Genomic DNA, 92,083 nt, shown 5'->3' on the forward strand with positions numbered 1-92,083 from the left:
GTTTTCACCCTAATCTTAAAAGCATCTATTTCCTCTTTTGTCAAAGGTGTTATTCTCTCACCCTCCACTACTTTAGGCGATACTATCCACCCGGCTTCCTCTGCCATCGCTTTCAACTGAGCTATGTTTTCTTCATTCTGATTAACCTCCTGATCCAAGACCGGATCATTCACTTCTGTACAACCAACATCGATACGGTTAATAATACCAAACTAAAAAATCTTGCCTTCATAATAATAATGTATTAACGATTAAACAATACGTGGTCCACAAGCTGCATCACTCCACTTATCTGCCACTGATGCAGCCAGGCAAAAGGAACTTTCTTTGAGTTTGATACGGGATGGATGTTATCATAATTTAGCTCCTGTTTAAAATCGCCTTAAATATAAAACAAAAAATCACAAAACAAAGGCAACCGTACCCAAAAACGTTCTCGGCCGAAAGAATACAGGTCAAGAACTATTCTTTTTCGACCAAGCGCCGTTTCTACCGACATAAAGCAATTTTATCACCCCTCACTCTTCCTTTGCTACAATCCACTGTATTATAGAATAATACAACCAGTAAAAAAAAATGAAAACGAATGTGCCTACCCGTATGAAATATCTCCAGTAACATTACTATCAAAGAGGAGACAAAAGAATCCCACCCTTCAAACCAATTGGAGAAGTCGTTTCTGTTTTTTCTTTACAAAACGGATATGGATGTGACGGATGTGAAGTTTTTTACCCCCTCATTGTAAACTTCGCGAGAAAATAAATAAAATATGACCTCTCTTTAAAGAGACCACGTATTTTATTTATACATTTAGAAAGTTTACAAAACACCCCTCACTGTCTTCACCACCTTCACACCTGCACTTGTCAATTGCAGAATGGATACAAATCCTAAGACTGGAGGAACAGTCATTTTAACAATGCCCATTGTTAGGTTGCTTGAATGGGCATTATAAGGTAACTTGGATGGGCATTATAACGACCTTAGAATGGGCATTGTTAAAATGCACCCATAGGAATCTGTCTTTTCCTTTTCTTTCTCTAAAATCGTACCTCTGATAAATAAAATTTAAATAAACACTCGATTTAATGCCACTAACGGGGGCTTGACAACCATTGTTCTAGAAGAACTATGGTTGAAGGATACATTTCTACATGTACAATAATAAAAAGTTGGGGCGAAAATGCTCTATATATTTTCTCATTTATATAAATGGAGAGTTTTTATAAAAGAAATCAAATAAAAGCGATGCATTTTTTTGTTATTTTAATTTAATATGTAACTTTGTAACCTAAAAAGAACCATAGTTCTTCTAGAACTTGTTAAATTAACAAATAAACTAAATCAATTATGTTGAAAAACTTCAAGCCAATTGGTCTATTATTGTTGGCCGGAATGACATGCTCACCTGCGAGTATGCTTGCCGATACCCTTCCCATTAGACCAAGCGTAAACATCACCCAACAAAATGGGAAAGTGACGGTTATTGTAGAGGATGATTTCGGTCCTGTCACCGGAGCATCCGTAGTTGTAAAAGGCACAACAAATGGTAATGTTACCGATTTAGATGGTAAAGTTGTTTTGGAAGATGTCAAAAATGGAGCAACTATCCAAATTTCGTTTGTAGGTTACACCACTCAAGAAGTCAAGTACACAGGGAATCCTAACTTAAACATCAAACTTCAGGAAGACTCCCAAGCACTAGATGAAGTTGTAGTAACAGGTTTTGCCGGTGTTCAAAAAACAAAAACTTTGACAGCAGCTGCCGTTAACGTAAAAGTCGAATCAATCGCTAAATTACCAGTAACCTCTCCTAGTGACGGATTAGGTGGACGTGTATCTGGTATCATCACACAGGCACGTTCAGGTGCTCCGGGTGAAACTTCCAAAATTTGGATCCGTGGCGGTAGCCAAATCTTGTATGTAATCGATGATGTTGTAATGGAAACGGAACAGGGTGAAGTATTCTTCAACCGCCTGCGCCCGGATGATATTGCTTCTATGAGTATCTTGAAGGACGCATCTGCTACTGCTGTATACGGTCCACGTGCAAAAGACGGTGTTGTGGTAGTAACTACCAAAAAAGGACAAGAAGGTATGCTGGAAATATCAGTAAGCCAAAAGATGACCATGATGACACCTTCCTATAAGTTTAAGCCCATGAGTACTTGGGACTATGTGAACAAGAAAAACGAATTGTATGCTGCCAGTATGGCTGAAAGTCCCGCATACAATGCAACGGAAATGTCCAAATATTATATGTACCACCTTTCTTCTCAGGGATACGGCCGTCAAGAAATCACCGACATGGTGAATCAAAAATACGGTTTAGGATATACACTAGATGAAATAAACGACTATTTTAACCCATTTAAAACACAAGGCGGAGACATTGAAAACTACTATGGTAACTATGATCCATGGGATTGGTTTGATCATGTTCAACCTATGTCGCAAACCAATGTGAGTGTAAGAGGTGGTAGCGAAAGAGTTAGATACTATTCAAGTTTGGGATACATGAACCAATCCGGTATCAGTGATTCCTACAATTACGAACAGTATAACGCCATTGTCAACACCGACGCCTATTTGTTGAAAGACAAAAGTTTGAAATTCACATTGAATTTAAATGGCGTAATGGCTAAGAACAAAAAACCGTACGGAGGAGATAACATTTTCAACAACGTCTTGATTGAGGACAATGAAATGAACAACATCCCCCGAAACTGGACAACCGGTTTAGAAAGGAATAATAGTTTAGATGCTCGTTTACGAACAGGTTTCAATAACACAGATGACTATCGTTTGCAAAGTAACATCGGTTTAAAATGGAGTTTGCCCTGGGTAGAAGGATTATCTGTTAGTACAAGTGTCAACTTCAACTACAGTAATTCCATGAACAAGACATTCGAACACCCGCAAATAGGTGTGTACAGTGCTCCATATTCAACTCAGGAAAACAGCTACAACCCGAATAATGCCAAATTGTCTCAAACCTGGAATAATTATTCATTGACAACCGGTATTGTCCAGGCCGACTACGTTCGTTCATTCGGTAAACATAACCTGAGCGCGATGCTCAACTATACCAGCCAAAAGAGAAGGACCAATTCGACAATGGCTAAAAAGTATGGTTATCCAGCCATCTACAACACGCAGATAGACGGTGGATCGACCATGGACTCTATGAATGGTGACGAAGGCTTATGGGGTTCTGCATCTCTGGTCGGTCGTGTCACTTACGATTACGATAGCAAGTATATGTTACAATTGAGTGCCAACTATAACGGATCATTGTGTTACCACCCGGATAAACGTTGGGGATTCTTTTATGCAGCATCTGCAGGTTGGATGCTTACAGAGGAAACCTTCATCAAAGACATTCTGAACACTGACTTAATCAACTCATTCAAGATTCGTGCCGGCTACGGTATTGTAGGTAACGAATTGTCAAAACCATTCAGCTACATGAACCAATATGGTTTGTCTAAAACCATTCTGTTAGGGGAAAACATGGGAGCTAGTACAGCTTGGACCGAGACCAACGTTTCCAGTAATCTGACTTGGGGTGAATCACAGCAAATCAGTGGTGGTGTTGATTTCAGTTTCTTGAAAGACCGTTTGTCCGGATCATTCGACACCTATCTATACCTAAACAAGGGTGATGAAATTGACATGAACCCAGAATTGACCTATACTCCGATCTTAGGTTTGCCTAATACTCCGAAAATGAATGCCCCCTACGTAACAACCCATAAAGGTGGTGTGGAATTTTCTTTAAACTGGAACGACCGTATCGGTGACTTCACCTATAGAGTCGGTGCAAACTATACACATTGGGAAGAAGTTACAGTAAGACATGCAGATAAAAGTACAGATTATTACTATGCCAACCTGAACGACTTGGGTGTAAATGCTCATGCAGAAACTTATAACATCTCATGGCAGACAAATGGTATTTTCACTTCTTACGATGATATGTATAACTCGTATCTGCATTTCAAACGTAATCACACAGTCGGTACATTCCGAATGGACGACCGTAACGGTGATGGTGTGTTAGGTATTGCTGACTATGCATATAACGAAGGTGGAGGTACTACTCCTCAAACATTGTATGGTATCACATTAGGCATGGGATGGAAAGATTTCAGTTTCGAAGTATTCTTCCAGGGAGCTACCAGTGTTTCAGGTGATGTTACATCTCCAGCCCGTTCACAACAGGATTATTACTGGAAATATGGCAAATACCTGTTCCAAGAATCTTATACACCGAGTAACCCTATTACCAATAAACTTCCGTTGCCAACCAATTCCAGCTACGGATGGGGATATAACTATGTAGACGTATGGGGATACGATGCTTCATATCTGAAATTAAAGAACATCAGTGTTAGCTATGATTTGAAACGTCGCGTTCTTAAGAACGTAGATTATATTAAGGGATTAAGTGTAAACTTCATTGCAAACAACGTTTGTACTTGGGTAAAGAAAAGCAACCCATTCAGTAACATGACAGACCCGGAATATCTACCAGCCAACTCTATTTGGGGTGGCAATAAATTGGGTAGCTATCCAACTCAACGCTCATTCACATTGAGTGCTACATTAACATTGTAATACAATTAGAACAAAAACAAAATGAAGAAATTAAATATATTAGCCTTATGCGCTGCGGTTTGTCTCTCCAGCTGTGATCCGTTGGGTATAGAACCGACTAACAAAGTAGGCGAAGAACAATTCTGGTCAAATGCCCAACTGACCCGCACTTTTGTCAATCAATTTTATTTGTGGAGTCCGGCCGGTGCCAATAGTGCATTCCAAGCTGAACAATGGTCTGACAATGCTTGCGGTAATATCGACCGCGATCAAAATACGTTCCGCCAATATAGTTTCAATAACAGAGAATATGATGAACTCAACAGTGTCACCGGTTTAATCGGTGCACCTTGGGATGCAGGTTATAAAAATATCCGTCAAGCGAACTTGGCTATCGAACGTATCCCGGAAGTTCCAAACATGACTGATTCTGAACGCGCTCAACTATTAGCAGAAAGCTATGCTTTCCGTGGACTATTTTATGCCGACATGGAAAGATATTGGGGTATTATGCCGATTGTCACTCAGTCGATGACCATTTTCGATGAGACCATGCTGCCGCAAAACAGTCGTGAGGAGGTATTCGACCAAATTTTAGCTGATTACGACAAAGCGTTGGAATACTTCAAGCAGACAACTGCTACACCCGCTTTAGGATTGATAAACGAATCGGCCGTACAAGTATTAAAATCGCGTTCGGCATTAGCTGCTGCATGTGCTGCCGAAGCTTCAGCAAAGGGTCTTTACGATAAGCTCTCAGGATCTGCTGAAAGTAAAACGCTTTACAAATTCTCAAAAAATGCAAACCATTATTATCAGCAGGCTTATGACGCTGCAAAATCTGTGATCGGTAAATATCAACTGGATCCGGATTATAGCAATCTGTTTAATACTTCCAGCGGACACCAATCGGTTGAAGCCATTTGGCCGGTTATGTTTAATGAAGCAAACAGATCCGGATTCAACCCGATGAACAACTCACATCCGGAAGGACGTATGTATGGAGCTACTACCGACTTTTCTCCTGATTGGGGTGGTGGTCGTGGTGGTTCATACCCTACACAAGATTTGGTTGACTGCTACTATCAAAAAGATAAAGTAACCGGCAAATGGATGCAATGGTGGAAAACAACTCAAGCAAAAGAAATGGGTGTTGCCAAAAATGCAGACGGAGAATGGGCTGCTGAAAGCGAAAATTACCTACAGATGTACACTGACCGTGACAAACGTTTCTACGCGACAGTCATTTACGATAGCAGTTATTTCGACAACAAAAAAGAACTCCGTTACTTAGTTCGTACCTGGATCGACTTGTCGGAACCAACCCGCTCAGAAAAATATAGCGCGCTTCACACCGAATTCAGAAATTCTGAAAAGTTAGCTATTACAGGACGTGCACAATCAACAGTAACAAGTTATTATCCGACAAAATACACTGTAGGTCGTTTTAATGAAGACGGAACTGTCAACTATACGCAATCCGCACTTTCTTATTTCCAGGTTCGTTACGCAGAAGCACTGCTAAACTATGCAGAAGCGGCCTATAAACTGGGAGGCAAAGAAAACGAAGTTCGCGATGCAGTTAACCAAATTCGCAATCGTGCAGGTTTAGATAACTTTGATGAATCAGTAGTTGGACACAATCTGTGGGAAGAATACAAATTGCAACGTCGTATCGAGTTTGCATTCGAAGTCCCCGGATTCCGTTATTTCGACTTGTTGAGATGGGGTGAATCAGAAGGTAAAACAACCATTGATGAGTTAAACAAATCATCAAAAGGTATGTTTATTTTCCGAAAAGGTATTGAAAGTACAGAAGTAGTTGACAATGGATATTTGGCACCCAAAGATGATCCTAAATATTTCACTCCTCATTTCGATATCCGTCCGATCACTTCACTAAGTGGTAATGTGGTTTATTATGAACGTAAATTTAATGATGCTGTATTCTATAAATTACCTTTTGCTCGCACAACATTGGATGTAAACGGTAATTTTGTTCAAAATCCTGGATGGGAAAACAGAAGTTATCAATAATATATACAAAAGAAATTATGAAAATAAAGAATTTATTATTTGCCTTCATATTTGGTATAACAACCCTTACCAGCTGCCAAAGCGGCATTGTTTGGGATGAAGTGCCCGAATCAGTCTATTCAAATCTTGAATTAGCTGGAGCCATGGTTAGAAACCGTCCGCGTGAACTTTTCGTAAACAAAGTATGGCAAGTCAACCATAATGACGGAAAAGGGCAATGGTTGGAAAATTATCTCGCTCGTTCTGTTATGGATGCTATCGAGAACGGTATTGAATATACTAACAATACCGGAGCACCGATGACAATATTGAACAAGACATTAGCTGCTGGTGAAACAATGAAAGTCAATAACACAAAAGAAATTGTTGATGACAGTTCTGCCCCGGAAGGGAAAAAACATATCATTCATGTTTTCACATTAGACAAAGTTGAATACATAACACCCAACAAAGGTCACTTGTTTGTTAAATCGGCATTCGACTCTGAAAACGTGAAACCAACAGCTTATTACGAAGAAGTACAAGATGGTATGTTCCGTAGTGTCATCATGCCTGTGAAAATAAACGAAATGGTATTAGAATTTATTCTTGACGACCAAGGAGCATGTAGAGTAGATCCGGTTAACGGAGCACCCAAGTTAGGTACACCAGGCGATTTTACACAACCACGACAATACTTAGTGACCAACACTGCTATTCGTCCAGACGGAGCTCCGGAATACAAACGCTTGTATGAAATTCAAGTACATGTGTTGCCTGCAACTTCGGAAGAAGCATATAAATGGACCTCAGGTTCCATTTAAATCATTAATTACAAGAAGAGGAGGGATCCAGATGATAAAACCATCTGGAACTCTCTTCTTGTAACTTTCTTATCATCACTCTTGATCCTAATAATATGAAATCGATTATTTTTCTATTCTTTATTTGTTGTAATTCACTTATCTGTTGGGCACAAGGAGTTCATACCAACTATTTATTTCCTGAATTTACTGATTCTTATATTTATTATAAAGATGGAAGAGTTTTTCAAGTACAGTCAAACTACGATCTTCTGAAAAACATGTTCCAATTCATCGACAAGGATAATGAGATAAAAGAATTTGCAGACCCTGAAATGATTGTATCCATAAAGATTGGAGAACAGATGTTCATATTAGTAGACAAGAATAAGGCAGCAGAAGTAATACAATCTGACCCACGAATTTTGGTTCAATATTCAGGTCAAAAACGAATAAAAAAAGACTTAACATTTGGAGGGAAAACAGAGACAGCTTCTGTTGATAGCTATTCCAATATGGTTTATGGAACAGGAGACGATACAAAAAACACTGTCATAACCAAATTAGAATATCAATTCTATATCGAAAAAAACAAACGGCTAAAACGATTCTCTACAGAAAAACAATTCTTGAAACTATTCCCTAAACAAAAGGAATTATTAAAGAAATACATTGACGAAAACAAAGTTGATTTCAATTCTATCGAACAAGTTGTAAAACTTTGCAATCACGCTTTTGGCATTGAAAAATAAAAAAAATACATTGGTGGTTTTTAGAACATACTGGTTTATACTATTGGCGAAGTAAACAACAACAAACAGGAATGTTCAATCTCTAAACCAAAGAGGTGGCCTCCTTCAACAGGGCCACCTCTCCTTTTTTATGAAATTACTTATTTATTTCTTTTCGATAACCATCAGCTTTCCATTATCGGTCCCGTAAAAAGCAATCGTATTCACGGGCTTTACATTTCCTTCCGCTTCGAAACGAACGACTTTATTCAGGGCTTCCAGAAACTCCTGTTCGCCTTTCAGATCAGGACACGCCATGCGCGTTGTGGCAACTTGCGGAAACTTAATGATGTTTTTCCGGGCTTCCGAATATTCGATATTGCCGTTCATCCGGTTACAACCGGCATTCCCAGACAAATGGTTACGGGCAACATCAATGACAATAAGCTGTTTGCTGTCTGCCGGATCAAGTTTCTTACCGTTCAGTTCCACTACACTCCATTCGCCATCCAGGTCTGAATAGGAAGCCACCACGGCTTTTTGTGATTTACAGGAAGCAAATACGGCTATCCCCACAACTGCCAGGCAGAGATATAAATACTTCTTCATACGGTTTAATTTTTAGATAAAACAAGCAATACGTTGCCGTCCTGGTCTACCAGGGTCATTTCGCTTTCTGAATTACCGGCTTTAACCGCTTTCACATCACCCATCGCTTTCATGATCGCATCTTCCGTTGCCATGTCCGGACAAGCCATCATTGTAGCAGCACCCGGTGCAATAGTGATCGAAGAAACATCGTTGGCATCTAATGTAATGGTTGTATTGAACATATTACAACCGGCATTACCATGCAATTTATTCTGAGCCATATCGAATTCCATATAGGGCAGTCCTTCTTTCAGAATCTTCTCGCCTTTTACTTCCACCACATTCCATTTACCTTCCAGTTTCTTTGCGTCTGTTTTGGCTTCAGAACAAGAAATCATCATCCCAAGTACCATCGGGAGCATCAATACATAAAAAATCACTCTTTTCATAATCTATACTATTTGTTATATCACTTACAAGGATAAGACGCCAAATCCGTCCAAATTGTTCCCCAAAGATATTCTATTTAGTCAATATTAACAAATCTTCCCTTCTACGCTACTTCCATGCGCCTGATGCTTTACATAATTTTCCGTAAGTTTGCACCCGACGAACAAACTATAAATGAGGATATAATGAAGAGATCAGGCATTGCACCTATTTTGATTTTACTGTTCATAGTAGGTATCTCCTGCAAAAACACCCCTAAACAATGCGAAGAAGAAGTTGACAGCGAATGGATCGACAGCCTCCAACGCGTATATCAATACGGTATCTGCATCGATACACTCGACCTGAAAGAGTATAAGATGAAAAACGGTGATAATCCGGCTGCAATCTTCTCTAACCTCGGTTTCTCTGCCTTAATGGCTGACAGTATCAGCAGATCTTCCAAAGAAGTTCTGGACCCTACAAAACTTCAAGCGGGCATGCATTATTATACCTTCTCCATGCAAGACAGCACTGCACAAATACGCTACATTGCTTTTGCTAAATCGAAAACTGATTACGCAGTGATCGACTTTACCGGCGATACAATCAGTGCCTACGAGTTTAACAAGCCTATTACTTTAAAACGCCAGTACGTAGAAGGAACAATCAATTCTTCCTTATGGAACGTATTACAATCGAAAGGCGTAAACCCGTTGCTGGCGATCAATATTTCCGATGTCTTTGCCTGGCAAATAGACTTTTATGATGTAAAAGAAGGTGATTCTTTCCGTGTACTCTATGATATTGCTTATATCGACGACACAACTGCACTGAATATAAGCGGTATTCAGGGAGCAATTTTCACTCATCAGGGAAAAGACTTCGTCGCTATCCCCTTTACCCAGGACAGCGTATTCGAATACTTCGACCAGGACGGGAACAGTCTGCGTAAAGAATTCCTGAAAGCCCCGCTGGATATCTTCCGTATCACGTCACGTTTTACGAATGCCCGTTTCCATCCGATTCTGAAACGCTATCGCGCTCACCATGGGGTTGATTATGCAGCACCGGTCGGTACCCCGGTTAAAAGCATCGGAGCCGGAACCGTTATTGCCAAAGGATACCAGAATGGAGGCGGAAATTTCCTGAAAGTAAAACACAACTCCGTATATACCACCACTTATATGCATCTCAGTAAGTTTGCCAAAGGCATACAGGTGGGCAGTCATGTGCAGCAAGGTGAAGTGATCGCCTATGTGGGTTCTACCGGTCTCTCAACCGGTCCTCATCTCGATTTCCGTGTACACAAAAACGGCCAGTCGATAAATCCCCTGAACATAGAGGCACCTCCTTCATTACCTGTCAAAGCGGAACTCCGCGACAGTTTTGCTATCGTAAAACAACAGGTACTTGCCGAATTGGACAGTATGCAAACACGGCATATAGAAGTTGCCGATACACTTCTGATAACGGAATAAATATCCGGACAGGAAGGTTTCAAACGGATGCCTACCCGCGGATGAAGCGGTGCCTATCGGTTTCAGCTCCGATAACTATTGCTTTTAAGTAGAATTATGCTACATTTGTAGGAACTATAAATCATGCAAGTATGAAATTTTTAGGTAATATCATCTGGTTAATATTCGGCGGACTGATCACCAGTATTGAATATCTGGTTTCAAGCCTCCTGCTGATGGTTACGATCATCGGCATTCCATTCGGACTACAGACATTGAAACTGGCTCTGCTGGCTTTGTGGCCTTTTGGCAGCACGGTTACGGATAACGGCAATTCCGGAGGTTGCCTTTGCATTATCATGAACATTCTATGGATCATACTCGGAGGTTTCTGGATCTGCCTGACACACCTGGGATTTGGGTTACTGCTGTGCATCACCATCATCGGTATCCCCTGGGGAAGGCAACATTTCAAGATGGCAGCCCTTGCCCTGACTCCTTTCGGTAAGAATATCAACTAATCCAAAACAGGATAGTTTTGCCGGGCTTCTGCCCGGCTGCAAGCATTGAAATGCCACCATTCATAAGGAATGATGCGGAACCCGGCATTTCTCATGATCCGGCGAAGCAAACGCCGGTTATCATAGGCTGTGCGATCTATTTTCCCGGCATCCAATAAAACCTCTTCATTATTCGTATGAGCCTCTTCGCCAAAGAAATCGAATGGCGTTCCCATAGAAAGGGGAGCGCCTGTTTTATCAAAAATAGTAACATCTACCGCCATTCCATAATTATGCAATCCTCCGCCATTAGCCGGATTACTGACATAATTCACCTTATCGGTTCCGCGAACAAGTGCCCACATTTTACGTTGTACGGACATCGGTCGGGCCGCATCATAAACAACCAGCGTAAGGTCGGGATTTTCTTTTTTCAACAGCCGTTGAGCGGCCACAAGTTTCCCGGCGGCATCCGGATGAAGCCAGGCACGTGTGATTCCGGAGTAAACAGCTTCTCCCATAAAATTATCGGGAGTTGCATAAACCAGTTGTACACGAATGGTAGAATCCTGTGCAGAGATATCGACCAGTCCTTTATTGCGCAGATAGGTATCCAGTTCTTCCGCATCGGCACAGGCACAAACAAACAGTACCGCTAACAGGAATATATGCTTCGGCCACTTCATCGGATTCTTTTTTAATCAATAGATATCTGCTCCACTTCTATCGGATCATTCAGGAAGACTGAGGCTGCCTCCGAGAATTTCGCGGCAGACTCCGTAGTCAGGAAACGGCATTCTCCGCTACGGGTAAGTCGGCAGTCCATTTCCGGATGCCTGTTTAAATAATCTTTCAGGCTCTCTGCCACGTATTCTCCCTGCGCAAAGACGGTTATCCCCTGCGGCAAATACTGTCTGATTTTGCCGATTAAAAGCGGATAATGCGTGCACCCCAGTACCAGCGTATCTATCCGGTGATCGACTGACAGAATATGATCCAGATGTTTTTGTACAAAATAATCCGCACCGGGAGAACCGAACTCATTGTTCTCAACTAATGGAACCCACATCGGACAGGCCTCTCCAGTCACAGTGATATGAGGAAACATTTTCTCTATCTCCAGTGAATAGGAATGTGAAGATATTGTTCCGGCTGTCCCCAGAATACCTATATGTTTTGTAATGCTGACCTGATCCATCATTTCCACCGTCGGACGAATAACTCCCAACACACGGCGGGCAGGATCCCAGTCCGGCAGATCACGCTGCTGAATGGTACGCAGGGCTTTTGCCGATGCCGTATTACACGCCAGAATCACTAACTGACACCCCTCGGAAAACAATTTCATTACGGCCTGGCGGGTGAAACGGTAAACCACCTCAAATGAACGTGGTCCATAAGGTGTACGTGCATTATCGCCCAGATAAATATAGTCATACTCAGGCATTGCCTGGCGAATCTTATCAAAGACAGTCAATCCACCATAGCCAGAGTCAAAAATCCCAATAGGTCCTGCTTTTTGTGAAAACATATTTCTTCCTTCTTTATATAATACAACAAAGGATGCCCTCCATAGAAAGGCATCCTTTGTTATATCTCTAATTAGAATCTATTATTTCAAGCCTAATTTAGCTTTTACCAACGGAGTAGCATCGATTGCAGCATTGCCGGTATAAAGTACGATACCAGGATTGTTATCGATGATATAAGCATAGCCTTTTTCATCACCTACAGCTTTGATAGCATTTCTAAGCTTATCCTGGATCGGAGCCAACAATTCCTGCTGTTTTTTATTCATATCCTGTTGTGCAACCTGTGTAAAGTTTTCAACACGCTGACGAATATCTTCCAATTCCTGTGTTCTTCTCAGTTTGATGTTTTCAGTCATTGAATCCTGCTGAGCGATATAATCTGTATATTTCTTTTGGAATTCATCCTCCATCGTCTTCATTTCGCCCGCATATTTGTCATTCATCTGCTTCATTGTTTCCTGCATAGCAGTTATTTCCGGCATAGCCATCATAATTTCCTGCGAATTAACAATTGCCACCTTTGCTTCCTGAGCAAAAACTCCTAACGGGAGGATCATCAACAAAAAAATAATCAGTTTCTTCATTTTCTATAAAATATTATTGTTATTAATCAATCATGTTATTTTGTGCATAAAGCGCACAAATGTAAGCATTTATTTTGAATATCCTAACTTTAACAGCACTTCATTGCTGATATCTATCTTCGGAGAAGCAAAAATAATACTCATCGCCGAAGCACGGTCAACAACGAGTTGATACCCCTTGTCTTCCGAAATCTCTTTTACGGCATTATAGATTTCATCCTGGATAGGCTTCATCAGGCTTTCACGCTTCTTGTACAACTCGCCTTCCGGTCCGAAATACTGACGTTTCAGGTCCTGTGCTTCCTGCTCCTTCTTCACAATCTCCTCTTCACGCTTCGTTTTCATCTCAGCAGAAAGGAATACCAAATCACTCTGATAGGTCTTATACATGTTTTGTGCTTCCTGCTGGATAGCTTCCACCTCATTCTGCCATTTCTTCGATACCTGGCTCAACTGTTCGTTCGTCATCTCATAAGCCGGAATATTTTTTAGTATATACTCCATATCTATCAAGGCAAACTTTTGTGCCATACCGGCAAAAGAGCAAAGGAGCATCATACAACTCAAAACAATAATCTTCTTCATACGCTTTCTTTTTATAGTTTCACTCTCTGACTGCAAATATAGCAGAGGGTTTACTTTGTTCCAACGAATTATGGTTAACGCTTGACGATGAATTGTTAATTTTAAATTAATCCATTGTTTATTATTAGAACTCCTGTCCGATGATGAAGTGGAAGTTGCTTCCACCTGCACTACGTTGTCCATCCACCTTGTCGAAACCATACGCCCAGTCGATACCCATCAAACCGATCATCGGTAAGAAGATACGTACACCGACACCGGCAGAACGTTTCAAGTCAAACGGATTGAAACTCTTCAAATCTCGCCATGCATTACCTGCTTCAGCAAATACAAGACCGTAAATCGTAGAAGACGGTTCCAACAGGAACGGATAACGCAATTCCATTGCCAAACGAGAGTAAGCATAACCGTAAGAGTTATATCCACCGTTACCGGCAATACTACCATTTTCGTAACCTCTCAAACCAATCGTTTCAGTCGCGTAAGTACTGGAATATCCACTCATACCGTCACCACCCATATAGAATGTTTCAAACGGAGAACGTTTGTGCTTGTTGTAAGATCCCAGGAATCCGTATTCAACACGTGTCATCAATACCGGTGTACGTTTGATCGCTCTCGGAGCCAACGGAGAGAAGATCTTTGCTTTGAACTTCCATTTATGATACTCGATAAACTTAAACTTATCAGGATTATCGTCCGACATATTAGCATAATCCTTTCCGTCCCATAAAGAATAAGGAGGAGTAGCACTGACTGACATAGAGAACTGTGAACCGCTACGAGTATACAACGGGTTGTCGATAGAGTTACGCTGCAACATCAATTCCAGGTTTACATTGTGGCAAGTACCGTTCTGCACCAGGAAGTATGCCCAGTCATGCATGATATACATCTGATAATTCAATGTAGCCATAAACTGGAAATAGTCATCCGGCCAGTTCAGACGCTTACCGTAACCGGCAGAAAGACCGAACATCATGATAGATTTATCCGGGTCGTATGCCAATTCATAATTATTATTATAATAACCGCCATAATTACCATAGTAACCGCCATACATGCTGCTTCCGTAATAAGGATATCCCCCAAAATAATTCGACATGCTGTTATTATAGTAGTTACTACTGATATCAGTCTGTTTGGAGAAATAAGCACTTACAGAAAGTGTATTCGGACGTCTTCCGCCGAACCACGGGTCCATAAATGAAATACTATAAGCCTGATAGTAGCGACCATTAGTCTGTCCGCTCAATGTCAATGTCTGACCTTCACCCTGCGGGATAATACCTTTATAAGTTTTCGGGTTCAGGAAGTTCTTCATGGAGAAGTTCGTAAACTTCAGACTCAACTTACCGATCACACCTGTTTGTCCCCAACCGGCCGAGAACTCAATCTGGTCGTTTGCCTTCGATGTCAGGTTATATTGGATATCTACAGTTCCGTTATCAGGATCAGGTATCGGCTTCGGCTCCATATTTTCCGGGTCGAAATGTCCCATCTGGGCAATTTCACGAACGGAACGCATCAAGTCTTCACGGCTGAACAACATACCTGGCTTGGTACGAAGCTCACGACGTACGATATCTTCATACAAACGGTCGTTACCATTAATAATTACACGGTTGATGGTAGCCTGCGGGCCTTCCTGAATACGTACTTCCAAAGAGATAGAGTCGTTATCCACATCCACTTCTACCGGGTCGGCACTGAAGAAGATATAACCATTATTATAATACACATTGGAAACTGCATCTTCGTCTGTCGTCAAACGTTCATTCAACTTCTTCTGGTTATACACCTCTCCCGGTTTCATACCCAGGATTGCTTCCAGATAATCAGAGGCATACTGTGTATTACCCACGAAACGTATATCTTTCAGATAATATTTATCACCTTCTTCTACCTTCAGGAAGATGTCGACTTTCTTTTCATTAAAGTTGACAACACTGTCCGATAGCAGCACTGCATCACGATAACCGTGTTCGTTGTACTTAGCGATAATATTATTCTTATCGTTCTCGTATTCTTCTGTAGTGAACTTCTTTGTACTGAATGCTTCCAAGATACTGGTTTTCCAGTCGTTCGGAAGACTGAACTTTTCATTCGTCTTCTTCATCGCCTTCTTCAAGTCCCTTGCTGATAGAGCTTCATTACCTTCGAAGTAAATACGGTGGATCTTTGTCTTTTCGTTCTTATCGATATTAATATCAACGATCACCTCACCTTCTTTCGACAAGTCGTCACGCTGTACAATATCAACGTCTACATTCTTAAAACCTTTGCCGTCAAAGAACTTCTGAATAACGATCTTTGCACGGTCCATCAGGTTGGGAGTCACCTGAAAACCTTTCTTCAAACCCAACTTGGCCTCAAGGTCTTCCCTCTCTCCTTTCTTGATACCATGATAATTTACTTCCGATATACGGGGACGTTGTTTCAACTGAATTTCCAGCCAAACTTGGTCACCTTCAATCTTGGTTGCCAGGATTTTTACATCCGAGAACAATCCGTGTTTCCAAAAACGCTTTACCGCTGTTGTAATCTCACCTCCGGCGTCGGGGATAGTTACCACGTCACCTACCGATAATCCGGAGAAACCGATTAACACGAAATCATCATAATTCTTAATACCCGTCACCTTAATATCGGCAATCTTATACCGCTTCGGCGTCGACGAATAATTAATGACCGGCACTTCTGCCGGTACTTCAACCTGGGTAGTGTCACTTTCCTGGGCAAATGCTCCGCAGGCAAAACCTAGGAAAATAAAAAACAGCACTATTCTTTTGTACATATAACAGCTATTGTTTATAAGATTAATTGCTCACTTGTCTTACCGAAACGGCGTTCACGTTGCTGGTAATACAATATAGCTTCATACAACTCTTCTTCTCTGAATGCCGGCCAAAAAACATCGGTAAAGTAGAACTCCGCATACGAACATTGCCACAGCAGAAAGTTACTGATGCGTTTTTCTCCTCCGGTTCGAATCAGCAGATCCGGATCGGGAATGCCTTTGGTCGTCAGGTGGTCCGAGACCACTGTCTCGGTTATATCGTTGGGGTTTATTTTCTTTTCCAGTACTTGGACGGCGAGCTGTCTGACAGCTTCTGTTATTTCCCAGCGGGAAGAATAACTAAGAGCCAATACCAGGGTAGTTCCCGTATTAGCAGAAGTTTGTTTAATACAATCCAGCAACGTTGCGTGCGCATCCTCCGGCAGACGGTCCAAATTACCGATCGCCATCAGACGTACATTATTTTTCATCAGATCCGGAGTTTCACGATGGATGGCAGAGACGAGCAGGCTCATCAACGCTTTCACCTCCGCTTCAGGCCGGTTCCAGTTTTCTGTCGAAAATGTGTACACTGTCAGGTACTTCAGTCCAATCGTCGTTGCCGCCTCTACCACTTTACGTACGGAAATAACGCCCTCCTGGTGTCCATAGCTCCGGTCTTTCCCTTGCGCTTTGGCCCAACGTCCGTTTCCATCCATAATAATCGCCACATGTTGCGGCAAGCGATCTTTGTCTATTTCCTCTATCAATGACATAGTGTTTCTCAGTATCTAAACGTACTGTTGCTGTTTATACTATTACATGGCCTGTTACGCGGACCGAAGTCCCAGGTAACAGATAGCAGTAAAAATGAATACCAATCTTTGTTCTTCAAGAAACTGCCACTTATCTGATACGGATTATCCAGTATTGCATTATCCCCGTTCGTAACATCGAATTTATCTCCGAACAATTTACGGAACGAGAACTCGCACCCCAGGTTAATCCTGTTCTTGATCTTATACTTCACGCCTACCCCTAACGGGATATTCGGTCCGAAAAACGCTTCATTACCTGTTCCGTATGTAATTCCTAATCCCAGGAATACATAAGGAGTGAAGCGCTTCGCCCCTGCATAAGCAAATTTATCACTGTACGGAAAGAAGTTAAACTCCATCTGTCCGCCCAGTTCTACCAGGCTACGGCTGAACGATGCCTGCGCATTGTCCGGAAAAACATTTTCCAGTCCTTCCGTGCTGCCTGAAACCTGTCCCCACATCAGATTGCCTTTGAAAGCCCATCTGAAGTTGGCATTATAACGGAATACTGCTCCCACTGCCGGATTCATTCCTTTAAAGAAAGCATTCTTGTTGGCATCCCCCATATAGTAAGCGCCACCGGCCATTCCGCCTATTTCATATTTATATTCCTGTGCGTGGAGACCGGTAAATGAGCCGGCCATCAGTATCAGTATAAGAATCCGTTGAAAAAAAGTTGAAGTCATATGCAATGCTGTTATGTTCTACACCTCTTTTTCTAACGCTAAATTCTTCCTAAAATTATACTTTCCTCCACGAACTTTCTCAATCCTTAAAACCTAAACGGTTTATACGGCCTTTCCAGATCTGGTCCAGATCATTTGCATTATTATTCTCTTTACCGCCGAAAATTAGCATAAAATTCTCTTTATCCACTAAAACGGAAGCAAAACCTCTCGCTTTATAATCTTCCGGCATCACAGTCAGCGTGTCCGACAATGTCCATGTCACACCTCTGTCTATGGAGAAATAAATATCTTTAAATGCTTTATTCGATTCACCAATACCACCTATCAGGCAGAACTTATCATCATAAGCAGAAAGCATTACGCCTTCTCTCTTATCAAAATAATCAGATTCTATATCGGTCAACAAAACCCACTGATAACCATTCATGGTACTCCAAGCTGAATTTAGCAGTTTGCCGTTCTTGTCTTTTCCAGCAACCACTGTTAAATTGTTTTGTTTACTACTGGTCGAATAAGATGCCAGCGAACCAAAACCTGTAACCGGGAAGTTGTCATAAACAGCTTCACCAAGCTGCCATTCCTTCAAATTATTTAGAGAAGCAAAACTCAACACTCCGTTATTATCAACAATAGCAGACAAGAACGAAGGTTGTTTCAGACTACCATCATTGACAGCCTCAATCGCACCCAATAAAGTTTTCACAGAGTAATTCTGCTCAACAAGCGTCCAGTCCTGTCCGTTAACAGAGCAATAGAGCGCCCCTTTGGTTGTAGGCACAAATAAAGCGTCTTCATACTCAGTCATCTGAGAAAGACGAACCTCACCAGCCGGCAGACCGTTCAATGTCATTTCCGTCCAGCTTTTTGCATCGGAAACAGAAGAACTATATAATGAATATCCTTTGCTTGCATCAGTTCCCTGTACGTACATATAATAATATTCATTATTCTCTTCACCCCATGTAACCACTTTTTGTTCTTTCACTGGGAATCCTAAAACGCTAGAATCATACAGTTCCCAACTCATGGAATCGGGCACCACCTGATGAACATTTATTTGAGCGTTATACACTTTCTTTGTAATACCGTCGTATGCGGCAGTTACAAATTTAACGGGTTTGGAGAAGTCCAAAGAGTCTTCCCTATTCCAGAAAAAAGTAGAGTCAGGCAAAGCATCCTGAGTCACTTCGATTGTATAGGTGCCCGTTGCTACAGACACTGTACAAATAACTTTCTCGACCTCTGTACCAAACGGCAGAGAGTCCGGGTTAAAAATACGTCCGTTTACCTGATCGATCACAAACTTCACTGTATCCACCTTGACACCAAGAATTGAATCATTCTTCACAGAAAACGAAGTTATCTGACAATCCTTAGGTATCTCATACTCCTGATCGTCTGAATTCAGACAAGAAGACAGAAACAATGCAATACATCCCGCTACAAATAGTACTATTCTATTTTTCATCCAAAAATAAGTTTGTTGCATATAAAGCCACAAAAGTAGAAACATTTTTTGCTTTATTCCCAATATCGGCTAATATTTATAATATTTTAGTTCCGTTAAACTACTTCGCTCACTGATTTTTCCGTGAGAAAACAGTGATTACGTGGTTCTGAACTTTTTTCACGTCCGTTAACGACAAAGATGCCACCCTGTTCAAATCCGGTGCTTTTACACCCGATTCCAGATTGACAGGGGCTGTTTCAACCAATATCTGATCCCATAAATTCTCCTCCAGAAAATGCTCAAGAAGCACAGCTCCCCCTTCCACCATCAACGAATTTAATTTACGGATATACAATTCGTGCATCACCTGCGGCAAGACAGGCTGTGAAAAATCGAGGGTGACATACTCCACATTCTCCCCGTTTTCCGCTTTTCCGGCAGTAAAGACCAGTGTTTTCACTGTTCCGTCAAACAAATGATAATGCGAGGGAATACGTAAAGTCCGGTCGAGCACCACCCTGACAGGTGAGTTTCCAGCCCAATGCCGTACCGTTAACGAAGGGTTATCCAGGAAAGCCGTCTGCGTCCCGACCATGATAGCCGCCACATTCGCCCGCAAAGAATGCACCCTGCGCATCGTCTCCGGTGAAGACAATACGACAGCCGGTGAGGTATTATCCGTCCGCCCACGGTCCATAAAACCGTCCGCACTCTGCGCCCATTTCAAATAAATGTAAGGCCGCCGCTTTTCCTGAAAAGTCATAAACACCCGGTTCAACTCCCGGGCTTCCTTTTCCATCACACCGGTTACCACTTCCACACCTGCTTCACGCAGCATCCGTACCCCTCTTCCCGACACTTCCGGAAACGGATCCAGACACCCGATCACCACACGCGGTATCCGCTTTTTTATGATCAACTCCGCACAGGGAGGTGTCTTCCCATAGTGCGAACAGGGTTCCAGGCTTACGTATATCGTAGCCTCTTTCAACAAAGACTCATCACGAACCGAAGCGATTGCATTCACCTCGGCATGCGCTTCGCCATATTTCCGGTGATAGCCTTCTCCGATAATTTTACCCTGATGCACGATCACGGCTCCAACCATCGGATTCGGTGCCACATTGCCCGCTCCGCCACGGGCTAGTGAAATACAACGAGCCATATATTTATTCTCAACCTCGACCATTTTCTTTGCTTATAAATGGTTTTTGCATTACTTTTGCATTAAAATTAAATTGATATGACTGGGACTGTCGCCTATATACAAAATACGCTCAAAGATTATTATCCGCCAAGTGAAATTAAAGCATTCATTCGTTTGATAATGGAACGCGTTTGCGATATTCAGCCGCACCAATTCTTACTCTGCAAAGATAAAGAATTATCTGAGAAGGAGAAGACACAGATTTATAATATCGTAGAACGATTGGTAAAATATGAGCCGATCCAATATATTTTCGGTAAAACAGACTTTTACGGATTTGAGTTTCTAGTGAACCCGTCAGTGCTGATCCCCCGTCCGGAAACGGAAGAATTGGTGGAATTGATCGTACACGATTATGCCAAAAAGAGTATTGACATCCTGGATGTAGGTACCGGTAGCGGCTGCATTGCCATCACTTTAAGAAAATTACTGAAGAAAGCACAGGTTTCAGCACTCGACATCTCTCCGGAGGCGTTGAAAATAGCCAAAAGAAATGCTGGGATCAACCGCGTACAGTTGACTTTCTACGAAAAAGATATCCTCCAGCCATCCAAAACGGCTGATTCCATAGAAGATGAATTCGATGTCATCGTCAGCAACCCTCCCTATGTCATGGAGAAGGAAAAAGCGGAAATGGAGAAAAACGTGCTTGATTACGAACCTTCGCTAGCACTGTTCGTACCCGACGACAACCCGTTGTTGTTTTACAATAACATCGCCCGCTTTGCCGAACAGAAACTGAAAAAGAAAGGCTACCTCTATTTCGAGATCAACGCACAGATGGGCGAAGCCGTGGTAAATATGCTGCGCATGATGGAATTCAAGAATGTGGAACTGATACAGGACCTATCGGGTAAAGACCGCTTCGTAAAGGCACAGACATGGAACAGATAACCGAACCCGAAATGCTACGCCGCGCAGCCGCTTACTGCTCGACTGCCGAACGCTGCATCCAGGATGTACAAAAAAAGATTAAAGCCGCCGGCCTCTCCCAAGAGGAAGGCGAGCGAATCATTGCACGTCTGCTCCAGGAAAAATTCATTGACGAACATCGTTTCGCCCGTTATTTCGTAAACGACAAACTGCGTTTCAACAAATGGGGACGCATCAAAATCGCATACGAACTTCAAAAAAGGAATATCCCTGCCCCCATCTGTTCGGAAGCGCTGGAAGGGATAGACGAAAAAGAATATGCCGATATCCTCCAATCGTTGCTGAAGGCGAAAAAGAAATCGACCAAAGGCAAAGATGAACGGGATATCTACATCAAACTTCTCCGTTTTGCTGCCGGCCGTGGCTTTGAAAGCCGGGAAGCATCCCGTTGTCTGAAACAATTATTCAACGGGAACGATTATGAGGAAGATTTTTAATGACCTGCTACACCTCTTTTTTCCTAAGCTCTGCATGCTGTGCCAGATGCCTCTCGTCGGAGGGGAAGAACATATCTGCCTGAAATGTCTTTGCGACCTGCCCCGTACAGGACACAATTTTCTGGAAGAGAACCCCGCCACCTACCTGTTCGGCGGAAAAGTCCCGGTTTACCATGCAGCCGCTTTCCTGCATTACGAAAAAGGTGGCCATGTGCAACAGCTTATCCATTCCCTGAAATACCACGACAACCGTGAGATCGGTTTCCGCCTGGGACGTATGGCCGGCCTGAGGTATCAAAAAGCGATCCTGTCAGACCGCCCGGACCTTCTCCTCCCCGTCCCGCTCCATCCCAAAAAGCGGAAACAGCGCGGCTACAACCAGTCCGAATGGATCGCCCGCGGCCTCAACACCCTTTTGAAACTCCCGATCGACACCACCAGCCTCCGACGCACAAAAGAGACAGAAACACAGACGCACAAACAGACTTACGACCGTTGGCTGAATATGCAGAATATTTTCTCTGTCGTCGACCGCGAAGTCCTGGCAGGAAAACACATCCTCCTTATCGACGATGTCATCACCACCGGATCGACCATCGGAGCATGTGCCGAAGCACTGCTGACGATCCCGGGAGTACAGGTGAGCGTGCTGGCGATAGCGATGGCGTAAAAAAAACAAGGTGAATTTCCACACAGGAATTGTAAACAAAATTAAATTTCTTTCAACAAGAGAGAGATTTCTTTCTCGGTAATAGTATTTTGCTCTGCTTTGTCGTAAATGGCGAGAAGAGTGATTATACCTTCTTCCACGCTAATAATTGTAGTATAAGTAATTACTCGTGCTCCATGGCTTTTACCTTTTCCTTTGTCGCTAATAGCCATGCGCACTTTACGGACACCGTTGCCCAAATCGGCACCGACAGTGGGATTTTGCATTAATTCTTTAACAAGTTCCCGAAGATCGCTTTTCAACGATTTGTACTTTTTAGCCAACTTCTTGACCTTTTTGTCAAAGCTTGGCAAGGTATCAATACTATAATTCATTGAGCAGTTCTTCTACGGGACGACTTTTCAGTTTCCCCTGTTTCGTCAACTTTAGTTCCCGCAATCCATCCCTGATATCATCCAAGATTTCCTCTTTTTCTTTAGCAGACATTTCTTCTTTTGCCACTCTCTCGCTTTTGAGCCGCTGGAGATATTTTTGAAGTTTCTTCATGGCCTCATTGTCATCTAGCAAAGATGCTACATCTTGTAATACCGACTGTTGCAATTGTATTGTATTACTCATACTTTCATCCTTTCTTTTTAGTTATAACACAAAGGTAAGATAAAACTTCACAATATGCTAAGTCTTTATTCATAAAAACACGAAAGCCCCGGTTGGAAATCCAACCGGGGCTTTGTTTGTGTCTGTTTTCACTCTTCACAGAGGTAGAACAGAAGAACTTTATTTCATTACTTTAGTATTAATATCTACCGCTTGTTCGCCCTTCACGGGGTACTTACTGTGAGGGCGGTTCGCGAACCGCCCCTACGATGCGCGGTAAATTATTTAGAATTAATTATTTAATTATAAAATAACTTCTTATTTAACGATCGCTTTTACAGCAGCTTCGCCTTCAACAGCTACTACAACTACACCTGCAGGAGCAGCGATTGTAGCTTCATTTGAAGTGATTACTGTGTTAGCAACTGTCTGGCCAAGAACGTTAGTGATAACAACTGTCTTGCCTTCAGCACCCTTAACAACTACGCCACCGTTTACAGCCGATACAGATACTGTGGATGTAGAGATTTCTTCATTTTCTGTAGCCATATCGTCTTCAGAACCCATTTCAATGTTAAAGATCAAAGCATTGTCACCACCTGTTTTTGCATTTTCGAACTTAGCATCCTTTGTAGACAGTACCAAGCAGTTATTCTGGTTCTTGATCCAAGCACCTTTTGTAGGAGCAATTTCTTTATTATCTCCATTGTCAGATTCGATCAAGAAAGCCAGATCTTCTTCTTTCTCAGCTACAAGAGCCTTTTCAGGATCAATGAAGCGGAATGACCAAGTATAGTCCTTATGAGCATCCGACTTCACGTCTGTCTTCATATCGATAGTCTTAACAGCTTTAGCCTGAATATCTTCGATCTTCAGATCTTCTGTTTCAACAGTAGCAAACTGATTACCTAAGATATACATTACACTATCCTGTTCTGCTACGTCAGTAAAGCCTACACGTGCATATTTACCGAATGTATACAGCTTTTCATCTTCTGCTACACCTTGTGCATCTGTTGAATCAGCGAAGCTTACTAATAGTTTGTAACGGTTGATAGCTTTTACAGCAGGAGTTGTATGGAAACATTTCATCGGATCATCAGTTTCTTCACCTGCTGCTACATCGTAATGTTTGTGATCTTCCTTACATATGATAGCATCTTTAGCCGGTGTTTCACCTTCTGCCACAATAATCAAATACTGAGGTTTAATTGCTGATTTCGGAGATTTACCGATATTGTAAGGTCTAACCTTGAATGACAAACCAGCATCAGAAGCAACTTCATTAGCTCTTGCAATACCCAGATAAGCCATACCTTCGCGTTTGAAGAACGGATTCGTTTCGTCCATCAAATAATCGTTTACATATCTTTCGTGGAACTTCAACAACTTAGCTGCATCCAGATTAGCATCACCTTCTTCTACACCTTCAAACTGTGTATTGAAACGACGATACAGAGGCAGGTTATCTTCCTGGATATCAAATGTAGCAGTACTGATTTCTGTTAATACTTCAGACAGTAACAGAGCTTTGTCGTCATTCTGACGTACACCGGCTTTTGTGTTGATGTTCTGAGCAATCAGAGCATAGTAGCAAACTGTTTCACCAGCTTTTTCAAATTCATTGTTTTCTTTGAAATAGAAGCTAGCCTCTGTATCAGCTTCTGCAGCATCTTTTGTTACAACGAACTGACCTTCTGCATTCTGATAGATAGCTTTACCATCCAAGCTAACAGTATAAGCACGTCTATACAACTGTTCCAAACCAGTGATCTGAGCCTTAGCTGCTGCTGACGGAGTATAACCGTATGCAACATCATTTGTTGTAGTACCTTCGATTGTGAAACGACCTGCATCAGTAGTCAATACATTCAAGATAGTATCTGTTTTGTTTACATTCAAATATCTATCCTGAGCATACGGATGCCAGTAGTTGAAGTTATAACCGTTGAATTCTAACTCTGCATTTGTAAAGTTCTTATAACCCAGATATTTGTTGCTTACAGAAGATGCTGCAACCGGGATGAATTCAACTTCTACACCATTGAACATACCGATCAATTTGTGAGGATCATAGTTTTCACCTTTTCTCAATTGATAAGCATTAAATGTATTTACAGTCGTACCGTCTCCATTTTTAACAAATTCACGGTTTGCGATAAAGACAGGAGAAACCAGTTCGCGTTCGTCAGAAGAAAGATCAGTCTTATAAACAACCCACTGGAATGCCGGTATATGGTCAAATTCCATATTGTCGATAGCAGCTTTGCCAGTCCAATCAGCAACAGAGTCTGTTGTATAAATATGAACACCGTAGAATTCTTTAGTCTTCACATTCTGAATTTTATAAACACCAGCAGGAATACTCATAAAGTCATCGCTGATACCGTCAGCTTTAGCATACAAGTTTACATAGTTATCTTCTGCTTTGCCTTTGTCATCTGTATAGAATGTAACAACCTTGCTGGTTTCACCTTCCAATGTACAGTGAGAAAGAACTGTGTACCTTGTATTATCTTTAGCATCTGTAGCTTTTTCTGTATCCAAAGTACTGTAAAGTTTTGCTTTTTCAGTATGCATAGACCAGAAAGTCACTTTGTCAGTCTTCAACCAAGCAGCAGTAGTGTTTGCCTCCTTTAATTCTATGAAGCTACCCTGTGATTCGATCTTAATAGAATCAGTCATCAGGTCCTTAGTAAATTTGAAACGGAAAGCATCCATCGGTAAGTTTTCACCCAGAATATCTTTTCCTGTCTCTACCAACTTAGCATTAGAGCTTACTTTAATAGGGTTATAAGTTTTATAAGTTTCACCTTTACTCTTAAAGTAAGAAGTATCTACGTGAGCAAACTTGTTAGATACTTTACCGTCAGTACCGATCTTATTCAAAAGCAACCAGTCTGTATCAGGAGCATCAGTAGTTGTCTTACCGTCATTATTATTTACTTTAAGCTCAAACTTTTTAGCTTCAGATTTAGTTGCAATAGTCTGAACCTGATATTTGTCAGCGAACGGGTTGTTAGCAACAGTAGCAGCAGAACCATCGAAAGTCAACTGCATGTACTTAACAGCGTCACCCTTCGTATTCAGGTCAACAGCACTCATTACCCATGAACCCGGTTCTACTACAGAGACTTTGAGAGCCTCCAAGTTTCCTGCGTTTTTCTTGTGATCTTTAGCCACGTAAAGTACACCATCGCTAGCTTTCTTCACAGCCATTACAGAGTCACCGTTGGCATAGTCCACAGTAAAAGTCTTATCAGTATCACTTAAATTAGTACCGAAACGGCTATCCAACCATTTCCACTGTGCTACACCACCGATTGTTTTAGATGCAGCTGTTGCAGCAACTGAACCAAGAACAGCATTACTCTTATTAAATGAGAAAATAACACCCGTTGCTTTGTTTTCCAAACTAAAACGAGTGAAACCACCGTCGACAGTTACCGTTGTTATTTTCCAAAGGAAAGAGTCAACCATTGCCAAATTATCCAATTCTGTATCTACAAGAGATTTAAACTGGAAAGTACCCCCATCAGAAGAAGGTTGAACACCGATGTATTGGTCATCGGCATCCTTCAATGCATAATACCTTGCAACAGAAAGCGCAGCGTCATTATCGCTAAAAGCGCTAGTAGTAAACTTCGCCGTAGTTGTCGGCGTTGTACCATCCTGTGCAAAAGCTCCAACACTTGATGCCAGCAACGCGCCGACCAAAAGAGTAGAAAACTTTTTGTTCATAATCAATAAATTTAATATTAATAATAGTGTTATAAAAGTTCTATCCGTAGGACACGTCAAAATGTCACAAATTGTTAAATGACGAGTTTAAACGTTCCTTTTTTCTAGTCACGTTTTTCCCCATCTTTTGCTTTCGTATGAAAAAGGATGATTTTTGTACTAACTTTGTTATTGTATTGATAAGAAAGGACATAGAAAAGAAAAAAATATTCGGAAAAAGATTGGTGGTTTAAAAGAATGTCGTAATTTTGCTGGCGAGAAAAAAGGAACCTTTTTTTTAGTCACTCACTTTTCCCCATCTACTGATTAATATTCAAGCGATATAAGCACTTTTGGAATCCGGTAAAACAGACGTTTTTCCCTAATACCTTTCCAACGGATGCCTACCCGTCAGAACCCCGATGCCTACTCGTTTTCGGAGCGATAACTACCCGTTCTGAAAAAGGCCGTTTTTAGAACGTGAAATACCGATGAGTCTCAAAAGTCTCACGAGTCTCACCCCCCTTTTTCATTTCTTGACATTTTTGCCTTTTTCCGTCTTTCGGTAGTAACCGATTGATACTAAAAGAAGTAGACCATACCCCTGTGCTTTTTTCAACATACGGAACACACTCGCACGGCTAATTCCGCGGACACGAGCCTCTTCGAGTATATCCGACGTTTTAAACTCATCCGGCATGGCCTCAAAAAGGTCGACTTGCGCATCCGGCAACTTGTAATGCTGCTCCGTGTCGCTATGCTTCAACGAAGTGCTCACCAGCAACGAATGACGCAGGCAGCATTTCCCGATATGGAAAGCGATCTCGAAATCGTCGTCCGCTATCTCGATTTTACCGTCCGTATTCCGCGATTCACCTTTACGGATCCCCGTCAACGTCATTGCCATGCGGAAAACGATCAGGCGATGGCGCAACACGACAGAGGCTATGTCGTTGTTGCCAAATACACGTACATTATTATATTCACGTTCGAAGAAACGATCTAGTCTTTTACGCTGCTTGTCGGAAAAAGAGACAAAAGTCGACGAACTCTCCAAATGCACCGCCATGTCAAGCACCTGTTGCCCCAGCCTTTCAAAATAACGCAAGCTGCAAAGCGTATCGTCGGCCGACGTAAGCGGTTGATATTCGCTACGGCCGGTAATGCGGTAAATCAACATGCGGCTATATAGCCCGCTCTCGGTCGAAGGGATCAGCTTTGTCAACATGCCGGGAGTACCTGTTGCCAGAAAACCCAGTTCGGGAAATTCGATATAAGAAGTCCCGTTGGTCTTCGACGAACAGCTGATCCGTTCATGCTGGAAAGCTTGGTTCAAGACGTAACTATACCCTCCGAACTCTTGCGCCATGGTATTATTGACCGACTCAAGTTCCGTCTCATACAAAAACGAAGCATAAGGGCTATTCACATCCAACTGTTCGATCATACGCGCCGTCGTCGTGTAACCACTCATGTGCAGGTGCTTCTGACGAACCAGCTCCGGCTCTTCGACAGGAGGGCCGGCCGGCTTCTTACCTTTCGCGGCACGTACCTGCGCCTTGTAGTTGTCTGATGCCTCTCTTTTCTCCTCGTATTCCTTCACTTGTGCTTTCGAAACGTCGTACACATAGTTTTGCCAGGGATCAGCCAGCTTACGGACAACATTGATGCTCCCTTTGCCACTTCCGGAAGGACCGACGATCAAGGTATAGAAAGGCGGTTTATACAATTGATTCTTCAACATGCCGCTGACACCCGGCATGATGGTGCTCAGTACAGTCAGCGAAGAGAGGAGCAACAAGTCGTATTCGCGGTCGTCGGTAGCCACCTTCAGAATCTCACTAATCAGTCCGGGGCAACGCTCCAAAATCGCTCTGTCGAAGTGAGGCAAACCGACTTCATCCGGATCAATATCAAAGCCTAGAGGCGAATCACCCTCTGTAGTCGGATTTTCAGAAATGGGGGTGAGACTTGTGAGACTCGTGAGACTCTTTTGTCCGGAAGAAGCCGTCGGAGGACACCAGGGATTGCTGCCGTGCGACGAGCGATAACGGCGATACACGTCTGCGACGATGCCCCGGATTTCCTTCTCCGCAAAGCCCGGTTCTACATAACGGCACAGGCATTCGGCCATCACTTCGTTTTCATCGAACCCCGCACTGTTCAAGGCCGAAGCCAATTTGAGCACGAAGCTATGACGGCCGCCACCGGCAAAAGGATTGTTTGCTTCAAATTTGTCGATGTAGTTGGACAGAGAATTATCCGAATAGGACGACGCACGGACAGCCGGAGCCTTTTTCGCCACCAGCACCGTTTCCTGCGGGACATGTACCACTTCGGCCACCTCTTTATAAAAAGCATCCGGATCATAGCTGGCAAAGCAACCGCGGTTGGCATCCTTGCCGGAGATATCCACCGTTACACCAGGGAGGTCTTTCTCGATCATCGCCCGTACCTGTTCGAATGCTTGCAGATGATGTTCCTGATCGCTGTCCACCAGCACGAAGAGTTTGTTTCCCGTATGGGAAGGACTGATATGCCCGGCTTTCACATAACCGAGTTGCACAGCCTGGCCGAGAATTTGCTCAGGTGGCAACAGCACATCATCAAGATCGATACAGATGCAACCGGAGTAACGAACCATATGTTCGAGTTTACGGCCTCCGGCCATCGCTCCGCCGGGTACCAGCAGAGGGAGTCTCTTCTTGCCGGCTTCGGCTTTTTCATTTTCACTGGCAGCTAAATAGGCTTGCACTTTTTCTACCGCTTTTTTGTGTTTTCCGCTTCTGACGTCAGCAATGTAGCGTTCGAGGGTGGTTAACATCAACGTTTGCGTGTCGAATGCCGAAAAATACAACGTACATTCAACAGTTTGTCGTTTTTCTAAATCCATGGATTTATAATTAAATTAAACATTTTCAGAGTTCGCCCAGGTGTTCTACCAGGACGACGACCTGTTTTGGTGTGTATAGCTTCTGAAATTTTACCCATCCGGCGGCTTCCAGCTTGGCTTTCAGGCCGCGGGAGGTGCGTATCCATTCCCACATACGTTTATAGGCAACGACCGGCGTGTGACCGGGAAAATACAGTTGGGCGAATTCCGTTACGCCATAGGCTCTCCTCCAGGGAGAAACTTCTATTTTTTTGTCTTCCATAATTATTTATAAATTATAATATTAACACACCACAATATAAGCATTATATCAATACGTTGTTCCGCAAAAGACGAATATTTATCAAATAAAAAATACATACTGAACATTACGCACCATCCCGCAGCCTCCCATGAAGGAGAAAGCCTGTATTATCTTTGCAATGTAGTTCAGAAACAAGTTCTTATTACACTAACCCTTAAACATTTAACAGCATGTCAGTAAAGTACAAACTGGTCTTGAAAAAAAGACCTTACCCAAGGAGCGACGGCAGATGCGAAACGTTATTACGCATCTGCTCCGGTGAGCGGAATGATGGATTTCGACTCCATCTGTGAATTGATAGCCGACCGTTCCACAGCGAGCGACGGCGACGTGGCACTGGTTGTTCTCGGCCTGATTCGTGCGATGGAAGAAGCTTTACTCCGCAACGAAGTAGTTCAACTTGGAAGACTAGGTAATTTCCGGTTGTCGATCGGTAGTTCCGGAACAGTCGAAGAAAAAGATTTTCAAGCCAACATGATCCGTAAACCGAAAATCATCTTCACCCCCGGCGATAAGCTGCGCGCCATGATCGAAAAAGTAAGCCTCGAACGCATCGGCAAGGAGCCGGAAGCGCCGGAAGAAGGCGGAAGCGACCGCCCGGAAATTGAGTAATCTTCAATTTTTAATTTTCAATCTTCAATTAAAAAGTATGACAGCACAACAAATCAGCTTCGTCAAGAACTCCCTGCAGGCCGCCGTGTCCGCGGGAGCCTCTTTCAACATGAATCCCACCGTGATACTGGCACAGGCTGCCTTCGAAAGCGGATGGGGAATGAGCAAACTGGCAACGGGCAGTAACAATTATTTCGGTCTGACGGCCTACGGTTGCAGCAACCAGTACTGGCACGGTGGTAAAACGACAGTGAACACCGGCAGCTACTCCCTGGATTTCCGCCGGTACGACACCCGCGAAAATTCCTTTCTCGACTTCGCCCGCCTGATCCGCAACAACTACCGTACCGCCTGGCAGGCCAGCAACAATCCGGAAGCCTATGCCCGCGAGATAGCCTACAGCCCGTATATCAGCGAACTAAACGGCGACGACCGCGAAACCTACCGTCGAAGTCTGGTCCAGATGGAGAAGACGGTACGGGCGATTGTTGAGATTATTATTTAGAAAAAGGTGAGCTATCCCGTTCCCGTGCTTGACACGGGATCGCAAAGGCACAGACCGTTTCCTATAATATCTTTTGATACCTCCAGTTCTCTTGCGGCCCCGTGTCAAGCACGGGGACAGGATAGTTCACTTTTGATAAAATTCAAACCATATTTAATCCTAAAACGACCATGTCCAAATTCAAACGAATCATCGAATTCATTCTTGCTTTGCTTAATTTTTTGTTTCATTTTAAACCGTCAACAGATGATAAAACGGCTATCGTTACTAAAACTTATCCCAGCCCTGCTGTCCCGCCTGGCACGGAAAGGGATCACCCTGTATTTGAAACTATCCCTTAGGATACGGCTGCGGCTGCCGTAGGGATAAGGCTGCCGGTCAACGCCTCCCGAAGGCTGGCCGGTGGCCTTTTTATTTTTAATAACATCTTTTTACCCCCTCATTTTTTTCAGGTTCTACAAGGTTATCTCATTCTGTTTACCTACTTTTGCAGACTGATATAAATATATATGTAGGATTGTATGAAAACACTGGAAAGATTAGTTGCAGAAAAATTATTAAAGATTAAAGCCGTTAAATTACAACCGGCAAATCCGTTCACTTGGGCTTCAGGCTGGAGATCACCCATTTATAATGATAACAGAAAGACGCTTTCTTATCCGGCTGTTCGTAGTTTCATCAAATTGGAACTGGCACGCGTAATCAGCGAAAAATATGAAAACGCAGATGCTATCGCAGGTGTAGCCACAGGGGCTATTGCACAGGGTGCATTAGTAGCCGATTTGCTTGGACTTCCATTTGTTTATATTCGTGCTACCCCAAAAGATCACGGACTGGAAAACCTGATCGAAGGTGAACTGAAACCGGGTTCGAAAGTTGTCATCATCGAAGACTTGGTATCGACCGGAGGAAGCAGTCTGAAAGCCGTACAAGCAGTACGTAATTTCGGTTGCGATGTGGTCGGTATGGTTGCTATCTTTACATATGGATTCCCTGTTGCTGTAGAAGCATTCAAAGATGCAAAAGTACAGTTGACAACCTTGAGCAATTACGATGCAGTCCTGGAAGAAGCCGTACGCACGGATTATATCGACGAATCCGAAATTTCAATCCTCCAAGAATGGCGTAAGGATCCCTCAAACTGGAATCCTGGTGTTTAATCATAAATGACCCGGAATGACAGAATTTGTAAGTGAGATCAAAACGATCCCCTATAACGAGGATCGTGTCTATGCAATGCTGTCCGACCTTTCCAACCTGGAACGGGTGAAGGACCGCATTCCACAAGATAAAATCAAAGACTTCGAGTTCGACAGCGACTCTTGCAGTTTCGCTGTCGATCCCGTAGGTAAAATAACTTTTCAGATCGTAGAACGCGAACCGAACAAAACGATCAAATTTACTACAACCAATTCGCCCGTGCCACTCTTCTTGTGGATTCAACTGAAACAAGTGGAAGAGGCCGACACGCGATTGAAAATGACGATACGCGCCGATCTGAACCCGTTTATCAAACCGATGGTATCAAAACCGTTGCAGGACGCTCTCGACAAAATATCAACTGTGATTGCCTCCCTGCCCTATTAATTCTCCGCATTATGGCTCAGAAACTTTGGGAAAAAAATGTACAGGTAGACAAGGAAGTCGAAACATTTACCGTAGGTAAGGACCGCGAGATGGACCTTTACCTGGCTAAATACGACGTTCTTGGCTCGATGGCTCATATAACGATGCTGGAAAGCATCGGGTTGCTCGCAAAAGAAGAACTGACGGTTCTGCTGGCGGAGCTGAAAAACATCTATGCCGTGGCCGACCGCGGTGAGTTCGTGATCGAAGAGGGCGTGGAAGACGTCCATTCGCAGGTGGAACTGATGCTGACACGCCGCCTGGGCGATATCGGCAAGAAGATACATAGCGGACGTTCGCGCAACGACCAGGTGCTGCTGGATTTGAAACTGTACACGCGTGCACAAATCCGGGAGTTGGTAGAACTGACGAACGGCTTGTTCGAGGTGCTGATCAGCCAGAGTAACCGTTACAAAGAAGTGCTGATGCCGGGGTATACGCATTTACAGATTGCGATGCCTTCATCGTTCGGCCTGTGGTTCGGGGCGTATGCCGAGAGCCTGATGGATGATTTGCAGATGATGCAGGCGGCTTATAAGGTTTGCAACCGTAACCCGCTGGGTTCGGCAGCCGGATATGGTTCGTCTTTCCCGCTGAATCGCCAGATGACAACCGACCTGCTGGGCTTCGACTCGATGGACTATAATGTTGTCTATGCACAGATGGGACGCGGCAAGATGGAACGTACGGTGGCTTTCGCTATGGCGGGCATTGCCGCAACGCTTTCAAAACTGGCCTTCGATGCTTGCATGTTCAACAGCCAGAACTTTGGATTCATCAAATTGCCGGACCAGTTTACGACAGGTTCGAGCATCATGCCGCATAAAAAGAATCCGGACGTGTTCGAACTGACGCGCGCAAAATGTAACAAGATACAGGGCCTTCCGCAGCAGATTACATTAATATGCAACAACCTGCCGTCGGGTTATTTCCGCGACTTGCAGATTATCAAAGAGGTGTTCCTGCCTGCTTTCGACGAACTGAAGGATTGTATCCGCATGGTAACGCACATGATGCGCGAAGTGAAGGTGAACGACCATATTCTGGAAGATGACAAATATGCCTTGTTGTTCAGCGTAGAAGAGGTGAACCGCCTCGTATTGGAGGGTGTGCCTTTCCGCGACGCTTACAAACAGGTCGGTCTGAATATAGAAGCGGGCAAATTCACTCCGAATAAAACGGTCAGCCATACGCACGAAGGTAGTATCGGTAATCTATGCAATGATAGTATTTCTGCTCTGATGCAAAATATTATTGACGGTTTCTCGTTTAGTAAAGTAAACGAAGCAGAAAAGGAACTGTTAGCATAAACACATGAAAAGAATATTTTTTTGTTTGGTAGTACTGTTGGCGATGTCGTGCAATAAGGTAAACGTCTCGAACATTCCTTATGCACGGGTATATCTGGAACTGGATTTGACCTACAAAGACAAGGATCTGGTAGGTGCTCTTCATTTTAAAGAAATAACATCTACCAGCGGTCAGAACTACGGTACACAACTCGGATATTCGGGAGTGCTGGTGGTTAGCGGATTCGATTCCAACGGTAACACCAAGTATTATGCCTATGACCTCTGCTGTCCTCACGAAGCAAATAAAAATACAATGGTCAAAGCTGACAATACCGGCTGGGCAGAATGCCCCAAGTGCGGAACCAAATACGAAATAGCGTATGGTACTGGAACTCCGTCAGATGGCCCGTCAGAATTTGCATTAACGAGATTCGATGTCACTCAGCAGGGGAACAAATTATTAATCCGGTATTAAAAAAATCATCCTCTAAAGAGATTTTTTTAGTCAAATGTTTGCAAATACAAAAATTTCGTCTACCTTTGCACACGCAAACGAAAACAATGCGGAAGTAGCTCAGTTGGTAGAGCATAACCTTGCCAAGGTTAGGGTCGCGGGTTCGAGTCCCGTCTTCCGCTCATCTCTAAGAGAAGGGATGCTCGAATGGTGGAATCGGTAGACACGAAGGACTTAAAATCCTTTGGCCATTGCGGCTGTGCGGGTTCAAGTCCCGCTTCGAGTACAGTTTGATTTAATTGCGGAAGTAGCTCAGTTGGTAGAGCATAACCTTGCCAAGGTTAGGGTCGCGGGTTCGAGTCCCGTCTTCCGCTCGCTTCCAAAAGGCCTCGGTATTGCTTGCAATATCGGGGCTTTTTATTTTGTAAATAGAGATAATAAAAAAAGCCCCGCTCTAAAAGCGAGGCCGTATGTCAGAACGAAGATGCTACTTGTTTTTCCAATGCTTCTTTTATAAATGCATTTATAGAAATCCCTGCTTGTTTAGCCAGCATGGCTATTTTATTATGAATTTCGGGCGAAATACGCACATTCAAAGAACCTGAATAGCTTTTATGAGGCTCAATGCCTTCCTCTTCGCAATATGCCAGATAATCATCTACAGCCTCTTGAAAAGCCTTCCGTAATTCACTCACGCTTTCTCCCTCGAAATTCACAAGTGCATTAATGCCTTCTACCTTTCCAAAGAAGACATTATCTTTCTCGCTGAAATTAACAGAGCCGATATAATCTTTATAAGTTAATGTATTCATCGTAGCCTCCTTCATTTAATAAATCCTGCTTCAATCAAATCATTTAATACCTGCTTCATGGCGTATGTCTTAATGATATTGCCCGGATGCGGCTTATGCAGCATGATCGGACGTTTATCCTTATTCTTATAAACCACCCTCGAACCAGACGTTTTGCCTTTATTCGATTTTTCATAGCCAAAACATTTTAAAAACTTTTCTAATTCATCAAATGTGAAATCTGACGGTAAAGCCTTAAAACGTTCTATAAGTTTTTCTTTAGTCCCCATTTGGTTAATCTTTTTGCAAATGTAACTATTAATTAGTTGCAAACAATATCATATTTACAATTTAACAAAAAGGGCCATAGCATTTCTACCACAGCCCTCCCTTCATAGACACACCAATATTTATAACTATCGTATAAATATCTTCTTTACCTCTCTATATGTCTTTTCTGAATAATCCATTAGACGCAAATATAAGAATTAATTCAACATTCCAATAACATTTCGGATGTAAGCGCTTAAAATTCGGCTTATAACAGTTATTTTGACGTTTTTTTCACAAACAATAAAAAAGCCCGACCTGCAATCAGACCGGGCCTTATCTTTATCAGATACGGATTATTTTCCTTGTAAGCCGGCATCCATCGCGGCAGCAGCCTTACGACCGTCGCCCATGGCCAGGATTACGGTTGCACCACCACGAACGATATCGCCTCCGGCATATACATCCGGCAAAGCGGAACGCATGGTATCCTGGTCGACTACGATTGTTCCCCATTTGCTTACTTCCAGGCCGCTGAAGGCACGCGGGATAAGCGGGTTAGGAGAAACACCAACGCTGACGATTACTTCGTCCACATCAATGGTATCGATGGCTCCTTCGATAGCCACCGGACGACGACGTCCGGAAGCATCCGGTTCGCCCAGCTCCATCTTCTGCAAACGCATCTGTTTGACACGTCCCCTTTCATCACCGATATATTCGATAGGATTATGCAGTGTCATAAATTCCACACCTTCTTCCTTGGCATGTTTTACTTCTTCCACACGAGCAGGCATTTCCTCTTCGCTACGACGGTAAACAATCATAGCACGTTCGGCTCCCAGGCGGCGGGCTGTACGTACAGAGTCCATCGCCGTGTTACCACCACCGATTACGGCCACTTTCTTGCCTTGCAATACCGGCGTATCGCTCTCCGGATTGGCGGCATCCATCAGGTTGACACGTGTCAGGTATTCGTTGGACGACATGACACCAATCAGGTTTTCGCCCGGTATATTCATAAAGTTAGGCAGACCGGCACCGCTGGCTGCAAAGAAGCCTTTGAAGCCTTCTTCATGCAGATCGTCATAACTGATAGTCTTTCCAACGATGCAGTTCGTGACGAACTTCACTCCCATCTTACGCAGGCCTTCGATTTCCACGTCTACAATCTTATTCGGCAAACGGAATTCGGGAATACCGTATTTCAATACGCCGCCAATCTCGTGCAGCGCCTCGAACACCGTCACGTCGTATCCGCGTTTTGCCATATCACCGGCAAAAGACAGTCCGGCAGGACCGGAACCGATTACGGCTACCTTGATACCGTTCTTTTCTGCTACCTCCGGTACGGAGATATTACCACTCTCCCGTTCGTAGTCGGCTGCGAAACGCTCCAGATAACCGATAGCAACAGGAGCCTTTTTCATCTTCAGGTGGATACATTTGCTTTCGCACTGCTTTTCCTGCGGACATACACGGCCGCAAACGGCAGGCAGGGCACTGGTTTCTTTCAGGACCTTAGCCGCTTCCAGAAATTCACCCCGTTCGATATTCTTGATGAATGTCGGGATATTGATACTTACCGGACAACCTTCCATACAGGTCGGATTCGGGCAGTCGAGGCAGCGTTGTGCCTCCTGCATGGCCTGTTCCTTCGTCAGTCCCAGGTTCACCTCTTCCAGACGGGTATGACTACGGTATTCGGCATCCAGTTCATTCATTTCTACACGGGGAATATCCGTGCGTTCTTTATTTTTTTTGCTTTTGCGCAGTTCTTCTCTCCAGGGTTCGGAACGGCGGGCTGCAATTAATTCTGCTGTTGTCATTTGTTTCAGTGGTTATTTCTTTTCAATATCTTTATAAGCACCCAGACGCATAAGCATCTCATCGAAATCAACCTGGTGGGCATCGAACTCCGGTCCGTCCACACAGACAAACTTGGTCTTTCCGCCTACCGTGATACGGCAAGCACCACACATGCCGGTTCCGTCTACCATGATCGTGTTCAACGAAGCGACAGTAGGTATCTCATATTTCTTTGTAAGGGCTGAAACGAATTTCATCATGATGGCCGGGCCGATGGTTACACAAAGGTCTACCTTCTCACGGTTGATGACACTTTCTACGCCGTTTGTTACCAGTCCCTGGGTACCGTATGAGCCGTCGTCGGTCATAACGATCACTTCGTCTGAGTTTGCACTCATCTGTTCTTCCAGAATCACCAGGTCTTTCGTACGGGCCGCCAGAACAACGATCACCCGGTTGCCTGCCTTATGAAAAGCCTCAACGATAGGCAGCAGCGGGGCTACACCTACACCACCTCCGGCGCAAACTACGGTACCTACCTTTTCGATATGGGTAGCCTGTCCCAGCGGACCTACCAGGTCGGTAATATAATCGCCTACGTTCAAATCGCAGATCTTCTTGGATGAACCGCCTACAGCCTGAATCACAAGTGTGATGGTTCCTTTCTGAGTATCTGCACCTGCAATGGTTAAAGGGATACGTTCACCTTTCTCTCCCACCTTCACGATCACAAAGTGACCGGCTTTGCGTGAGCGGGCAATCAGAGGAGCCTCCACTTCCAGCTTCACGACATTGGCAGAGAAATGTTCTTTACTTACAATTTTATTCATTCTAATCGCTACTGTTGATAGTTTATTTTGTTGATTTGCTTGCAAAAATATATCAAAAAAGTGAATCTATTAGTATTTTGCCAAAGAAAAAGGCTTTATTCGAACAATCCTTCGTCGCGAAGCAGCATTAAAATCGCCGAATGGGGCACGATCAGGAACTTTTCGTCGTTAAACTTAATCTCGTAGGCGGCATTCTGCAGATAAACAGCCAGATCGCCTTCGTGCGCCTGCAAAGGCAGATAATGGACGGCTTCGTCTTCCTTCTTCTCCCATACTTCATGCTCTTCCTTCTGCGAAGGTAGCGGAAAACCGGGACCTACCTTGATGATATAGCCGCTTTGTATCTTCTCCTGCTGTACGGTGGGCGGCAGGTAAAGGCCTGATTTAGTCTGACTCTGCGGATTCTTCGGCTTGATAAGCACCTTGTCGCCTATCATGATGAATTTGTCTATGTCTTTTTGGTCGATTGATAATTGCATAATTACTGAATAAATAGAATTAATAAATGAGAACAAATCTACAAAATATCTTTATATACGAGACGAATAAGTATAAAAAACGGCCATAGGCATTGCCTGACTCTTCTTTATTCTTATATTACGCCAACTTTATAACAGACTACAACATGAAAACATTACCTCTTCTATTTTTTACTTTTTTCCTGGCAACCGGTTGCTCAGGTACGAAAAAAGATTCCGCCGCACAACCGGATAACGGAGAAGAAACGGCAGAAACAGCAATACAGCCGGCCGCTCCCGTCTGGTATGAAGGAGAAAAACCTATCTTTTTTAATGTAGAAGAGAATTATCCGGAAACGAATATCCGCCTGAGCGATCTCTCCGATGCGTTGTATATACCACTGGAGACCAACGACAGTACGCTTCTAAGGCAAATCGGGACATGCGAGGGCAACGAATATTTGCTGACTAACGACTTCATCTACGCACAAGAAGAGCAAGCGGCTATTTATATATTCAAAAGAGACGGCAGCCTGGTCCGGAAAATCGACCATAAGGGCGGAGGACCGGGCGAATACAGCTATATAAGCAGCTATGCCGTCGATACCCTCCGGAAAGAGATCTTCGTTCAGGATGCCAACCTAAAGAAGGGATGCACGTATGTCTACGACCTCGAAGGGAACTTCAAACGTACCTTCCTCAACAAAGCGAAAGAGATCACGATCCTCAATGACTCGCTCCTGCTCAATTATTTCAGATACAATCCGGGAGGTCCACGCTATTCGGTCGTCCGCAAAGAGGATGGAAGCACGGTAAAAAAATTACCGATCCGCTTCCCAACCCAACTGCCTCACGATAGCCACGGGCGCCTGGCCTACGGAAGCCTGGTAAAGAGCCCTAAAGGGGCCTTTATGGCTAATTTGGGCAATGATACCATCTTTGAAATCCGGCAAGACTTGCAGGTCGTTCCGCGTATCATCGACCAAAGCAAATATCCCACCACTTTTGCCCAGGTGCATCCGACGATCGAGACCGAGCGCTACCTGATGTTCTATATCCTGCGTTGCCATTCGTATAAGCCGTATGTCGACGAGCATTACTACATCTATGACAAGAAAGACAACCAGATCTACAAGATGACCGACTATCCGGGCAATTCATACTGGACGCTGATGGACGATTATCCGCACATCACCAACTGGAGCACGACACAGAATAGCAACGTTGCCGTACGTACCCGCCAGGTCTACGCCTTACAGGAGGCCGAAGGTAAACATGGCGATGCCGAATTGAAAAAACTGATCGAAACACTCGATGACGATGCCAATCCGGTTTTACAGATCATGCTGTTCCACACGGTAGACCAGATAAAGAAGTAATCAGACAGAGTGATCGTTTAAAATACAAATAGCACGCAGATAACATAGATCGAGCAGATGAACACAGATTTATTAATTAAAATATCTGCGTCAATCTGCTCGATCTATGTTATCTGTGTTATCTGTTACGTTAAATGGAACGTCCCTTAAACACGTTAGACTGTTCGGTCGGATACAGGGTACCGGTAAATGAAATACGGTTGCTGTTGAAGTTAGGACTGACAGTGGCCGTACATTTGTTGGAACCTTTCACCATACGGAAAGTCACGTTTGCCGAAACGGCTACGCCTTGTACCATCATACTGAAAGTAATATTGCCTTTCTTATCGGTCTTCATTTCCACATTCGAAGCGTTTCCTTCTACAGTGATTCCACCGATACCGTTAGGACCTGCGTAAGCTCCGTTGAATGCCAACTGGATGGTTGCGCGGTTGCCATCCATAGAGACGAAGTTGGTACTCGGAGTGACATAAACAAAACGTCCGCGTTTAAATTCCACACGATCGGCTTCGAGCACGAAGTCCTTGTCGTTAAGAGCCTGGACGGCTTGTTCGAACAATGCCATATTTTCAGCTTCTTCGGCTGCTTTACGGGCTTCTTTCTCTGCTTTTTTGGCAGCTTTCTCGGCTGCTTTATCCTGTTGTGCCATCATTGTCCCTGAACCGGCACTAAACAGCAGGACAGCTAGCAATAATAATACTCTTTTCATACTTCTATTCTTTTTAATTGTTAATCGGATACTGAGATATTTTTGACGCGGATGATACGGATAACGCGGATTAAAACATCAATGTACATTTTTCTTAGCCAGGCCATCCGCGTCAAATATATCTCTTTTTGTATATATAGACAAATAACGTGCCGGTAAGTTCAATTTATCCCCTTACTTTTTATGTTTTTAACATGGTACCACAGGAAACCCCAGGCAGTTACGGCCGCAATGAAGTCTGAAAACGGCGAAGCGTACCACACCCCGTCCAGTCCCCACACATGCGGGAATGTCAAAAGGGCAGGTATCAGGAAAAGACACTGACGGCTCAGACTCAGGAACATCGCTTTCCAGGCAATACCGATACTCTGGAAAAACTGGCTGATGGAAATCTGCGAACCGACCACCACGAAGACGAACAAACTGATGCGCAAACCGTTTGCCGTCACCTCAATCAGTTCGGGGTCGTTGGTAAAGGCCCGGGCTATTATTTCCGGAAACAGGACACTACACAGACAACCGATCCCCATTATAACGGTCGATGTGATAATCACCAGCCACAGGGTATCCTGCACGCGCTTATGCTGACCGGCTCCGTAGTTGAAGCCGACGATCGGCTGCATCCCCTGTGCAATACCGATAATCAACATCACCAGAAGCATCCCGACGCTGGTGATGATACCGTTGGCCCCCAAAGCCAGGTCGCCGCCATATTGTTTCAATGCGTAGTTCTGGATAACGACAACCAGGCTGCCCGCCAGCTGCATGGCGAAAGGCGAAACACCGATCGTCAGGATATTCCATACCACATGGCGTTCCAGTTTGAAAGTACCTTTATGGAAACGGACAATGCTGTCTTTCTGAATAAAATGGTTCATGACGAACAGGGTACTGAGTAGCATGGAGATGATCGTTGCGATGGCCGCCCCCCGGATACCCATATCCAGCCAGAAGATAAAGATCGGGTCGAGTATCACGTTGGCTATCGCTCCGATCAGCATGGTAAACATGGCCTTCTTCGGATAGCCGGATGCACGCATGACAGCGTTGAAACCAAAGCTGAGCGAAGTCAGGATCGTTCCGGGGACCACAATATTCAGATAGTCTTTGGCATAAGGAATCGTTTGTTCGCTTCCGCCAAAGGCCAGCAGAAGGTCCTCCATCCAGATCATACAGGGGACGACCGTGATGATCGTAATAATGAATGTCAGCGTAAAGGCATTTCCCAGGACCTTTTCCGCCATCTCGTTCGCTTTCCGGCCCAGATGGATGGAGACACGGGTAGCCGCACCTGCACCCACCAGCATACCGAATGCCTGAAGGAAGAGCAGGATCGGGAAGGTCAGCGTCAGTCCGGCAATAGCCAGCGCACCGACTCCCTGACCGATAAAGACACGGTCCACAATATTATACAAAGCATTTACCATCGTCCCGATCACTGCCGGGATAGCATACTGTAACAGCAGGCGGCTCACTTTCTCGTTCTCCAGCCGTCCGATTATTTCATTTGCCATAATTCATCTACACTTATCTTGTTATACTTTCGTTCTATTCATCCTTTCCTCCCTGTACACCAAGGTGGTTACCACGCCCGCCCTTATGCTGGCAGGCTGCTCCGGCAAGGAGAGAGGTGTCGCCCCCTGCTGTTCGCATGATACCGCACCGGGATGCGGTGAAGTTCCGCGTCAGGATGCGGCTGGCTACCGCACCGGGATGCAGTTGTGTCCCGCATCGGGATGCGGCAGTGTGCGAACAGTAGGGATCGGTCCTACTCTCTTTACCGCTTCGACCAGTGCTGCCACTCCGGATAAGACCTTCACCTCCCCTCCGGGCAGGGTCAGCGACAGATGACGGGCGTCGAGGCAGTTGATATTGAGCTGTCCGTCTTTCACTGCCGAAGGACGAAAGCCGTTACGGATCATAGCATTGCCTACCCAATAGGATACAAGGAAGTCGCCCTCCACTCCTATCGGTTCGACGGGTGCCTTCGTATTCAGTTTTCCGGTTGACGGATCGAAAACAATCCCTTCTTTTCCGAAGAAAGACTCGAAGGCGCCGCTCAGGATCAGGTCTTCGGGCGTACCGCACGCCATCGGACGGCCTTTTTCCTGTAGCCAGAGGCAATCGCCCATCTGGATCGCCAGGTCGAGGTCGTGGGTGGAAAGCAGGATCGCTTTATGTTGTTCTACGGCCAGTTTATGCAGTAGCACCATGGTCTCGATCCGGCTGGTGACATCGAGGAAGGCCGTCGGTTCATCCAGCAGGATGATCGGGCATTGTTGCGCCAGGGCTTTGGCGATCATGGCCTTCTGCCGTTCACCGTCGCTCAGTTCGGATACGTAGTTTTGCGCTTTATGGGCAATGCCGGCTGCCGTCAGTGATTGTTCGATAATCTCCCTGTCGGTTTTCTTCAACTGTCCGAAGAAACCGGTGTACGGATGACGGCCCAGAGACACCAGTTCGTAAACGGTGATGCCGCCCGCATTCGTCTTTTCCGTCAGTACAACACCTACCGTCAGTGAAAAGTTGCTTTGAGAGTAGGAAGACAACGGTTTTCCCATCAGGCGAATCTCGCCGCTCAAGGGAGGCTGAAAACCGCAGAGCGTGCGCAGCAACGTTGACTTTCCGGCTCCGTTCAATCCGAGAAGGCAGGTGACTTCGCCCGGTTGCAGGCGCAGGTTCAGGTCGTCGTGGATGACCTTGCGCTTTCCGCCTTTCAGCAGGTAGCCAATACGGAGGCGGCTGGCTTCTATTACAGGTTCTTGCATATTCATCAGTCGAAGTATTGGATATTTTTACGATTCACAATCACATAAATAATGACCGGAGCGCCCAGCATGGGGGTTACGGCATTCAACGGGAGTATATTATTGGTTCCGGGCATCACCATCAGTATATTACATAACAGGGCGATACAAGAACCGGCAAGCATCGTGACGGGCACCAGCATCTTATGGTTGGACGAACCCAGCATCAGCCGGGCGATATGCGGCACGGCGAGTCCAATGAAGGAGATCGGGCCACAGAAAGCGGTCGTCGTAGCCGTCAGCAACCCGGTACAAAACAGGATGGCAATACGGGTCCGCTTGATCTTGATCCCCAGGTTGGCTGCGTACATTTCGCCCAGCAGCAGGGCGTTTAACGGCTTTATCAAAAGGATTGCCAGCAGCAGTCCGGCCAACGTGAACAAGAGGAAATAAGGCAGTTGCATCAACGATACGCCGGAGAAGTTGCCAAGGCCCCACATGACGAAGGCGTGTACCTTATCCGTCGAGGCATAGTAATTCAGGACGGAGATCAGGGAAGAGGCCAGGTAACCGATCATGATACCTATGATCAGCAGCATGACATTGCTCTTCACCTTTGCCGAAAACCAGATAATCAATCCCAAGATACAGGCGGCACCGGCAAAAGCTGCGATAATAACCGCCAGGTAGCCGCTGATGGGCAACTCCGTCACCATACTGAGCGTCCCGCCGAAATAGAGCATGATGGCCGCGACTCCCAGGTTTGCCCCGTCGCTGATACCCAGGATGGAAGGGCCTGCCAGCGGGTTACGGAACAGGGTCTGCAATAACAGGCCGCTGGTAGCCAGCGAGGCTCCGGCAAGCAAAGCCGTAACCGCCTGCGGGAAACGGGATTGCAGGATAATATTCTGCCAGGCGGGCCGGCCCACGTCTTTCCCCAGAAGGATATCGATCACGCTCTCCAGCGGGATGGAAACGGCACCGTACACCAGGCCTCCCATAAAAAGTAGGGCCAGGAGAAGCGGCAAGAGGAAGTATGGTAAAGCGATTTGTTTAAACATTTCTATTTAGTTATTATCCTATTTGAGAGTTTCACATCTTAACAAATTTGAATGTTACTTTTCTCTTGAAAGAAAAGTAACCAAAAGTTCAAGGCTGCATCTGCCTCGCTACTCAGCATCCTGCGTTCGCTGTCGTCTGTGAACTCGCTACGCTCAAACAGCACAGCCTCCGGGCGCTCACTACGGATGCCTCGCTTTACGCTCACCAGATGAGGCCTTTCATAGAACGCTTTGCGTTCTCTTAAGATTGCCGATACTACCTGTTAAATCCGAAAGTTTTTGTTTTATAAGTATCGGTATCGGCCATCCTAAGAGGAAGCACAGCTTCCTTGGAAAGGCCTAAGCGGGTGAACGTCCGCGTAGGGGAAAGACGAAGCGGTTAAAAAAATCCGTTGTCTGAGCGAAGCGAGTTTCGGATTTTTCAGCGGAGTCTTTCACCGGAGCAGTGAAGCCGGTTAAGCCTTGATCTTTTGACTACTTTTCCATCAAGGGAAAAGTAGGTTCAATTATTTCTATATTCAATACTCATTCCGTTCCTTCTCTTTAATAAATCCGTTGCGGTAGGCATACAGTAGCTTTTCCAGGTCATGGATCTGGCGTTGCAGGTCGGCGCCTTTGTCAGTATCTTTCACCATCTGGCGGTGAGAACTCAATTCGACCACAATCGTGGTGGAACGGATATCACGGCCTTCTTTGATTGCCTGGTCGGTAGACAGGAACGGTTCGTGCTGCACCAACTGGAAACCGCGGGAGTGATAAACCAGCGTATAACCGGCAATACCGGTCTCTGCATGATAAGGCTGCGAAAAACCACCGTCGATCACCAGCAGTTTGCCACCCGCCTTGATGGGATTTTCACCTTCGATGGAGCGGACTGGCACATGGCCGTTGATGATATGGCGGTGCAGGCCGGTCACACCAAACTCGTCCAGCAGCATATCACAGATCTTTTCTTCTTCACGTAGGCTGTAATAAGCACCTTTGTCTTCCTTCTGCACCGACTTGTCATCGATGAAGCAACGCTCGAAAGTAGCCATCTTGCTCTTGTCGAACAAAGGAGAATCTTTTCCTCCCCAGAGATACCAGATATAATCCAGCGCAAAATCTTTCTCCGGAGAGTCCTCCGAATCGAAATAGGCGGTACGGATCAACTGGTCTACCTTATCCAGCAAATCCTTTCCTTTATATTCCTGGCCTTCGATACGGACGCTTTTCAACGTCCCGTCCCCGTTCATCGGGACAGAGGCATGAAACAGCAGGTTGGAATTGCACACCTGGTACATGCTACCGTGACGGAACAGGCAACGCATATGTTTCTTCAATTTCTCGCTGCACTCGAACGAATGATGGATACGGTGCATCAGATCCTCTTCTTCGATAGACAAGGCATACGGGTCTTTCGGATTGATGGTAGGCCAGTTCTTGTCTTTCAGTTCGTATTCCTTGCCATCCAGGTTGATGGTTCCGCGTTTCAGGTCGATACGATGCAACAAGAGGCGGTCGTCCATCTCGAACTCCGGACGGCGGCGGATGATCTCCCCTTCCAGCTTGAACTGGATGATCGTTATCGCCTTATGCATCTGCGAGATCAGACGGATCGTCTTCTCGTCGAAATTCAAATCGCAGGCACTGCTCTTCGGCATGAACAAATCGCAAGGATCGTCGCCATACACGTCCATCGCAAAGGTAGCCAGAGGTAGCAGGTTGATGCCATAGCCATCCTCCAGGGTAGCCAGGTTGCCGAAACGGAGGCACATGCGGATCACATTGGCAATGCTCCCCAGGTTACCCGAAGCCGCCCCCATCCACAGGACATCATGGTTTCCCCACTGTATATCGAAATGATGGTAGTCGCAGAGGGTATCCATAATAATATGGGCACCCGGACCGCGGTCGTAGATATCGCCGATCACATGCAGGATGTCGATCGTCAGCCGCTGTATCAGGTTACACATGGCGATAATGAAATCGTTCGCCCGCCCGGTCGAGATGATCGTCTTGATGATCTGGTCCACATAAGCAGACTTATTAGGTTCGACCGACGACTCATGCAACAACTCCTGGATGATATAGGAGAACTCTTTCGGCAACGCCTTGCGCACCTTCGAACGGGTATATTTGGAAGATACATTGCGGCATACCCGCACCAGTTGGTTCAAGGTGATCAGATACCAGTCGTCCAGATCGGGTTCCTTCGAACTGACCAGTTCCAGCTTCTGCTCCGGATAATAGATCAGCGTACAAAGTTCTTTCTTCTCGTAATCGCGCAACGTATTACTGAATATCTCGTTCACTTTACGTTTAATCGCACCGGAAGCATTTTTCAGCACATGGTTGAATGCCTGATACTCACCGTGTATGTCGGACAGGAAATGCTCCGTCCCCTTCGGTAAATTCAGAATAGCCTCCAGATTGATAATCTCTGTACTCGCATCCGCAACGGTCGGGAAACTACGTGCCAGCAACTGCAAATAACGCAGGTCACCAAGCACATATTCGGGTGTTATATCTTTCGTCATATAGTGTTTACTGTCTTATTTCGTGCAAAGATAAACAAATACAGGGAGACAAGCTATTTCAATTTCATTATTAGGGACAGCAGGAAAACAAAAATCGATAGTTACCGGCCTTCCAACGGGTAACTATCGATTCCTTCACGGACTACTATCCGTTCTTTACTAACCAACTGCTATCGGCATTCGTCTTATTTAAAAACCTGCTTCATCGGTCTTCCGATCCAAACCTGAGGTTGTTTCAGGTTAAAGATATAAGCGATTGTCGAAGCGACATCAAACTGCATCATGCTTTCAGTAAATTCGTATCCTTTCTTTACGTTTTTACCAGAGATAATGAAAGGTGTTTCCATTTCCTGCATAGTCTTGCCGCCGTGTCCTTTGTTGATACCGCCATGGTCGGCAGTAACGATAAAGATCGTTTCATCCAGCATGCCTGCATCGGCTACAGCCTTTACAATCTCGCCGATATATCCGTCCAATTCTTTCAGCTTCGTATAATATGCCGGAGTATCATGTCCGTCGCCATGCCCCACACCATCAGGCTGCTCAAAGATGATACCGACAAAAGCCGGACGGGATTCCTTTATATAAGAGACAGCCGCATCCGTACATCCCCGCGGATTGCTTTCAGAAGGAGCGATATTCACTTCCTTATTCATCGCCTGCATTTCCGCCAGATACTTCATGCCGCCCCATTCATAAATATACCCCATCTCCGCATCCGGATTGGCATCACGGAACAATCCCCACACAGAAGGGAACAAACCGTAATGGCTGATCTCACGCGACGGAAGCTCCGGCTTCTCTGAGCCCCACTCCGTAAACCCGTGAATCTCCGGTCCTGCCCCCATAAACATGGATGCCCAGTTAACCGCACTGGAGGAAGGCAATACACTTCTCTTCTTCAACGTATAAGAGCCATCCGCCATCAACTTCTTGACAGTCGGCATCTCCGCCTTTTCCACACTATAAGCACCCCAGCCGTCGAGGCCGATCAATACCACATGTTTGGCTTTCCATTTTGCCGCACTAGCGACATTCACACACAGGAAAGCACAGACAATCAACAAAAAGAATCTACTTTGTTTCACAATCAGATATTATTTTAAAATCCACATTAATTGATTCACTTCATCATTTCCTCCATACTGGCGTGCCACGGCTTCTTCCACATTCTCTTTATTATACGAATATTCGTCTGAAGAATACATCCAGCGTACCGGAATCTTATCCTTTGCATTGGTGTTCAGACTGGTTGCCGGATTTATCGGCAACTTCGGATACCCGGTTCTGCGATATTCGAAATAAGCATCCCAGGGGTATTGCATAAAACTCGAGATGTAACGCTGCGTAATGATCTTCTCGATATCACCTTCCTTATCTCCGGTCAGCTGTATGGAGGGCTGGGTAAGAAAGTCGTTAATAACCTCCGGCGTCATTTTCCGTCCCTGATGATAGATATTCTCATCCGGAGTATATTTCACGATGAAATCCATGCTCGCTTTGATCCCTTGCTTGTAATAGGTCGATGCATCACCTGCAATCCATCCTCTTACTACCGCTTCCGCCAGGATGAAATTCTGCTGCGAATATCCCAGACGTATCACCGGTTCACCCGGCCGGTAATAATTATAGCGATCGTTTACACAAGAAAATTTACCTGCAATGTATAAAGGTTTATGTACAGAAAAATCCTCTCTGACATCGGTACCGACAAACACATCCCAACTGTCTGCTGCCACTCCGGCCTTCAACTGAGCCTCACTCGGTTTGGCGTAATAGAAAAGGCGATAGTCCTGCTGCTCTTTCATCATGTCGATAAGGAAAGAAGATACCATCGGATTCTTTGAATACATGTTATCGTTGAACGGGTATAACTGTCCCGCCTTATCGGAATAGACCATCTGGAAATTATCGTCGTTCGACTCCATCAAGGTCGATGAACTGACAATACGGGCAAAACGTTCCTTCACTTTCAAATCAGGATCATCTGCCTTCTTCGATAACGACATCAATACCTGAAGCTGGAAAGTACTAACGATTTTCCGCCACTTCTCAACACTTCCGCCCACGAAAGGATCCCCTTTAAAATCGCTTGCAGCAGAAAAGAAGTCGTATGATTCTTCCAGGTCCTCAAGCACCTGGCGCATCACTTCCTTCTGAGTATCATACTTAGGCTTCAGAACGCTTTCTTCTCCCTTTAAAGCATCGCTATAAGGAATATCCCCCAAGTCCATGGATGACCAGAACAGCTTGTAAGCCTTGACAAACTTCGCCAGTCCCGAATAAGCCGCCACGTCTTTCTCTTCTGCCAATTCGACCATCTTCTGCATATTTATGATGGTATGGTAGTCGCCCAGGCCAGTGCGTCCCCAACCGTTGAAGATATAGCTCTCAGAACCTTCCCCCCAAGCCATATACTTGCTGGCCATACTGTTATAAAGAAAGTTTTTTCCCGTAGAATTCGAAAGCATACTCTTAATACCTCCGGTTGCCAGCATCTCGGACGAAACACGGGTCGGCACGTCCGGATTTGTGTTAATGTCATCAAAATTACCACAGGATGCCATAAAGATGATAGCTGATAGCAGGCAAGCCGCCAATTTTATATATTTCTTCATTGTCTGATCTTTATTATAAATCCAACTTAATATTGAAACCAAGCAAACGGGTAGAAGGTGCATTCAAGTTATCACCTCCGACATCCGGGTCGGCATACTTAAACTCTTTCGTCCAAATCAACAGATTCTGACCGACCAGACCGATCGTCGCGCCTTTCAGCCGGACCTTTTCGCACAATGATTTCGGCATCTGATAAGTAAGCGACAGATCCCTTAACTTGAAAAAGGTCTGCTTGAAGTAGTTCTGAGGCCTTGCAGAATAAGCATTTGCTTGATATTCGCGGGTATATTGTTCGTAAGAGACCTCTACATCATTAGGAGCAAACACCCGGTCGTCGAACGTGATGTTTCCATCCGAATCATACTGAACCGTACCGGAAACTACTTTCACCCCCTGTCCGACATAATTCTTTTTCCCATTCACCACTTCATCGTAACGCCACTGGTTGTCGCTTTCGATATGAGCTCCCGTATTCCACAAAGACTGATTTGTCTTTGAATAAGCTACACCGCCTACGCGACCGTCGATCGTGAAACTCAACGTAAAGTCTTTATAAGAGACCGTATTGACCCATCCCCAGATCCAATCAGGACCTGAAAAACCATGATGAGTAGAATACTTACTCAGCAGCGGATAACCGGCTTCATGGATCATATTGCCCTCTTTATCATATTCGTAATCGGCATAAGTCACATAATCCGTACGGGCTCCCTCCTTTATCCAAGGCTTTTGGGATGAAAAATCCGGGTCGAGTTTAGCAAAATACCGTCTGTCCAATGCCCAGTTGAATGTAGAATTCCAGGCCCAGTCCTTAGTCTTTATAATATCGCCGCTCAATTGTATTTCGACGCCTCGTCTTACATATTCTTCTTTAGAGTTTACCTGCGTATTACTAAAGCCGGTAGCTGCACTAAGTGTTGCGTTCACAATCCGGTTATAGTAATACTTATTATAATAAGCGGCATCCAAAACCAGTCGTTTGCCAAAGAATGTCAGCATTGTTCCCAATTCATACGATTTGGAAGTACTCGGCTTAACTGATTTTCCCCGAATAGTTGAAGGATAAGAGGCACTGGTCATATCATCCCAGGTATTTGTAGAGATGGAGTACGTGTTATTGGTGGCATACACATCGGTATCGGCTTTCGACATAGTCCAGGACCCTCTTACTTTCCAGAAGTCGATAAAGGACGGCATCGGAATAAACTCGGAAAGAACGACACTACCTGCTACCGACGGATAGAAATATGAACGGGTTTCAGAAGGTAAAGAAGACGACCAATCGTTACGTCCGGTCACATCCAGGAACAAAGTGCTCTTCCAGGCAACGGATGCCTTACCAAATAAACTGTTTACCTGTTTCTTTTTCATACCGGCAGAAGTTCCGGGAGGATCGACCGAGGCATTCAAAGAATAGAAACCGGGAACCAGCAAACCGTTCTTTGTTGTACTGGTATGTGTATTATCCTGATAGAAATAGATGTTACCTCCGACAAAGCCATCAACAGAAAAGTCTCCGAACTTATGATCCGCCATCAACATAAAATCGGTATTGATGCTATAACCGTTAGGTGTTTGCAGTTCATAATATCCCTTTTTGTCCCATGCACCGTAGGCTCCGATCGGGTTACGCCATTCCTTGCGGGTGGTATAAACATCCAGGCCGGATCTCAGTGTCGCTTTCAACCAGGGAGTTATTTCATAGCTACCGGAAACAAAACCGTTTACTTTGTCAAAATCGCTTGAAGCGATAATTTCGTTCGCTATATAATAAGGGTTATTATAATACGTGTCGTTATACCAGTTCTGTTCCTGATCCTTTACCCGCCAATAGTTCTTATAATCACGGATATCCCATTCCGGACCTGTCCACACCAGCAAGTTATAGATATAACCGAGACCTCCGTATCCTGTACCCTCTCCCTGGGGAGAAAAACGCTTGTTGTAAGTAAGACTTGCATCCAGGTCGAATCCTTTATAATTCATATTTCCGGCAGCCGTATAAGTTATCTTATTCAACTTCGCATTCGGCCACTGACCTTTATTGTAGACGTGGGTCAGCGAGGTACGGAAACTACCGTACTTTCCTTTTTGTGTGACGCTCACGTTATTGTTGGTTACAAATCCCGTCTCCTGGAAATTCTTCAGGTTGTCTTTTCCTTTTGAAGTCAACGGCATCTCACGCCATTCAAAGGTATAAGGATCATATTGGAGAGCCGTACGGCCTATATCGAGCTTATCCCCCCAGACAAAGTCGGTCGGATTATATTTGCCGCCCTGTCCGCCACTATAGGAAGACTGTACCTCCGGAAACTTCAAATAACCGGCATTGAACATCGTATTGCTGTTTATCGAAATATTCAACCCATCTTCCGAACCTCTTTTCGTTGTCACCATAATGGCTCCGGAAGATCCCCTGGCTCCATAAAGGGCAGAGGCCGTAGCTCCTTTCAAAACGTCTACGGATTCGATGTCATCGGAAGCGACATCCTGTAGTTTCATATTACCATAAGGTATCCCGTCTATGACCAACAACGGATTCTCCCCGCGCAATGACAAATCGGGAGTTGTGTTAAATTCCGTGCTGTTCTGCACATTCAATCCGGCAATCTTACCGGTCAGTGAAGTAGCCACATCTACTGTTTTTACGGCAGCCAGGCGTTCGCCGCCTACTTTCTGGACGGAATATCCCAACGCTTTCTCCTCCCGTTTGATACCCAAAGCCGTCACTACAACTTCGTCAAGCAACTCGGCATCTTCTGATAAAGTTACATTTATCACAGACTGTTTGCCTACCGGCACTTCTTTTGTCTTATAACCGATAAATGTTACCACCAATACCGACTTAGCCGGGACATTCAGGGAATAACGGCCATCCATATCTGTTATAGTTCCCAGTACCTGTCCTTTCACGACTACATTAGCTCCTGAAACAGGTTCGCCCAACTCATCTTTTACAACACCCGAGATCCGGATGTCTTTTGCCATGTTCTCACTGGGAACCAATACGTCCTTTCCGGTTACAATGACATGTCTTCCCTTAATCTCATATTTGACCGGTTGGTCACTGAAAATAATATCCAATGCTTCAGAAATGGATTTACCTGTCAGATTAACACTGATCTGTTTGTGTAGTTGTACCTCTTTCGTATCGATGAAAAAAGAATAGCCACTCTGTTTTTTTACAGTTTCTATTGCGTCTTTCACTGTAATATTCCGGACATTCAAGGTTATTTTCTTTTCCTGTGGCAGTGCCGCAAAAGCAGATTGTCCGCTACCTGCTATAAGTACAGTACATAAGCCTGTAATAAATAATGTTTTTTTATGAGCAAATAATGTTGCTCTAATTTTCTCATAAGGAATGTTTTCCATAATTTTGTATTGTTGTTTTTAATAACAAAAAAGTTTAACGACTATCTGAATCGGGAAATGGTACCAACATTTTCCGATTCGCTTTTTATTCACATGGTTGATTTCCGTATCTATTCTCCTTTCTTTTTTAAGTTAATACTACTTTGTTTTAATAGAGCTCTATAATATTATTCGTTTTTCTGTACTTGAATTTTCCACTGCTGGACATGATCATCAATATGTCATCCAGCGAATCATCCACTCTGAAATCACCGTAAAAGATTAACTTCTTCTTCTCTTCATTTCTAAAGATAAAGGTGACATCGAATGACTTTTCCAGTTCTCTGACTATCTGTTCCAGGGTCTGTTCATTAAAGAAATGCGCACCGGTTGTCCAATGTCCGGCTAATGATGCCGGCACTTTGTGTATATCGGTTATTCCGGTTTCCTTATTATATATAACCTGTTGCTCCGGTTTCATGATCAGCGATTCATCCGGATTCTTTATGTTCAACAAATTAACAGATCCTGCCGCCAATATCACCTCTATGTTTTCTTCGTCAGTATATGCTTTCACGCTAAACTTGGTTCCCAGTACCTTTACATCGAGATCGCTGGTATTCACTATAAAAGGCAGTTTTTCATTGCGGGTCACTTCAAAATAGCCTTCTCCTTCCAGCCGGACATGGCGGTCCTGATGGGAAAAACCGCCAGTATAACTCAATTTACTTCCCGCGTTCAGCCAAACCACCGTTCCGTCCTGCAAAACGATCCGGCTACGTGATCCTATAGGAACCTCAACCGTCTGCATCGCATATAAGGAAGATGGATCGAAATGGTTATACCCCCAATAATAACCTCCTCCCAACAACAGGATACCTGCAAATATTGCCGCCGCCACTCTGACAAAACGCAATGAAAAGCGTTTCTTCTTTTGCAATACGGAGATTCGTCCCCGGAAATGTTGAAAAGCACGGTTGCTCTCTTCTTGGGTCCCCGAAGCAGCGTTGGCAGCCAGCCACACTTCGGTCATTTCATAGAAATATTGTTTATGGGCAGTGTCGGCAGCCACCCATTGCTCCAGTTCAACGCGCTGTTCCTTATTCAGCTCATTATTCAAATAAGCGGTAATCAGGTCATCGGGATAATATGTTTGTTCCGTTTTATTCATTTTCTATGTTGTTATAAGGTAGACAAGAATAGTAGAGAAATGGGGTAGTGAAAAAACTCACTTTTTTCAGAAATATTTCACGAAGCAGACTAAAAGCACTATCAGATAGTCTTTTAAACGATCACGCAATATTGATAATGCTTGTTTTATATGATATTTGACGGTATTGACCGAAATGCCCAGACGGGCTGCAATCTCGTCATGTTTCAATTCTTCCAGGCGGCTGAGAATAAAAACCTGGCGTGTTTCTTTCGGCAGGCGTTCAATCTCTTCCTGCACTTTATCCATCAGTTCCTTTTCCATCAAACGCCCTAACGGGTATTCATCCGAAAGAAATAACAAAGGGGAAGTCATATTCATATCATTCAGACTGACCTCCCTCCCGACATAATTCTTCTGTAAATAATTCAGGGAAAAATTCCGGACCATACGTATAAGATACGCATTCAGAGAGATTTGTATATCTATTGTTTTACGATTTTCCCAAAGATGGAAAAACACATCCGATACAATCGTTTCAGCCAGAAATTCATCTTGCAGATATTGCCGGGAGATACAGAACAGACGATGATAATACTTATCATAAAGTATCCGGAAAGCATTCTCATCACCCTCCTTTACCCCTCTTACTATTTGTTCTTCATAATATTCCACGTGTATCTCCTTAAGGACGGGCGAATTTAGTCAAAACATTTTGACTAAACAACACAAAGCCCCGGAAGACGAATCTCCCGAGGCTTGTTTTTTTGTCTGTTTTCACTCTTCACAGAGGTTGAACAGAAGAACTTTATTTCATTACTTTAGTATTAATATTTACCGCTTGTTCACCTGTCACAGGGTAATTGGTATTTGAAACACCTCGCGGTAAACAATTTAGAATTATTTTGATTATAAATAATTGCTTATTTTACGATTGCTTTAACAGCAGCTTCGCCTTCAACTGTAACGAATACAACACCTGCAGGAGCAGAGATTGTAGCGTTATCAGAAGAAACAACTGTACTAGCTACAGTCTGACCTAATACATTAGCAACTGTTACAGTCTTACCTGCTGTGTTCAATACCTGAACACCACCTTCTACAGTTACAACCTTAACAGCTGAAACTGCTTCGATTGCATCATTTGAAGTAGGTACGTCGTTGCCTTCAGACAATGTGAAGATCTGAGCATCGCGCATGATCTCGTCGATAGAGCCATTAGTACCTTCATGATCTTCAGAAGAACCGCTTGTTGCAGTGTGACGTGCAATAACCGGGCAACCGTTCTGTACTTTAATCCATCCACCTGTGAATGAACCTGCTGCTGCACGTTCTGATTCGATGAAGAAGTTTTCTTCGTCACCTCTGTTGATCAGACGCAAAGAGAATGTATAAGGTGAGTCTAATGCTACAGGAGTCAATTTAGCTAACTTAGCAGGATCGATAACACCACCTTTTTCTTCAGCAACCTTCAGGCTTGCAAGAGTAACATCTTGTTTCAAAGGATCGTTAGACAGGATATAAAGTTTACCACCCTGATAAATACCTTCTACGAAGCCCAGACGATCATAGCTTTCAAATTTGTAATCCTTACCATAATTTTTCATATTGATCAGGAAGCGACCTGTCATATAACCTTTATAAGGATCAGCATGTCCACAAGGATCTGTTACTTCGTAACCATGAATATCACACCAGTAACCATCAGCTACAGTAGCTGTATCTACAGCGAACAAGAACTCAGGCATAATTCCAGCATGATCAGAAACTTTGAATGAAGCCATTGAAGGATTGTAACCTTCAGCCTGGTGAACACCTTCAGATGTTAATCCAAGGAATCCAAACGTTTCATTTCCATTTCCTTCATACAGATATTCGTTAGCAGCACCTCTCTTCAAGAAGAACTTAACAGTCTTGTCAGCTGTCAGATCACGATACAATTTAACATCAGCCAAAGCGATAGCAAATGTTGAACTCGGTTCGCTAGGAATGTTATTTAAGTCATCGTAAGCCAATTTAGAAGTAGATTCCAAAGAAGCCTGGCTGATAGCAGCGTTAGCAGTAGTACCGTCTGTTTTGATCAATACATATGTTTCAGTTTCAGCTTCACCCATTATTTCGTCTGATTTGAAGAAGAAACGTGCTTTTTCCAGACCAGCAGCTGTACCTTCGGCTTCAGTCATTGCTTTGTAGTAAGTCGGCTTGCCGTTTTCAACAACCAGATAAATCCAAGTCTTGTCGTTGTCGATCAATGTTTCATCCAATACCTTTACAGTATATGCTTTTCTTGACAAAGCAGGAAGATCAGCAACTTTACTTCCAAATGTTACAGTACCTGCTTCATAGAATTCGTAATAACTATTTACACCCTTAGTAGGAACGAAGAAGTTACCTTCAGTCAGGTTCAGGAAGTGATCGTCAACCAGATTATCGTTGAATTCGAAAGTGAATTTGTTAACTAACAATTTGTCACCTGCGTTATAGTAACCATGATCTGCACTTGTCAATGCATTTTCAGCAGTAACAGGAGCAATATCATATGCTTCACGATCATTCAATTTAACAGCAGTAAAACCTGTATAGTTTTTATCGATAGCGAAATATTTGCCATCTTTTACATAAAGCTGACCTTCGAATACAGTCGAAACACCGAATTCACGGTTCTTAACAATTACCTGTTCGTTACCTTTTTTCTCAATAGTCCACATAGTTGCAGGCATATTGTTGTAGTTCTGATTTTCTGTCGGAACATCCAGTTGCATGTCACCGGCGAAGTTGCATACGATATATTCGCTACCATCTTTAATAGTATAAAGATTAGAAGCAAATTCTGCACGCTGCAGGTAAGAGAATGCCTGTTCGATAGAAGTTACAATAGCAAAACCGTCTTTTGAAGCGGGAGCTACAGTAATAACTTTGCTACCATCATCCAATTTTACTGCTGTAAAAGAAACAGATTTTTCTTTGTAATCATTTACACTTGCATTAACAACAGAGTTAGCAGATGTTAGCTGACCGCTAGTACCTTTTACTGTAAAGCTAGTTGCAGCAGCACATGAAGCAAACGCTGTTCCATCATTATATTCCTTATCTGTCATGATACCAGCATTCAGCGGTTCGATGAATACACGGTCTTCTGATGGATAATAAGTAGCACGGAACATTGCACGAGCTTTCAAATACTTGTCTGCTGTTGTTGCAGGAGCAGGAGCAGCGATTACTTTCACGCTAGGAGATACACTCGGAAGTTTATTTTCTTCATAGCGTTCTGTACCGATCTGCAAATAATTTGCACCAGCCTTGAATGACAAATTGAAGTATTTATAATCAGCTCCAAATTCAGTTTCCGGATTAGCAACTAAACCTTCTTCTGCAACAAATTCCTGTTCTAAAACTTCTTCGCCTTTTACGCCTTCTTCTGCTACTGTAAACTTGAAGCTTCCGTCACCGTCTGAATCCAAACGATTGTTGAAATCTTCTTTAGTCATGAAGAAAGGAGCAGCCATAACCGGCTTGATCTGCATAGCGTTCAAAGTAGAAATACTAGCAGGAACATCTCCTATCTGAACAGCTACTAATGATGTTTCTGCTACATCAGCACCAGTAGAAGTCTTACAGTCATAACCGTTAGTCTTTAAAGATGTATTGATTGTAGTAGCCACACCAGCCGCAGCTTTATTCAAATACATGATCTGCTTTTTGCCATTAGCATCTGTATAAACAGAATACAATGTAGCCCAATCCATTGCAGCAGAACCGTTATCATTGCTGAGATACCAAGTCCAATCAGAGACACCTTTACCCAATGCTTCTACCTGACCATTTGCAGCAAGAAGCTGATCGAAAGACAGCTTATAGCCGGTTTCTTTATTCACGAAAGTAAAATAACCGCCACTTACACCATCTTCTTTGCTGTATTCAATCTTCCACAAAGAAGCAGTCAGAGGAGCTTTAGCAGCTACCGTTTTTTCTACAACACGTAAATAGATTTTACCAGTCAGTTCGTCGCGTTCCTGAATCAAAACGTCCGCAGCATCAGTAGAAGGATCATTAACTTCTAACTGATACCAGTAATCAGAGTTAATTTTGTTGACATTTTTGTTCCACTCAGCACCAGTAATAGTTGCAAGAGGAGTAGCGCCAGGATTCAGAACCGGATTATTAGCACCGGAACCAACGATGTTTGTATAGCCGGTAGTACCCAAGCGATACTCAAAATCAGTACCTGCATCATAAGTCTGCGCAGCTACTGATCCGGTCACCAAGGCGGCAGCCATCAAAGTAAAAAACTTTTTGTTCATAATCAATAAATTTAATATTAATAATAGTGTTATAAAAGTCCATTTCACGGATCCGTTCAGAGACTGCCAAATGTTAAATGACGAGTTTAAACGTTCCTTTTTTCTCGTCATTTTCGAGTGCATGATTTGAGTTCATACCGGAAAGGTCGAATTTTGTACTAACTTTGTTATTCTGTTGATAAGAAAGGATATAGAGAAAGAAAAAAATATAGGGAAAAAGAGTGGTGGTTAAAAAGATTGTTGTAATTTTGTGACTAGAAAAAAGGAACCTTTAAATTAGTCAGTCCTTTTTCGCACTTCACGTTTTATAATTCAATAGCTACACAGTCATCTCCGTCTTTAATCCGTTAGAGAAATATTAAATGTCTTATATATAATGTACATGCGCGTACATTAATATTATTATTTATCGGAAGCAAAAAATCCATACTATTACGGCTTTTTCCATTTTCAAGCACAAAAATCCAAGAAATCCGATCTTTCGGAGAACGTAAGCGCACCTGTTTTTCATTCCGCAACCAGACAACTTCTGTATCTTATATTAGGATACCATATTCTCATATATTATGATACAACATTCGTATAATATATGAGAATATGGTATCACAATATATGATATTTCTGCATCTATACGGGTAGTTCATTCAGTAGTCCGTAACAGACTATGAATCAATCTCTATCCAAATCATAATACTCCATATATTCGTCATACTGCGGCTCTTCGGTAATGCCTTGGGCAAGGAACAGCTTTTTGATATATGCCTGCTCTTTCGGCCTGACCAGGCGCTTCTTTTGTTTACAGCGGTAATAGGTATTACGTCCCAGATGGGCAATAAGCTGTGATTTGATAGTCTCGGCCTTTCGTAAAGGGATATCATCGAACAGGCAGGTTATGCCTCTGGCGAACCGCTGCGGTTGGTCGAGCAGGAAGAAAGGACACTCTTCGCCGGTGAGAGATGCAAGGTGCCCCGGATTGATAATATATACACCTCCGCGCGTTTGAGGAACACGAAGCCATACCTGATGCCGAAGGCAGGTATCACGACGCACGCATTTCTCGTTGAGACAATGGGCAAAACTACCCGGGAATTCATCATAATCGAAATCTGGTTTCATAATATGTAGCAGTTTATTGGTTACATTGATTTACAAAGATACCATTTTATATGACCTGATACGTAAAGCTGTTTCAGAATTTATCATTATCTTCGCCTTCAAATAATGTAAAAGCCATGAGAAAATCAATCATCCTTTTCATATTTCTGCATACCTTGTCTTACGCCTTCCCTATCTATTTCAAACATATCGGGATGAAAGAAGGACTTTCGCAACTCTCTGTCATGTCTATCTATCAGGATGAACTGGGCCGCATGTGGTTCGGGACGGAAGAAGGGTTAAGCGTTTTCGACGGTGTTCACGTGACTTCATATAAACCGACATTAAAGAATGAATACGGGAAGGATACACCCGTCGGTAACAGCATCGACTTCATAACCGGAGACAACCAGGGGAATATTTATTTCAATTCGGATAATTCCCTGGTACGATACAACCTGCGCTCCCAGCAGTTTTCCTGCCTGAAACAAGCATGGGTGAATGCGATCGCTTTCAGCGGCGAACAACTTTGGGTGAACGCGTCCGATTCTATCTTTGTCTGGGATACACAGACGGAAGAACTTCGTTTCCGCTTCAAACTGGAACTCTCCAACCAACATGCAACCTGTATCATGGTCGATTCCCAAAAACGCTGCTGGATAGGGACTAATTCAGGATTATATATGAAAGAGGAAGACAAGCCCCTTGCCTATATCATTCCTAGTGAAGATATTTATGCCTTATACGAAGATTCACATAGGAACCTATGGATATCCGCCCGTATGAACGGACTTTACAAACGGGAACCGTCGGGTAATTTCAAACGCTACCGCTTCGATCCGCACAACGATAACAATATATCCAGCAACCAGGTAAGGGGAATCGTTGAAGACAACTCCGGTAACCTTTGGATAGGGACCTTCACCGGACTAAACAAATATAATCCCTACAATGATCATTTCCAGGTGTATACCCGCGACAACCTTCCCGGAAGCCTCGCCCACTCCTCCGTTTTCCCAGTTTACAAAGACCGGCAGGGAAGCATCTGGCTGGGTACTTATTACGGGGGTGTCCACTATTTCAATCCTGAAATGGATCTTTTCACGATTTATACGGCAGACAAAACAAGGAAAGACTGCATCAGTTTCCCTTTTGTCGGACATATGACGGAAGATAAAGACGATAATATCTGGATCTGCACCGAAGGCGGCGGGCTAAACCTCTTCGACCGGAAAAAGAAAACATTTACCTATTTCATGGCCGATCCCGACAGAAACTCTATCGCTCATGACAATCTGAAATCTATTGCCTACAGTGCCAACCGCAATAAGCTTTACATCGGTACCCACACCGGCGGACTATCCATATTCGATATCCCGAAGAAACGGTTCCGGAATCCTTATTTCGAAGACCCTTCGTATGCCGTAAAAGCCGGCGACCGTATCAATCAGATGGCCATCTGGAAAGACAAATACCTGGTTCTCCTGACGCAATGGGGATGCGTCAAAATGGATCTCGATACCGAAAAGATCACCCCTACTTTCGAAGGAGGTAAGCAATACGGTAATCATTGTTTCCTGATCGACTCGCAGGATTATATATGGATAACAACAGGAAGAGTCATCAACAAGATCAAGCTGAATAACCAGGAAGACAGGACTGTCTTCCGTTGCGGCGAAAACGGATTGGGAAACCAGCCGGTATCTGCCATCTATGAGGACAAAAAAGGACGTATCTTCTTCGGGACGCTTGGAGCCGGGCTCTATCTGTATGATGAGAAGAGCCATACTTTCAGCGGATATACCACCGAAAACAGTATGATCCTGAGCAACTATTGCTACGACATCAAAGAATCGATACAAGGTTACCTGATCATATCCGGTGATAAAGGACTCTCTTTCCTGGACCCGGAACAACAGTTATTTAAGGTGGTAGAACTGGGCACCGCACTTCCTGTTTCCGGAATCAACAAAGGATGCGGCCTGCTGGTCAGCCCGAACGGCGAAATCTTTGTGGGAGGGATAGACGGTTTAAGTACGTTCTTCGAACAGGACTTGTTCCGGCCAGCAAAAGACTACCGGTTATATTTCTCCGAATTATATATCAACAATGAATTAGTTAATCCTTCCGACCGTTCACGGGTTCTCTCCGACGCTTTGCCTTATACGCAGGAAATAGAGTTGAACCACAATCAGAACAACCTCATCATCTCGTTCAACTCGAACAACTATATCAATACGTTGAAAGAGACGGCTTACGAATACATGCTGGAAGGCTTCGACAACAAATGGATCAGCAATACCGACAACAGCATCCAGTACACGAACCTCAATCCGGGCAAATACACCCTGGTCGTGCGTGAGAAACAATACGACACAAAGATCGAACCACAAACGATCCGGATGGGCATCACGATCCATTCCCCGCTCTATGCCACACCGTTATTTTATCTCTTATACGTGCTGGTCGGCGGCGGGTTGATCTACGGTTTCTTCCGCTTCAAACAGTCACAGTTGCTGCTCAGAACTTCATTGGAGTTTGAACGAAAAGAAAAAGAGAGGATCGAGGAACTGAACCAGGCTAAACTACAGTTCTTTTCAAACATCTCGCATGAGTTCCGGACACCGCTCACCCTGATCATTTCGCAGATCGAACTCTTGCTGCAAAGCAGTTCGGTAGCCCCATCCACCTACAACAAACTGCTGAAGATATATAGGAATACGCACAATATGCGGATGCTGATCAGTGAGTTGCTGGATTTCCGCAAACTGGAACAAGGCCATGTGAAACTGAAAGTATACGAACAAAACATTATCCCTTTCCTGAAAGAGATCTATCTCTCTTTTTACGAATACGCTTCCAGCCGTTCAGTAACTTATCAGTTCACCTCTGGAGCGGAAGATATCGAATGCTGGTTCGACCCCAAACAAATGCAGAAGGTATTCTACAACCTGCTGTCGAACGCATTCAAATATTCAAAACCGGGTGCAGCCATCGAAATGGTCGTCGAAGAGAATGACCAGGCGATCATCATAAAAATCATAGACAACGGTATCGGTATCAGCAAAGAAGATATCGACAAGATATTCGACCGTTTCTACCAGGCAGGAAATAACTCATCGGGAATATCGCAGCCGAGCACAGGTATCGGCCTGTCACTAACCAAGAGCATCATCGGATTGCATCATGGAAAAATACAAGTAGAAAGTACGCCGGGATACGGAAGTATATTCATCGTGCATCTGCCGAAAGGCCGAAGCCATTTCAAAGAAGGCGAATGCCAGTTTGTGCAACCGGAGAAAGAGATGATCCGCAACGAGATACTGCCGGAAAGCCTGACCCAGGAAATTCCCGAAAGTACCTCCGAGTTATCGCTGGCCGAGACGGATGCTACTTACACCGTTCTGTTGGTCGATGACAACGAAGAGTTACTCCAGATACTGAACTCGCTGTTCTCGCCGGTTTATAATGTCTTACTGGCACGGAACGGAAAAGAGGGACTGGAGATCACACGTTCCCAAAAGCCGGATATCATCGTCAGCGACATCATGATGCCTGAAATGTCGGGAACCGAAATGTGCCTGAAGATCAAGAACGATTTCGACATCTGCCATATACCGGTCATCCTGTTGACAGCGCTCGGTTCGGCAGAGCAAAGCATAGAAGGTTTGCAGCGGGGAGCCGACGATTATATCAGCAAGCCGTTCAATGCCAAAGTGCTGCTTGCCCGTTGTAACAACCTAGTGCGCAACCGTATTATCCTGCAAAAGAAGTTCAACGAGCAAAGGGATTTCGATACGCAATCGCTGGCCAGCAACCCGATCGACCAGAAGTTTATGGACACGGTAAACCGAATCGTAGAAGAAAACCTGAGTAATATGGAATTCGACATGAATACCCTGGCTAAAGAACTGGGATTGAGCCGCAGCTCGCTTTATGCCAAGTTCAAGGCCCTGACCGGAATGACACCGAACGATTTCGTCCTGAATTGTAAACTGAAGCGGGCCGCCACCTTGTTGATAACCCGTCAGGATTTGCAGATTGCCGAGATCTCCGACATGCTGGGTTTTGGTTCCCCCCGTTATTTCACCCGTTGCTTCAAAGCACAGTTCGATACGACACCGGCGGAATACAAGAAAAAGAAGGCAGACTAATGCCTGCCTTCAATGATTATTTTTTCTTCTGATAATAACGAACCCAGTCGACCTTCATCTCGACCGGAAGATCTTCCGGGTTGACAGGACCGACCCAAGGGCCACCCAGCTGCATATCAATTAACAGATAATAGGGTTTGTCAAATGGGAATTGACCTTCTTTATCGGTTTCTATGCGGGGATATGAAAAGTTTCGTACATCATTTATAAAGAAAACGAGGCTATCCGGATACATTTCTACGGCATATACATTATAACCTGCCGGATCGATAGGCCCGGTACTTCCCTGAGGCGGGTCTTTCTTGATATTCAGGTTATGCGTATAAGTAGAATGAACTGTCTGATAAGCAATGCTATCATAATTCAGATGCTCCATGATATCTATCTCGCCGCCCGACGGCCAGGGATACTTCGCTTCTTCAAACGGTTTTAGCCAGATGGCAGGCCATGCCCCGGTGACACATCCCAGCTGTGCTTTTATCTCTAACCGGCCTCCATGGAAAGCACGCTTATATTTGGTATAGATGCCTCCGGTAATGTAAGGAACCGTATCGGTCGAGCGGTCCGGATTGATTAAACCTTTCAAAACAAGATTACCGTCAACCAAATCATAACAGAGTTCACTGTCAGACATGTATTTTGCCCACTCCGGTGCCCAACGGGGAATTTTTGACCAGTTTGTCGTATCCAACCCGTTTGCCTGGTCAAAGTTTTCTTCCCAGACCAACTGCCATTCATCTGCCGGCCTCGTATTGCAGGCAGCCATCATCAGAATGACAGCTGCTCCGCATATCCATTTCATACCTTTTCTCATAAGAAAATATTATTTCGATTCTAACTCCTTCTTACGTTTCAACGCTTCCATAAAATAGTAATCGGCATAGTTCAACGGAACGTCTATTTCCGAGTTATGAGGAATACTGCCTACGGAATGCATCAGGAGAAAGTTTCCGTTCGTACCCAAGGCAGCCCGGTAAGCCGGAGAGCCCAGCGAAGTCATGATACTGTCGGCATACGTCTTATACGCTGCGGCATCTTCCACATCCATCGTACTGATTTCATACAATGCGGAAACGATACAGGAAGCTGAAGAAGCATCACGCGGTTCATTCGGAATATTCGGTGCATCCATATCCCAATAAGGGATCAGGTCAGCCGGCATTGCCTTATGATTCTTCATGAAATTGAATGTTTTCAACGCCTGGTCCAGATATTTGCGATCACCCGTTTCACGGTAGCAAACAACGAATCCGTAAATAGCCCACGCCTGTCCGCGGCTCCAGGCCGATTCATGCGCATATCCTTGTGCCGTATGACGGTTACGGACTGAACCATCTTTCAGACTATAATCGATGACATGGTAACAGCTGCCGTCCGGACGGAAATGTTCCTGCAACGTACGGTCTGCATGAGCAATCGCTATGTTATAAAAAGAGGAATCACCGGACAGACGGGTCGCTTCGAACATCAGCTCCAGGTTCATCATATTGTCGATAATCACCGGACATTCCCAACCACGTTCCGACTGCCATCCTTTATCCACATTCCATGACTGGATTACCTGGGGAGCCTCACGGAAACGGGTCGATAATGACTTGGCTGCCTGTACCATCACATCTTTATAAGACGGATCGGCTGTCAGACGCAAACCATTACCGAAGCTACAATTAACAATGAACCCGATGTCATGATGCCAGGTCAGATTCTTGGCTTCTTCTATGGCCCATGTATATTTCTGAGCGAGCGGAAGCAAGGCCGTATCGCCCGTCAGTTCATACAGATACCACACCGAGCCGGGGAAGAACCCACTGCGCCAGTCTCCATAGCCGCAATAATAAACTGAGCTATCCTTTTTCAGCGTCACAGGATTCAGGCATTTACCACTGGCTTCAATGACTTCTATCTCGTTACCGAGCTGTGCACGGGCGAAATCGATATTCTCGTCAATAAAACTCTTTTCTACAGTTTTAGGTGTTCCCCCGCAAGAGATCAGGAATGCGGAGAAAGCTAAAGCGATCCAATTTTTCATTCTTCTTTTATTTATTGTTTTGTTTAATTGTAAATGTATAAATCCCGGATTTTACCATTTTTCGGGCATTCAAGGAGAGACGATAGATTTCTTTTCCCCATACATTGGATAAACGCGAGTCATCCAATGCGACCGTTTCTACAGACGGGGTGAAAGTATTTTTATCATACAGCAATTCCACCTTTTCTCCGTTTACATCTATCCGGACGATTCCTTCCGAAGATACATCGATCTTACCCCAGGTCAGGAAATTGACTTGATTCGGTTCCTTCAACTCTTTCAGGGTAAATGAATCCTGAATCTTCACTTCGCCCTTATTCTTATTTAATGTATATGAGCGAATCCATTTGTCTACCCCGGCTTCTTCAGGATAAGCGGTAGCAATATTAGCGGTAAAAGTCATCCGCTTCGGGTCGAAAGAAGTCGCAGTCGCTTTATACCGGGAACCAAACGACTGGGGTACTCCGTTTATCATCGGCAGGTTATGATAGTTGCTCTGCATTGTCCAGATCGTATACCGTTCGTTACTGAATGTCTGCCGGGTATAAGTGCCGACACCGGCATCGATAAATACCGGAGTCGTATTTGAATACAAAGAAAAAGTTCCGGCATCATTATGATTATGGCTTTCATTGTTATATCCACCTTTCGCAGCCAGGAAGAAACCGGCTTTGTTCGTCATATAACAAAATTCCGTTTCAGGATACCAGGTATAAGCCGGAGACTGATACGAAGGCTCCGCCTCTCCCATCTCCTTTGCATACAGGAGACTTTGTAAGGTGCGGAACATATCTCTCCCGGAAGAAAGTGATTTTCTGGTTGACAGGCTGTTCAGATAAGCGGCATACTGCATCATCACATCACTGCCTACCGCCTTTCCGTAGCGGAAAATAATCGGAGCATCTCCGCCACCTTTCGCCGAGGCATCCGCAAAGTTAACCACCCAGCCATTCCCTACATAGGAGCGGGCAATATATTCACCCATATTTTTGATGATCGGCTGATCGAACAAACTGATCTTTCCACCGGTTCCGTCGTACAATAATTGCAGATAATCATACATCTTTCCCGCAGCATGTCCCCAATAAGAAGGACCTTCTTCACAGGCTCCGTCCGAATGGGTATAGTTGATGAACTTATCGACAGAGACCATTGTACGATGAACGGCTTCTGCCAGCTTCTCTTTATCGTTTTCCAACAGTAGGAAACATTGCAGTACATTAAAATTACACCACGGATTCCAGTTGTTGACCAAAGTTCCGGGTTTGTAATTGAAGGCCATCCACCAGAAACGATCTTCTTTCATATAAGTATCCAGTATTCTTTTCTGCAACTCATGGCGCAGGCGCTCGGAAATAACAGGATTTACTTTATCAAATTCGGCATGGAAGAAATAATAAGTCCAGGACAATAAGGAACCCAGGTCGCCGGCAGTCAGGTCGATCACATCTTCTTTATAATCGGGTAAAGAACGTTTTGAATGCTGTGCGCTTAAATGCGCCGACAATGCCCAGGAAGTCATCTCGCAGGACTGAAAGACACCATTGATCAGCTGATCGATAAAGCGACCCTTTCCTTCTGCCAGTTCGGCCATCACCAAGTCGGCTATGGCTCCGTTATTACTGCCGAAAGGATCTTCCATGATTCGCCGGTTTCCGCTGCGTTCATATTCGATATAGTCGGTTGCTTTAACAACTTTCCATTCATAACCCAAACGTTTCTCTCCTTGTTTGATGTAATCATTCCTGTAATCTCCCAAAAATTGCTCCCAGGCAGTGCGATCGGTATAATCCGGATAAGGAACCCATTGCCGGTCCATCAATAAAACGGATTTCAATTCAGATATATCTGCCGCCTTTTGCAGCAGATCACGTTCGACATAAGCATTTGCAGATGCTATTATTCCGAATAGCAGGCAAAATAAGGTTAAACATTTCTGTGTTCTCATGATACTATTATTTGCTTTGAACACAAAGGTAGAAAGATTGTCCATAACAGAGGCGCCTATTTATCCATTTCATATGCACTTATCGTCCAAGGACACAGATTAAAACAGGTCAAAAGGTTCTTTTTATTTCATTGTAAATAAAGGTATGTATTAGTCTGTTAAGGTATTTGATACCACTTTTGCAGTAAACTGCTTTCACATATATTAAGGCATAACTTAGTTCTAATGGAACTCCAATCATACCGATGCAAATATATATGTTATTAATGTTAATGAGTGTATTAATTTATCCATTTAATATGCACTAATAGTCCAACGCTTATTTGTAAAAAACGAGAACTCCCCTATTTTAAAGCCCTTGTATATTTAGCCTCCGGATAAGAATGTTAACTATATTCAATAATAATAACAGTAATGATTTAATCATTCCAAACATCTTTTCAGTATCTGCAACGCTAATACCAATGATTTGTCTTTCTCCGCTCTCCATTTATTTATCAGCGCCTCACCTAAAGTTACCCTAAAATCCACACCGTTTTCAACAGTCATTATATACTAATTGATCTTCAATCCTTTCGCCATCCAAATCAAAAAAACAGCGTAGTTCCATTAGAACTATGTGGTTTTTGCCAGATACCCAGGCTGGAACTCACGGAAAAACAATCAGTAAACCGGGTAAACAATTAATTAATCATTAACTAAATCTGGTGTTATTATGACAAAGGATTTTAATCGTTTTTACTTATCAAAACAGATGTTCCTGGGAGCAACCCTGCTTCTGGCATCTGTAGGATTGGCAACGGCCAGTCCGGCAACAGGAACTACGGGTACAGCCTTACCGAACCCTGTTGCTGCTTCTTCTCAACAAGCCAAATACATTATTAATGGAGTAGTCGAAGATCAGTTCGGTCCGATAGCAGGCGCCAATGTAGTTGAGAAGGGAACCACAAACGGGACAATTACCGATATGGACGGTAACTTTACCCTGGAAGTATCACCTAATTCCGTACTGGTCGTTTCATTTATCGGATTCAAGGAGCAACAGATTCCGGTGAATAACCAGAAATCATTACGGATTAAATTATCGGAAGACTCCCAGGCACTGGACGAAGTCGTTGTAGTAGGTTACGGAACACAGAAGAAAGTGAACCTGTCCGGCTCCGTTACCTCCGTAAATGTCAGCGAGATGGCCGAAAGCCGCCCGTTAACCAACATCTCTACGGCTTTGGCCGGAACTGCACCGGGGGTACAGATCACATCCAGCAACAATATCCCCTCCAACAACGGTGATGCGGATATTAAGGTACGCGGACAGGGAACATTGAACAACTCCTCTCCCCTGGTTATTATTGATGGTGTGGAAGGTAATTTGAACAGCGTCAGCCCGCAGGATGTGGAAACAGTCAGCGTATTGAAGGATGCTGCCTCATCGGCCATCTACGGTTCACGTGCAGCAAACGGTGTAATCCTGATTACCACCAAGTCCGGTAAGGCCGGCAGGATGAAAATCGACTATACCGGTTATGTTTCTTTCCAGAGCCTGAACAAGCCATACGACGTAGTCACCGACTATGCCAGCTACATGGAGTATATGAATGAAGGGATGCGCAACAGCAATAAGCCCGAACCTTTCTCCCAGAACGTGATAAATTTGTGGCGTGAGAAGTCGAAAGACCCGAACGGTCTGAATGAGCATGGTATTCCGAACTATCTGGCATATCCTAACAGCGATATCTTCGATGTGTATGAAACCGGTGTTTCCCATCAACACAGCCTGTCAGCAACCGGAGGTTCCGAAAAAGTGACTTATTATACTTCTTTCAACTATCTGAACAACCCGGGTATCCTGGAAAATTGCGGATACGAACGTTTCAGCCTCCGTGCCAATATCGCGACTCGCAGGTAAAAGACTGGTTGAAAATCGGTGTAAACCTGAGCGGATATACAGCCAATACAACTCCGGTCAGCGAGAACATCAACGATATCTATACCTACGGCTTAACCGGTGGAAACCCGGGTATCGCCTATTTGGACGACCAGAACCGGTTGGGTATCAATGCCAATAATGAAGATGACCCTCAGAACGCTACAAACAATCCATATAATCGTTTAAGGAATGTGAGCGGTAACATCGGAATAAACACGCTGAAAACCCGTATGTATGCGATTTTGACTCCGTTAAAAGGTCTGACTATCCAGGGTTCTTATACCTATGATTATTATGACAAACAAAAGGATTCGAAACCAAACTTCGTCCCGATGTATAATTTCCAGACGAATACGTTATATACAGATGGTGTGGGCCAGACAAGCATCTATAATTACAATGAAAAGACCTACAGGAATTTCATGGATGCCATCGCTCGCTACGAACGTAACTATCTGAATAACCGCCTGAGCACAAATATCATGATTGGTGCCAGCCAGGAACAATACAAACGTTCTTACTTCAGTGCCACCCGTAAGGATTTGCTCGACCCGTCACTGGGTGTAATCGGAGGAGCTATCGGCGAATCTTCCTCAACCGGTAATGTTACGGAATGGGCGATGCGCTCTTTCTTCGGACGTATCAACCTGGGTTGGGATGACAAATACTTATTGGAAGCCAACCTTCGTGCCGACGGCTCTTCCCGTTTCCAGAAAGATAACCGCTGGGGTTATTTTCCATCGTTCTCTGCAGCCTGGCGTATTTCGGAAGAAAACTTCATGAAAGACTTCACCTGGCTGGATAACCTGAAGATACGTGGTTCTTACGGTTCGCTGGGTAACAACACCCTGGGAAGCAACAGAGATAATGACGGCAACTACCTCTCGCAGTCGCTGTATGCACAGACCAACTACGTATTAGGCCGTGCCGTGGCAATGGGACTTTCTCAAACTGCCATCGCCAATGCCAATCTGTCCTGGGAAACGACCTATATCACCAACCTGGGTGTTGACTATAATATGTTTGGCAATCGTCTGAGCGGTAGTCTCGAATTCTTCAATAAGAAAACAGACGGCATTTTGATTGACCTTCCGGCTCCAATGGTTCACGGTAACGCGACAATTCCTAAGCAGAATGCCGCCCAGGTAACCAATAAAGGGGTTGAGTTCTCTGTGAACTGGTCCGACAGAGTCGGTAAGGATTTCGACTATAATGTAGGCTTCAACTTCACTTACATCAAAAACAATGTCGATAAATTTAAAGGAGACGAACCTTCGTACGACGGAGCCAGAATGTTGAAGGAAGGACTTCCTATCTGGTCTTTGTATGTCCGCGAAATTGACCGTATCATCCAGACAGACGCAGACCTGGCACTGGTTGAAACGATGTTGAATAACCCGGAAGTAGAAGGTAAAGTCGTATTCCCTTACGGAGTTCCTCAAAAAGGTGATATCCTGTATAAAGACCTGAATGGTGACGGACTGGTAAACGATGATGACCGTACCGTTATCGGAGACGGCCGGAACCCGACTTTCACGTATGGCGTGAACCTGGGATTCAACTGGAAAGGCATTGACTTCTCTACATTGATTCAGGGTGTAGCCGGCATTAAGGACGTATATCTGAGCAACTTGTATAAAAGTGGTGTCCGCCAGGGTTACCAGATGAACCAGGAAGTTATCGACGGACGTTGGTACGAAGGCCGTACGGATGCCAGTTATCCGCGTCTGCTGGACTATAGCGATACTCGTAACGAACAGTATTCCGACTTTTGGGTTGCCAGCAAAGCGTACCTGAAAATTCGTAACATCACATTAGGTTATACCCTGCCCAGCCAATGGACCAAGGTTGCCTATATGGACAGAGTCAGAGTATACGGAAGTTTGGAAAACTTCTTCACTTTCTCGAAGTGGAAAGGATACGACCCTGAAGTGAGCGGCGTTACCTATCCGACCATGCGTCAAGCTGTAATCGGTATCAATGTTACCTTCTGATCAGATTGTCTAACTAATAAACAGAATTATAAAATGAAAAAATATATCATGTCTTTTTTAGCAGCCTTATTCACATTGACAGGCTGTTACGACCTGGACAGGGCTCCATACGACCAGTTGAGTTCCAGTACTTTCTGGCAGACGGAAGAGCAGTGTAAGCAAGGTCTTATGGGAGTTTACGCCTCCCTGAAAAACACCGACCTGTACGGTAAAATGTTTATGATAGACGTCAACTCCGATATTGCTGCCGGATATGACCAGTATGAAGCCCTTCAGCTGGGAACCTGTACCCCGCGTACCGGATTCCTGAACGGCAAATGGCAAAACGGATACAACGCTATTCAGCGTGCCAACCTGGCTATCCGCAGCATCGGTGAGGCTCCTATCGATGAAGTGCCTAAAAACCAGATGTTAGGTGAAGCCCGTTTTCTCCGTGCATTAATCTATTTCCACCTGTTGGACTATTTCGGAGGACTTCCCATATACGACGAAACGACCGACCTGGAAAAAGAGTTCAACAACCTGCTGAAACCCAGAAGTTCTGCAGAAGAGACACGTGCATTTATCCTTGCCGACCTGGAAAAGGCATTGGGCGCCGGGCTTCCCGACCAATGGAACGATGCAAACTACGGACGTGTTACATTGTCAGCAGCCCAGGCCCTGTTGGGTAAGGTTTACCTGTACGACAAACAATACGACAAAGCCATCGAAAACCTGGAAAAATCCCAGGCCGGACATGCATTACATGATGACTTCGCTGAGTTATTCACTCCGACGGGCCATACCAGTTCCGAAATGATTTTCTCCATCATCAACCTGGGAGGAACAGGAAACAGCTACGGTATGCCTTTATGCTTCTACGCCGGAACCCGTAACTCCTACGGCAGTTGCTGGAACAATACGGTACCTTCCACCAACCTGGTCGACATGTATGAATACAAGGACGGACGCCCGTTCGACTGGGACGAAGTATTCCCCGGCTTCAACTCCGACAACCAGGTTAAGGAACGTGTATTCAGATGCACGGTCAACAGCGACGGTTCGGAAGTACTGGATATCCCGGCTGAATCGGAAAAAGTAAAAGAGATGTACGAACAGCGTGACCCGCGTTTATCGGCCACCGTTATCGCTCCTTACACAACTTATCTGGGATGGAACCGTAACCAGGAACGTCTGATGACTTTCATCTTCGCGAAAAACGAAAAGGGTGATGTTGTTGCCGTAAACGAAAATAACGGTTTCATGCGAAACAATAAAGGCGGCTGGGAAACCTATTTCTGGAGAAAATTTGTACCGGAAGGCGACTGGAACGGACAAATTACCGACCGTGCCCATACACCTGTAAACTTCCCGATTCTTCGTCTGGCAGATGTTTATCTGATGTTGGCAGAATGTTATAATGAAACGGGCAACCAGTCAAAGGCTGTCGAATATATCAACAAGGTTCGTGCCCGTGCCGGAATCGCCCTGCTGAACAGTGGTCCTTCTTATCTGGCCGCCAATACAAAGGATGAAGTATTCCAGCGTATTTTCCGTGAGAGAGCATTCGAGTTGGCTGGCGAAGGTATCCGCGACAGTGACCTGCGTCGCTGGAAATTATCCCATACTTTATTGAACGGAGATGAATTCGGGATCACAGGAAAACGTATGCTAACCCGTGTATTCCGCGAAAACCGCGATTACCTGTGGCCAATACCCGCTACAGAAATCGAAATCAATCCGGATTTGACACAGAATCCGAACTGGTAATAACCCATCTATTTCAAAAAAAGAGGAGGTGTGTCAAAACATCCAAAATATGAAAATCACCCCTGCTACAGCTATGTGTGGCAGGGGTGATTTTGTTGAAAAGAGAGTTTTGGCACACCCTCCTCTTTTTCCTGACTTCGTCAATGCGCCACCCAAATCATTTCGGTTCATCGGCGAAGTCAAATAGTGAGCGTATCACCCGATGTTTATCAGTCAGGAATAGGGTCTTAGTATAAATTTCTTCATTTTCAGGCATCTTCACTCTGATGGTAGTAATAGTTTTGACGGCATCAAGTACCTTTCCTACGCTCAGGTCAATGTTCTTTTCTTTGATAATTCGCTCCAATTCCTTATATATTTTATAGGCGACAAAGCAAATGCAAACATGTGTGCTTCTATTCTTCGCGCAGGCTGAGATACACGTGCGATCACAAGATGTTGCAATATCTCGTCCGGTATGCGATTGAAGCCAATATTATCATAGATACAATCAAGCAGCAACTGAGTTCCGTTGATCAATACAGCATCCACATTGCCGACTACTCGTTTGGTCTCTTCGAGTTCTCGCTGACCTGCATAGCTGTTAATCCATCTTTAGGCGGCATCACACAAATTTTCCGTGTCTTCTATTGAGTCCGCGGTGCCAAAGCTCTTTATTTCCTCATACTTACCGGAGGATTTGCTTACTACAACGACACTGATAGTGCCAGAGCGGTTCTTTTTCTTGCGCACATACATGCCGCAAAATTACGTTTTTTAGCTTGCGCCACCTAAATCAAAAGATAACTCTTTGATAATCAATTCACGCCGTGGTGGCGCAGAAAAGTGATGAAGTCAGGAAAGAGTACGTCACACAAAATTACAGGGCGTGGGTGAGCGGATATAATGTCGCCCTGGATAGTATAGATGTTTTTCCGAAGACCGTCTATATAACAAAGAAAATACCTACCCGCCTTTGGGGATTGGGCTGTCTGTCGGTTATGGGGCAGGACGATCCGGACTGTCGCCATATGTCGAAGTGGGGGTGTATTACAGGATTTGGTAATTTGATTTGATATTAATACTAAAGTTAGCCGTCTTGCTTGTGAGAGTAGGGTGTTTTTTGTGTTTAATAACATAATATTTAGCTTTGTGGTATGTAGATAAAATAATAAATTTAAAGCATTTATTAACTCTTTGTAGTTCTATAATCCATTTGTTTAACTTATTAAATTATTATTATGAAAAATCTATTATTTGCATCAGTGGCTTTTATGTTGTTTTTTGCGTGTAGCAACGAAACAGTATTTGATGAAAAGGATGATTCTACCATAGATGTCGTTACAAAAAGCATTAACGATAACGGCCCCTTTAATTTACATGATTGGAGAATAGAGGTTGTTGGGGCTATTATGTATCATGGCTTTGATATGGGTCCATATTGGTCGGATTATGAGAGTAAAGGGAAAACTACATTCTTGACCGGACCTCTAACAATCGAAGAAACAATAGCACAATTTGGAGGATGTATAGGATATAATATTTTAGGTCTTACGGATATTTCAAACTGGCTATATTCTTATAATATGCGTTATAATATTATATCTTTTCCTGGTCCACCTGATGGTTCTAACACAGAATCTGATGGCTCTAAAAAGGAAGAAAAGACTGCGTGGGAGAAGCTTAAGGATAGGTATGAAGGAGCAGCATTTATAGAAGAGAACAATTGTCCTCCAGGATCTTCTTTTACTTATGCACAAGCTGCAGCTATTATGGCTCGAATGGATAAGCAAAAAGACGATGAGTTTCTGCCTTTTGTTTATATTAAAGCATATCCCTTCACCTCTAGTTCCAGTATTATATGCTGGAGTCTTTACGGGGCAGTAAACAACAAGACGACAGGACTTATTTATAGCAATCCTTATACTAGGATAGCTAGTGGCATTTTAGAAGCTTACAATAATCATATATACTCTGGGGTTACGTGTAGCGACCTTAATTAAGAAAGAGGCAGTCTCAAGATTTGAGCAAATTATGGGTTTAAAGGTGCAAATAAAATACCAAACAGAAGTTATTCGCCAATTGATATACCATTAATTCGTTATGCGGATGTAGTCCTTTCTTTAGCTGAATGTTTGAATGAACAGGGAAAAACAGATTTGGGGTGAACCTCAATATTCTTATACTTGGGGAGGTAACCATTTATACAACTGGGCTATTCCTCGGTCTGAAATTCAGATGAATGAAAACCTAAAACAAAATGAGGGTTGGATAGACTAATCCATTCTTATAAATTTCTATTTCATGAGGGTGTCAGATTACTTTGACACCCTCTTTCTATTATTCTATACAATCAACAAAGTGCGTGCTCGTATCGATTAGTATTCCCAACCCGGTGTAGGTGTCAAATTCGTATTAAGCTCTGTTTCACTCTTGGGGACAGGCCAAGTGTACCACTGGTCGCCAATCCAATCATAAACAGTACCTCCGGTACTCTCTGTTCCGCCCCATGCATGCTGGGCAACCTTTTCACTGAATTTTGTTTCTTTCAACGTACGCCAACGCATTTCATCAAAAAAGTTTATACCTTCGTTCACAAACTCACGACGACGTTCGTCACGCACATAGTTACGTGCAGTTGTCTGATCTGAGAAGCTAGAAGCCATAGTCGGTATACCGGCACGGTCACGGACCTCTTTCACCTTGGCCATAGCACCTGCCAAGTCATTCTTTTCAACAAGTGCTTCGGCCCACATCAACAATACATCTGCATAACGAATGATAGGTTCATCTACCGGATTCTGCTCACGACGCAGGTATTCCAACCCCTCACCGATAAATTTACGATGAATATATTTAAATTCAGCCTGTGCATTCATAAAACCGGAAGCATAATAATCGTTCGGTAACTCCGGATTGGCATTCGGTTCGGCATTTGCCTGATCTGCATAATATTTACCAGCAACAGGCCAACGGAACGTGTACCATGCTTCTGCAGTAGAGTTACTATTTACCCCCAGGTAATTGGCGTAAGGTGTCACTACATTATAAGCTAAACGCGGGTCACGATTTGCGTATGCAGTTTTCAAACGAGCCTCATTACCTTCCGGCAAATAAATAGCCTGGATTTCTTCGGGTAATTTATTAAGTTCAGTATCAACAGCCTTGGTGACCGTAGAATGGATTTCCTTTCCATTAACGAACTTATCACGAATGAAGAAAACTTTACGATATTTCGTATGCCCTTCTGCAGCTTCCATATCAGTCACTTTCTTCCAATCAGACAAATAATCTTCCCAGGCAAATTTTTTAACTGTCTGCCCATCCATCTCTTCATAAAGGTTTACCAACGCAGGAGTCACCTGCAAGTCCCCCCAACAGCCACGGCTATCTTTAGCTCCCTGGGTAAATGCCGCACAATACTTTTGTATTCCCGTACCATATCCCGTAGGATCTTCTATATACTGTACTGCCAAAATAATCTCTTCACAACGCTCGTTAGCAACCTTGAACAGTTGTTTGTAGTCTGGGAACAATTTGTAACCACACTCACCTACCTTAGCAAAGTCTGCTATTGCTTTATCATACTCCTTTGTCAACAGATATGCTTTACCACGCAAAGCATAAGCAGCCCCTTTACTTACTCGTCCTTCTCCTTGGATTTGATTGTCAGGTAAATTCGGCTCAGCTATAGCATCGCTTAAATCCTTAATAACTTGAGCCCATATCTCCTGTTCCGAACTTTGAGGCTTATCACATTCAGACGGGTTCACCGGTTCCGTATACAAAGGTACCCCTAATCCACCATTACCGAAAAGAATGTTCAAACGATCGTAAAAGAATGCACGAAGTACTTTACACTCAGCTATCAAACGAGCTTTTTTAGCTTCATTAATAGGAGCATTTTCAATACCAGCTATAGCGGCATTAGCCCGATGCACACCGTCATACATCCATTGCCATGTTTTTAAGAAAAACCCGTTACTGGGATTTACCGATTTAGTAAACAAGTTTTGCATGCCATACTCACCTTGTCCAGTCATACCAAACGCATCATACCCATAATAACCAATCATGGCATCAGCTCCAATAATTTGATTTCCATGGAAAGGTCTCTGCAAGGAGTAATACACACCAATAACGCCCTGGTCAACGCTTTCTTCGGTAGTCCACATAGTACCACTGGAAAGTTTATCGTTGGGTGCCGTATCCAAAATATCCGTACAAGATGTTGCGACTCCAAAAACAGCCGCCAATGTTAATAAATTAAATATCTTTTTCATCTTTATGTGCTTTTAATTAAAAGGTTACAGACAGACCTCCGGAGAACATACGTGCAATCGGATATGCGGCAAGCGAACCACCCAATTCAGGATCTACACCAGGGAATCTATCGGATTTGAAAGTCAACAAATTTTCACCGGATACAAATACTCTCAAATTATTGATCTTAGCCGGTGCTACCCATTTTTTAGGTAATGTATATCCGATTTGTAATGATTTCAGCTTAACAAATGAAGTATTATACAAATAGAATGTATTTGAAGGGGTAGTACCACCGGAAGTAAGCAGACGAGGATACTCGTTAGAGATTCGGGCATTCGGGTCAACTGCAGGATCGTAGGAAGAACCAATGACAACGCCCTGCTCATTTTTAATGATACCAGCATATGAAGCTTCCGAATCGTAGAAATAATATCTGTTCCAAGCATCGCCAGGCAAAGCATCACCAGTATTAGTAATCATAGATCCATTCGCTCCTTTTGAATTGATGTAATGATAACCGCCAAAGCGTCCGGACCACATCATATTCAAATCAAAACCACGCCAAGAAGCATTGATATTAAATCCTAAAGTAATCTTCGGGGTCGAACTCTTACCGGTAAATTCGCGGTCATCATCATTTCCATATTTACCATCACCATTCAAGTCAGCCATGATCAAGTCGCCATACCATAAATTGGAACCATCAGAATTGATCTGTTTCAAATTATTGTTGAAGGTATATCCAGCAGCCAACATAGAAGCAACCCAATCCAAATCAGCCTTTGTACGGATCATACCATCACGAGGTCCTCCCTGCGGATTAACACTGCCATCAGCTAATTTGTAAGAGCCGTCACCGGAATAAGGACGGCGCAAGAAAAATTCATCGATCATGTGTCCTTCTACACGACGAGTGTCACCTCCGGTAGAAACATCAGCCAAATTGGTGTAACGCCATGTAGGATTCCCCCAGATATCTTTAACATTTTCATCCAACTCATAGCTCAATTCACCTTTAAAATCGGTTACTTCATTCTTATTAAAGGCCAAATTGAGTCCTATGCCATAGCGGAAATCTTTAATCTGATCGTTCCAGCCCAAGTTCAGTTCAATACCGTGGTTAGACAAGCTGGCCGTGTTTGACATTGGAGCACTGATACTACCCATTGTTTTATACATAATGGAGTTGGTAAGAATATCCGAAGTCTTTCGCAAATAGAAGTCGGCTTCCAGGCTCAAGCGTTGATTAAGGAAAGAAGCGTCCAGACCGATGTTATAGGTGGTCACTTTTTCCCAGGAAAGAGCCAGGTTCTGGATAGAAGATTGTATCAAACCATTTTGCACTCTTTCGTCAAAAACATTGTTCACTTTCTTATACAAAGCTTGCCAGTCATAATTTCCCCCTACAGTATTACCCAGCGATCCATAAGAAGCGCGAAGTTTTAAATTACTAACCGCATTTTTGAACGGTTCGAAGAAAGGTTCTTCACTGATACGCCAAGCGGCAGACCCTGATGGGAAAAAGCTGTTACGATAGCCGGGTGCAAACTTGGAAGAGGCATCTGAACGGAAGCTGAATTCGAGCAGGTAACGGTTATCATAAGCGTAATTTACACGCCCGAAATAAGAAAGTATAGCATTTACCGACTTGGCATCACCTTCAATGGATTGCATTTCCGCACCGGATGTGATATCGGTGATACTCCAATCTATCAAACCTTTCTTTGTTGCTTTGAACCCTGTAGTTTCACCACGATACTGCTCATAACCGAACAAGCCGGCTACATCGTGTTTTCCGAATGTGTTGTTATAACGTAGCAGCAAGTCTGCCGTATAACTGGTCGATTCGTAAGAATAACGATAGGTGGTAGCCTGGTCCAGAACACCTAGTCCTTCTTTCGGTGTTTCAAAACTTTCGCGGAAACTATAACGAGGCAGGTTTTGAGAGTAATGTTCGTCCTGGCGGCTATACTGGCTCCAGTTGAATTTGGCTTCAGCCACCAAACCTTTCAAAGGCAACTCAACGTTGGCATACCATGTCGTATTGAGGCGCGTATATGTATTCTTTCCTCCATTGGCAGCCACCGATTGCAAAATATTATCCTTCTGGGTCACTTCCGGATGTTCGCTAGCCCCATATTTACCATCACAGATAGGAGTCTGCCCCGGCCATGCCTGAAGCAGGTAAGTCATGGACGTACTTCCCGGATCCTTAAACTCTTTGGTTCCATAGGTTTGTGTTCCAAAGGTAATGATATCTGCTATTTTTGTTTCTATATTGGCACGGATATTGAAACGCTCCATGCTCGTGTTGTCCAATGTTCCCGGATTATCTTGATAACCAAGTGAAAGCAGGTAGGTTGTATTTTTATTACCACCCGACACATTGACACCATATTTCTGGTAGAAAGCTGGTTCAAACAGGATCTGTGCCCAGTCTGTATTCGGGTATGCCAACCAGTTTGGTATCTGCTGTCCTGTTACAGGATTAGTATAGACCCCATTCGGGTTCAAATCTGCTTGACGCCATTCTTCAATACTATCAAGACTATAGTCAGGTGTATTGGCCGTCGGATTGGCATTCAACTTGGCGATATTGTGCAACTCCATGAAATCTGCCGTACTTGACATCAATTTGAAATCGGTAATCGGCTTTTCCTGTGCAAACATAGCATTGAAAGTCACTCTTGGGCTTTCGTCTTTTTTCCCTTTTTTGGTTGTTACCAAAATAACACCGTTGGCTGCACGTGAACCATAGATTGCCGCCGCACTGGCATCTTTCAAGATTGAGATGCTTTCAACGTCATCCGTATTCAGCGGAGCCATATCAGCAGCAACACCATCGACCAATACCAATGGACTACTATTGTTGAATGAACCTTGGCCACGCACCTGGATACCGATACTTTCGTCACCAGGGTTACCACTTCCTTGAGTAACGCGTACACCTGGAGCCGCGCCCACCAAAGCCTGTCCGAGGTTCATCACCGGGCGGTTGGCTATTTTTTCCGCACTAACGGATGCTACCGAACCTGTCAGGTTCACTTTCTTCTGCGTACCATAACCAACTACTACCACTTCTTCCAACGCTTGCGAGTCTTCTTTTAGGTTAATAGTAAATGACGTTTGGTTTCCTACAGGGATCTGTTGTTCCACGTACCCGATAAAAGAAACTACCAAAACAGCATTAGAAGATACCTCCAAATCAAAATTACCGTCCATATCGGTAATCGTTCCATTGGTTGTCCCTTTTTCAACTACGTTGGCACCCGCTATAGGTCCCAAAGCGTCTTCAATTGTTCCGGTTACTTTTTTCTTCGCTTGTTGAGGAGAAGCAACAAGCGCATCGGAAACGGGAATCTCTATTCCCGGATTGGCTGAAGCCAACCCCACAGATGTCAAAAGCATAGTTGCTCCTAAAAACATCCGTTTTGATAAATAAAAACGATTAAAATCCTTCGTCATAATAACACCAGATTTAGTTAATGAATAAATTGTGTTTGCGCACACCAAATCACTATTACTTGTTGTGCAAGAATTTTAGCCCGTTCGTTTCACATAAAAAGGAAATAGTCCTAGCTGGACTGTGTCCATTTATTCATTAACTAATTATTAGATTTTGGCTCATCACTAATTCTTTACAAATAAGAAAACAACTGAGAATAAAGCTCTTTCTCTTTTTGTTTTTCAATAGCAGAACAAAAGCAGTTCAGAAAAGTCGTTAGAATTCTATTACTTAATATTAATAGAAAAACAGTAATTGATATAACCGAATTTTGAAAAATGAATGTTCTATTTCTACCTGTCAGAACTTCAATAGTTAGTGCAAATTGACCATAATCTATGCACTATATTCATATACAGCCCATTACTATTGTGTTAATTTTTTATTTATGGACAATAGATGCACCTATATTAGACAAAAATGTATGTTAATATATCATACGATACGTTACTTTTGCGGCTGTTCTGCTTTGTTCCATAATAAGGACACAGTTCAGCTAGAACTACACTCTCCACAAAAAAAAGGATAAGGCATTAATCAATAACACCTTATCCCATAAACATTTCCTTATCAAAAGAACTTCTTACAATTCCTGTTTAAGGATTATTCTTTTAACAGAGTAACTATTCGGTAGAACAGATCGCGATAATTAGTTTATCCAACCATCATTCTGAACCAGATTGCTATTTCTTTCACATTCCGTGCTTGGAATAGCCCAGGTATAAAGATAATCTCCACCCCATGAGAACGGATTTACGACATTACCCCAGATTTCTTTGGAGCCATCACCGGTTTTACACCAGTCACCGATCGTTCTCCAACGTATTTCGTCATACAGGTTAACACCTTCCAAAGATAATTCCCAACGACGTTCGTTACGGATACGGGTACGCATATTGTCCTGACCACTTACATAAGTAGGTTTACCGGCATCTGTTGTCTGCAATAATGCAGCACCGGCTCTCTCACGTACAGAGTTTACCAAATCGACAGCTTCCTGCTTAAAGCCTTGTTCATTGATAGCTTCAGCCAGCATCAAGACTACGTCTGCATAACGGATCAACGGATAATCCCAGGGACAATATTCACGATTAGGAGTTTCAGACGATCCTTCCGCAACAAATTTGCGATACAGATAGTAGAACAAAGTCTGGCTATCCGTTCTCAGGTCATACGGTTCGACTTCATCCGAGTTGGTTGCCGGCCAACGCAAGGTATAAGTATATTCTTTTGAACCGATTGCCCCGTTATATTCAGCATACGGAGTAATGACAGTCGCTTCCAGACGAGGATCGCGATTTTCATAGGCTTTACGCAAACGGGCTTCATTTCCGGAAGGTAGATATTTGGACATATCAGCTCCATTTTTCACGGCCAGTTCAAAACCTGCACGCAGTTTTGATTTTATATCTTCCGAATAAGTATCCCACTCACCGACAGTATCGCGAAGGAAGAAAACCACACGTTCTTTAGGAGTCATCTCATTATATCCCGGTAGGAAGTCATTCCAGTTAAACGGCTTACCGTCTGCACATTCAAATGATTCCACCCAGTTTACACTCGGCAGATAACTATTCCAGCAAGAACCAAAAGAAACACGTGAACCTAACCAGAATTGTGTTTTGGAACCATAATCTTTGATACCAATATTCTGTTCCGAGAAAATCATCTCATCACATTGTTCATTATCTGTTTTGAAGAGTTGTTTGTAATCCCCCTGAAACAATGCAAAACCGACATCTCCGACTTTACGCAAAGCAGCTTCCGCTTTTGCATAATCTTTCATCCACATATATGTCTGTCCCAGCAAAGCATATGCCGCACCTTTCGTTGCACGACCATAATTGGCATCACCTTTCGCATACTTATTCGGCAAATTAGCACTATTGATGCAGTCGTTTAAGTCGGAGATAATAACTTCCCATACTTTGTCAGCCGTTTCACGTCCATTGGTACACTCGCTGTCTTCCACCGGTTCCAGATAAACAGGAACACCCTGGAATACACGGTTCAAACGGAAATAATAGTAAGCACGCAAGAATTTGGATTCAGCGATCAAACGATCTTTCTTTGCATCATCCAATGGAGCTTCCGGTAAATGGGCTATGGCATCATTTGCACGGTGAATTCCTTCATACAACTGTTTCCAGGTATCAGAGAACAAACTATTGCCGGCAGTAATTGTTCCATTCAACAAATCCTGAGGATCACGGGCCTGACCGGCAAATCCCATAGCATCTTGTGTAAACATTTCATGTGCAACCTTTGCCTCGCGCAATGTGGCATAGATACCATTCACACCCATATCACACATCGTTTCATTTCCCCACATGGCTCCGGAACCTACCTTATCGTATGGATTCGTATCCAACAAATCAGGTTTACAAGCTGTCATAACCGAAGCAACAGCTGTAACAACTAATATTTTATTTACTAATTTCATTGTCTTTTCTCTTTTTTAGAATGTAACACTAATACCCGCAGCAAACTGGCGTAAAGACGGATAGTTTGTAGTTGCCCCCATTTCAGGATCCTGACCGGGGAATGATGTTATGGTAAACAAGTTTTCACCAGACAGATATACACGAACCCTTTCTGCAGAAATTTTTTCTGTCAGAGTTACAGGCAATGTATAGCCGATTGTCAGATTCTTCAATTTCATATAAGTACCGTTGTACAAATAATAATTGCTGGTTTGACGGCTCTGTTTCGAGTTTTCTACCAAACGGGGAATATAACCATTCAGATTAGTTCTCGAATCAGTTGGATTTTCAGGATCGTAGAAGTAATGATCATTCGCAACCCGCTCAGATGTAGCAAAACCATTTCTGATTGCTACACTATTATACGGGTCTTCTTCCCAATACAGTTTGAAACCACCGTTACCAGCCCACAACATACTTAAATCGAAGTTTTTCCAACTGGCACTGATATTGATACCATAACCGAACTTAGGCATAGCTGAAGATCCCTGAAAATCATAATCATAAGAACTACCGTAAATACCGTCGCCATTCAAATCCGCATAAATCAAATCACCGTAATAGATATTATTCCGACCGACACTCTGGTTTGGCATAAATTTGTAACCGGCATCTATCATGGCATTCAACCATTTCATATCACCTTCCGTACGGATCATACCATCTTTCGGACCACCATTTATATTTACGGAACCATCGCTGTTAAAATGGGTTCCATTACCGGAATAAGTATTCAATGTATAATATTCTTTGATCGGATGTCCTTCTACGATACGTCCCTTATCTTTATCCACAGATACATCACCGATATTCGATTGCCATACTTTCTTACCGTCTTTCTCTACCCAACCGGCTTCATACTTACCCAGGTATTTTGTTACCTCATTATGATTGTAAGAGAAATTGGTAGAAACAGCATAATTGAAATCACCTACATGGTCTTTCCAGCCTACAGTCAATTCAAAACCGCGGTTCGTAACCTCGGCCGTATTCATGGTCGGAGGAGTCTTAATACCCATTGTCAAGTGAAGGTTCGGAGTTGTCAGGATACCATCCGTTACCTTATTATATACGTCCAACTCAGCTGTCAAACGATTATTGAGAAAACCGGCATCCACACCAAAGTTCGTAACAGTCGTGCTTTCCCATTCCAGACGCGAGTTACCGATCCTGTTCTGTGCCAAAGCAGCAGCCTGAGCCCCTCCAAAAGAATAATTATAAGTCTTATAAGTAGCCTGATAACCGTAATAGTCTTGGTAACCATCCTTATCTGTAATGCGGTTGTTACCTATTTGTCCCCAGGAAGCACGGATTTTCAGGTTAGATAACCAGCCGATATTCTTCATAAATTCCTCTTCAGACAGACGCCAAGCAGCAGAGAATGACGGGAAGATACCCCAACGCGAATCTGAATTGAAACGGGAAGAACCGTCATAACGAAAGTTAGCCTCAAACAGATATTTAGACAGATAAGCATAATTCAAACGGCCGAATACAGAACGAAGTGCTTCGTCTTTCGCCGTACCGGTACTGGTCTGCATTTCTGTGGCTGCATCGGGAACACTGATACTCGGGTCTATCAAACCTTTTTTCTGTTGCTTATGCTCGTATTGTTTATAGAAATATTCGTTGTAACCAACCATTACATTCAAATCGTGACCACCTTTGAAGCTCTTGTCATAACGCAGGATATTTTCAAGCGTATATGTTTCTTCTGCATATGACTTCCAGGTTGTCGTCATCTGGTCCGGAGTCGTTGCTGTAGAAGCAATCTCACCATTACTGAAGGTATAGCGGGCCAACGGAACTGTATGTGAGTTATATTCGTCAAAACGACGTCCGTAATTAAAGTTGAAATCCCAGCTCAGACCTTCCATAAACTTGATCTTACTATACATCGTTGTATTAAAACGGGAAGAACGGTTCTGTCCGTCGGTCTGTTTCAGATATGCCCAAATATTATTAGCGGTAGAACTTTCTTCGGCTGCTTCCTTATATCCCATTTTTCCATCATACATGCCAATCAAACCCGGGGTAGTCTGGCGGATAAAGTTCAACATACCGGTATCAGCGTAATTACCCTGATCCTTATCGTTCATAATAGCATATGTACGGGTTCCCAAGGTCAACCATTTGTTTACATTCGCTTCTACGTTGGCACGCAATGTGTAACGTTTCAAACCGGTGTTTTCCACCAAACCTGGGTTATCCATATAACCGGCAGACAGTAAAAATGTAACCTTTTCACTTCCTCCGTTCACGGACACGACATGGTCCTGAACCAGATTATTTTTATACATTTCTTTGTTCCAGTCCGTATTCGGATAAGCCAGCCAGTTAGGGACACCGTTTGCATTTACGCCATTCGGATCTGCATTGGCAGCTTCCCAGGCTTCGATTGTTGCTGCTGAAAATACATCATTGTAACCCTCATTGAATTTGGCTTCATTGATCAAACGCATATGCGTAGGATAATCCGTTACAAAATCGAGCAGGTTAGATGGCTGAGCCATAGAGAAAGTACCCGAATAAGTTACACGGATCTTTTCACGGTTACCTTTTTTCGTTGTGATCAAAATTACACCATTGGCAGCACGTGAACCGTAAATAGCAGCCGATGCAGCATCTTTCAATACGGAAATCGTCTCAATATCCTGCGGATTGACAGCGTCCATCGAGGCTTCCATTCCATCGACCAAAACCAACGGACTGGCATTGTTCAATGTACCTGTACCACGAACACGGATCGTAGCACCGTCGTCGGTCGGATTACCTTTGCTTTGCATAACCTGCAAACCGGCAGACAGACCTCCCAGGGCTGATGATACGTTTGTAATAGGACGGCTAGCTGCTTGTTCTGTAAAATCTACGGAAGAAACTGAACCTGTTAAATTCACTTTCTTCTGCGTACCGTAACCAACAACCACTACCTCATCCAATGCCTGGGAGTCTTCCTTCATCTGGATTTTGAAGGATGTTTGGTTACCTACTGTGATTTGCTGTTCCGTATAACCAATAAAAGAAACAACCAGAACTGCATTAGGAGAAACATTCAACGTAAATTTACCATCCATGTCAGTAATGGTTCCGTTCGTGGTTCCCTTCTCAACTACATTTGCTCCGGCAACCGGACCAAATTGATCTTCTACTACTCCACTCACCGTTTTCTGTGCTTGCTGTGGAGAAGCCATGAAAACATCTGATTCTGGAACATTCATTCCCAGAGCTGTCGGACTGGCCGAAGCAACTCCCACAGATGCAAGGAACATCGTAGCTCCTATAAACATCTGTCTTGAAAAATAATAACGATTAAAATCCTTCGTCATAATAACACCAGATTTAGTTAATAAATTGATTTTGTTTGCGCACACTAAATCTTGTCGACTTAAATGTGCAGTAATTTTAGTTTTGTTCGTTTCTACCAAATGAAATAGTCCTGTGTGGACTATGGACTACTATTTTTCAAGAATCGTTGTTTTTTTAGAGTCAAATATTAGTTTTCACAACGTAGATAGTAGTTTTGACAGATTCTATTTTTCAATTGGAGAGCAGTGATTATCATAGGAGAATGACAGGAGAAATTTTCAGCATAGTATTAACGATGATAATCACCAATAGAATAATTACAATCTTTTTTTATCTTGTATTTCTACCCTTTTTAATTCGGCTGAATATAGAGATATCTTACTAACTGAAACAATCGGTAAAAATATACTTGGCTTATATACAACTTATTATATATCTGTTAATTTTTCAGCTATGGACAATTTATACATATCTATTAGACAAAAATGTATGTTTATATTTTATACAATCTGCTACTTTTGTCCCGTTCTGTTTAGTTAAATATGAAAGACATAGTCCACACAGAACTATATTCACAAAAATAAAAAGGGATAAGGCATTAATCACTAACCCATTATCCCATAAAGACTTTCCTACTAAATAGCTCCCAATAACCTTTATTAAATTACCATTCTTTTTGCAAGAACTACAATTCAGTAGAAAAAAACATCGTATTCTGACTTGTCTACAATAAATAACCCATTAATTAAGTTTCATCTCTGAACTCCGCTGATATGGCAAATACACTTTTATCAAGTAATAAATGTATCCAAACAACACTTTTATCAAGCAATAAATGTAACAATACAACATTTTTATCAATATTTAGGTATAAAACATTGGTATATTCTCTTTAAATATATACTTTCGTCTATTCGTAATAATCCTAAATATGGAAAGAGATAAAATAAATGAGTTAATAGCCTGGAAAAACAATCCTGCCAGAAAGCCTTTAATAGTAAGAGGTGCCAGGCAAGTAGGGAAAACCTGGTTGTTAAAAGAATTCGGAAATCGATATTATGACAAATTAATCTATATCAATTTTGAAGAAGCAACTCAATTGCAGGCTCTTTTTCAAAACGATTTTGATATAGAAAGAATTATACGAACATTGCAAATATATAGCCAAACTCAAATCATCCCCGAAAATACATTAATCATCTTTGATGAAATTCAGAGTATAGAAAGAGGACTAACAGCTTTAAAATATTTTTGTGAAAACGCTCCTCAATATCAAATAATCGCAGCAGGTTCATTATTAGGTATGGGACTGCACTCCAATCACTCTTTCCCTGTCGGCAAAGTAAATTTCATGGATTTGAGACCTCTGTCCTTTTTTGAATTTCTGAAAGCTAACGGAGAATCTCTTTTAATTGAATCCATCTTAAAATCAGAATGGGATACTGTCACTATATTCCATGAAAAGCTAATAGAATACCTACGTATCTATTTATATGTAGGAGGAATGCCGGAAGTCGTCAATACCTATATACAGACTAAAGACATATCATCTGTACGAAAAGTGCAACGGGATATTCTAAACTCATACGAAGCAGACTTTTCGAAACATGCTCCGTATGAGATTATTCCTAGAATTCAAATGGTTTGGCAAAGTATCCCCTCGCAATTAAGTAAAGAAAATAAGAAATTCATTTACGGAATGATACGAGAGGGAGCCAGGGCTAAAGATTTTGAATTAGCTATCCAATGGCTTGTGGATTATGGATTACTTTTAAAAACACATCGCGTCAGCAAACCGGATATGCCTCTAATTGCCTATCAGGATCTAGCCGTATTCAAACTCTTTTTATTAGATGTAGGCTTACTTTCAGCGATGTCACAATTAGATATCCGCACAGTCATCGAAGGAAACAGGATATTTACAGAATTCAAAGGAGCACAAACAGAACAATATGTAATGCAAGAACTACGTGTTGCAGAAGACATTTATATCGGTTACTGGACAAATGAGCGCAGTACAGCAGAAGTAGACTTCATCGTTCAACAGCAAGGATTAATCTTTCCTATTGAAGTAAAAGCAGAAACAAATATTAAAGCAAAGAGTTTTCGACTTTTCTGCGAAAAATATCAACCTTCAAAAGCTTATAGAACATCACTCAAAACATTTCACACCGAATCATGGATGGAGAATTTGCCATTATATGCAATTGGTACTGTCAGGAAATAATACAAAAAGGGATAAGGCATTAATCACTAACACCTTATCCCATAAAGAATTTTCTACTAAATAATTCCCAATAACCTTTATTAAATTACCATTCTTTTTGCAAGAACTACAATTCAGTAGAAAAAAACCATCTATTATGTTTACTTACAAGTCCAGTTTACTGTATCAGTTATATTGTTTTTCTTCTGTATGCCACGCACTTCAATTGTATTTTCCCCGTCTTTCAGGTTTACACCATTCCAAACAAAGGTGGCATAATTATCCGCTCCCTGTACACCTATACTTTTTCCGTTTACGAACAATTCAACCTGGGGAAGATTAGAAAATACCATTATATCGGTCACTTTCGTATCACGGTCGCGATGGCGGCGGTTAGCGATATAAACAAATTTGTCATCCTTATTCCAATTCGCCTTATAATAATAGAAAGCATCCTTCTTCACTTTACGGTCGAAAGTAACCAGACCTTTATCATTGATTCCCGGACGATCGCCTTCCGTACGGTGAGCGGCACCAAAGTCAAACAGGTTCCAGATAAATGATCCCCACACAAACGGACGTTCTGCAATAGCCTCCCAGTTACCCATATGATAGAAAGTCTGGAAGTTTTCCGGATGCCACCAGCCTGAAGCAACACCTGGTTTAATAGAGTCCTGCTGATGATAGATACTTGCCCCGGCACCATATTCACTGATACCGATTTTATAATCCGGATGCGCCTTATGATTGGCGTCCAGCCATTTTCCCATATCCGAAGGAGAACCGCCATACCAGCCGAAATACTGGTTCCAGGCAATCACATCGGTTATTTTACTGATATCGCTATCGTACGACAGGAAGCTGGCAGCCGTTGTCGGACGCGTCGGATCTTCCTTATGAGCCAGTTCATTCAACTCCTTGATATATTCAATCGGATTATCACCATGTGTTTTCAGTTCGTTGAACAATCCCCAAAAACAAATGGACGGGTGATTGTAGTGCTGACGAATCAGTTCTTTCAACTGTTCTTTACCATTTTCGCGGAAAGAAGGCAGGTCGTTGAATCCCCTGTCCTGATAACCACCCGGACCAATGAAAGGAATTTCCGCCCAGGCAACGATACCATATCTATCCATCAGATCATAAAAATAAGTAGCCTGCGGATAATGAGCCAAACGGATCGCATTCGTTCCCATCTCGGCAATAATGGCAGCATCTTCTTCATGGTGCTCTTTATACAATGCATTTCCACGTTCGGCACGGTCCTGATGGCGGCACACACCATGCAGTTTCAGATGTTCCCCGTTCAGGAAGAAACCTTTTTCTGCATCCACATGATAAAAGCGCAAGCCCAGCGGCTGAGTTATCTTATCTATTTCCTGTCCGTCAGCCAGCAATGTCACTTCCGTACGATACATAAACGGATCTTTCCGCCCATTCCACAAATGAGGATTTTTAATGGAAAATTCCAGTCCTGCGGTATGTATCTGATTTGCATCCACAGTCAGATTTATATCCTGCTGCTGCACAATCTTGTTTCCATCCCAGATTTTCACATTCACCTGTACCGGTTTTGCCGTGGACGAACTATTTGAAACCAACACTTTAGCTTTCACATCCGCCTGTTCTTTCGTCACATTATTTTGTATCAGATAAACTCCGGGAGAAGCATAATCGGTCAGTGAAATATTCACCGGATCGGTAATGATCAGGTTTACATCACGATAAATACCGCCATAGAAATTGAAATCACCGACCAACGGCATTATATCCAGTTGCAAGGCATTATTCACCTTTACCAATATTTTATTCTCGGCACCATACTGCACCTTATCTGTTATTTCAAAAACAAACGCACCGTAGCCACCCCGATGTTCACCCAGGCAAACTGAATTAACAAAAACCGTCGCGATTGTATTAACGCCTTCAAAACGCAGGAATAAACGCTTTCCTTTCCACTCGGGTTTCACGAAAAGTGTTTTTTCATAGTTACCCATTCCACGATAATAATCCTGTTTACCGGATAAGGCGTCACCGCTATTCCATGTATGAGGCAGATTGACTCTTTGTTCACTCTTCTTCTGCACCTGATGCGAGAAACGGAACATCCAGTCGTTATTCAAAAGTATCTCCTTACGGGATGCATAAGTAAATGTGCTGCAAAGTACCAGCAACAAACCAATAATAATGTGTTTCATGTTCTTTATTTCTGATTCCGGTAACAAAGATAAAACGATCCTTTCAATAGGAAAGACACTTTTTGTCTAAGAAAAGGTACTTTTTTGTCCAAATATACCTTTTTATGAATAGCGGACAGTAAAAAATTCATTAGCTTTACATCGAATCTTCATACCGTTCTTCATTACTCATCTATAGTATGTTAGAAGATTTTTCACCCTATCTATTTAGCGGCCGATAATTGTAAGCCGCTTGGTCGATAATTATGAGCCAATCGGCCGATAATTATGAACCGTTCGGTTGATGGTTATCAACCATTGGTTAGTTGCCGTTGTCCTGTCCTGAAATAAGTTGACAAAATACCAAAGTAAACTTATGTCAGAATCGAAACATGTAGGTTGTATCCGTTACAGCCATGAATTAAAATTAGAGATAACTAAACGTTACTTGTCCG

65 protein-coding genes, 3 tRNA genes and 3 pseudogenes (1 of these 71 running past the window's edge) are annotated in these 92,083 nt (G+C 43.5%); 26 read left to right on the forward strand and 45 right to left on the reverse strand.

Annotated features, from left to right (window positions below):
• On the reverse strand, positions 1–173 hold the 5' portion of the coding sequence (locus NBH15_RS07765) for a hypothetical protein (protein WP_128132933.1). The gene continues 43 nt to the left of window position 1, outside the view; the window shows 173 of its 216 coding nt (coding positions 1–173); its start codon is at positions 171–173; the stop codon falls past the left edge of the window.
• Between the two features lie 1,177 nt (positions 174–1,350).
• Between NBH15_RS07765 and NBH15_RS07770 the strand changes: the two genes are divergently transcribed.
• The 4 genes from NBH15_RS07770 (at position 1,351) to NBH15_RS07785 (ending at position 8,170) form a co-directional block, all read left to right on the forward strand.
• On the forward strand, positions 1,351–4,620 hold the full coding sequence (locus NBH15_RS07770) for a SusC/RagA family TonB-linked outer membrane protein (protein WP_244050751.1): 3,270 nt from the start codon (positions 1,351–1,353) through the stop codon (positions 4,618–4,620).
• A 21-nt stretch (positions 4,621–4,641) separates the two neighbouring features.
• Complete coding sequence (locus tag NBH15_RS07775; RefSeq protein ID WP_128132932.1) at positions 4,642–6,636, forward strand: RagB/SusD family nutrient uptake outer membrane protein; 1,995 nt, start codon at positions 4,642–4,644, stop codon at positions 6,634–6,636.
• Between the two features lie 17 nt (positions 6,637–6,653).
• On the forward strand, positions 6,654–7,439 hold the full coding sequence (locus NBH15_RS07780) for a DUF5018-related domain-containing protein (protein WP_128132931.1): 786 nt from the start codon (positions 6,654–6,656) through the stop codon (positions 7,437–7,439).
• 95 nt (positions 7,440–7,534) lie between these two features.
• The gene (locus tag NBH15_RS07785; RefSeq protein WP_128132930.1) at positions 7,535–8,170 is read left to right on the forward strand and encodes a hypothetical protein; all 636 of its coding nucleotides are present in this window, start codon (positions 7,535–7,537) and stop codon (positions 8,168–8,170) included.
• 144 nt (positions 8,171–8,314) lie between these two features.
• Here the strand turns inward: NBH15_RS07785 and NBH15_RS07790 are convergent, their stop codons facing one another.
• Entirely contained in the window at positions 8,315–8,758 is a 444-nt protein-coding gene (locus NBH15_RS07790; protein WP_007654936.1) for an META domain-containing protein, read from the reverse strand.
• A gap of 5 nt (positions 8,759–8,763) precedes the next feature.
• The gene (locus tag NBH15_RS07795; protein WP_186959099.1) at positions 8,764–9,189 is read right to left on the reverse strand and encodes an META domain-containing protein; all 426 of its coding nucleotides are present in this window, start codon (positions 9,187–9,189) and stop codon (positions 8,764–8,766) included.
• Positions 9,190–9,375: 186 nt separating this feature from the next.
• Between NBH15_RS07795 and NBH15_RS07800 the strand changes: the two genes are divergently transcribed.
• Together NBH15_RS07800 and NBH15_RS07805 are read left to right on the forward strand one after the other, a co-directional pair.
• Positions 9,376–10,650: a peptidoglycan DD-metalloendopeptidase family protein gene (locus NBH15_RS07800; protein WP_250822389.1), complete on the forward strand. Its 1,275-nt coding sequence runs from the start codon at positions 9,376–9,378 to the stop codon at positions 10,648–10,650.
• A 131-nt stretch (positions 10,651–10,781) separates the two neighbouring features.
• Positions 10,782–11,150, forward strand: a complete 369-nt coding sequence (locus tag NBH15_RS07805) for a YccF domain-containing protein (protein WP_007654943.1) — start codon at positions 10,782–10,784, stop codon at positions 11,148–11,150.
• On the opposite strand, the gene NBH15_RS07810 is transcribed toward NBH15_RS07805, so the two are convergent.
• From NBH15_RS07810 to ribD, 9 genes are all read right to left on the reverse strand, one after another.
• Positions 11,147–11,815, reverse strand: coding sequence for a M15 family metallopeptidase (locus NBH15_RS07810; protein ID WP_250822390.1), 669 nt, complete (start codon positions 11,813–11,815; stop codon positions 11,147–11,149). The genes NBH15_RS07805 and NBH15_RS07810 overlap by 4 nt on opposite strands.
• Before the next feature lie 11 nt (positions 11,816–11,826).
• Positions 11,827–12,660 (reverse strand): glutamate racemase, encoded by an 834-nt coding sequence (gene murI, locus NBH15_RS07815; protein WP_128132927.1) that lies wholly within the window; start codon positions 12,658–12,660, stop codon positions 11,827–11,829.
• An 81-nt stretch (positions 12,661–12,741) separates the two neighbouring features.
• A complete protein-coding gene (locus NBH15_RS07820) occupies positions 12,742–13,245 on the reverse strand; it encodes an OmpH/Skp family outer membrane protein (protein ID WP_186959104.1) in 504 nt (167 codons plus the stop codon).
• Positions 13,246–13,314: 69 nt separating this feature from the next.
• Positions 13,315–13,830, reverse strand: a complete 516-nt coding sequence (locus NBH15_RS07825) for an OmpH/Skp family outer membrane protein (protein ID WP_007654951.1) — start codon at positions 13,828–13,830, stop codon at positions 13,315–13,317.
• Between the two features lie 124 nt (positions 13,831–13,954).
• A complete protein-coding gene (gene bamA, locus NBH15_RS07830; RefSeq protein WP_128132926.1) occupies positions 13,955–16,627 on the reverse strand; it encodes an outer membrane protein assembly factor BamA in 2,673 nt (890 codons plus the stop codon).
• Between the two features lie 14 nt (positions 16,628–16,641).
• A complete protein-coding gene (gene uppS, locus NBH15_RS07835; RefSeq protein ID WP_244050750.1) occupies positions 16,642–17,385 on the reverse strand; it encodes an undecaprenyl pyrophosphate synthase in 744 nt (247 codons plus the stop codon).
• An 8-nt stretch (positions 17,386–17,393) separates the two neighbouring features.
• Entirely contained in the window at positions 17,394–18,113 is a 720-nt protein-coding gene (porG, locus tag NBH15_RS07840) for a type IX secretion system protein PorG (RefSeq protein ID WP_250822391.1), read from the reverse strand.
• 79 nt (positions 18,114–18,192) lie between these two features.
• A complete protein-coding gene (bamI, locus tag NBH15_RS07845) occupies positions 18,193–19,629 on the reverse strand; it encodes a BamI family beta-barrel-assembly machinery protein (RefSeq protein ID WP_199676187.1) in 1,437 nt (478 codons plus the stop codon).
• A 64-nt stretch (positions 19,630–19,693) separates the two neighbouring features.
• Entirely contained in the window at positions 19,694–20,755 is a 1,062-nt protein-coding gene (gene ribD / locus NBH15_RS07850; protein WP_250822392.1) for a bifunctional diaminohydroxyphosphoribosylaminopyrimidine deaminase/5-amino-6-(5-phosphoribosylamino)uracil reductase RibD, read from the reverse strand.
• A 54-nt stretch (positions 20,756–20,809) separates the two neighbouring features.
• Here ribD and prmC point away from each other — a divergent pair, with 54 nt between their 5' ends.
• The 3 genes from prmC to NBH15_RS07865 are packed head-to-tail and all read left to right on the forward strand — an operon-like array spanning position 20,810 to position 22,813.
• Positions 20,810–21,667, forward strand: a complete 858-nt coding sequence (prmC, locus tag NBH15_RS07855) for a peptide chain release factor N(5)-glutamine methyltransferase (RefSeq protein ID WP_244050749.1) — start codon at positions 20,810–20,812, stop codon at positions 21,665–21,667.
• The gene (locus NBH15_RS07860; protein ID WP_250822393.1) at positions 21,655–22,143 is read left to right on the forward strand and encodes a regulatory protein RecX; all 489 of its coding nucleotides are present in this window, start codon (positions 21,655–21,657) and stop codon (positions 22,141–22,143) included. Before prmC ends, NBH15_RS07860 begins: the two co-directional genes overlap by 13 nt.
• A complete protein-coding gene (locus tag NBH15_RS07865; RefSeq protein ID WP_199676186.1) occupies positions 22,127–22,813 on the forward strand; it encodes a ComF family protein in 687 nt (228 codons plus the stop codon). The genes NBH15_RS07860 and NBH15_RS07865 overlap by 17 nt, the downstream gene beginning before the upstream one ends.
• Positions 22,814–22,854: 41 nt before the next feature.
• On the opposite strand, the gene NBH15_RS07870 is transcribed toward NBH15_RS07865, so the two are convergent.
• From NBH15_RS07870 to NBH15_RS07890, 5 genes are all read right to left on the reverse strand, one after another.
• A complete protein-coding gene (locus NBH15_RS07870; protein WP_048315111.1) occupies positions 22,855–23,187 on the reverse strand; it encodes a type II toxin-antitoxin system RelE/ParE family toxin in 333 nt (110 codons plus the stop codon).
• On the reverse strand, positions 23,177–23,431 hold the full coding sequence (locus tag NBH15_RS07875; RefSeq protein WP_048315109.1) for a hypothetical protein: 255 nt from the start codon (positions 23,429–23,431) through the stop codon (positions 23,177–23,179). Before NBH15_RS07875 ends, NBH15_RS07870 begins: the two co-directional genes overlap by 11 nt.
• Before the next feature lie 297 nt (positions 23,432–23,728).
• Positions 23,729–27,151, reverse strand: coding sequence for a DUF6383 domain-containing protein (locus NBH15_RS07880; protein WP_250822394.1), 3,423 nt, complete (start codon positions 27,149–27,151; stop codon positions 23,729–23,731).
• A gap of 508 nt (positions 27,152–27,659) precedes the next feature.
• Positions 27,660–30,023, reverse strand: a complete 2,364-nt coding sequence (locus NBH15_RS07885) for a DUF3987 domain-containing protein (RefSeq protein WP_250822395.1) — start codon at positions 30,021–30,023, stop codon at positions 27,660–27,662.
• A 25-nt stretch (positions 30,024–30,048) separates the two neighbouring features.
• On the reverse strand, positions 30,049–30,285 hold the full coding sequence (locus tag NBH15_RS07890) for a DUF4248 domain-containing protein (RefSeq protein ID WP_128132921.1): 237 nt from the start codon (positions 30,283–30,285) through the stop codon (positions 30,049–30,051).
• 309 nt (positions 30,286–30,594) lie between these two features.
• Here NBH15_RS07890 and NBH15_RS07895 point away from each other — a divergent pair, with 309 nt between their 5' ends.
• The 9 genes from NBH15_RS07895 to NBH15_RS07935 all read left to right on the forward strand — a co-directional run bounded on the left by NBH15_RS07895 (position 30,595) and on the right by NBH15_RS07935 (position 35,190).
• Positions 30,595–30,939 (forward strand): HU family DNA-binding protein, encoded by a 345-nt coding sequence (locus NBH15_RS07895; protein ID WP_250822396.1) that lies wholly within the window; start codon positions 30,595–30,597, stop codon positions 30,937–30,939.
• A gap of 37 nt (positions 30,940–30,976) precedes the next feature.
• Complete coding sequence (locus tag NBH15_RS07900) at positions 30,977–31,444, forward strand: glucosaminidase domain-containing protein (RefSeq protein WP_128132963.1); 468 nt, start codon at positions 30,977–30,979, stop codon at positions 31,442–31,444.
• A 521-nt stretch (positions 31,445–31,965) separates the two neighbouring features.
• Entirely contained in the window at positions 31,966–32,604 is a 639-nt protein-coding gene (pyrE, locus tag NBH15_RS07905; RefSeq protein WP_007654984.1) for an orotate phosphoribosyltransferase, read from the forward strand.
• A 16-nt stretch (positions 32,605–32,620) separates the two neighbouring features.
• Positions 32,621–33,031 (forward strand): SRPBCC family protein, encoded by a 411-nt coding sequence (locus NBH15_RS07910; protein ID WP_007654986.1) that lies wholly within the window; start codon positions 32,621–32,623, stop codon positions 33,029–33,031.
• 11 nt (positions 33,032–33,042) lie between these two features.
• Positions 33,043–34,380 (forward strand): argininosuccinate lyase, encoded by a 1,338-nt coding sequence (gene argH, locus NBH15_RS07915; protein WP_250822397.1) that lies wholly within the window; start codon positions 33,043–33,045, stop codon positions 34,378–34,380.
• Positions 34,381–34,384: 4 nt separating this feature from the next.
• On the forward strand, positions 34,385–34,837 hold the full coding sequence (locus NBH15_RS07920) for a Rieske (2Fe-2S) protein (RefSeq protein ID WP_195439518.1): 453 nt from the start codon (positions 34,385–34,387) through the stop codon (positions 34,835–34,837).
• Between the two features lie 88 nt (positions 34,838–34,925).
• Positions 34,926–34,998 (forward strand) — tRNA-Gly (locus NBH15_RS07925).
• A 19-nt stretch (positions 34,999–35,017) separates the two neighbouring features.
• Positions 35,018–35,102 (forward strand) — tRNA-Leu (locus NBH15_RS07930).
• Positions 35,103–35,117: 15 nt separating this feature from the next.
• A tRNA-Gly gene (locus NBH15_RS07935) sits at positions 35,118–35,190 on the forward strand.
• 99 nt (positions 35,191–35,289) lie between these two features.
• Here NBH15_RS07935 and NBH15_RS07940 read toward each other — a convergent pair.
• The 5 genes from NBH15_RS07940 to NBH15_RS07960 form a co-directional block, all read right to left on the reverse strand.
• The gene (locus NBH15_RS07940; protein ID WP_007654992.1) at positions 35,290–35,628 is read right to left on the reverse strand and encodes a type II toxin-antitoxin system HicB family antitoxin; all 339 of its coding nucleotides are present in this window, start codon (positions 35,626–35,628) and stop codon (positions 35,290–35,292) included.
• A gap of 11 nt (positions 35,629–35,639) precedes the next feature.
• Positions 35,640–35,897: a type II toxin-antitoxin system HicA family toxin gene (locus tag NBH15_RS07945; RefSeq protein ID WP_010801955.1), complete on the reverse strand. Its 258-nt coding sequence runs from the start codon at positions 35,895–35,897 to the stop codon at positions 35,640–35,642.
• A 336-nt stretch (positions 35,898–36,233) separates the two neighbouring features.
• The gene (gltA, locus tag NBH15_RS07950) at positions 36,234–37,706 is read right to left on the reverse strand and encodes an NADPH-dependent glutamate synthase (RefSeq protein WP_186962051.1); all 1,473 of its coding nucleotides are present in this window, start codon (positions 37,704–37,706) and stop codon (positions 36,234–36,236) included.
• 12 nt (positions 37,707–37,718) lie between these two features.
• Positions 37,719–38,516, reverse strand: a complete 798-nt coding sequence (locus NBH15_RS07955) for a sulfide/dihydroorotate dehydrogenase-like FAD/NAD-binding protein (protein ID WP_007654998.1) — start codon at positions 38,514–38,516, stop codon at positions 37,719–37,721.
• Positions 38,517–38,611: 95 nt separating this feature from the next.
• Entirely contained in the window at positions 38,612–38,995 is a 384-nt protein-coding gene (locus NBH15_RS07960) for a co-chaperone GroES (protein WP_007654999.1), read from the reverse strand.
• A gap of 146 nt (positions 38,996–39,141) precedes the next feature.
• Between NBH15_RS07960 and NBH15_RS07965 the strand changes: the two genes are divergently transcribed.
• A complete protein-coding gene (locus NBH15_RS07965) occupies positions 39,142–40,353 on the forward strand; it encodes a DUF4934 domain-containing protein (RefSeq protein WP_250822398.1) in 1,212 nt (403 codons plus the stop codon).
• A 130-nt stretch (positions 40,354–40,483) separates the two neighbouring features.
• Here NBH15_RS07965 and NBH15_RS07970 read toward each other — a convergent pair whose 3' ends face one another.
• From NBH15_RS07970 to NBH15_RS08030, 13 genes are all read right to left on the reverse strand, one after another.
• Complete coding sequence (locus tag NBH15_RS07970) at positions 40,484–41,062, reverse strand: DUF4251 domain-containing protein (protein ID WP_010801951.1); 579 nt, start codon at positions 41,060–41,062, stop codon at positions 40,484–40,486.
• 161 nt (positions 41,063–41,223) lie between these two features.
• Positions 41,224–42,576, reverse strand: a complete 1,353-nt coding sequence (locus NBH15_RS07975) for an MATE family efflux transporter (protein WP_250822399.1) — start codon at positions 42,574–42,576, stop codon at positions 41,224–41,226.
• Between the two features lie 186 nt (positions 42,577–42,762).
• Positions 42,763–43,836: an ABC transporter ATP-binding protein gene (locus NBH15_RS07980; RefSeq protein ID WP_443146937.1), complete on the reverse strand. Its 1,074-nt coding sequence runs from the start codon at positions 43,834–43,836 to the stop codon at positions 42,763–42,765.
• Positions 43,836–44,870 (reverse strand): iron chelate uptake ABC transporter family permease subunit, encoded by a 1,035-nt coding sequence (locus tag NBH15_RS07985; protein WP_007655005.1) that lies wholly within the window; start codon positions 44,868–44,870, stop codon positions 43,836–43,838. Before NBH15_RS07985 ends, NBH15_RS07980 begins: the two co-directional genes overlap by 1 nt.
• A gap of 38 nt (positions 44,871–44,908) precedes the next feature.
• Positions 44,909–45,076: a hypothetical protein gene (locus NBH15_RS07990; protein ID WP_250822400.1), complete on the reverse strand. Its 168-nt coding sequence runs from the start codon at positions 45,074–45,076 to the stop codon at positions 44,909–44,911.
• A gap of 312 nt (positions 45,077–45,388) precedes the next feature.
• A complete protein-coding gene (locus NBH15_RS07995) occupies positions 45,389–47,389 on the reverse strand; it encodes a fructose-1,6-bisphosphatase (protein WP_250822401.1) in 2,001 nt (666 codons plus the stop codon).
• Between the two features lie 185 nt (positions 47,390–47,574).
• The gene (locus tag NBH15_RS08000) at positions 47,575–48,477 is read right to left on the reverse strand and encodes an alkaline phosphatase family protein (RefSeq protein ID WP_186959731.1); all 903 of its coding nucleotides are present in this window, start codon (positions 48,475–48,477) and stop codon (positions 47,575–47,577) included.
• 9 nt (positions 48,478–48,486) lie between these two features.
• Entirely contained in the window at positions 48,487–50,007 is a 1,521-nt protein-coding gene (locus NBH15_RS08005) for a SusD/RagB family nutrient-binding outer membrane lipoprotein (RefSeq protein WP_250822402.1), read from the reverse strand.
• A gap of 13 nt (positions 50,008–50,020) precedes the next feature.
• Positions 50,021–53,380: a SusC/RagA family TonB-linked outer membrane protein gene (locus tag NBH15_RS08010; RefSeq protein ID WP_250822403.1), complete on the reverse strand. Its 3,360-nt coding sequence runs from the start codon at positions 53,378–53,380 to the stop codon at positions 50,021–50,023.
• A gap of 148 nt (positions 53,381–53,528) precedes the next feature.
• The gene (locus NBH15_RS08015; RefSeq protein WP_250822404.1) at positions 53,529–54,530 is read right to left on the reverse strand and encodes a FecR family protein; all 1,002 of its coding nucleotides are present in this window, start codon (positions 54,528–54,530) and stop codon (positions 53,529–53,531) included.
• A 66-nt stretch (positions 54,531–54,596) separates the two neighbouring features.
• The gene (locus NBH15_RS08020) at positions 54,597–55,184 is read right to left on the reverse strand and encodes an RNA polymerase sigma-70 factor (RefSeq protein ID WP_250822405.1); all 588 of its coding nucleotides are present in this window, start codon (positions 55,182–55,184) and stop codon (positions 54,597–54,599) included.
• 248 nt (positions 55,185–55,432) lie between these two features.
• Positions 55,433–58,810, reverse strand: coding sequence for a DUF6383 domain-containing protein (locus tag NBH15_RS08025; RefSeq protein ID WP_250822406.1), 3,378 nt, complete (start codon positions 58,808–58,810; stop codon positions 55,433–55,435).
• Positions 58,811–59,479: 669 nt separating this feature from the next.
• Positions 59,480–59,926, reverse strand: a complete 447-nt coding sequence (locus NBH15_RS08030) for a DUF6078 family protein (RefSeq protein WP_250822407.1) — start codon at positions 59,924–59,926, stop codon at positions 59,480–59,482.
• A gap of 116 nt (positions 59,927–60,042) precedes the next feature.
• On the opposite strand from NBH15_RS08030, the gene NBH15_RS08035 reads away from it, so the two are divergent.
• Positions 60,043–64,059 carry a hybrid sensor histidine kinase/response regulator transcription factor gene (locus NBH15_RS08035; RefSeq protein ID WP_250822408.1) on the forward strand — a complete coding sequence of 1,339 codons (4,017 nt, stop codon included), beginning with the start codon at positions 60,043–60,045 and terminating at the stop codon, positions 64,057–64,059.
• Between the two features lie 16 nt (positions 64,060–64,075).
• On the opposite strand, the gene NBH15_RS08040 is transcribed toward NBH15_RS08035, so the two are convergent.
• Genes NBH15_RS08040 through NBH15_RS08050 form a run of 3 tightly spaced genes read right to left on the reverse strand, consistent with a single transcriptional unit; the run spans position 64,076 to position 68,036 of the window.
• Positions 64,076–64,873: a glycoside hydrolase family 16 protein gene (locus NBH15_RS08040; protein ID WP_250822409.1), complete on the reverse strand. Its 798-nt coding sequence runs from the start codon at positions 64,871–64,873 to the stop codon at positions 64,076–64,078.
• Positions 64,874–64,882: 9 nt separating this feature from the next.
• Entirely contained in the window at positions 64,883–66,088 is a 1,206-nt protein-coding gene (locus NBH15_RS08045) for a glycoside hydrolase family 88 protein (protein ID WP_250822410.1), read from the reverse strand.
• Between the two features lie 7 nt (positions 66,089–66,095).
• Complete coding sequence (locus NBH15_RS08050; RefSeq protein ID WP_250822411.1) at positions 66,096–68,036, reverse strand: heparinase II/III family protein; 1,941 nt, start codon at positions 68,034–68,036, stop codon at positions 66,096–66,098.
• 715 nt (positions 68,037–68,751) lie between these two features.
• Between NBH15_RS08050 and NBH15_RS29505 the strand changes: the two are divergent.
• Both NBH15_RS29505 and NBH15_RS08065 read left to right on the forward strand, forming a co-directional pair.
• Positions 68,752–71,957, forward strand: a pseudogene (locus NBH15_RS29505) (SusC/RagA family TonB-linked outer membrane protein).
• Positions 71,958–71,990: 33 nt separating this feature from the next.
• Positions 71,991–73,706: a RagB/SusD family nutrient uptake outer membrane protein gene (locus NBH15_RS08065; RefSeq protein ID WP_250822414.1), complete on the forward strand. Its 1,716-nt coding sequence runs from the start codon at positions 71,991–71,993 to the stop codon at positions 73,704–73,706.
• A gap of 157 nt (positions 73,707–73,863) precedes the next feature.
• On the opposite strand, the gene NBH15_RS08070 is transcribed toward NBH15_RS08065, so the two are convergent.
• Both NBH15_RS08070 and NBH15_RS29510 read right to left on the reverse strand, forming a co-directional pair.
• On the reverse strand, positions 73,864–74,052 hold the full coding sequence (locus NBH15_RS08070; protein WP_250822415.1) for a hypothetical protein: 189 nt from the start codon (positions 74,050–74,052) through the stop codon (positions 73,864–73,866).
• A 50-nt stretch (positions 74,053–74,102) separates the two neighbouring features.
• A pseudogene (locus NBH15_RS29510) lies at positions 74,103–74,444 on the reverse strand (IS1634 family transposase); the annotation flags it as partial.
• Between the two features lie 98 nt (positions 74,445–74,542).
• Here NBH15_RS29510 and NBH15_RS08080 point away from each other — a divergent pair.
• The 3 genes and pseudogenes from NBH15_RS08080 to NBH15_RS08090 form a co-directional block, all read left to right on the forward strand.
• Positions 74,543–74,751 (forward strand): annotated as a pseudogene (locus tag NBH15_RS08080) (DUF6808 domain-containing protein); the annotation flags it as partial.
• Between the two features lie 175 nt (positions 74,752–74,926).
• Positions 74,927–75,688, forward strand: coding sequence for a hypothetical protein (locus NBH15_RS08085; protein ID WP_186959758.1), 762 nt, complete (start codon positions 74,927–74,929; stop codon positions 75,686–75,688).
• A 93-nt stretch (positions 75,689–75,781) separates the two neighbouring features.
• Positions 75,782–75,853, forward strand: a complete 72-nt coding sequence (locus NBH15_RS08090; protein WP_250822425.1) for a RagB/SusD family nutrient uptake outer membrane protein — start codon at positions 75,782–75,784, stop codon at positions 75,851–75,853.
• A 210-nt stretch (positions 75,854–76,063) separates the two neighbouring features.
• Here the strand turns inward: NBH15_RS08090 and NBH15_RS08095 are convergent, their stop codons facing one another.
• From NBH15_RS08095 to NBH15_RS08110, 4 genes are all read right to left on the reverse strand, one after another.
• Positions 76,064–77,968: a RagB/SusD family nutrient uptake outer membrane protein gene (locus NBH15_RS08095; protein WP_250822418.1), complete on the reverse strand. Its 1,905-nt coding sequence runs from the start codon at positions 77,966–77,968 to the stop codon at positions 76,064–76,066.
• 16 nt (positions 77,969–77,984) lie between these two features.
• Positions 77,985–81,416 (reverse strand): SusC/RagA family TonB-linked outer membrane protein, encoded by a 3,432-nt coding sequence (locus NBH15_RS08100; RefSeq protein WP_250822419.1) that lies wholly within the window; start codon positions 81,414–81,416, stop codon positions 77,985–77,987.
• 689 nt (positions 81,417–82,105) lie between these two features.
• On the reverse strand, positions 82,106–83,899 hold the full coding sequence (locus tag NBH15_RS08105) for a RagB/SusD family nutrient uptake outer membrane protein (RefSeq protein ID WP_250822420.1): 1,794 nt from the start codon (positions 83,897–83,899) through the stop codon (positions 82,106–82,108).
• Between the two features lie 15 nt (positions 83,900–83,914).
• Positions 83,915–87,265, reverse strand: coding sequence for a SusC/RagA family TonB-linked outer membrane protein (locus tag NBH15_RS08110; protein ID WP_186959762.1), 3,351 nt, complete (start codon positions 87,263–87,265; stop codon positions 83,915–83,917).
• A 911-nt stretch (positions 87,266–88,176) separates the two neighbouring features.
• Between NBH15_RS08110 and NBH15_RS08115 the strand changes: the two genes are divergently transcribed.
• Positions 88,177–89,472: an ATP-binding protein gene (locus tag NBH15_RS08115; protein WP_250822421.1), complete on the forward strand. Its 1,296-nt coding sequence runs from the start codon at positions 88,177–88,179 to the stop codon at positions 89,470–89,472.
• 140 nt (positions 89,473–89,612) lie between these two features.
• Here NBH15_RS08115 and lacZ4 read toward each other — a convergent pair whose 3' ends face one another.
• Complete coding sequence (lacZ4, locus tag NBH15_RS08120; protein WP_250822422.1) at positions 89,613–91,649, reverse strand: beta-glucuronidase LacZ4; 2,037 nt, start codon at positions 91,647–91,649, stop codon at positions 89,613–89,615.
• Between the last annotated feature and the right edge of the window lie 434 nt (positions 91,650–92,083).

Origin of the sequence: Parabacteroides caeci (assembly GCF_023656795.1) — a bacterium.
GTDB lineage: Bacteria > Bacteroidota > Bacteroidia > Bacteroidales > Tannerellaceae > Parabacteroides > Parabacteroides segnis.

Coding starts and splice junctions, on each gene's coding strand:
- NBH15_RS07770 (WP_244050751.1), top strand. CDS start 1,351: ATGTTGAAAAACTTCAAGCCAATTGGTCTATTATTGTTGGCCGGAATG.
- NBH15_RS07775 (WP_128132932.1), top strand. CDS start 4,642: ATGAAGAAATTAAATATATTAGCCTTATGCGCTGCGGTTTGTCTCTCC.
- NBH15_RS07780 (WP_128132931.1), top strand. CDS start 6,654: ATGAAAATAAAGAATTTATTATTTGCCTTCATATTTGGTATAACAACC.
- NBH15_RS07785 (WP_128132930.1), top strand. CDS start 7,535: ATGAAATCGATTATTTTTCTATTCTTTATTTGTTGTAATTCACTTATC.
- NBH15_RS07790 (WP_007654936.1), bottom strand. CDS start 8,758: ATGAAGAAGTATTTATATCTCTGCCTGGCAGTTGTGGGGATAGCCGTA.
- NBH15_RS07795 (WP_186959099.1), bottom strand. CDS start 9,189: ATGAAAAGAGTGATTTTTTATGTATTGATGCTCCCGATGGTACTTGGG.
- NBH15_RS07800 (WP_250822389.1), top strand. CDS start 9,376: ATGAAGAGATCAGGCATTGCACCTATTTTGATTTTACTGTTCATAGTA.
- NBH15_RS07805 (WP_007654943.1), top strand. CDS start 10,782: ATGAAATTTTTAGGTAATATCATCTGGTTAATATTCGGCGGACTGATC.
- NBH15_RS07810 (WP_250822390.1), bottom strand. CDS start 11,815: ATGAAGTGGCCGAAGCATATATTCCTGTTAGCGGTACTGTTTGTTTGT.
- murI (WP_128132927.1), bottom strand. CDS start 12,660: ATGTTTTCACAAAAAGCAGGACCTATTGGGATTTTTGACTCTGGCTAT.
- NBH15_RS07820 (WP_186959104.1), bottom strand. CDS start 13,245: ATGAAGAAACTGATTATTTTTTTGTTGATGATCCTCCCGTTAGGAGTT.
- NBH15_RS07825 (WP_007654951.1), bottom strand. CDS start 13,830: ATGAAGAAGATTATTGTTTTGAGTTGTATGATGCTCCTTTGCTCTTTT.
- bamA (WP_128132926.1), bottom strand. CDS start 16,627: ATGTACAAAAGAATAGTGCTGTTTTTTATTTTCCTAGGTTTTGCCTGC.
- uppS (WP_244050750.1), bottom strand. CDS start 17,385: ATGTCATTGATAGAGGAAATAGACAAAGATCGCTTGCCGCAACATGTG.
- porG (WP_250822391.1), bottom strand. CDS start 18,113: ATGACTTCAACTTTTTTTCAACGGATTCTTATACTGATACTGATGGCC.
- bamI (WP_199676187.1), bottom strand. CDS start 19,629: ATGTTTCTACTTTTGTGGCTTTATATGCAACAAACTTATTTTTGGATG.
- ribD (WP_250822392.1), bottom strand. CDS start 20,755: ATGGTCGAGGTTGAGAATAAATATATGGCTCGTTGTATTTCACTAGCC.
- prmC (WP_244050749.1), top strand. CDS start 20,810: ATGACTGGGACTGTCGCCTATATACAAAATACGCTCAAAGATTATTAT.
- NBH15_RS07860 (WP_250822393.1), top strand. CDS start 21,655: ATGGAACAGATAACCGAACCCGAAATGCTACGCCGCGCAGCCGCTTAC.
- NBH15_RS07865 (WP_199676186.1), top strand. CDS start 22,127: ATGAGGAAGATTTTTAATGACCTGCTACACCTCTTTTTTCCTAAGCTC.
- NBH15_RS07870 (WP_048315111.1), bottom strand. CDS start 23,187: ATGAATTATAGTATTGATACCTTGCCAAGCTTTGACAAAAAGGTCAAG.
- NBH15_RS07875 (WP_048315109.1), bottom strand. CDS start 23,431: ATGAGTAATACAATACAATTGCAACAGTCGGTATTACAAGATGTAGCA.
- NBH15_RS07880 (WP_250822394.1), bottom strand. CDS start 27,151: ATGAACAAAAAGTTTTCTACTCTTTTGGTCGGCGCGTTGCTGGCATCA.
- NBH15_RS07885 (WP_250822395.1), bottom strand. CDS start 30,023: ATGGATTTAGAAAAACGACAAACTGTTGAATGTACGTTGTATTTTTCG.
- NBH15_RS07890 (WP_128132921.1), bottom strand. CDS start 30,285: ATGGAAGACAAAAAAATAGAAGTTTCTCCCTGGAGGAGAGCCTATGGC.
- NBH15_RS07895 (WP_250822396.1), top strand. CDS start 30,595: ATGATGGATTTCGACTCCATCTGTGAATTGATAGCCGACCGTTCCACA.
- NBH15_RS07900 (WP_128132963.1), top strand. CDS start 30,977: ATGACAGCACAACAAATCAGCTTCGTCAAGAACTCCCTGCAGGCCGCC.
- pyrE (WP_007654984.1), top strand. CDS start 31,966: ATGAAAACACTGGAAAGATTAGTTGCAGAAAAATTATTAAAGATTAAA.
- NBH15_RS07910 (WP_007654986.1), top strand. CDS start 32,621: ATGACAGAATTTGTAAGTGAGATCAAAACGATCCCCTATAACGAGGAT.
- argH (WP_250822397.1), top strand. CDS start 33,043: ATGGCTCAGAAACTTTGGGAAAAAAATGTACAGGTAGACAAGGAAGTC.
- NBH15_RS07920 (WP_195439518.1), top strand. CDS start 34,385: ATGAAAAGAATATTTTTTTGTTTGGTAGTACTGTTGGCGATGTCGTGC.
- NBH15_RS07940 (WP_007654992.1), bottom strand. CDS start 35,628: ATGAATACATTAACTTATAAAGATTATATCGGCTCTGTTAATTTCAGC.
- NBH15_RS07945 (WP_010801955.1), bottom strand. CDS start 35,897: ATGGGGACTAAAGAAAAACTTATAGAACGTTTTAAGGCTTTACCGTCA.
- gltA (WP_186962051.1), bottom strand. CDS start 37,706: ATGACAACAGCAGAATTAATTGCAGCCCGCCGTTCCGAACCCTGGAGA.
- NBH15_RS07955 (WP_007654998.1), bottom strand. CDS start 38,516: ATGAATAAAATTGTAAGTAAAGAACATTTCTCTGCCAATGTCGTGAAG.
- NBH15_RS07960 (WP_007654999.1), bottom strand. CDS start 38,995: ATGCAATTATCAATCGACCAAAAAGACATAGACAAATTCATCATGATA.
- NBH15_RS07965 (WP_250822398.1), top strand. CDS start 39,142: ATGAAAACATTACCTCTTCTATTTTTTACTTTTTTCCTGGCAACCGGT.
- NBH15_RS07970 (WP_010801951.1), bottom strand. CDS start 41,062: ATGAAAAGAGTATTATTATTGCTAGCTGTCCTGCTGTTTAGTGCCGGT.
- NBH15_RS07975 (WP_250822399.1), bottom strand. CDS start 42,576: ATGGCAAATGAAATAATCGGACGGCTGGAGAACGAGAAAGTGAGCCGC.
- NBH15_RS07980 (WP_443146937.1), bottom strand. CDS start 43,836: ATGAATATGCAAGAACCTGTAATAGAAGCCAGCCGCCTCCGTATTGGC.
- NBH15_RS07985 (WP_007655005.1), bottom strand. CDS start 44,870: ATGTTTAAACAAATCGCTTTACCATACTTCCTCTTGCCGCTTCTCCTG.
- NBH15_RS07995 (WP_250822401.1), bottom strand. CDS start 47,389: ATGACGAAAGATATAACACCCGAATATGTGCTTGGTGACCTGCGTTAT.
- NBH15_RS08005 (WP_250822402.1), bottom strand. CDS start 50,007: ATGAAGAAATATATAAAATTGGCGGCTTGCCTGCTATCAGCTATCATC.
- NBH15_RS08010 (WP_250822403.1), bottom strand. CDS start 53,380: ATGGAAAACATTCCTTATGAGAAAATTAGAGCAACATTATTTGCTCAT.
- NBH15_RS08015 (WP_250822404.1), bottom strand. CDS start 54,530: ATGAATAAAACGGAACAAACATATTATCCCGATGACCTGATTACCGCT.
- NBH15_RS08025 (WP_250822406.1), bottom strand. CDS start 58,810: ATGAACAAAAAGTTTTTTACTTTGATGGCTGCCGCCTTGGTGACCGGA.
- NBH15_RS08030 (WP_250822407.1), bottom strand. CDS start 59,926: ATGAAACCAGATTTCGATTATGATGAATTCCCGGGTAGTTTTGCCCAT.
- NBH15_RS08035 (WP_250822408.1), top strand. CDS start 60,043: ATGAGAAAATCAATCATCCTTTTCATATTTCTGCATACCTTGTCTTAC.
- NBH15_RS08040 (WP_250822409.1), bottom strand. CDS start 64,873: ATGAGAAAAGGTATGAAATGGATATGCGGAGCAGCTGTCATTCTGATG.
- NBH15_RS08045 (WP_250822410.1), bottom strand. CDS start 66,088: ATGAAAAATTGGATCGCTTTAGCTTTCTCCGCATTCCTGATCTCTTGC.
- NBH15_RS08050 (WP_250822411.1), bottom strand. CDS start 68,036: ATGAGAACACAGAAATGTTTAACCTTATTTTGCCTGCTATTCGGAATA.
- NBH15_RS08065 (WP_250822414.1), top strand. CDS start 71,991: ATGAAAAAATATATCATGTCTTTTTTAGCAGCCTTATTCACATTGACA.
- NBH15_RS08085 (WP_186959758.1), top strand. CDS start 74,927: ATGAAAAATCTATTATTTGCATCAGTGGCTTTTATGTTGTTTTTTGCG.
- NBH15_RS08095 (WP_250822418.1), bottom strand. CDS start 77,968: ATGAAAAAGATATTTAATTTATTAACATTGGCGGCTGTTTTTGGAGTC.
- NBH15_RS08100 (WP_250822419.1), bottom strand. CDS start 81,416: ATGACGAAGGATTTTAATCGTTTTTATTTATCAAAACGGATGTTTTTA.
- NBH15_RS08105 (WP_250822420.1), bottom strand. CDS start 83,899: ATGAAATTAGTAAATAAAATATTAGTTGTTACAGCTGTTGCTTCGGTT.
- NBH15_RS08110 (WP_186959762.1), bottom strand. CDS start 87,265: ATGACGAAGGATTTTAATCGTTATTATTTTTCAAGACAGATGTTTATA.
- NBH15_RS08115 (WP_250822421.1), top strand. CDS start 88,177: ATGGAAAGAGATAAAATAAATGAGTTAATAGCCTGGAAAAACAATCCT.
- lacZ4 (WP_250822422.1), bottom strand. CDS start 91,649: ATGAAACACATTATTATTGGTTTGTTGCTGGTACTTTGCAGCACATTT.